General features: G+C 59.3%; 99 protein-coding genes and 1 pseudogene (1 of these 100 running past the window's edge). 60 read left to right on the top strand and 40 right to left on the bottom strand.

Annotated features, from left to right (window positions below; genetic code table 11):
• Window positions 1-853, top strand: partial view of a sensor domain-containing phosphodiesterase gene (locus AC1RQB_RS06955; protein WP_063341780.1) — the 3' end only. The gene continues 1,841 nt to the left of window position 1, outside the view; the window shows 853 of its 2,694 coding nt (coding positions 1,842-2,694); the start codon falls outside the window, past its left edge; its stop codon occupies window positions 851-853.
• 208 nt (window positions 854-1,061) lie between these two features.
• Window positions 1,062-1,709 (top strand): peptide-methionine (S)-S-oxide reductase MsrA, encoded by a 648-nt coding sequence (gene msrA, locus AC1RQB_RS06950; protein WP_007903246.1) that lies wholly within the window; start codon window positions 1,062-1,064, stop codon window positions 1,707-1,709.
• A gap of 83 nt (window positions 1,710-1,792) precedes the next feature.
• Here msrA and AC1RQB_RS06945 read toward each other — a convergent pair whose 3' ends face one another.
• The 9 genes from AC1RQB_RS06945 to putP all read right to left on the bottom strand — a co-directional run bounded on the left by AC1RQB_RS06945 (window position 1,793) and on the right by putP (window position 14,456).
• Window positions 1,793-2,629, bottom strand: a complete 837-nt coding sequence (locus AC1RQB_RS06945) for a 23S rRNA (adenine(2030)-N(6))-methyltransferase RlmJ (RefSeq protein ID WP_050681744.1) — start codon at window positions 2,627-2,629, stop codon at window positions 1,793-1,795.
• Window positions 2,630-2,859: 230 nt separating this feature from the next.
• Complete coding sequence (locus AC1RQB_RS06940) at window positions 2,860-3,183, bottom strand: hypothetical protein (protein ID WP_063341781.1); 324 nt, start codon at window positions 3,181-3,183, stop codon at window positions 2,860-2,862.
• 365 nt (window positions 3,184-3,548) lie between these two features.
• Window positions 3,549-3,947, bottom strand: coding sequence for a hypothetical protein (locus AC1RQB_RS06935; RefSeq protein ID WP_310650425.1), 399 nt, complete (start codon window positions 3,945-3,947; stop codon window positions 3,549-3,551).
• Between the two features lie 409 nt (window positions 3,948-4,356).
• The gene (locus tag AC1RQB_RS06930) at window positions 4,357-4,518 is read right to left on the bottom strand and encodes a hypothetical protein (RefSeq protein ID WP_157893823.1); all 162 of its coding nucleotides are present in this window, start codon (window positions 4,516-4,518) and stop codon (window positions 4,357-4,359) included.
• A gap of 111 nt (window positions 4,519-4,629) precedes the next feature.
• Window positions 4,630-5,046, bottom strand: coding sequence for a hypothetical protein (locus tag AC1RQB_RS06925; RefSeq protein WP_063341784.1), 417 nt, complete (start codon window positions 5,044-5,046; stop codon window positions 4,630-4,632).
• A complete protein-coding gene (locus tag AC1RQB_RS06920) occupies window positions 5,043-9,851 on the bottom strand; it encodes an RHS repeat-associated core domain-containing protein (protein ID WP_063341785.1) in 4,809 nt (1,602 codons plus the stop codon). The genes AC1RQB_RS06925 and AC1RQB_RS06920 overlap by 4 nt, the downstream gene beginning before the upstream one ends.
• Window positions 9,851-10,588 carry a DUF4123 domain-containing protein gene (locus tag AC1RQB_RS06915; protein WP_063341786.1) on the bottom strand — a complete coding sequence of 246 codons (738 nt, stop codon included), beginning with the start codon at window positions 10,586-10,588 and terminating at the stop codon, window positions 9,851-9,853. The genes AC1RQB_RS06920 and AC1RQB_RS06915 overlap by 1 nt, the downstream gene beginning before the upstream one ends.
• Window positions 10,578-12,596: a type VI secretion system Vgr family protein gene (locus tag AC1RQB_RS06910; protein ID WP_063341787.1), complete on the bottom strand. Its 2,019-nt coding sequence runs from the start codon at window positions 12,594-12,596 to the stop codon at window positions 10,578-10,580. Before AC1RQB_RS06910 ends, AC1RQB_RS06915 begins: the two co-directional genes overlap by 11 nt.
• A gap of 375 nt (window positions 12,597-12,971) precedes the next feature.
• Window positions 12,972-14,456, bottom strand: a complete 1,485-nt coding sequence (putP, locus tag AC1RQB_RS06905) for a sodium/proline symporter PutP (RefSeq protein WP_007903218.1) — start codon at window positions 14,454-14,456, stop codon at window positions 12,972-12,974.
• 461 nt (window positions 14,457-14,917) lie between these two features.
• On the opposite strand from putP, the gene putA reads away from it, so the two are divergent.
• Both putA and AC1RQB_RS06895 read left to right on the top strand, forming a co-directional pair.
• Window positions 14,918-18,871 (top strand): trifunctional transcriptional regulator/proline dehydrogenase/L-glutamate gamma-semialdehyde dehydrogenase, encoded by a 3,954-nt coding sequence (gene putA, locus AC1RQB_RS06900; RefSeq protein WP_063341788.1) that lies wholly within the window; start codon window positions 14,918-14,920, stop codon window positions 18,869-18,871.
• Between the two features lie 247 nt (window positions 18,872-19,118).
• Entirely contained in the window at window positions 19,119-20,921 is a 1,803-nt protein-coding gene (locus AC1RQB_RS06895) for an acyl-CoA dehydrogenase (protein ID WP_063341789.1), read from the top strand.
• Between the two features lie 125 nt (window positions 20,922-21,046).
• Here AC1RQB_RS06895 and AC1RQB_RS06890 read toward each other — a convergent pair whose 3' ends face one another.
• The 3 genes from AC1RQB_RS06890 to AC1RQB_RS06880 form a co-directional block, all read right to left on the bottom strand.
• Window positions 21,047-22,996: a methyl-accepting chemotaxis protein gene (locus tag AC1RQB_RS06890; RefSeq protein ID WP_063341790.1), complete on the bottom strand. Its 1,950-nt coding sequence runs from the start codon at window positions 22,994-22,996 to the stop codon at window positions 21,047-21,049.
• 100 nt (window positions 22,997-23,096) lie between these two features.
• Window positions 23,097-23,399 (bottom strand): cell division protein ZapA, encoded by a 303-nt coding sequence (locus AC1RQB_RS06885; RefSeq protein WP_007903196.1) that lies wholly within the window; start codon window positions 23,397-23,399, stop codon window positions 23,097-23,099.
• Window positions 23,396-23,626, bottom strand: coding sequence for a hypothetical protein (locus tag AC1RQB_RS06880; RefSeq protein WP_008071054.1), 231 nt, complete (start codon window positions 23,624-23,626; stop codon window positions 23,396-23,398). Before AC1RQB_RS06880 ends, AC1RQB_RS06885 begins: the two co-directional genes overlap by 4 nt.
• A 209-nt stretch (window positions 23,627-23,835) precedes the next feature.
• Between AC1RQB_RS06880 and AC1RQB_RS06875 the strand changes: the two are divergent.
• From AC1RQB_RS06875 to selO, 5 genes and pseudogenes are all read left to right on the top strand, one after another.
• A pseudogene (locus AC1RQB_RS06875) lies at window positions 23,836-24,672 on the top strand (MCP four helix bundle domain-containing protein); the annotation flags it as partial.
• Complete coding sequence (locus tag AC1RQB_RS06870) at window positions 24,655-25,527, top strand: methyl-accepting chemotaxis protein (RefSeq protein WP_371317140.1); 873 nt, start codon at window positions 24,655-24,657, stop codon at window positions 25,525-25,527. The pseudogene AC1RQB_RS06875 and the gene AC1RQB_RS06870, both read left to right, overlap by 18 nt.
• A 169-nt stretch (window positions 25,528-25,696) precedes the next feature.
• Complete coding sequence (locus tag AC1RQB_RS06865; RefSeq protein ID WP_008071049.1) at window positions 25,697-27,439, top strand: potassium/proton antiporter; 1,743 nt, start codon at window positions 25,697-25,699, stop codon at window positions 27,437-27,439.
• 34 nt (window positions 27,440-27,473) lie between these two features.
• Window positions 27,474-30,824 (top strand): mechanosensitive channel MscK, encoded by a 3,351-nt coding sequence (gene mscK, locus AC1RQB_RS06860; RefSeq protein ID WP_063341792.1) that lies wholly within the window; start codon window positions 27,474-27,476, stop codon window positions 30,822-30,824.
• 48 nt (window positions 30,825-30,872) lie between these two features.
• Window positions 30,873-32,336 (top strand): protein adenylyltransferase SelO, encoded by a 1,464-nt coding sequence (selO, locus tag AC1RQB_RS06855; RefSeq protein ID WP_008071045.1) that lies wholly within the window; start codon window positions 30,873-30,875, stop codon window positions 32,334-32,336.
• A gap of 20 nt (window positions 32,337-32,356) precedes the next feature.
• On the opposite strand, the gene AC1RQB_RS06850 is transcribed toward selO, so the two are convergent.
• Window positions 32,357-32,578: a hypothetical protein gene (locus AC1RQB_RS06850; protein ID WP_008009123.1), complete on the bottom strand. Its 222-nt coding sequence runs from the start codon at window positions 32,576-32,578 to the stop codon at window positions 32,357-32,359.
• Between the two features lie 217 nt (window positions 32,579-32,795).
• On the opposite strand from AC1RQB_RS06850, the gene trxC reads away from it, so the two are divergent.
• Entirely contained in the window at window positions 32,796-33,230 is a 435-nt protein-coding gene (gene trxC, locus AC1RQB_RS06845; RefSeq protein ID WP_063341793.1) for a thioredoxin TrxC, read from the top strand.
• A 133-nt stretch (window positions 33,231-33,363) separates the two neighbouring features.
• Here the strand turns inward: trxC and AC1RQB_RS06840 are convergent, their stop codons facing one another.
• Complete coding sequence (locus tag AC1RQB_RS06840; RefSeq protein WP_063341794.1) at window positions 33,364-34,134, bottom strand: ParA family protein; 771 nt, start codon at window positions 34,132-34,134, stop codon at window positions 33,364-33,366.
• Window positions 34,135-34,491: 357 nt separating this feature from the next.
• Between AC1RQB_RS06840 and AC1RQB_RS06835 the strand changes: the two genes are divergently transcribed.
• The 21 genes from AC1RQB_RS06835 to AC1RQB_RS06735 all read left to right on the top strand — a co-directional run bounded on the left by AC1RQB_RS06835 (window position 34,492) and on the right by AC1RQB_RS06735 (window position 53,238).
• Window positions 34,492-35,217, top strand: coding sequence for a beta-ketoacyl synthase chain length factor (locus AC1RQB_RS06835; protein WP_207267432.1), 726 nt, complete (start codon window positions 34,492-34,494; stop codon window positions 35,215-35,217).
• On the top strand, window positions 35,193-36,002 hold the full coding sequence (locus AC1RQB_RS06830; RefSeq protein ID WP_063341795.1) for a lysophospholipid acyltransferase family protein: 810 nt from the start codon (window positions 35,193-35,195) through the stop codon (window positions 36,000-36,002). Before AC1RQB_RS06835 ends, AC1RQB_RS06830 begins: the two co-directional genes overlap by 25 nt.
• Complete coding sequence (locus tag AC1RQB_RS06825) at window positions 35,983-36,243, top strand: phosphopantetheine-binding protein (RefSeq protein ID WP_008071040.1); 261 nt, start codon at window positions 35,983-35,985, stop codon at window positions 36,241-36,243. The genes AC1RQB_RS06830 and AC1RQB_RS06825 overlap by 20 nt, the downstream gene beginning before the upstream one ends.
• A 9-nt stretch (window positions 36,244-36,252) precedes the next feature.
• On the top strand, window positions 36,253-36,507 hold the full coding sequence (locus tag AC1RQB_RS06820) for an acyl carrier protein (protein WP_007903178.1): 255 nt from the start codon (window positions 36,253-36,255) through the stop codon (window positions 36,505-36,507).
• A complete protein-coding gene (locus tag AC1RQB_RS06815) occupies window positions 36,504-37,049 on the top strand; it encodes a COG4648 family protein (RefSeq protein WP_063341796.1) in 546 nt (181 codons plus the stop codon). The genes AC1RQB_RS06820 and AC1RQB_RS06815 overlap by 4 nt, the downstream gene beginning before the upstream one ends.
• On the top strand, window positions 37,046-38,725 hold the full coding sequence (locus tag AC1RQB_RS06810) for an acyl-CoA synthetase family protein (RefSeq protein ID WP_207267431.1): 1,680 nt from the start codon (window positions 37,046-37,048) through the stop codon (window positions 38,723-38,725). The genes AC1RQB_RS06815 and AC1RQB_RS06810 overlap by 4 nt, the downstream gene beginning before the upstream one ends.
• A gap of 164 nt (window positions 38,726-38,889) precedes the next feature.
• A complete protein-coding gene (locus AC1RQB_RS06805; RefSeq protein WP_063341797.1) occupies window positions 38,890-39,624 on the top strand; it encodes a glycosyltransferase family 2 protein in 735 nt (244 codons plus the stop codon).
• A complete protein-coding gene (locus AC1RQB_RS06800; RefSeq protein WP_063341798.1) occupies window positions 39,621-40,568 on the top strand; it encodes a lysophospholipid acyltransferase family protein in 948 nt (315 codons plus the stop codon). Before AC1RQB_RS06805 ends, AC1RQB_RS06800 begins: the two co-directional genes overlap by 4 nt.
• Window positions 40,549-42,093: an HAL/PAL/TAL family ammonia-lyase gene (locus tag AC1RQB_RS06795; RefSeq protein WP_008067605.1), complete on the top strand. Its 1,545-nt coding sequence runs from the start codon at window positions 40,549-40,551 to the stop codon at window positions 42,091-42,093. The genes AC1RQB_RS06800 and AC1RQB_RS06795 overlap by 20 nt, the downstream gene beginning before the upstream one ends.
• A complete protein-coding gene (locus AC1RQB_RS06790; RefSeq protein WP_063341799.1) occupies window positions 42,086-42,511 on the top strand; it encodes an acyl-CoA thioesterase in 426 nt (141 codons plus the stop codon). The genes AC1RQB_RS06795 and AC1RQB_RS06790 overlap by 8 nt, the downstream gene beginning before the upstream one ends.
• 164 nt (window positions 42,512-42,675) lie before the next feature.
• On the top strand, window positions 42,676-43,242 hold the full coding sequence (locus tag AC1RQB_RS06785) for an outer membrane lipoprotein carrier protein LolA (RefSeq protein WP_050549248.1): 567 nt from the start codon (window positions 42,676-42,678) through the stop codon (window positions 43,240-43,242).
• The gene (locus AC1RQB_RS06780; protein ID WP_063341800.1) at window positions 43,226-45,565 is read left to right on the top strand and encodes an MMPL family transporter; all 2,340 of its coding nucleotides are present in this window, start codon (window positions 43,226-43,228) and stop codon (window positions 45,563-45,565) included. Before AC1RQB_RS06785 ends, AC1RQB_RS06780 begins: the two co-directional genes overlap by 17 nt.
• Entirely contained in the window at window positions 45,562-46,722 is a 1,161-nt protein-coding gene (locus tag AC1RQB_RS06775; RefSeq protein ID WP_063341801.1) for a cation:proton antiporter, read from the top strand. Before AC1RQB_RS06780 ends, AC1RQB_RS06775 begins: the two co-directional genes overlap by 4 nt.
• The gene (locus tag AC1RQB_RS06770) at window positions 46,709-47,956 is read left to right on the top strand and encodes an NAD(P)/FAD-dependent oxidoreductase (RefSeq protein WP_063341802.1); all 1,248 of its coding nucleotides are present in this window, start codon (window positions 46,709-46,711) and stop codon (window positions 47,954-47,956) included. Before AC1RQB_RS06775 ends, AC1RQB_RS06770 begins: the two co-directional genes overlap by 14 nt.
• Window positions 47,953-48,678, top strand: coding sequence for a class I SAM-dependent methyltransferase (locus tag AC1RQB_RS06765; RefSeq protein ID WP_063341803.1), 726 nt, complete (start codon window positions 47,953-47,955; stop codon window positions 48,676-48,678). Before AC1RQB_RS06770 ends, AC1RQB_RS06765 begins: the two co-directional genes overlap by 4 nt.
• Complete coding sequence (locus AC1RQB_RS06760) at window positions 48,678-49,160, top strand: DUF3261 domain-containing protein (RefSeq protein WP_063341804.1); 483 nt, start codon at window positions 48,678-48,680, stop codon at window positions 49,158-49,160. The genes AC1RQB_RS06765 and AC1RQB_RS06760 overlap by 1 nt, the downstream gene beginning before the upstream one ends.
• The gene (locus tag AC1RQB_RS06755; RefSeq protein ID WP_063341805.1) at window positions 49,157-50,353 is read left to right on the top strand and encodes a beta-ketoacyl-[acyl-carrier-protein] synthase family protein; all 1,197 of its coding nucleotides are present in this window, start codon (window positions 49,157-49,159) and stop codon (window positions 50,351-50,353) included. Before AC1RQB_RS06760 ends, AC1RQB_RS06755 begins: the two co-directional genes overlap by 4 nt.
• Window positions 50,350-50,808 (top strand): hotdog family protein, encoded by a 459-nt coding sequence (locus AC1RQB_RS06750; RefSeq protein ID WP_007899158.1) that lies wholly within the window; start codon window positions 50,350-50,352, stop codon window positions 50,806-50,808. Before AC1RQB_RS06755 ends, AC1RQB_RS06750 begins: the two co-directional genes overlap by 4 nt.
• Complete coding sequence (gene fabG / locus AC1RQB_RS06745) at window positions 50,808-51,536, top strand: 3-oxoacyl-ACP reductase FabG (RefSeq protein WP_063341806.1); 729 nt, start codon at window positions 50,808-50,810, stop codon at window positions 51,534-51,536. The genes AC1RQB_RS06750 and fabG overlap by 1 nt, the downstream gene beginning before the upstream one ends.
• A complete protein-coding gene (locus AC1RQB_RS06740; RefSeq protein ID WP_063341807.1) occupies window positions 51,536-52,762 on the top strand; it encodes a beta-ketoacyl-ACP synthase in 1,227 nt (408 codons plus the stop codon). The genes fabG and AC1RQB_RS06740 overlap by 1 nt, the downstream gene beginning before the upstream one ends.
• A gap of 29 nt (window positions 52,763-52,791) precedes the next feature.
• Entirely contained in the window at window positions 52,792-53,238 is a 447-nt protein-coding gene (locus AC1RQB_RS06735; RefSeq protein WP_008067623.1) for a hypothetical protein, read from the top strand.
• A 36-nt stretch (window positions 53,239-53,274) separates the two neighbouring features.
• On the opposite strand, the gene AC1RQB_RS06730 is transcribed toward AC1RQB_RS06735, so the two are convergent.
• Window positions 53,275-54,189, bottom strand: a complete 915-nt coding sequence (locus AC1RQB_RS06730) for a LysR family transcriptional regulator (protein WP_063341808.1) — start codon at window positions 54,187-54,189, stop codon at window positions 53,275-53,277.
• A gap of 131 nt (window positions 54,190-54,320) precedes the next feature.
• Here AC1RQB_RS06730 and AC1RQB_RS06725 point away from each other — a divergent pair, with 131 nt between their 5' ends.
• From AC1RQB_RS06725 to queC, 5 genes are all read left to right on the top strand, one after another.
• Window positions 54,321-55,088: a hypothetical protein gene (locus AC1RQB_RS06725; protein WP_063341809.1), complete on the top strand. Its 768-nt coding sequence runs from the start codon at window positions 54,321-54,323 to the stop codon at window positions 55,086-55,088.
• Complete coding sequence (locus AC1RQB_RS06720) at window positions 55,088-55,984, top strand: DMT family transporter (RefSeq protein ID WP_063341810.1); 897 nt, start codon at window positions 55,088-55,090, stop codon at window positions 55,982-55,984. Before AC1RQB_RS06725 ends, AC1RQB_RS06720 begins: the two co-directional genes overlap by 1 nt.
• A gap of 19 nt (window positions 55,985-56,003) precedes the next feature.
• Entirely contained in the window at window positions 56,004-56,348 is a 345-nt protein-coding gene (locus tag AC1RQB_RS06715; protein ID WP_008067633.1) for a (2Fe-2S) ferredoxin domain-containing protein, read from the top strand.
• Window positions 56,345-56,623 carry a DUF6953 family protein gene (locus AC1RQB_RS06710; RefSeq protein WP_008067635.1) on the top strand — a complete coding sequence of 93 codons (279 nt, stop codon included), beginning with the start codon at window positions 56,345-56,347 and terminating at the stop codon, window positions 56,621-56,623. The genes AC1RQB_RS06715 and AC1RQB_RS06710 overlap by 4 nt, the downstream gene beginning before the upstream one ends.
• Window positions 56,624-57,156: 533 nt before the next feature.
• Window positions 57,157-57,846, top strand: a complete 690-nt coding sequence (queC, locus tag AC1RQB_RS06705) for a 7-cyano-7-deazaguanine synthase QueC (protein WP_063341811.1) — start codon at window positions 57,157-57,159, stop codon at window positions 57,844-57,846.
• Between the two features lie 38 nt (window positions 57,847-57,884).
• Here queC and AC1RQB_RS06700 read toward each other — a convergent pair whose 3' ends face one another.
• Together AC1RQB_RS06700 and AC1RQB_RS06695 are read right to left on the bottom strand one after the other, a co-directional pair.
• Window positions 57,885-58,769: a queuosine precursor transporter gene (locus AC1RQB_RS06700; protein ID WP_063341812.1), complete on the bottom strand. Its 885-nt coding sequence runs from the start codon at window positions 58,767-58,769 to the stop codon at window positions 57,885-57,887.
• The gene (locus AC1RQB_RS06695; RefSeq protein WP_063341813.1) at window positions 58,762-59,358 is read right to left on the bottom strand and encodes a helix-turn-helix transcriptional regulator; all 597 of its coding nucleotides are present in this window, start codon (window positions 59,356-59,358) and stop codon (window positions 58,762-58,764) included. Before AC1RQB_RS06695 ends, AC1RQB_RS06700 begins: the two co-directional genes overlap by 8 nt.
• Window positions 59,359-59,825: 467 nt before the next feature.
• Here AC1RQB_RS06695 and AC1RQB_RS06690 point away from each other — a divergent pair, with 467 nt between their 5' ends.
• Window positions 59,826-60,209: a DUF6124 family protein gene (locus tag AC1RQB_RS06690; protein WP_063341814.1), complete on the top strand. Its 384-nt coding sequence runs from the start codon at window positions 59,826-59,828 to the stop codon at window positions 60,207-60,209.
• A 37-nt stretch (window positions 60,210-60,246) separates the two neighbouring features.
• A complete protein-coding gene (locus AC1RQB_RS06685) occupies window positions 60,247-60,501 on the top strand; it encodes a hypothetical protein (RefSeq protein ID WP_063341815.1) in 255 nt (84 codons plus the stop codon).
• Between the two features lie 45 nt (window positions 60,502-60,546).
• Here AC1RQB_RS06685 and AC1RQB_RS06680 read toward each other — a convergent pair whose 3' ends face one another.
• Complete coding sequence (locus tag AC1RQB_RS06680; protein ID WP_008067637.1) at window positions 60,547-61,449, bottom strand: LysR family transcriptional regulator; 903 nt, start codon at window positions 61,447-61,449, stop codon at window positions 60,547-60,549.
• Between the two features lie 152 nt (window positions 61,450-61,601).
• Here AC1RQB_RS06680 and AC1RQB_RS06675 point away from each other — a divergent pair, with 152 nt between their 5' ends.
• Window positions 61,602-62,843: an MFS transporter gene (locus AC1RQB_RS06675; RefSeq protein ID WP_404943055.1), complete on the top strand. Its 1,242-nt coding sequence runs from the start codon at window positions 61,602-61,604 to the stop codon at window positions 62,841-62,843.
• Between the two features lie 181 nt (window positions 62,844-63,024).
• Here AC1RQB_RS06675 and hemE read toward each other — a convergent pair whose 3' ends face one another.
• From hemE to AC1RQB_RS06620, 11 genes are all read right to left on the bottom strand, one after another.
• Window positions 63,025-64,092, bottom strand: coding sequence for a uroporphyrinogen decarboxylase (gene hemE / locus AC1RQB_RS06670; protein WP_008067641.1), 1,068 nt, complete (start codon window positions 64,090-64,092; stop codon window positions 63,025-63,027).
• A 246-nt stretch (window positions 64,093-64,338) separates the two neighbouring features.
• Entirely contained in the window at window positions 64,339-65,757 is a 1,419-nt protein-coding gene (locus AC1RQB_RS06665; protein ID WP_063341817.1) for an FAD-dependent oxidoreductase, read from the bottom strand.
• A gap of 124 nt (window positions 65,758-65,881) precedes the next feature.
• Window positions 65,882-70,327 (bottom strand): glutamate synthase large subunit, encoded by a 4,446-nt coding sequence (gene gltB / locus AC1RQB_RS06660; RefSeq protein ID WP_063341818.1) that lies wholly within the window; start codon window positions 70,325-70,327, stop codon window positions 65,882-65,884.
• A 351-nt stretch (window positions 70,328-70,678) separates the two neighbouring features.
• On the bottom strand, window positions 70,679-72,271 hold the full coding sequence (locus AC1RQB_RS06655; RefSeq protein ID WP_008067646.1) for an AAA family ATPase: 1,593 nt from the start codon (window positions 72,269-72,271) through the stop codon (window positions 70,679-70,681).
• A gap of 10 nt (window positions 72,272-72,281) precedes the next feature.
• Window positions 72,282-73,382, bottom strand: a complete 1,101-nt coding sequence (aroB, locus tag AC1RQB_RS06650) for a 3-dehydroquinate synthase (protein WP_063341819.1) — start codon at window positions 73,380-73,382, stop codon at window positions 72,282-72,284.
• Window positions 73,383-73,532: 150 nt separating this feature from the next.
• Complete coding sequence (gene aroK / locus AC1RQB_RS06645) at window positions 73,533-74,051, bottom strand: shikimate kinase AroK (RefSeq protein WP_032830073.1); 519 nt, start codon at window positions 74,049-74,051, stop codon at window positions 73,533-73,535.
• 4 nt (window positions 74,052-74,055) lie between these two features.
• Window positions 74,056-76,131 (bottom strand): type IV pilus secretin PilQ, encoded by a 2,076-nt coding sequence (locus tag AC1RQB_RS06640; protein WP_063341820.1) that lies wholly within the window; start codon window positions 76,129-76,131, stop codon window positions 74,056-74,058.
• A 13-nt stretch (window positions 76,132-76,144) separates the two neighbouring features.
• The gene (locus AC1RQB_RS06635) at window positions 76,145-76,672 is read right to left on the bottom strand and encodes a pilus assembly protein PilP (protein ID WP_008067649.1); all 528 of its coding nucleotides are present in this window, start codon (window positions 76,670-76,672) and stop codon (window positions 76,145-76,147) included.
• On the bottom strand, window positions 76,669-77,292 hold the full coding sequence (pilO, locus tag AC1RQB_RS06630) for a type 4a pilus biogenesis protein PilO (RefSeq protein ID WP_063341821.1): 624 nt from the start codon (window positions 77,290-77,292) through the stop codon (window positions 76,669-76,671). Before pilO ends, AC1RQB_RS06635 begins: the two co-directional genes overlap by 4 nt.
• Window positions 77,289-77,855, bottom strand: coding sequence for a PilN domain-containing protein (locus AC1RQB_RS06625; protein ID WP_008067651.1), 567 nt, complete (start codon window positions 77,853-77,855; stop codon window positions 77,289-77,291). The genes pilO and AC1RQB_RS06625 overlap by 4 nt, the downstream gene beginning before the upstream one ends.
• Window positions 77,855-78,919, bottom strand: coding sequence for a pilus assembly protein PilM (locus tag AC1RQB_RS06620; protein WP_063341822.1), 1,065 nt, complete (start codon window positions 78,917-78,919; stop codon window positions 77,855-77,857). The genes AC1RQB_RS06625 and AC1RQB_RS06620 overlap by 1 nt, the downstream gene beginning before the upstream one ends.
• A gap of 218 nt (window positions 78,920-79,137) precedes the next feature.
• Between AC1RQB_RS06620 and AC1RQB_RS06615 the strand changes: the two genes are divergently transcribed.
• Window positions 79,138-81,582 carry a penicillin-binding protein 1A gene (locus tag AC1RQB_RS06615; protein WP_404943054.1) on the top strand — a complete coding sequence of 815 codons (2,445 nt, stop codon included), beginning with the start codon at window positions 79,138-79,140 and terminating at the stop codon, window positions 81,580-81,582.
• A 251-nt stretch (window positions 81,583-81,833) separates the two neighbouring features.
• On the opposite strand, the gene AC1RQB_RS06610 is transcribed toward AC1RQB_RS06615, so the two are convergent.
• The 3 genes from AC1RQB_RS06610 to rpmE all read right to left on the bottom strand — a co-directional run bounded on the left by AC1RQB_RS06610 (window position 81,834) and on the right by rpmE (window position 84,330).
• On the bottom strand, window positions 81,834-83,102 hold the full coding sequence (locus AC1RQB_RS06610; protein ID WP_007899225.1) for a malic enzyme-like NAD(P)-binding protein: 1,269 nt from the start codon (window positions 83,100-83,102) through the stop codon (window positions 81,834-81,836).
• A 183-nt stretch (window positions 83,103-83,285) separates the two neighbouring features.
• Window positions 83,286-84,074, bottom strand: coding sequence for a thermonuclease family protein (locus tag AC1RQB_RS06605; RefSeq protein ID WP_063343905.1), 789 nt, complete (start codon window positions 84,072-84,074; stop codon window positions 83,286-83,288).
• 25 nt (window positions 84,075-84,099) lie between these two features.
• Entirely contained in the window at window positions 84,100-84,330 is a 231-nt protein-coding gene (rpmE, locus tag AC1RQB_RS06600) for a 50S ribosomal protein L31 (RefSeq protein ID WP_007899231.1), read from the bottom strand.
• Window positions 84,331-84,632: 302 nt separating this feature from the next.
• Between rpmE and AC1RQB_RS06595 the strand changes: the two genes are divergently transcribed.
• The 10 genes from AC1RQB_RS06595 to AC1RQB_RS06550 all read left to right on the top strand — a co-directional run bounded on the left by AC1RQB_RS06595 (window position 84,633) and on the right by AC1RQB_RS06550 (window position 97,590).
• Entirely contained in the window at window positions 84,633-86,852 is a 2,220-nt protein-coding gene (locus AC1RQB_RS06595; RefSeq protein ID WP_008067655.1) for a primosomal protein N', read from the top strand.
• A gap of 238 nt (window positions 86,853-87,090) precedes the next feature.
• Window positions 87,091-88,827, top strand: coding sequence for an arginine--tRNA ligase (gene argS, locus AC1RQB_RS06590; RefSeq protein ID WP_063341824.1), 1,737 nt, complete (start codon window positions 87,091-87,093; stop codon window positions 88,825-88,827).
• Between the two features lies 1 nt (window position 88,828).
• Window positions 88,829-89,536 (top strand): SPOR domain-containing protein, encoded by a 708-nt coding sequence (locus tag AC1RQB_RS06585; RefSeq protein ID WP_008009226.1) that lies wholly within the window; start codon window positions 88,829-88,831, stop codon window positions 89,534-89,536.
• A 250-nt stretch (window positions 89,537-89,786) separates the two neighbouring features.
• On the top strand, window positions 89,787-90,317 hold the full coding sequence (gene hslV, locus AC1RQB_RS06580; RefSeq protein WP_007899242.1) for an ATP-dependent protease subunit HslV: 531 nt from the start codon (window positions 89,787-89,789) through the stop codon (window positions 90,315-90,317).
• A 55-nt stretch (window positions 90,318-90,372) separates the two neighbouring features.
• Window positions 90,373-91,713, top strand: coding sequence for an ATP-dependent protease ATPase subunit HslU (hslU, locus tag AC1RQB_RS06575; RefSeq protein WP_007899245.1), 1,341 nt, complete (start codon window positions 90,373-90,375; stop codon window positions 91,711-91,713).
• A 96-nt stretch (window positions 91,714-91,809) separates the two neighbouring features.
• Window positions 91,810-92,187: a gamma-butyrobetaine hydroxylase family protein gene (locus AC1RQB_RS06570; protein WP_008009230.1), complete on the top strand. Its 378-nt coding sequence runs from the start codon at window positions 91,810-91,812 to the stop codon at window positions 92,185-92,187.
• 242 nt (window positions 92,188-92,429) lie between these two features.
• Window positions 92,430-94,109 carry a class II poly(R)-hydroxyalkanoic acid synthase gene (gene phaC / locus AC1RQB_RS06565; protein WP_008067657.1) on the top strand — a complete coding sequence of 560 codons (1,680 nt, stop codon included), beginning with the start codon at window positions 92,430-92,432 and terminating at the stop codon, window positions 94,107-94,109.
• A 134-nt stretch (window positions 94,110-94,243) separates the two neighbouring features.
• Window positions 94,244-95,098 carry a poly(3-hydroxyalkanoate) depolymerase gene (gene phaZ, locus AC1RQB_RS06560; protein WP_008067658.1) on the top strand — a complete coding sequence of 285 codons (855 nt, stop codon included), beginning with the start codon at window positions 94,244-94,246 and terminating at the stop codon, window positions 95,096-95,098.
• Between the two features lie 129 nt (window positions 95,099-95,227).
• Window positions 95,228-96,910 (top strand): class II poly(R)-hydroxyalkanoic acid synthase, encoded by a 1,683-nt coding sequence (gene phaC / locus AC1RQB_RS06555; protein WP_063341825.1) that lies wholly within the window; start codon window positions 95,228-95,230, stop codon window positions 96,908-96,910.
• Between the two features lie 59 nt (window positions 96,911-96,969).
• Window positions 96,970-97,590, top strand: a complete 621-nt coding sequence (locus AC1RQB_RS06550; RefSeq protein ID WP_008067663.1) for a TetR/AcrR family transcriptional regulator — start codon at window positions 96,970-96,972, stop codon at window positions 97,588-97,590.
• A 270-nt stretch (window positions 97,591-97,860) separates the two neighbouring features.
• On the opposite strand, the gene AC1RQB_RS06545 is transcribed toward AC1RQB_RS06550, so the two are convergent.
• The 3 genes from AC1RQB_RS06545 to AC1RQB_RS06535 all read right to left on the bottom strand — a co-directional run bounded on the left by AC1RQB_RS06545 (window position 97,861) and on the right by AC1RQB_RS06535 (window position 99,606).
• On the bottom strand, window positions 97,861-98,649 hold the full coding sequence (locus AC1RQB_RS06545) for a phasin family protein (protein WP_063341826.1): 789 nt from the start codon (window positions 98,647-98,649) through the stop codon (window positions 97,861-97,863).
• 10 nt (window positions 98,650-98,659) lie between these two features.
• Window positions 98,660-99,082, bottom strand: coding sequence for a phasin family protein (locus tag AC1RQB_RS06540; protein WP_007899266.1), 423 nt, complete (start codon window positions 99,080-99,082; stop codon window positions 98,660-98,662).
• A 248-nt stretch (window positions 99,083-99,330) separates the two neighbouring features.
• The gene (locus AC1RQB_RS06535; protein ID WP_063341827.1) at window positions 99,331-99,606 is read right to left on the bottom strand and encodes a polyhydroxyalkanoic acid system family protein; all 276 of its coding nucleotides are present in this window, start codon (window positions 99,604-99,606) and stop codon (window positions 99,331-99,333) included.
• Between the two features lie 155 nt (window positions 99,607-99,761).
• Here AC1RQB_RS06535 and ubiE point away from each other — a divergent pair, with 155 nt between their 5' ends.
• The 10 genes from ubiE to AC1RQB_RS06485 all read left to right on the top strand — a co-directional run bounded on the left by ubiE (window position 99,762) and on the right by AC1RQB_RS06485 (window position 107,943).
• The gene (ubiE, locus tag AC1RQB_RS06530; protein WP_008005057.1) at window positions 99,762-100,532 is read left to right on the top strand and encodes a bifunctional demethylmenaquinone methyltransferase/2-methoxy-6-polyprenyl-1,4-benzoquinol methylase UbiE; all 771 of its coding nucleotides are present in this window, start codon (window positions 99,762-99,764) and stop codon (window positions 100,530-100,532) included.
• Window positions 100,532-101,155: a ubiquinone biosynthesis accessory factor UbiJ gene (locus AC1RQB_RS06525; protein WP_063341828.1), complete on the top strand. Its 624-nt coding sequence runs from the start codon at window positions 100,532-100,534 to the stop codon at window positions 101,153-101,155. The genes ubiE and AC1RQB_RS06525 overlap by 1 nt, the downstream gene beginning before the upstream one ends.
• Complete coding sequence (ubiB, locus tag AC1RQB_RS06520) at window positions 101,152-102,756, top strand: ubiquinone biosynthesis regulatory protein kinase UbiB (RefSeq protein WP_063341829.1); 1,605 nt, start codon at window positions 101,152-101,154, stop codon at window positions 102,754-102,756. Before AC1RQB_RS06525 ends, ubiB begins: the two co-directional genes overlap by 4 nt.
• Before the next feature lie 90 nt (window positions 102,757-102,846).
• A complete protein-coding gene (hisI, locus tag AC1RQB_RS06515; protein ID WP_007899278.1) occupies window positions 102,847-103,248 on the top strand; it encodes a phosphoribosyl-AMP cyclohydrolase in 402 nt (133 codons plus the stop codon).
• Entirely contained in the window at window positions 103,241-103,573 is a 333-nt protein-coding gene (locus AC1RQB_RS06510; protein WP_007899279.1) for a phosphoribosyl-ATP diphosphatase, read from the top strand. Before hisI ends, AC1RQB_RS06510 begins: the two co-directional genes overlap by 8 nt.
• A 24-nt stretch (window positions 103,574-103,597) precedes the next feature.
• The gene (locus AC1RQB_RS06505; RefSeq protein WP_007899280.1) at window positions 103,598-103,876 is read left to right on the top strand and encodes a twin-arginine translocase TatA/TatE family subunit; all 279 of its coding nucleotides are present in this window, start codon (window positions 103,598-103,600) and stop codon (window positions 103,874-103,876) included.
• Window positions 103,877-103,886: 10 nt separating this feature from the next.
• Window positions 103,887-104,312 (top strand): Sec-independent protein translocase protein TatB, encoded by a 426-nt coding sequence (gene tatB / locus AC1RQB_RS06500; protein ID WP_063341830.1) that lies wholly within the window; start codon window positions 103,887-103,889, stop codon window positions 104,310-104,312.
• Window positions 104,309-105,103, top strand: a complete 795-nt coding sequence (gene tatC, locus AC1RQB_RS06495; RefSeq protein ID WP_007899282.1) for a twin-arginine translocase subunit TatC — start codon at window positions 104,309-104,311, stop codon at window positions 105,101-105,103. Before tatB ends, tatC begins: the two co-directional genes overlap by 4 nt.
• The gene (locus AC1RQB_RS06490) at window positions 105,100-105,807 is read left to right on the top strand and encodes a 16S rRNA (uracil(1498)-N(3))-methyltransferase (protein ID WP_063341831.1); all 708 of its coding nucleotides are present in this window, start codon (window positions 105,100-105,102) and stop codon (window positions 105,805-105,807) included. Before tatC ends, AC1RQB_RS06490 begins: the two co-directional genes overlap by 4 nt.
• Window positions 105,808-106,026: 219 nt before the next feature.
• Window positions 106,027-107,943: a methyl-accepting chemotaxis protein gene (locus tag AC1RQB_RS06485; RefSeq protein WP_493094323.1), complete on the top strand. Its 1,917-nt coding sequence runs from the start codon at window positions 106,027-106,029 to the stop codon at window positions 107,941-107,943.
• 144 nt (window positions 107,944-108,087) lie between these two features.
• Here the strand turns inward: AC1RQB_RS06485 and mdoH are convergent, their stop codons facing one another.
• From mdoH to AC1RQB_RS06460, 5 genes are all read right to left on the bottom strand, one after another.
• The gene (gene mdoH, locus AC1RQB_RS06480; RefSeq protein ID WP_063341833.1) at window positions 108,088-110,658 is read right to left on the bottom strand and encodes a glucans biosynthesis glucosyltransferase MdoH; all 2,571 of its coding nucleotides are present in this window, start codon (window positions 110,656-110,658) and stop codon (window positions 108,088-108,090) included.
• Window positions 110,651-112,456, bottom strand: a complete 1,806-nt coding sequence (locus AC1RQB_RS06475; RefSeq protein WP_008068827.1) for a glucan biosynthesis protein G — start codon at window positions 112,454-112,456, stop codon at window positions 110,651-110,653. Before AC1RQB_RS06475 ends, mdoH begins: the two co-directional genes overlap by 8 nt.
• 321 nt (window positions 112,457-112,777) lie before the next feature.
• Window positions 112,778-113,215: a D-aminoacyl-tRNA deacylase gene (gene dtd / locus AC1RQB_RS06470; protein ID WP_008068825.1), complete on the bottom strand. Its 438-nt coding sequence runs from the start codon at window positions 113,213-113,215 to the stop codon at window positions 112,778-112,780.
• Window positions 113,212-114,183, bottom strand: a complete 972-nt coding sequence (gene pip, locus AC1RQB_RS06465) for a prolyl aminopeptidase (protein WP_008068824.1) — start codon at window positions 114,181-114,183, stop codon at window positions 113,212-113,214. Before pip ends, dtd begins: the two co-directional genes overlap by 4 nt.
• 105 nt (window positions 114,184-114,288) lie before the next feature.
• The gene (locus tag AC1RQB_RS06460; protein WP_063341834.1) at window positions 114,289-115,218 is read right to left on the bottom strand and encodes an alpha/beta hydrolase; all 930 of its coding nucleotides are present in this window, start codon (window positions 115,216-115,218) and stop codon (window positions 114,289-114,291) included.
• Window positions 115,219-115,343 lie beyond the last annotated feature (125 nt).

Genomic DNA, 115,343 nt, shown 5'->3' with positions numbered 1-115,343 from the left:
CAAGGCCAAGGCCAACGGCAAACACCAGGTGCAGGTATTCACCGAAGCGCTGAATGCAGAAGCCAGCTACAAACTGTTCGTCGAAAACAACCTGCGCCGCGCCCTGACCCAGAACGAGCTGGACGTGTTCTACCAACCCAAGCTGTGCCTGCGCAGCGGTCGCCTGCTGGGGATGGAAGCGCTGCTGCGCTGGAACCATCCGGAAAAAGGCATGATCCGCCCGGACCAGTTCATCAGCGTTGCCGAAGAAACCGGGCTGATCATCCCGATCGGCAAATGGATCGCCCGCCAGGCCTGCCGCATGAGCAAAGAACTGACCGCCGCCGGCTTGGGTAATCTGCAAGTGGCGATCAACCTGTCGCCCAAACAGTTCTCCGACCCGGACCTGGTAGCGTCCATCGCCAACATCCTCAAGGAAGAAGAGCTGCCGGCGAACCTGCTGGAGCTGGAGCTGACCGAAGGCCTGCTGCTGGAAGCCACCGAAGACACCCACTTGCAGCTCGACCAGCTCAAGCGTCTGGGCCTGACCCTGGCCATGGACGACTTCGGCACCGGTTACTCGTCGCTCAGTTATTTGAAAAAATTCCCGATCGACATCATCAAGATTGATCGAAGCTTCATCCACGAAATCCCGGACAACCAGGACGACATGGAAATCACCTCCGCGGTGATCGCCATGGCCCACAACCTGAAACTCAAGGTCGTGGCTGAAGGCATCGAGACGGCCGAGCAGCTTGCGTTCTTGCGCCGCCACCGCTGCGACGTCGGCCAGGGCTACCTGTTCGACCGACCGATACCGGGTTCCGAGCTGATCGAAAAGCTCAAACGCTACCCGCGTGGTCCGATCGCCTGAATAAGGCTGAATGCTCTTTCTGCCTGGACACAAAACCCTGTGGGAGCGGGCTTGCTCGCGAAAGCGGTGTGACAGTCGACATCATTGTTGCCTGACACGCCGCCTTCGTGAGCAAGCCCGCTCCCACAGGGGTAGTGATTAACTTGGCATCATTGGGCACACTGGTGGTCTGTCTATTTACATCTCAACCTGACTGAGAGGACTGATCATGGTTCTGCGCTCGGAAATCCTGGTGAACAAAAACGTGCTCCCGACTAAAGAACAAGCTCTGCCTGGCCGCGAAACCCCAATGACCGTGCCGGAAAAACACTTCGTCCACGACGCCCCGCTGCTGGGCCCGTTCGCGATGGACGTGGATTTCGCAATCTTCGGCCTGGGCTGCTTCTGGGGCGCGGAGCGCAAGTTCTGGCAGCGCGAAGGCGTGGTCAGCACGGCGGTGGGTTACGCCGGCGGCTTTACCCCGAACCCGACGTATGAAGAAGTCTGCTCGGGCCTGACCGGCCACAGCGAAGTGGTACTGGTGGTCTACGAGCCGGCAAAAGTCAGCTATGAAGAATTGCTGAAGATGTTCTGGGAACTGCACAACCCGACCCAGGGCATGCGCCAGGGCAATGACATCGGCACCCAGTACCGCTCGGTGATCTACGCCACCAACCCGGCTCAGTTGGCCGCCGCCAAGCACAGCGAGCAAGTGTTCCAGGCCGAGCTGACCAAGGCTGGCAAAGGCACCATCACCACCGAAATCGAAGAAGCCCCGACGTTCTACTTCGCCGAGGCGTATCACCAACAGTACCTGGCCAAGAACCCTGAAGGGTATTGCGGGATTGGCGGTACAGGCGTGACCTGCCCTATATAAGCAGTGACAAGCTGCAAGCCTCAAGCTGCAAGCCCTGTGCTCGCAGCTTTAACTTGCAGCTTGTAGCTTGAAACTTGCAGCTGCTACTCAGCAATCAACCAATCCATCTGCCATCCACCCTGGGTCTGCCCAAGCTTCTTGGACAACCACGGCAGCAACTCACGCAATTCCTCTTCCAGCCCCCACGGCGGATTAGCAATCGCCAACCCCGAACCATTCAAGCTATTGGGCGTATCCAGCGGATGCACCAGCAACTCAACCCGCAACAACTTCGGCGCGCCCGTACCCGCCAAATCCTGATAGAACCGACGCAACATGCGCTGATCCTTCACCGGGTACCAAATCGCCGCCACCGTCTGGCGCATCCGGCCAATCGCTTCTTTCAACGACGCCGCACAACGCTGCATCTCATCAAGCTGCTCGAACGGCGGATCAATCAACATCACCGCCCGCTTCTCCTGCACCGGCAACATCGCCCGCGGCACATGCCAGCCTTCGCCCAAATGCACCTTCACCCGACGATCACCGGCCATGTTGTCCTTGAGCAGCAAGCCGTCTTCGGGGTGCTTCTCGTTGAGCATCAGCCGATCCTGCGGCCGCGTCAGACGCCGCGCCAACTCCGGCGACCCCGGGTAATAGCGCAACTGGCCATCCGGGTTCATGTCGTGCAGCACCTTCATGTAATCGGCAGTCAGCGCCGGCAAATCCGGCTGATCCCACAACCGCGCGATCCCTTCCAGGTACTCACCGGTACGGCTCGCCTGATCGCCCTGCAGGTCATACAGACCAATACCGGCGTGGGTGTCGAGATAGGCAAACGGCTGCTCCTTGCGCGACATCAGGGCGATGAGGCGGGTCAAAGTCAGGTGTTTGAACACATCGGCGTGATTGCCGGCATGGAAGGCGTGACGATAATTCATGATTGCTCCTGCGAAGGCCGGGAAGTTTACCTTGTACGGCGCAGAACGTCAGGGGTTGGTGGCTGAGCGGCTACTCTGCACGCTGATCGTTCCCACGCTCCCGCGTGGGAATGCCTCAAGGGACGCTCCGCGTTCCAGCCACGCAATCGAATTCGCGCCTGACACCGATGTGACGCAGAGCGTCACGGCTGCATTCCCACGCAGAGCGTGGGAACGATCTTGCAGCAGCCTTACTCCGAAGGCCGAGCCCGCAACCGCCGCCCAATCACATCCAGCACATCACAGCCATCGCGCAATGGAATGGCGCAGAGCAAGGCAAAGTCGCTGAGAATGAAGGATTCGCACTCGACTGAACCGCGCATCGACATGTTCTCAAGCACCTGCGTAACGGCGCGAATTCGATAGTTGGCAGCGTCGTATAAAACATCGAGCGGCGCGTGGGTATCGACGAACAGGGTGGGCATATCGTTGCAGTTGCCGGTCAATGCCATGAAGCGGTTTTCGGGATGAGGGATTATTTTTTCGTAGGGTGGATCGGGGGTTAGCGTCGTCATTTTTTGAACATCCTTAGAGTACGTTTGAAGCTGCCAACGACCTTTCCTACGGGTTTGGGTGGCAGCCGTGCGCGGGAGTAGGAAACTGAGGTACTCCAACTCAGCCACGCCGAAGCGTGTCCCGCACACAGCCGCCGCGAACGATGTTACGGACACTATTAAAGTGCCGCAATCAACCGACAGCGCTGATGCACATTGGAGTAAGGGTTCCTACACCCTGCCACCGCTTCCGCGATGACAGCGAAAGACTATCCCTGTAACCCAGCGTTCACCAGTTCATGGAAACCGCTACATCTTGAAGGAAACTTCCGACGACCTTGCCCAGAAATTTCGCTGCCAGCGACTTATCAGGACATTTGCTTCCTTCACCAAGTCGTTCGATCTTCCAGGCTCGCCTTGAGCAGCTCCTCTTTCCAAACCTCTCGCGCCAGCGTGTAGACATGTTGAAGAAATTCCCGAGGGCTCTCCAATTCGTACCACTCTCCACGAGGCCAACTGGCTGCTTCGCCCTCATCAATATCGAACAAACTTTGGAAATCATAATTTCTATCACCAAGTTTATTCGCCAGGGACTCTACCAACACAAGCTTATGCCTATAAGAAATACACCCTAAATCCAAAGCATACCTTTTAATAAGTTCCGCTCTATCAAATTTATCATTAGGATTGTAAATCACAAGCTCTGCACCAAGCGTTTCTTCTCGATCATACACATCAAATCGACCAATGAACCACATTAGCCCTGCGTCAAACTCTTCATCCACAAATGGACTTCGCAACATCCCCTACCCCTAAAAATAGCCGACATACTGCCATGCCGCACAAAAAAAGCGACACACCCAAATACCACTACTATTCAAATAATTTAAGATCCAGCCTAGAACAACACTCATAGTAGAACCTAGAACCACTTTCACTTTGGTCATGTCTAAAGTCGAGAATCTGATTATATAGAGACTGAATCGCAGGATCTTTAATAATTCGCATGCTATCTAGAACCAAACAAAGTTCATAAATCTCGTCTTCGCGCTTCATGACTTCTTGCCTGTAGTCCTCTCTCGACATAATTCCGCGGAATCGGGAGAAATGGAACGGCAACTTAGTGCCACGCCTAAACATCCACAAGAAATAGCTCGATAGCAATCCAGCAAAATACAATCTACTCGGGCATTTTTAATCGGCGGCCAACTCCAACAATCCTTTTGCACCCAAAACACTCATTACTTCACTTTGGAAAATTGCAGCATCGCCATCATCGCCACTTTCATACAAATCGATGACAATGTCGTCATATGCCCATTGGAGAATTAATTCCCTCGTTATATTTTCAGACATAAAATCTTTCGCAAAAACACCTCATCACCAACACAGCAATATCACCGTATAACAGGCGTAAAAAAAACACCAAACGGATCAATCTTCGAGACTGGCTCCGTAAAGCTCCTCTCACCAACTAGATTGGTCCTCTAGACTTGCTTTTTGCAATTGATCTTTCCATTCCTCACTTAAAACACTGTAAATATCTTCAAAAAACGCACGGGGATTTTCCATTACATCCCAGTAATCCGGAAAGCGATTGGTACTTTCGCAGTCATGCTCTAGTAAAGCCTGAAAATCATATAACTCATCTTGCAGTGCAGCCTCAAGGACAGCCACCAGCAAAAATTTATGTCTATAAGTCAAGAAATCGTAACTTTCCAGAATATATTTTTTCGCAAGAATCCTTCTATCAGCAGAAAGATTAATATTGTATTTCTCGAGCTCTAGACCAAGAGTGTGCTCCCTATCATAGATATCAAAATCGCCGATAATCTCCCTCACCGTAGGCGCGTATGGCTGATTTAAAAACGGATCTTTAATCATTTAATTATCACTGGGTGAGATGTAAAAGGTTTAGGATCTCCACCTTTACTAAATTTTGTTTCTGAACCGTGCATATCTTCAATCAAGTGGGGATTTTCGGGATCTTTTTTATTTGGCTTATATCCTCGCCCGACATTTTTATTCTCCCTCCGAACCACATTATAGCCATTGACATCTTTTCCAGTGAACTGCGGAAGCCCTCGAACAACCCTTGTCATATCATCATTCAACGTATGCATATGCAAATTCCAGCTTTTATATTGTGAGCTTAAATTTCCTTTATTTTTTTTATGGGGAAGCTTAGTTATAGGATCAGTACCGTCTACCGAACGTTGTCGAATTACTGCATCAGGAACCTCGACACTATGCTTACCAATGGAATGCATTCCAGGGTACTTCCCCTCAAAACGCTCAACCCAACGCTTAGCGACCTCCTCCTTAAGAACTTCAATCCTCTCCCGCCGCTGCTCACCTGTCAGCCTCGGCAGAGCCGGCTCACCTTCATCAACCTTAGCGCCAGTCGTATCATCCGGCGCCCCACACCCAGGCTTATTCGGCGGCGGACAATTCCCGCTCAACCCCAACGGATCAACCCACCCCGTCGGATTCGGCGTGTATTGGTACTGGTTCAGCCCACCCGCCAACTTGACCGGGTCCGGCGTCAGGTACCGTCCAACCTCCGGATCATAGTACCGATGCCGGTTGTAATGCAGACCGCTCTCGACGTCGAAGTACTGCCCCTGGAAGCGCAGCGGCTGATCGAGTTGCTCGCCCCCACCGAACGCCAGGTGCGTGACTTTGCCGTAGGCGTTGTACTTCGCCGACCACACGATCTCGCCACCATAATCCGTCAGTTCCTGCGGCGTGCCGAGGTGATCGAGCTGGTAGTAGAACGGGCAGGCCTTTTTCGGGCCTTTGCCGTCGAGCAGGGCCAGTGGGCGGAAGCTGCCGGGTTCGTAGACGTAGCTGCGGTAATGCTCTTTTCTGCTTTCGGCGACGAGGTTGTCGCCCTGCCAGAAGAACTCGGTGGTCTTGCCCTCGACGGTTTTGGCGATGCGGCGGCCGAAGGCGTCGTAGCGGTAGCTTGAGCAACGACCGTCCGGGGTGGTGACACCGATTAGGCGGTGCTGGCAGTCGTAGCGATACTCGGTGACGAGTTTTTGCGCAGTACCACGGCGTTCGCGAATCAGGTTGCCGAAGGCGTCGTAGTCGTAATGCCGGTCGCCCTGCATCAGCAGGCGATTGCCCTTGATGGTTGCCGCGCCGGGGCGGTCCTGCATCAGCAGGTTGCCCGCCGGGTCGTGGGCGAAGCTTTCCGGTGGATCGTCGCGGGTGTGGCGGACGCGGGTCAGGCGGTTGAGAGCGTCATAAAGGTAGCTGCGCTGGCCGTGGCGGGTGTCGGCGATGTGGTCGAGGTTTCCGTTGGCGCTGTAGGCATAATCGCGGCGATACAGCGGTTGTTGCTGTTGGCTGACGGAATGAGCCTTCAGACGTCCTTGTTCATCGTAGGCATATTCGCTGAGCAGCAGACCTTGTTGGCGCTGTTGCTCACGACCGAATTGGAATTGGTGAGCGGTGAGCCGCGCGCCGTTGAGGTCGATGGCCGTCAGCGCACCGCCCTTGGCGTGGTGGTAGTCGAGTTTGCTGTTGTCCGGCAGGCGCAGGCGTTTGAGTTGGCCGCAGGCGTCGTAGCTGTAGCGCAAGGTGCCCCAGCCCTGGTGCTCAGAGATCAACCGGTCCTGGTTGTCGTACTCGAACTCCAGTGGATGGTCGTGGCCATCATCGACGGAAACCAATCGGCCAAGGCTGTCGTAGCGATACTCGACTTTGACGCCGTCGGGCAGGGTTTTGGCCAACAGGCGCCCGGCCGAATCCCGCTCGTAACCGGTAACCAGTTTCGAGCCGTCATCACCGAACTCGGTTTTCTCCAGCAGTTGTCCGTTCAGGTCATAGGCATACGCCGTGCGTTGGCCGTCAAAGCCGGTTTCCTGTCGGATCAATCCATTGGCGGTGTAGTCCAGCTGATATTTTTCGCCGGATTCGTTTTCAATTTCTGTCAGCAGAAGCTGCGGGTTATCGTAGCGGTACTTGAGCTGCGTGCCGTCGGGATTGATCCGGCGGCTGACCAGGTGCAGGTCGTCGGCGTATTCGTAGCGGGTGATGCGGCCGAGTTCATCCTGTTCGGCAGTGACTTGGCCGTAGGCGTTGTAACTGAACGCGCGGGTGGCGCCTGTAGGAAGTGTCGTCTGGATCAGTCGGCCAACGGCGTCCCACTGGTAACGGGTGACGGCACCGTATTCGTCCTGGCTGGTAATCCGCCGGCCCATGACGTCGTAGGAAAACTGTCGCCGACCACCCTGCGGCAAGGTTTCTTCGACCAATTGCCCCAAACCATTCCAGACAAACACATGCCGACTGGTGTCCGGATAGCGGATCGACAGCAATCGCCCCTGGGCGTCGTAGTGGTAATGGGTGACTTGGCCGTCCGGGTCGACGGCCTCGGTGACATCGCCTTGGGCATTGCGCCGATAGATCCATACCGCCTCGCCGCGATACCGCGCATGCAGGAAACCGTTGCGGTACTCGTAGGCCGTCGGTTCGTCGTCCGGTGGAATCAGCGCAACCAGCCGTCCGACTTCGTCGTAACGGTATTCGGTGACGGCGCCGAGCGGATCCTGCTCGGCAATCAGCCGACCGTTGTCGTCGTAGGCCTTGAGGTGTTCGCCGCCGTCCAGTTCGACCTTGCGCACCAGCCGCGCCCGGTCGTCGTGGACGTAAACCTCTTCGCTGCCGTCGATGTTCTGGACGGTGACGCTACCCTCGTCATCCCAGACATAGCGCGCATCCATCTGCGCAAACGACGCCCAGTGCCGGATGCAGCGTGCCGCCTTGCCAGACCGTTCCCACTCCCAGAAGAAACTCGCCCCACCGGCCAGTTGCCGCTGCAGGATCACGTGTTGATCGTCGTAGTCGTAACGCTCGCTCTCGCCGGCGGCGTTGCTCGCTTCGATCAGCTGATCGCATTCGTCGTAGCGGTAACTGACCAGCGTTTGCTCGGTATGCCAGGCCTCATCGAGGGTGTGCGCCGGAACAAACACCTGATAGTCGACAGCGACCAGATGCGCGCGGTCATAACGCAACAGCAAGGCGCGGCCGGCGCCATTGTCGAGGCGCTGGATGCGCTGCTGGCGGTCGCGGGTGATGCGCAGGCGGTTGTCGTACGCGTCGCTGATCGTGGTCAGAAAACCGTTACGGAAGTGGTAGAAACGCGGTTCTTCGCCAGCCTGGGCGAGGATCAGTTCCTCGGGTTCATCGCCGAGAAAAATCGCGGCGCGCGACAAACTGTTGTGGATCGCCGGGCGCTCAATGGATGGCAGCGGGAAGGAGGTGCGGCGGTTTTCGTGGTCGGTCCAGATGACCGTGTCGCCGTCGATTTCCAGGCGATGGGATAACGAATGGCTCCAGCCAAAACCCAGGCCGCCGTCGATCTCGGCGGCGCTGGTGCGGTAGAGGCGGGTGAAGTCGAACGGCAGGATGCCGTCCAGCGAACCGTCGGTGAGGGTTAGCAGTTCCTCGCCGGTGACCATCGACACCGGGCATTTGTTGGTGGCGGTTTTATCGACGGAGTCGACGCTATCACCGTTGGGGTTTTTGGCTTGTTTTGAGACATCGTCGTGGTGTTCGTTTTGCTTGAGCGTGGTGTTGCGTTTGGCATCCCAGCGCAGTTGCATGCGACCCTTTTTCAGACCCGCTGCAACACCGCGTGCGGCGACTGCTTTGTACTGGTCGACGTACTTCATGAAGGTGGTGAGGATGCTGAATGTCGCATCGACGAAACGCTTCGCAAGACCAGCCAGCAACGCCCCGTACTTGAGCCCGCGAGCGGTGAGATAGGCCTTGGCGACGGGTATACCGACCCCCGTCCAGGCCAGCGCCAAAGCAATCAGAATATCGATCAGTACCGAGACAATGACCTGGCTGGCCACCTCTGCCGAGTTACCAGCCATTTCGCTAGGCGGTAACGCCGAAAGCCAAAGACTCGCAGCACGAAACAGCAGACAAAGCGCCGCTTCATCGCTAGCCAGCAACATGGCTTTTTCCATCGTTGCTGGTGATTGCTTCGCCAGATCGATGAGTTGCTGCGCACTACTGCCGAGTTGTTCAAGGTGAGCGCCTGGATTCTTAAGGATGTCAAAGACAAGGCTCAGTCCATCCCAAACGCCCATGACTGCTGCCCAACTTCCCGCCAGCATTCCGTTACCAGCGGCCACAAAAGTCGACTGCGACCACTGCGGTTTGAACCCCTCCCACTCCTTGCGTAGCCAGCCCTCCAGCTCTGTGGTCAGGCCGTTGTATGAGGAGAAAAGATCATTGATTTGAGTTGGGGTAACTTCGCTCTGGACATGAACACGGTAGAACTTTCCCGGTAAGCCTTCGAACTGACCTTTACCGCTTTCATCAAGCGAGACCGATGTACTTTCACCGCCATCCTCTGCAATCACATCGACCCGAATATTCCCCAGCGGAATGTCATAAACCGATTCAAACTTGCTCTCTATTTCCAGAATTCCGCTGTCCGGACACTGCGCAACGCTGGAGAAGAAATCGTCATCGCGACTACTGACCGACTTGCTGGTATTTCCCAGCTTGATCTTCCGCTCCATACCCATCAGCGACGGCATATCCGTAACTCGGCTAACCCTGTCCGCATTCCCGCTCAAAAAACTGCCAAGTTGCTGGCGATATAAACTCAAGGTGTCTTTGAAACCGTCGAGCTCCTGCTCAATACGAACGATCTGATCCATCAGTCCAGCTCCGTCATCAGGTAATCCACCAACGCTGATTTCGGCGCTTGAGGCAGGTCTGGCGTCTCAAGAAGGCTCGCAACTTTGTGCCGCAACACACTTTCGGAAAAAGCTTCGTAAAGGTCTGGGCGGTCCTCGCTCAACCACTTCATCAAGTTGTTGATGCGGGTTGTGGCGGACTCGGCGGTGAGGTGTTTGAGCAGTGATTCAGAAACTTCCCACCACGGGAAAACCCTGGCGGTTTTCAACGCACTGCCGCCGATATCGAGCGGTTGCCCATTGATCAAACAACGGTCGATGACAGGCATTAACTGCGTGGCATTAACGTCGGCAGACTGAAGAATCGGCAGCAAATAGCGCCCATCCCAGAAGCGAAAAAACACCGCGTTGCCGTTGGGCAAAAGAACTTGAGTGAGGCTACGCAAATGCTCGACCAACGCTTTTTGAGAGGCAGAAGAAACTGCCAGCCAACCCCAATCGTGGGACTCGGTCGTAGCGACCCACTCCAGAAACTCACCGCCAGCAGGGACGATTCCCACAAAGGGCATCACCGCATCCCACTCGGCATACGCGGTATCAGCCCAGATCGGGCTCGGCGCTTGAGCGGTGATCGAGCGTTGCCAGGCTTTGAACGGTTCAGCCGCACTGGCACTGCTGAAAATCGCGAACAGCTGCTCCCGCGGCTTCAGCGGCTGGCGCTCCAGCCAGGCGTGAGGCGGCAAGGGATCAGGCTGCACAAACACCGTCCTTGCAGCGCTCGCATTCTTCACAGAACGGCGCATCACTTTTCAGGCTGAGAATCTGTGCGGCACTGAGCAGCGCCGCCGGGGCGGCGGCGAGTTTCAACGGAACATCCGGCAAGCTCGGCGCAGCTGCCATGGCCGCCATCGGTGCACCACCGACCACAATTGGCACGCTGCTGAAAATCCCGCCCGGCCCGATGTTGATCCACTGCCCGCCCGCCTGAATGGTCGCGCTGGCACCGCCGTCGATGACCACTTGCTGGCCCGCGCTGACGTGGAATTGCTGGCTGGCGTTGAGGGCCTGACTGGTCACGCGAATGTGCCGGTCGCCGATCACCACCAGGTGGTCGTCCTGCCGCACTTCGGTCTGGCGCTGACCGTGGGTGATGCGTTTTTCGTCAGCCTTCAGCTCATGGCGGGCGGTGCCGGTGACGACGATGCTGCGCTGGTTGTCGACCTGCACCTGCTGATCATTCAGTACGTGCTGAGTCCAGTTTCGCTGGGCGCGCAGGTAGATTTCCTCGCCGCCCTTGCGATCCTCGATGCGCAATTCGTTGTAACCACCGCCACCGGGACTACTTTGGCTACGGAAAATGCTGCGGGTCTTGTCCGCCGGCAGATCGAGCGGCACCGGGGTCGCGGCGTTGGGCAGGCACCCCATGACCAGCGGCTTGTCGGCATCGGCGTCGACGAATCCCACCAGCACTTCCATGCCGACGCGCGGAATCATCACGCTGCCGTAGCGGTCGTGTGCCCAGCCAGTGGCGACACGCAGCCAGCAACTGGAATGCTCATTGAGCCGACCGTCACGGTCCCAGGCGAGCTGAACCTTGACTCGACCGTACTCGTCGCAATGGATTTCGCTGTCAGTCGGGCCGGTGACCACGGCAGGTTGATAGCCGAGCATGCGTGGCTTTTCTGGCCCCAGCGCTGGGCGAAAAGCAACGTCCCACGGCGTCGCCAGAAAGGAATTGCGATAGCCTTGGAAATCATCCGGGCTGTCGCCGGTGGCCGACTCTTCCAGCACTTGCGGCTGCCGGCCACGGTGTTCGATTTCGGTGATCAACCACAGGTCATTCCACGTCTGACGCGGGTGTTCGGCGAGGTGTAGGAAATGCCCACTGACCAAAGCAGATTCGTCGCCGCGACCTTCGGCCTGACGGTAATCCGCGCCGTGGCGCTCCAAGGCCCGTTGCGCCAGATGCTTGCCGTGTTCGCGATCGGTGAATTGACCAGGGAAGTGGTAGTCCTCCAGCACCGGTCGCTGCTCGCTGTCGAGGCGGCTTTCGAGTTGCAAACGCGGTTTGCGGAAGTCGTAGTCCCGGCGAGTGACCGCTGTGGTCCGGGTTTCCAGGCGCACGTTGAACCGCTTGATTGCCGGCGCTTCTGCCGCCATCCCACTGCCTGGCAGGTACAGCGTCGGTTCGGGCAGCCGTGGGAAAACCGTTTGGTCATCACCGAACACCAACAGGTGCCCATCTGGGCTGTGCTGGAAGTGGTAGTGAATGCCGATCTCGGCACACAGACGCTGAATGAATGCCAGGTCGCTTTCGGCGTACTGCACGCAGTACTCGCGCTCGGGGTAGTCGCTGCCGAGCCGGAACTCGAAGGCATCGCGCTGGATGCCATGGTCTTTGAGGATTTGCGTGACGATCGCCGGCACGCTTTTATGCTGGAAAATCCGCTGATTGATACGCTGACCGAGATACGTCAGGCGCGGCACGAGACTGATTTGATAGCCCGTCAGACGTTGGCCGGAATCGCTCTGGCCTACGCGATAAATCTGACCGTGAATACCGGAACCGTGCGCATCGAAACTCAGAAATGCCTGACGGTGCAGCAGACTTTCGAGTTCCAGGTCCGGGCGCTCGCTGACCAGTTCCAGGTCAAAGCGATAGGGTTGGCTGATGGCTTCCTTGCCCGTGAACTCAAGTACCTTGAGCTCATTCTGGACGCCGTCGAGGGTCAACGTGAAACGCGGTTGATTGGCAGGCGCGAACATCCGATGTGTCTCTGCAGAATGAAGGCGGGCGATTCTGCATGAGCGACAAGGGGTGTTGACGGAGGGACAAGGAAATCAGATTAGCCCTACTTTTTTAGGGATTTTTCCTTCAAAAATCGGGATAAAGCACTACAGACATTCCTGTCAGAAGCATCACTGAACAACTGTGGGAGCGGGCTTGCCCGCGATAGCGGTGGGTCAGGCAATATATGTGTGACTGACAGGACCCTATCGCGGGCAAGCCCGCTCCCACAGTGGAACTTCGATGCTTCACGCCCTGCGCCAGACGTAAAAGCGCAAAAAAAAACGGCCCGCTTCCAAAGGAAGCGGACCGTTTTCATGTAGCCGAAAGGTCAGAGCCTCAGCTCATCCCCATCACTTGTTCAGGCGGAAATCTGCCTCGGCAGCCGCAAAACGCTGAAGCATGCCGTGAGTCGGCGTGCCCAGCTTGCTGACGATGTAGATCGCCAGGCTGGCGAAGATGAAACCAGGGATGATTTCATACAGGCCCAGCAGCTCGAAGTGTTTCCAGACGATCACGGTGATCGCGCCGACCAGGATGCCGGCCAGTGCGCCGTTGCGGGTCATGTCTTTCCAGATCACGGAGATCAGGACGACTGGACCGAACGCAGCACCGAAACCGGCCCAAGCGTAGCTGACCAGACCCAGTACACGGTTTTCCGGGTTAGCCGCCATCGCAATGGCGATCAGGGCAACCAGCAGCACCATGGCGCGACCGACCCAGACCAGTTCAACCTGGGAAGCGCTTTTACGCAGGAAGGTTTTGTAGAAGTCTTCGGTCAGGGCGCTCGAGCACACCAGCAGCTGACAGCTCAGCGTACTCATTACCGCCGCCAGAATGGCCGACAGCAGTACACCGGCAACCCACGGGTTGAACAGGATTTTCGCCAGTTCGATGAACACGCGCTCGTGGTTTTCGCTCACGGGCATGGCCACGGCAGGGTGGGCCGAGAAGTAAGCGATACCAAAGAAACCTACCGCGACGGTGCCGCCCAGGCACAGGATCATCCAGGTCATGGAGATGCGACGAGCGTTAGCGATCGACTTGACCGAATCCGCCGCCATGAAACGCGCCAGGATGTGCGGTTGGCCGAAGTAGCCCAGACCCCAGCCCATCAGCGAGATGATGCCGATGAAAGTGGTGTTTTTCAGCATGTCGAAGTTGCTTGGATCTTGTGCTTCGATCGCCAGGAACGTGGTGTCGATGCCGCCAGTCGCCAGCAGCACGATGATCGGCGTCAGCAGCAGGGCGAAGATCATCAGCGTGGCTTGTACGGTGTCAGTCCAGCTCACTGCCAGAAAACCACCGACGAAGGTGTAGGCAATCGTCGCCGCGGCACCGGCCCACAGCGCTGTCTCGTAGGACATGCCGAAGGTGCTTTCGAACAGACGGGCGCCGGCCACGATGCCGGAAGCGCAGTAGATGGTGAAGAACACCAGGATCACGACCGCAGAGATGATCCGCAGCAGGCCGCTTTTATCTTCAAAACGGCTGGAGAAGTAATCCGGCAGGGTCAGCGCATCGCCGTTGTGCTCGGTCTGCACGCGCAGACGGCCGGCAACGAACAGCCAGTTCAGGTAAGCACCGACGATCAGGCCGATGGCGATCCAGCTTTCGGAAAGACCGGACATGTAGATAGCGCCCGGCAGGCCCATCAACAACCAGCCGCTCATGTCGGAAGCACCGGCAGAGAGTGCGGTCACGACGCTGCCCAGGCTACGACCGCCCAGAATGTAGTCAGAAAGGTTGTTGGTGGAGCGATAGGCCATGAAGCCGATCAGCACCATTGCTGCGATGTAGATCACGAACGTGATCAGGGTTGGATTGCTTACGCTCATTGAGTTACGCCCTGGCATTGTTTTTATGTAGCAGCGGCTGGTGAACCGCTCGCAAACGACGACGTTTGACGGACGATTCGGGGTCCCGCGCATTTATGACTGATGTTTCCCCAGGAAAGCCATCAGCCGGCACACCGATCTTTTTGACCGGTTGCACCTTGGCCGCGAATGCTATTCAACAAAGCAAATAAGGTGCAACCAGTTTCGTGCGAATAAGTTGCACCTAGTCGGATTTTCTTGAAAAGGGTCGGTTTTTGCTCCTTTTCAGGGCGTTTTCCGGGTTGCACTAGAAGTAAAAGCACCAAGCCGGCGCGGGAGGGATACACCAGAATCAGTTTCCTGACGAGCTGCTTATTATTCCGACAAAAAAAGGGTTGCACCCGGTTGCACCTCAACCAACGCACAGCTAATCTTGCCGCCAGCTGATGCCACGCGGTCGTGGCAAACATGAGGATAAAAATATGGCTACCACCACCCTTGGGGTCAAACTTGACGACCCGACCCGCGAACGCCTCAAGGCCGCCGCGACCTCGATTGATCGCACGCCGCACTGGCTGATCAAGCAGGCAATTTTCAATTACCTGGAAAAACTCGAGGGTGGTGCAACCCTGTCCGAGCTGAACGGTTTGAACGGCAAGGAAGTTGACGACGCGGGCGAGATCCATGTCGATCACGCGCATCAGTGCTTCCTGGAGTTCGCTGAAAGCATCCTCCCGCAATCGGTGCTGCGCGCCTCTATCACTGCCGCCTACCGTCGCCCGGAACCTGAAGTGGTGCCGATGCTGATCGAGCAGGCGCGCCTGCCGGCCCCGATGGCGGAAGCCACCAACAAGCTCGCCGCCTCGATTGCCGAAAAACTGCGCAATCAGAAAAGCGCCGGCGGCCGTGCCGGGATTGTTCAGGGCCTGTTGCAGGAATTTTCCTTGTCGTCCCAGGAAGGCGTAGCACTGATGTGCCTGGCCGAAGCGCTGTTGCGTATTCCGGACAAAGGCACCCGTGACGCGCTGATCCGCGACAAAATCAGCACCGGCAACTGGCAGCCGCACTTGGGCAACAGTCCGTCGCTGTTCGTCAATGCCGCCACCTGGGGCTTGCTGCTGACCGGCAAACTGGTCGCTACCCACAACGAAGCGGGCCTGACCTCGTCCCTGAGCCGCATCATCGGCAAGAGCGGCGAGCCGATGATCCGCAAGGGTGTCGACATGGCCATGCGCCTGATGGGCGAGCAGTTTGTCACCGGTGAAACCATTGCCGAAGCCCTGGCCAACGCCAGCAAGTTCGAAGCCAAGGGCTTCCGCTATTCCTACGACATGCTGGGTGAAGCTGCACTCACCGAGCATGATGCCCAGAAGTACCTGGCCTCGTACGAGCAAGCCATTCACTCGATCGGCAAAGCCTCCCACGGTCGTGGGATTTATGAAGGCCCGGGTATTTCGATCAAGCTGTCCGCCTTGCACCCGCGTTACAGCCGCGCCCAGTACGAGCGCGTGATGGACGAGCTGTACCCGCGCCTGCTGTCGCTGACCCTGTTGGCCAAGCAATACGACATCGGCCTGAACATCGACGCCGAAGAAGCCGACCGCCTCGAGCTGTCGCTGGATCTGCTGGAGCGCCTGTGCTTCGAGCCGCAACTGACCGGCTGGAACGGCATCGGTTTCGTGATCCAGGCTTATCAAAAGCGTTGCCCGTACGTGATCGACTACGTGATTGACCTGGCTCGTCGCAGCCGTCATCGCCTGATGATCCGCCTGGTAAAAGGCGCGTACTGGGACAGCGAAATCAAACGCGCCCAGGTCGAAGGCCTGGAAGGCTATCCGGTCTATACCCGCAAGGTGTACACCGACGTTTCCTACATTGCCTGCGCACGCAAACTGCTGTCGGTGCCGGAAGTCATTTATCCGCAGTTCGCCACGCACAACGCCCATACCCTGTCGGCCATTTACCACATCGCCGGTCAGAACTATTACCCGGGTCAGTACGAGTTCCAGTGCCTGCACGGCATGGGCGAACCGCTGTACGAACAGGTTGTAGGCAAAGTTTCCGAAGGCAAGCTGAACCGTCCGTGCCGCGTGTACGCTCCGGTTGGCACGCACGAAACACTGCTGGCGTACCTGGTGCGTCGTCTGCTGGAAAACGGCGCGAACACTTCGTTCGTCAACCGCATCGCCGACCAGTCCATTTCGATTCAGGAACTGGTGGCCGATCCAGTGGCCAGCATCGAGCAGATGGCGACGCTGGAAGGCGGCTTCGGCCTGCCACACCCGCGTATCCCGCTGCCGCGTGACCTGTATGGTGCCGAGCGCGCCAACTCCAGCGGCATCGACATGGCCAACGAACATCGTCTGGCTTCGCTGTCCTGTGCTTTGCTGGCTACCGCTCATAACAACTGGAAAGCGGCGCCGATGCTCGGCTGCGCGTCCAGCAGCGAAACCCCTGCGCCAGTCCTGAACCCGTCCGATCTGCGTGACGTGGTTGGTCACGTGCAAGAAGCCACCGTCGAAGACGTCGACAACGCGATCCAGTGCGCCCTGAACGCCGCACCGATCTGGCAGGCCACCCCGCCGGCCGAACGCGCCGCGATTCTGGAACGTGCCGCCGATTTGATGGAAGGCGAGATCCAGCCGTTGATGGGCCTGTTGGCGCGTGAAGCCGGCAAGACCTTCGCCAACGCCATCGCCGAAGTGCGTGAAGCCGTGGACTTCCTGCGTTATTACGCGGTGCAGGCGCGCAACGATTTCACCAACGACGCCCACCGTCCATTGGGTCCGGTGGTGTGCATCAGTCCGTGGAACTTCCCGCTGGCAATCTTCAGTGGCCAGGTCGCTGCTGCCCTGGCCGCCGGTAACCCGGTACTGGCCAAGCCTGCGGAACAAACCCCGCTGGTGGCCGCTCAAGCCGTGCGTTTGCTGATCGAAGCCGGGATTCCGGAAGGCGTGCTGCAATTGCTGCCGGGCCGTGGCGAAACCGTCGGCGCCCGTCTGGTCGGCGATGATCGGGTCAAAGGCGTGATGTTCACCGGCTCCACCGAAGTCGCGCGTCTGCTGCAACGCAACGTCGCCGGTCGTCTGGATGCTCAGGGCCGTCCGATTCCGCTGATCGCTGAAACCGGTGGCCAGAACGCAATGATCGTCGATTCCTCGGCGCTGACCGAACAGGTGGTGATCGACGTGGTGTCCTCGGCCTTCGACAGCGCCGGCCAGCGTTGCTCGGCTCTACGGGTGCTGTGCCTGCAGGAAGATTCCGCTGACCGTGTCATCGAAATGCTCAAGGGCGCCATGGCTGAATGCCGTCTCGGTAACCCTGAGCGTCTGTCCGTGGACATCGGCCCGGTGATCGACGCCGAAGCCAAGGCGGGCATCGAGAAGCACATCCAGGCCATGCGCGACAAAGGTCGCAACGTGTACCAGGTGGCCATCGCCAACAGCGAAGAAGTCAAACGCGGCACCTTCGTGATGCCGACCCTGATCGAGCTGGAAAGCTTCGACGAACTGCAACGGGAGATCTTCGGTCCGGTGTTGCACGTGGTTCGCTACAAGCGCAAAGACATCGATCAACTGATCGGTCAGATCAACGCTTCCGGCTACGGCCTGACCTTGGGTGTGCACACTCGTATCGACGAGACCATCGCCAAGGTGATCGACAACGTCAACGCCGGTAACGTCTACGTGAACCGCAACATCGTCGGTGCTGTGGTTGGCGTGCAACCGTTCGGCGGTGAAGGTCTGTCGGGTACTGGCCCGAAAGCCGGTGGTCCGTTGTACCTGTACCGTTTGTTGTCGACGCGTCCTACCGATGCAATCGAACAATCCTTCGCTCGCGGCGATGCTATCGCTGCACCGGACGTCCGTCTGCGTGATGCCATGAGCAAACCGCTGACTGCGCTGAAAGCCTGGGCCGACAGCAACAAGTTCACTGACTTGAGCACCCTGTGCGTACAGTTCGCGGCGCAATCGCAAAGCGGGATCACCCGTGTTCTGGCGGGCCCGACCGGTGAGCGCAACAGCTATGCCATCCTGCCGCGTGAACACGTGCTGTGCCTGGCGGACGTCGAAGGCGATCTGCTGACTCAATTGGCTGCGGTATTGGCCGTGGGCGGCTCGGCGGTATGGCCGGACGCTGAACCGGGCAAGGCCCTGTTCGCACGCCTGCCGAAAGAAATTCAGGCGCGGATCAAGCGGGTGGCTGACTGGACCAAGGACGAAGTGGTGATTGATGCGGTTCTGCATCACGGCCATTCCGATCAGTTGCGTGCGGTCTGCCAGCAAGTGGCCAAGCGTGCCGGTGCGATTGTTGGGGTTCATGGCTTGTCGCAGGGCGAAACCAATATTGCGTTGGAGCGTCTGGTGATCGAGCGGGCGTTGAGTGTTAACACCGCGGCGGCGGGTGGTAATGCCAGTTTGATGACTATCGGCTAAACCCTCCTCGTGATCGTTCCCACGCTCTGCGTGGGAATGCCTCCTGTGACGCTCTGCGTCACGCCGTTTGGGGACGCGGAGCGTCCCGGGCTGCATTCCCACGCGGAGCGTGGGAACGATCATGACCGTCCTCCCCAGCTTTATCCTTCCCTCTCGTTCTGCCTCTCCATCACGCTCATCAATCATCCTGTTCACCCCGCCCTTCCCACATCTAGACTCGGCCCATTCCAAAAAAAGGTAGGCCGCCATGTCCGAGACGTTGCTCAGTTCCCGCAATCTGGCTTTCGAGCTGTATGAAGTCCTTGATGCCGAGGGCCTGACCCAGCGTGAGCGGTTCGCCGAGCACAACCGCGAAACCTTCGATGCGGCTATCGGCACCGCCCGCAGCATCGCCGAGAAGTTCTTCGCCCCGCACAACCGCAAGGGCGACGAGAACGAACCGCGCTATGAGGACGGTCAGGCAATTCTGATTCCGGAAGTGAAACCGGCGGTGGATGCGTTCCTCGAAGCCGGTTTCCTCAACGCCGCGCGCAGTTTCGAAGCCGGCGGCATGCAACTTCCTACACTGTTGTCCCAAGCGTGCTTTGCGCACTTTCAGTCGGCCAACGCGGCGTCGACCTCTTACCCGTTCCTGACCATGGGCGCGGCGAACCTGATTGAAAGCTTCGGCACCGATGAGCAGAAGCAGCGCTTCCTGCAACCGATGATCGACGGCCGCTTCTTCGGCACCATGGCCCTCACCGAGCCACATGCCGGCTCATCGCTGTCGGATATTCGTACCCGCGCCGAGCCTGCGGCCGACGGCACGTATCGACTCAAGGGCAACAAGATCTTCATCTCCGGCGGCGATCACCCGCTTTCGGAAAACATCGTGCACATGGTGCTGGCCAAACTGCCGGACGCGCCGGCCGGGGTGAAGGGCATTTCGTTGTTTATCGTGCCCAAGTTTTTGGTCAACGATGACGGCAGCCTGGGCAAACGCAACGACGTGTTGCTGGCCGGGTTGTTCCACAAGATGGGTTGGCGCGGCACCACGTCAACCGCGCTGAACTTCGGCGACAACGGCGAATGTGTCGGCTATCTGGTGGGCAAGCCGCACCACGGTTTGAGCTACATGTTCCAGATGATGAACGAGGCACGAATTGGCGTCGGCATGGGCGCGGTGATGCTGGGTTACGCCGGTTACCTGTATTCACTGGAATACGCCCGCGAGCGGCCGCAAGGTCGAGTGCCGGATAGCAAGGATCCGACCACCGCACCGGTGGCAATCATTCAGCATGCCGACGTCAAACGCATGCTGTTGACCCAGAAGGCCTATGTCGAAGGTTCGTTCGACCTTGGGCTGTACGCGGCGCGGTTGTTCGATGACACCACGACCCTCGAGACTGAGGCCGAGCGCAAGCAGGCCCATGAGCTGCTGGATTTACTGACGCCGATCGTCAAATCCTGGCCGTCGGAGTTCTGCCTGAAGGCCAACGAACTGGCGATCCAGATTCTCGGCGGCCACGGTTACACCCGTGAGTATCCGGTGGAGCAGTATTACCGCGACAACCGTCTGAACCCGATTCATGAAGGGACTCATGGCATTCAGTCGCTGGACTTGCTGGGCCGCAAGCTGGCGCAGAACGGGGGTGCGGGGCTCAAGCAATTGATCCGGCTGATTGCCGATACCGCCGAGCGCGCTCAAGCGTATGAATCGCTGACGCCGCTGCGTGAGCCGTTGGAGAAACTGGTAGCGCGCCTGCAAAGCGTGACCATCGGCCTGTTGACCGATCTGGCTCAAGGCAAGGTCAACAGCAGCCTGGCGAACTCGGCGCTGTACCTGAAAGTGTTCGGGCACACGGTGATCGGCTGGCGCTGGCTGGAACAGGCGATTCGTGCCGAGGAAGGGTTGGCCAAGGGCAATACGGCGGATGTGAGCTTCTATAAAGGAAAGCTGCAAGCAGCGCGGTATTTCCTGACGTGGGAAGTGCCGGGTTGCCACCATGAACTGGCGATTCTTGAGGCGCGGGATGATGTGTGCCTGGGCATGCAGGATGAGTGGTTCTGACACCCGCTCACTGATCGTTCCCACGCTCTGCGTGGGAACGCCTCAGGGGACGCTCCGCGTTCCAATGGGACGCGGAGCGTCCCGGGCTGCATTCCCACGCAGAGCGTGGGAACGATCGGTCTTGATCAGCTCAACTTGAACCCACCCATCTGCCGCGCCAGATCATCCGCCAACCGCTGCAACATTTGACAATCCTCACGGCAAGCCCTGACCTCCCCCGCCGTAGCCCGGGCCAAATCAGAAATCCCCTGCACATTCCGGTTGATCTCCTCAGTCACCGCCGACTGCTCTTCCGTCGCCGTGGCCACCTGATGGTTCATGTCGCTGATGCGCTCGACCTGCCCGGTAATCGCCGTCAACGACGCCCCGGTGCGCTGGCTCGACTCAACGCCGGTGCCGGTCGCCGCTTGCCCGGCGTGCATGGAAGACACCGCATTCTCCGCGCCTTGCTTGAGGCTGCCGATCATCTGCTGAATCTCGTCGGTGGACGACTGAGTCCGCCGCGCCAATGTCCGCACTTCATCGGCCACCACAGCAAACCCGCGCCCCATGTCCCCGGCCCGCGCCGCTTCGATGGCCGCATTCAAAGCCAAAAGGTTGGTTTGCTCGGAAATCCCGCGAATCACCGCCAACACCTGATCGATGGACGCCACTTGATGGGCCAACTCACCCACCGCACCGGCAGCAATACCGATCTCGTCGGACATGCTTTCGATATGCCGAATCGACCCGCCCACTACGACCCGCGCCTGCAGCGCTTCATCCCGCGCGGTTTGCGAAGCAACGGCCGCGTTGCCGGCGTTCTGCGCGATTTCCTGCACAGTCAGGCCCATTTCGTGGACGGCGGTGGCGACCATGTCGGTCATTTCCTGCTGACGGCCCGAGCGTTCGGCCGTGTTGTCCACCACCCGCGCCACTTGGCCGACCGCCGTGCGCAAACGTTCACTGGTGGCCAAGACTTCGCCGATCATGTCGCGCTGACTCTCCAGGAACCGATTGAAGCCGCGAGCGAGGTCACCCAGCTCATCGGCTCGGCTGGAATCTAACCTGTGGGTCAAATCTCCACCACCGCTACCGATGGCTACCAGCGCCGCTGTTACCTGACGAATCGGCCGTACCAATCCACGGGCCAACAACACCACCAGCATCAGGCAAACCAGTGCCACCGCCAGGCCGATACCACTGCTCATCCACATCGCGCGGCGGGCTTCGGCGTAGATCTGCGACTGTGGCACTTCGGCCACCAGGGTCCAGCCCAGATCACGCAGCGGCAGGCTCAATGCCAGAAAATCTTCGCCATCGCGGACAAAACTGCTGGTGGCGAACGCGGTGGAGGTAGAGAGCTGCCCCATGACCGCTTGCGCCGCCGTGGCACCGATCTGCTCGACCAGCGTACGCTTGCCGCTGAACTGCCCCTCGGGGTGAATCTGGATCAAACCGTCGGACCGCACGAGATAGACCTTGCCGCGTTCACCGAAGTTGAAATTCTGGATCAGCTCCGACAGTTCTTTCATGCTCAGGCCCAGCCCGGCGACGCCCACGACTTTGCCGGCCTGCTCGACCTTGAGGTCGATGAACAGCGCCAACTCACCGGTGGCGGTGTCATTGTCGATATTGAGGGTGCGCGGCTGGTTGCTGTCGAGGAACGAATAGAACCAGGCGTCGTTGGGATTGGAACGGCTGAGCGTCCGGTCCAGGCCTTTTTCAGTGAAGTAATGGCTTGAAGCGGCCCCGATAATCAGCGCGGTAAAGGCTTTGTGCTCGGCGCGCAGGCCTTCCAGATACTTCACGAAGGTGTCGGTCTGGGCACTGCTTTCGCCCCCGGCCAACCAGTCGCGCACCATGCTGTTACTGGCGATGTCCTTGGCGGCGGTGAGGGGTTGAACGAGGATTCGTTCGATGTCGTTGCGCATCGCCTCGATGCTCGACGGCAGCGCTTGTTCGACCAGATAGCGCTGGGCGAGGCGGTCGACCACGAGGGTATAAACGCCAACCACGATCAGAATACTGACCAGCAGGGCGGTGCCCATGCTCAGGATCAACTGCCACTGAATACTGCGTCGCCAGAACTGCATGGAGCACCCCCAAAGAATAAGAGGCTGAAACACTGCAACAGCCATGCCGATTGTATACAACTCAAACGACAATTTATTCTTTGGTTGTGCGCAAAGCTGATCAGGCCTGATTGATGGTCTTGGCGATCACTTCAACCGTGGCGCTGACTTGCTCTTGGTAACGGTCGAGTTCTTGCTGGTGACGCTTTTGCATTTCGATCTGCTGCGAGCACAGATTCATCGCCGCCAACACCAGCAAGCGGTCACCGATCAGCGTCGGGTATTTCTTTTTGGTCTCGGCCAGGGCGGCTTTCAACATTAATGCGGCGTCCAGCAGGGTCTGCTCTTCCCCGGCCGGCGCCTTGATCGAATAGTCCTCCCCCAGAATCGAGACGACTTTTACCCCTGCGGCGCCATAACTCATGCGCTGACAGGGCCGGCGCTGACGCGCTCAACCAAGGCCTGAATGCGTGCGGCGGTGGTGCCTTGTTTCTCTTCCTGTTCCATCAGGCTCAGTTGCAGGCTTTCGTTTTCATCCTTGACCTGGGCCAGTTCTGCACTCAGGGATTGATTGGTGCCGAGCAGGGTCTGGTTCTGCTGCACCAGGTCGCTGACCAGTTGTTCCAATTGGCTTAGGGATGCTTCCAACATTTTGATTTTCCAGGCATTTTCAAAGGGCGCGTACGATAAAGAAAAGTCACCACTGACGCCAGGGTTATTCGGGCGCAAGGCCTTGATTTTGCTGGCGGGCGACCTTCCTCGCGATCTTTAAAGACTGTGTTTGGCGGCTCTGGTTCCTGCACTTCGTCGCCGCAACCCTTCTGCGACAAAAGCGCGCAGCACCTCAAGACTTTAGTCGTATGACCGATAAGTCATGCATACAGCAGTCTCAGCCCCGCACGGATGCGCTTTTTTCGGTGAACACCATGTCTTTACGAAATATGAATATCGCACCGCGGGCATTCCTCGGTTTTACCCTGATTGGCGCCATGCTGCTGATCCTGGGTGTATTCGCCCTGAACCAGATGAGCAAGATTCGCGACGCAGCCGAGGAGATCACCTCGAACAGCGTGCCGAGCATTAAAAGCCTCGATGAATTCACTCAGCTGACCCTGCGTCTGCGCGTGCTGTCTTATCGCCTGTTGGTGAATCGTGAGCCAGACGTCCAGCAGAAAACCATCGATCTGCTGGAAACCCGTAACCAGCAGATCCGAGCGGCTCAGGCGGCCTACGAAAAGTTGATCGCCAGCCCGCAGGAGCGTGCAGCCTATGATCAATATGTGCAGTTGCTGGGGCAGTACCGCCAGATCGAAGACCGGATGAAGAGCCTGTCGCGCAACAATCAGGTCGACGAACTGCGCACGCTGCTCAACACCGATTTGATGAACAACTCTGAAGCCATCAACACCGTGCTCAACCGCTTGCTGGAGATCAATACCCAGCAGACCGTGGACACCAACCAGCAAGCCGCCGATCAGTACTCGTCGGCCTTCAACCTGGTGGTGACCCTGCTGGTCATCGCCACCGGCCTGACTCTGCTATTCGCCTGGCTGCTGACCAACAGCATCACCAAGCCAATCGCCAATGCCCTGAGCGCCGCCGAAGAAATCGCCGAAGGCAACCTGACGCGCCCGATCACGGTCGACGGTGAAGACGAAGCCGGTCGCCTGCTGGCCGCCATGGCGAAGATGCAGGAAAAACTGCGTGACACCCTGCAACGGATTTCCGGTTCGGCCACGCAACTGGCGTCCGCCGCGGAAGAGCTCAACAGCGTCACCGACGAAAGCGCCCGTGGCCTGACCCAGCAGAACAACGAAATCGAACAGGCCGCCACCGCCGTCAATGAAATGACCAGCGCCGTGGAAGAAGTCGCCCGCAACGCCGTGAGCACCTCCGAAGCCTCGAAAAACGCCACCACGTCGGCTGGCGACGGTCGTGACCTGGTACAGGAAACCGTGAGTGCCATCGAGCGCATGAGCGCCGACGTACAGAGCACCGCCACCCTGATCGGCGATCTGGCTAATGAGTCGCGAGACATCGGCAAAGTGCTGGACGTGATTCGCGGCCTGGCCGACCAGACCAACCTGCTGGCATTGAACGCAGCCATCGAAGCAGCCCGTGCCGGTGAAGCCGGTCGTGGTTTCGCTGTGGTCGCCGACGAAGTGCGTGCCCTGGCCCATCGCACCCAGCAGTCGACCAGCGAAATCGAACGCATGATCGGCAGCATCCAGAGCGGCACCGAACACGCCGTGGATTCGATGCGCAACAGCACCGAACGCGCCGAATCGACCTTGAATATTGCCCGTGGTGCAGGCATGTCGCTGGACACTATTAATAGCGCCATCGTCGAAATCAACGAACGCAACCTGGTGATCGCCAGCGCGGCCGAAGAGCAGGCACAGGTGGCCCGTGAAGTGGACCGCAATCTGGTGAACATTCGTGACCTGTCGGTGCAATCGGCCACGGGCGCCAACCAGACGAGCGCGGCCAGCAACGAGCTGTCGCGCCTGGCGCTGGACCTGAACAACATGGTTGGGCGGTTTAGCCTGTAACCGAGTAAGGCCGAAAAGATCGCAGCGCTCGTAGGAGAGCTGCCGCAGGCTGCGATCTTTTGATCTGCAAAAGCTTTTTGACAGCATCACATTTCAACAGGTTAGAATCGCTGGCACGCAGACTGCATGGTCAGTTTGTGCCCGCCTTTAGCTTTCTGGAGTACTGCCTTTGAATGCGACGACCATCAACAGCCTGTTCTTGATCGGCGCGTTGCTGGTAGGTGCGAGCATTCTGGTGAGCTCACTTTCATCGCGCCTCGGTATCCCGATTCTGGTGATCATCCTCGCGGTGGGCATGTCGGCCGGTGTCGACGGTGCCGGCATTATTTTCGATAACTACCCAACGGCTTATCTGGTCGGCAACCTCGCCCTGGCAGTGATCCTGCTCGACGGCGGCTTGCGCACCCGGGTGGCGAGTTTCCGCGTGGCGTTATGGCCGGCGCTGTCGCTGGCCACGGTCGGAGTGTTGATCACCACCGGGCTGACCGGAATGGCGGCGGCGTGGTTGTTCGACCTCAATATGATTCAGGGCCTGCTGATCGGCGCCATCGTCGGCTCCACCGACGCCGCGGCCGTGTTCTCGCTGCTGGGCGGCAAGGGCCTGAACGAACGGGTGAGCGCGAGCCTGGAAATCGAATCCGGCAGCAACGATCCGATGGCGGTGTTTCTCACCGTGACCTTGATCGATATGCTTGCCAGCGGCGAGACGGGCCTGCACTGGGATCTGCTGGGGCATTTGGTGCGTGAGTTCGGCATCGGCGGTGTGATTGGCCTCGGTGGTGGCTGGCTGATGCTGCAACTGGTCAACCGTATCAACCTGGCGACCGGCCTTTATCCGATTCTGGTGATTGCTGGCGGATTGGTCGTGTTTGCCCTGACCAACGCCCTGCACGGCAGCGGCTTTTTGGCGGTGTACCTGTGTGGCCTGGTGATCGGCAACCGCCCGGTCCGCAGTCGGCACGGCATTTTGCATATGCTCGACGGCATGGCCTGGCTGGCGCAGATCGGCATGTTCCTGGTGCTGGGGCTGTTGGTTACGCCCCATGACCTGCTGCCGATTGCTTTGCCGGCGCTGGGCCTGGCGCTGTGGATGATTCTGTTTGCCCGCCCGCTGTCAGTGCTGGTCGGCCTGTTGCCCTTCAAGGCGTTCCATGGTCGCGAGAAGGCATTCATTTCCTGGGTTGGCCTGCGCGGTGCCGTACCGATCATTCTGGCGGTGTTCCCGCTGATGGCGGGGCTACCCAATGCTCAGCTCTACTTCAATCTGGCGTTCTTTATCGTCCTGGTATCGCTGCTGGTGCAAGGCACGAGCCTGCCCTGGGTTGCCAAACTTTTGAAAGTGACCGTCCCGCCGGAGCCCTTGCCGATTTCCCGATCGGCGCTGGAAGTGCATGTCACCAGCGAGTGGGAGCTGTTCGTGTATCGCCTTGGTGCCGAGAAATGGTGCATTGGATCCCCTCTTCGCGAGCTGAAAATGCCCGAAGGTACCCGTATCGCGGCCCTCTTTCGTGGCCAACAACTGCTCCATCCGTCGGGTAGCACAGTGCTCGAAGTCGATGATTTGCTCTGCGTAATCGGCCATGAACACAACCTTCCGGCCCTCGGAAAACTCTTCAGTCAGGCCCCGCAACGGGGGCTGGATTTGCGCTTCTTCGGCGACTTCGTACTCGAAGGAGACGCCCAGCTGGCCGCGGTTGCTGCCCTGTACGGGTTGAAAGTCGAAGGCATCGATCCAAACATGTCCCTGGGCCACTTCATTGCCCAGAAAGTGGGCGGTGCCCCCGTAGTGGGCGACCAGGTGGAATGGAATAACACCCTCTGGACCGTCGCTGTCATGGAAGGGAACAAGATTGGTAAGGTAGGCGTCAGATTCCCCGAAGGAAGTCGCCCCGGCCCCGGCCTGTTCCTCTAAACTCCACACTTCGTCTCGTTTTCGATCGGTCTTTATGTCAACTCTGCGCACCTTTTTCATCATGGCCCTGCTGGGCTTGAGTCTTTCCATCAGCACGCTGCAAGCCGCCGAACCGCCGTCCAGCGAAGCCGTGCAGGCGAGCCTGAACAAGATCGCCGACCGCAAACTGCCGGAAGCCGATCAAAAGGCCCTGCAAGCGGTCTTGCAGGGCACGCTCACCCAACTCAACAACCAGCGCAATTACGATCAGAAGCTGATTGATCTCAAGCAGCAGCTGACCAATGCGCCAAAGCAGAACATCGAGAACCAGCGCGAACTGACCCGCCTCAAGGCCACCAAAGTGGTGCCGGTGGCGCAACGCTATACCAAAGAGACCATTCAGCAGCTTGAGCAATTGCTGACCGAGCGCTCCACCCAGCAAAGCGATCTGCAGAAAGCCCTGGCCGAAGCGAACAGCCTGATCATCACCGCCCAGACTCGCCCCGAGCGCGCCCAGGCCGAAATATCTGCCAGCCAGACACGCATCCAGCAGATCAACAACATCCTCAAGCTCGGCAAGGACAGCGGCAAGACCTTGACCGCCGAGCAGCGCGACCAGCTCAACGCCGAGCTCGCGGCGCTGAATGCACTGATCCCGTTGCGTCGCCAGGAACTGGCCGGCAACAGCCTGTTGCAGGATTTGGGCAACAGCCAGCATGACCTGCTCACGGAAAAATCCAATCGCCTGGATCAAGAGATCCAGGAGCTGCAAACCCTGATCAACCAGAAGCGCCTGGCCCAGTCTCAAGAGACCGTCACTCAGCAGTCCATCGAAGCGCAGAAGGCCGGCGGCAGCAGCCTGCTGGCCACCGAAAGCGCGGCCAACCTGAAGCTCTCCGACTACCTGCTCAAAAGCACCGACCGCCTCAATGAAGTCACCCAACAGAACCTGCAGACCAAGCAGCAACTGGACAGCGTGACCCAGAGCGACTCGGCGCTGGAGGAACAGATCAACGTGCTCAAGGGCAGCCTGCTGCTCTCCAAGATTCTGTACAAACAGAAACAGGCCCTGCCGCGTCTCAAGCTCGACCGCGATCTGGCGGACCAGATTGCCGACATTCGCCTGTATCAGTTCGAAGTCAGCCAGCAACGGGAACTGCTCAGCAACCCGACAACCTATGTCGACAACCTGCTGGCGACACAACAGCCCGAGCAAATCACCCCGCAACTGCGCAAGAGCCTGCTGGAACTGGCCACCACCCGCGCAGACCTGTTGGAGCGCTTGAATCGCGAACTGAGCGCAGTACTCAACGAATCCATCACGTTGCAACTCAATCAGAAACAACTGCTCAGCACCGCGCAAAGCCTAAGGGCGACGCTGGATGAACAAATGTTCTGGATTCCCAGCAACAAGCCGCTGGATCTTGAGTGGATATACGCCGTGCCGGAACGCCTGGAACGTCAGGTCACTACCCTGCCGTGGGCCTCGAGCGTGAGTGAGCTGACCGATGGCCTGACCCAGCGGCCGCTGCTGTTCCTGCCGCTGGCCTTTCTGATCGGGGCGCTGTTGTGGCGCCGAAAAAATCTGTATGCGCGCCTGAACAAGGTTCACCTGGACATCGGCCATTTCAAGCGCGACAGCCAGTGGCACACACCGCAAGCGATTCTGATCAACATCCTGCTGGCGATGCCGGTATCCCTGGGTTTGGCCTTGTGCGGCCTGGCGTTGCAGATCGACGCTCGCGGGCAGAACGCCAATATGGGCGCGGCGCTGCTGCAAATGGCCCAGGCCTGGCTGGTGTTCTACACCGCCTACCGCATCCTCGCGCCGGGCGGCGTGGCCGAACTGCATTTCCGCTGGGAAAAACCTCAGGTCGAATTCCTTCAAGGCTGGATTCGCCGACTCGGCCTGGTAGTGATGGCCCTGGTGGCGGTGGTGGCGGTCGCCGAGTTGCAACCAGCGATACTGGCCGATGACGTGCTCGGCATGCCGGTGGTGCTGACTTGCTACGCCTTGATGGCCTGGCTACTCAGTCGCCTGCTGGTTAGCAGCCCGACTCACCAGAACGCTTCACTGTTCCGCAAGGCCGTGGGTGTTCTGTTCACAGCCCTGCCAATCGCGTTGTTCGTCGCCGTGTGCTTTGGCTACTACTACACCGCGCTGAAACTCAGCGACCGGTTGATCAACACGCTGTACTTGCTGATGTTCTGGCTGGTGATCGAAGCGACCTTCGTCCGTGGTCTCAGCGTTGCGGCACGGCGCCTGGCCTATCAACGCGCCCTGGCCAAACGTCAGGCTGCAAAAGAGGCTGGCGATGGCGAAGCGGTGATCGAAGAGCCGACCCTGGACATCGAGAAGGTCAACGAGCAGTCCCTGCGACTGATTCGCCTGGCCCTGCTCGGCGGTTTCATCGCGGCGCTGTATTGGGTCTGGTCGGACCTGATCTCGGTGTTCTCGTACCTGGACAACATCACCCTTTACGAATACACCAGCGGCACCGGTGCCAACATGAGCATGGTGCCGATCAGCATCGGCGATATGCTTGGCGCGTTGATCATCATCGGCATCACCTTTGCGCTGGCGCGCAACCTGCCGGGCTTGCTGGAAGTGTTTGTGCTGTCGAAGCTGAACCTGGCCCAAGGCAGTTCCTACGCCACGACCACGCTGCTGTCCTATGTGATTGCCGGTGTCGGTTTCGTCACGACCCTGTCCACGCTCGGCGTGAGTTGGGACAAGCTGCAATGGCTGGTGGCCGCGCTGTCGGTCGGCCTCGGTTTCGGGATGCAGGAGATCTTCGCCAACTTCATCTCCGGCATCATGATCCTGTTCGAACGCCCGGTGCGGATCGGTGACACCATCACCATCGGCAACCTGTCGGGCACAGTGAGCAAGATCCGCATCCGCGCCACGACCATCACCGACTTCGACCGCAAGGACATCATCGTCCCGAACAAGACGTTCATCACCGGGCAACTGATCAACTGGTCCCTGACCGACACCATCACTCGAGTGACCCTCAAGCTCGGCGTCGACTACGGCTCGGACCTGGACCTGGTGAAAGAGCTGCTGCTCAAGGCTGCCCGGGATAACCCGCGCGTGCTGAAGGATCCGGAACCCCACGTGTACTTCCTGAACTTCGGCGAAAGCACCCTCGATCACGAGTTGCGTATGCATGTGCGCGACCTCGGCGACCGCAACCCGGTGCTCGATGAGGTCAACCGCTTCATCAATCGCGAGTTCAAGAAGCAGCACATCAACATCTCGTTCCGGCAGATGGAGGTCTACCTCAAGAACCTTCACGGCCAGGAATACAAGATGGTGCCGATCGAGCCGGAAGCCAAGACCATCGTGCCGGTGGTCGACAGCAAACCGCGGCGCGAACCGCCACCTGTCGAACTCGACTAACCGCGCTATCCCTAGCAGAATGCTCGGACATTCTGCTGGAGATGGCCGTTGAAAGCCCTCGACGAACTGACCTTCGACAATCGCTTCGCCCGCCTGGGCGATGCGTTCTCAACCCATGTGCTGCCCGAGCCCATCGCCGCTCCGCGACTGGTAGTCGCCAGCCCCGCCGCCATGGCGCTGCTGGACCTGGACCCGGCCGAGGCCGAAACGCCGGTGTTCGCCGAGCTGTTCGGCGGCCACAAGCTCTGGGCCGAGGCCGAGCCGCGAGCGATGGTCTATTCCGGGCATCAGTTCGGCTCTTACAACCCACAGTTGGGCGACGGTCGTGGCCTGTTACTGGGCGAGGTCTATAACAACGCCGGCGAGCATTGGGACCTGCACCTCAAGGGCGCCGGTCAGACGCCTTACTCGCGCATGGGCGATGGCCGGGCGGTGCTGCGCTCATCGATCCGCGAGTTTCTCGCCTCCGAAGCCCTGCATGCCCTGAACATTCCCACCACTCGCGCGCTGTGCGTAATCGGCTCCGACACGCCGGTCTGGCGTGAGAAACAGGAGCGCGCGGCCATGGTCCTGCGCTTGGCCCCCAGCCATGTGCGCTTCGGGCATTTCGAATTCTTCTACTACACCAAGCGCCCCGAGCAACAGAAAGAACTCGGCGAGCACGTGCTGGCCATGCATTTCCCGCATTGCCTGGAACAGCCGGAACCGTACCTGGCGATGTTCCGCGAAATCGTCGAACGCAATGCCGAGCTGATTGCCAAATGGCAGGCCTATGGGTTCTGCCACGGCGTGATGAACACCGACAACATGTCGATCCTGGGCATCACCTTCGACTTCGGCCCGTTCGCCTTCCTCGACGACTTCGACGCCCACTTCATCTGCAACCACTCCGATGACCAAGGCCGCTACTCCTTCAGCAACCAAGTGCCGATCGGCCAGTGGAACCTCAGCGCCCTCGCCCAGGCCCTGACGCCGTTCATCAGCGTCGAAGCTCTGCGCGAAACCCTCGGCCTGTACCTGCCACTGTTCCAGGCCCACTACCTGGACCTGATGCGCCGCCGCCTCGGTCTCACCACTGCCGAAGACGACGACCAGAAATTGCTGGAGCATCTGCTGCAACTGATGCAGAACAGCGGCGTCGATTACAGCCTGTTCTTCCGCCGCCTCGGCGACGAATCACCGGAGCAGACCCTCGCCCGTTTACGCGATGACTTCGTCGACCTCAAGGGCTTTGATGCATGGGGCGAGCTTTACATCGCCCGGGTTGCCCGTGAAGGCGTGGTTGACCAGGAACAGCGCCGCACGCGCATGCATGCGGTCAATCCGCTGTACATCCTGCGTAATTATCTGGCGCAAAAAGCCATCGATGCGGCGGAAAGTGGCGACTATGCAGAAGTTCGTCGTTTGCACGCGGTATTGAGCAATCCGTTCGAGGAGCAGCCTGGAATGGAGCGCTACGCCGAACGGCCGCCGGAGTGGGGCAAGCATCTGGAGATCAGTTGTTCGTCGTGAGACTTAACAACACTGAGTATTCAGACTGGTACTGGCCGGCGCTCATGGTCATAGGCTTCGATATGGTCGCCTATGATCTCCACCAGGTTTTCCAACGGATGTAATTCTTCTCCGCCCATCATTGCTAGCAATTCATACCGCGACTCAGCCAGCAGGTTGTATTCAGCTTCCGATTCAGGTCGTTTTAATAGCCAGGCTACAAATGGCCAGTGTTCGACGGCTCGCTTAACGATATCGCTCATTATTGCTCCCTATTAGTGATGCTTCGGTCTTGCTGCGTGAAAATAGGGCTCAAGACTAAGAGTTGAACAGCTCTCAGCCAATCAGTCAGGGACACCAGCACTCGTAGGGTGTATCTCAAACCAAGGAAGGTTATTGCCTACAAATTTCTGCCTTGATAAACATCATTTCCGACTCCAGATCAGTGCCATAGATTGCCTACTCATCCGGAACCCAATCATGCCTGACCCACTCCTCATCCCCTGCCCCCACTGCAACGGCCTGAACCGCATCCCCGCCGAGCGTCTCAACGACCATCCAAAATGCGGTCGCTGCAAGGCCGAAGTCCTGCTCAACAAACCATTCGAATTGAAGCAAGGCGATTACGCCAGTCAGATCAAGGGCGACCTGCCGTTGCTGGTGGATGTGTGGGCGGATTGGTGCGGGCCGTGCAAGTCGTTCGCGCCGGTGTTCGAACAGGCGGCGGGGCAATTGGTGGGCAAGTGTCGGTTGGCCAAGCTGGACAGCGAGGCAAATCAGCAACTGTCGGCGCAGTTGGGGATTCGCTCGATCCCGAGCCTGATTCTGTTCAAGAACGGCCGGGAAGTGGCTCGCCAGAGCGGGGCGTTCCCGTTACCGCAGTTGATGAGCTGGTTGCGCAGTCAGGGGATTTGAAAACTGCACGAGGCCAAATGTGGGAGCGGGCTTGCTCGCGAAAGCGGTCTATCAATCAGCGATGATGTTGACTGTTATGACCCCTTCGCGAGCAAGCCCGCTCCCACATGGTTTCCGCGCCAACAACAGCGATTCAGGCATTTTCCAGCAGGTTGTGCAGGTCGACGAACTGCAGAGTCAGTTTGTGTCGTGGGTCGAGATGGATCAGCGGCGTGTTGGCCTGATGGGATTCGCGCATCCGCACTGAACTGGCCAGGTACACCGGCAACACCGGTAGCCCTTCGGCGATCAGTTCGTCGAGGATCTGTTGAGGCAAACTGGCGCGGGCCTGGAACTGGTTGACGACAATGCCTTCAACCTCCAGCCCTTCGTTGTGGTCTTCCTTCAATTCTTCGATTTCCGCCAGCAAGCCATACAGCGCCTGACGCGAAAAACTGTCGCAATCGAAGGGAATCAGCACACGATCAGCGGCGATCAAGGCCGAGACGGCATAAAAATTCAGTGCTGGCGGCGTATCGAGGTAGATTCGGTCGTAATCGCCGTCCAGTTCCTCGAGCAATTTTCGCAGCTTGTTGATCTTGTGCTTGGCCTCAAGCTTGGGCTGCAAGTCAGCCAGCTCGGCGGTCGCGGTAACGACGTGAAGGTTATCGAATGGAGTTTCGTAGATATCGACCCGGCTTTTCTTCGAGAACGGCCCGGAGGACAGAGTCTGCTTGAAGAAGTCAGCGATCCCCATCGGAATATCGTCACCGGTGAGTCCCGTCAGGTATTGAGTGGAGTTGGCCTGGGCATCGAGATCCACCAACAGCGTGCGATAGCCTTCGCTGGCGCTGACCGCCGCCAGATTGCAGGCAATACTCGACTTGCCCACGCCACCTTTCTGATTGAACACCACGCGCCGCATGTCAAAACCTCCGTGTATCAAAGAATGACCGAGTGTAGTAGTCCACGGCGCTGCTTAGCTACCTTGCTGGCATCGGGACTACACAGTCATTGGTAATTTCCGTCGAAAAAAACCGCCAACTCGCCCAACGACAGCCGATAGAGCTGACAGACATGTCCGACGCAACGTGGATAATGGCCAAACGACAGCTTTTTTGCGAACCAGACGGTACATTTCGTTGCACAAAATGTAACCAGCATTTGCTACACGCCCGCCGCACCGGGATAATGCGCGCCACTCGGCGTTAAGCGCCACGTAAGGTCTGCCGCGATTTTTGCGGTTCACCGCGTCAAAAGGAAGCCCGCAGGGGCGGGATGAATGTCTGTGATCAACTTCAACATCGCCCAATGGCGCGCGTGGGCCCCCGGGCTTGAAAGCGTGGATGACTGGCAGGCCTGGAGCCGGCAACCGATCGTGCTCGAGCGCAGCGATGCCGCCCCCGATGTGTCGTTTCTGCCGGCCATGCAGCGTCGGCGACTCAGCCGTCTGGCGCGGATGGCGTTCAGCGTCGGCTGGCCTTTGGCCGATGGTCGCCAGGACCTACCGTTGGTCTTTATTTCCCGCCATGGCGAAACCCCGCGCACCTTCGACATTCTCAGCGATCTGGCGACTGATCAACCGTTGTCGCCCACTCAGTTCAGCTTGTCGGTGCACAACGCGGTGATCGGCCTGTGGTCGATCATGCGTGGCGAAACCAGCGAAATGACCGCCCTCGCCGCGGCTGGCGATGGCCTTGAACACGGCATGCTAGAAGCGGCGGCGCTGCTTGAGGAAGGCGCGCCCGCGGTACTGCTGGTAGTGACAGAAGAGCAACCGCCCGAAGCCTACTCGGCCTGGATCGACGATGTGCCATTCCCCTACGCGGTGGGCCTGTTGATTACGCCTGGCAATCAGTGGCAGCTGTCGCTGAACAGCACCTCGCAAGCGTTGTCCAAAACCCACTGGCCCCATGCCCTGAATCTGTTGCGTACCCTGCTCGGCCAGCAAACGACCTGCCAACATGCCTGGAAAAATCGTGTATGGACCTGGCAACGCAACCTGTGACCGATAAAAACCGCGACGCCTATTACTGGCGCCTGCTGGCCACTGCCGCAAGCTTCACCCTGTTCGGGTTGGGCGGGCTATGCCTGCGATTGGTGGTATTCCCGCTGCTGAGTTGCCTGCCGGGAGACGCTCAGGCCCATCGTCAGCGTGCCCGACAGACAGTGAGCCGCTGTTTCTGGTTTTTCATTCGGTTCATGGCTCGCACTGGCGTGCTGACTTATGACATCCAGGGCGCGGAAAAACTCGGACGGCCAGGGCAAATGATCGTTGCCAATCACCCCTCGTTGATCGATGTGGTGTTTTTGATCGGCCTGGTGGGCCACTCCAACTGTGTGGTCAAGAAAAGCCTCTGGGAAAACCCGTTCACCCGCGCCCCGCTACGCCGCACCGATTACATCAGCAACGATGGCAGCATGGATATGCTCGACGCCGCTGCCGACGCGTTGAAAAGCGGTCAGACCCTGATCATCTTTCCCGAGGGTACCCGCACCCAACCCGGTAAACCGCCGGCCTTTCATCGGGGGGGCGCGGCAATCGCCCTGCGCGGTGCGAGAATCCTCACCCCGGTGATCATCAAGGTCAGCCCGACCACATTGACCAAGGCCGAACCCTGGTATCGGATTCCCAAACGCCGCGTGCACTTCAGTTTTCGCGTCGGGGCCGATATAGACCCACAGGCCTTCGCTACGCAAGGGCCTGCGCCTCAGGCCTCGCGCAAGCTCAATGATTATTTGCACCATTACTTTATTAAGGAGCTCGCCGAAGATGAGCGATCTGCACCGTGAGATAAAAGAACTGATCATCGAAGCCCTGGGCCTCGAAGACATCAGCGTCGATGATATCGGCGATGAACAAACGCTGTTCGGCGAAGGTTTGGGCCTGGACTCGGTAGACGCCCTGGAACTCGGCTTGGCCATCCAGAAAAAGTACGGCATCAAAATCGATGCCGACGCCAAGGACACCCGTAATCACTTCACCAACGTGGCGAGCCTTGCGGCGTTCGTCACTGCAAAACAGGCAGCTTGAGACCGGACCATGCAAACTCGTGACGATATTTTCAATACCCTGCGCGATGCTCTGGTCGAACTCTTCGAGCTGGAGCCCGAGCGCATCAGTCTGGGGTCCAACCTGTATCAGGATCTGGAAATCGACAGCATCGATGCGGTCGACCTGATCGATCACATCAAACGCCAGACCGGCAAGAAAATCGCTGCCGAAGAATTCAAGTCGGTGCGTACCGTCAGCGACGTGGTCGAGGCGGTCTACCGTCTGGTTCAACCGGCCGCATGAGCCGATTGATCGGCCTGGTCCTGCTGCTGGCAGGCCTGTTGTACCCCTTTGCGGTGTATTTCGGCATGGAGCATTTTGCCCCGTGGCAGTTCGGTCTGCTGCTGGGCAGCCTGTGGCTGGCGCGGGCGCTGACTGGCGAGCGGCGGCCTGGCAGCCTGTGGATGGCCGTGGTCGCCATCGCGTTCTGCCTGCTGCTGGCGTTGTTCGACAGCCCGGTGCTGCTGCGCTGGTACCCGGTGCTGATCAGCGCGTTCATGTTGGTGCTGTTCGGCCTGAGCCTGAAATATGGCCCGCCGATGATTGAACGCCTGGCCCGTCTGCGAGAACCGGAATTACCGGCCAGGGCCATTCGCTACACCCGCCAGGTGACGATTGCCTGGAGCGTGTTTTTTCTCTGCAACGGCTTGTGCGCCGCTGCCCTGACCCTTTGGGCGCCACTGAGTTGGTGGATGTTGTACACCGGCCTGATCTCCTATGGATTGATCGGCCTGATGTTTGCCATTGAATGGCTGATACGACAACGGGTAAGAGGCCGCCCATGAATTGGATAACACTTGAGCAACTGTTGCTCAAGGCTCAGCCGGACCGTGCCGTGACGGTCGAACCGGCGTTGAATCATGCGCAATTGTGCGAACAGGCCCTGAGCCTGGCTGCCGGCCTGCAAGTGCAAGGCGTACAGCGCATCGCCGTGCACCTTGAGGACGCTGCCGACCTGGCCATTGCCCTGCTCGGCGCCTGGCGTGCCGGGGTCAGCGTACTGTTGCCCGCCGACCTGCAAGCGCAGACTCGCCAGCGCTGGTCGACCGAGGTCGATCTGTGGCTGACCGATCAGGCTACCGACGCGCACCTGAGCGATTATCAGCATCCACCGCTGCCGGCCAGCCCGCTGGATCTGGATCGCTGTCAACTGAGCCTGTGCACCTCCGGTTCCAGTGGTGCCCCCAAGCGCATCGACAAAACCCTGCGCCAACTGGCCAATGAAGTCCAAGCGCTGGAGCACCTGTGGGGCGCAGATCTGGGCGAGGCCTGCATCATCGGCAGCGTTGCCACGCAGCACATCTACGGGTTGCTGTTTCGGGTGCTGTGGCCGTTGTGCGCCGGGCGCTCGTTCGTCCGCAAGCAATTGGCCTTCCCTGAAGACTTGCAGCGCGCCAGCCGCGAACACCCGGCCTTCGCCTGGGTCGCCAGCCCGGCGCTGCTCAAGCGCATGGGCGACAACCTCGACTGGCCAGCGCTGGGCGCGGTGCGCCGAGTGTTTTCCTCCGGTGGCGCGCTGCCCGCCGAAGCGGCGCAAAGCCTGCATGAGCGCCTGCAACAATGGCCGACAGAAATCTTCGGCAGTTCGGAAACCGGCGGCATCGCCTGGCGTCAGGGCCAGCATCTCTGGCAGCCCTTCGCCGATGTTGCGCTGAGCCAGGACAGCGATGGCGCCCTGCTTATCGCCTCACCGTACTTGCCGGCCGGCCATATTGAACACACCGCCGATGCCGCGCGCATCGCCGCCGACGGCCGTTTCGAGCTGTTGGGTCGGCTGGACCGAATCGTCAAACTGGAAGAAAAACGTATTTCGCTACCGATGCTTGAACAAGCACTGATGGCTCACGACTGGGTCGCCGAAGCGCGCCTCGGCGTGGTTCAGGAAAACCGCGCTTCATTAGGGGCGCTGCTGGTACTCAGCGAGCGAGGCCTGCGTGCCTTGCGCAATCAGGGTCGACGCAGCCTTACTCAAGCCTTGCGTCAGCATCTGAGTCAACATTGTGAAACGCTGGCCCTGCCACGCCGCTGGCGCTTGTTGCGGCAGCTACCGCTGAACGCGCAAGGCAAACTGCCCCAGGCCGAGGTGGAAGCCTTGCTGCTGGCAACCCGTCCAAAAGCGCCGCAAGTGCTGGAGCAGCTCGAAGTCGATGGCGAGTGGAGCCTGCAACTGGCGGTCCCGCCAGACCTGGCGTATTTCAGCGGCCACTTTCCCCGAGCGCCGGTATTGCCCGGTGTGGTGCAGGTGGATTGGGCATTGAGCCTGGGCCAGCAATTGATGAATCTGCCGGCAAAATTTTCCGGTATGGAAGTACTGAAATTCCAGCAACTGGTACGCCCCGGTGATGAAATCCAGCTGCACCTGCGCTTCGACTCGGCGCGCAGCAAATTGTATTTCGCCTATCGCAATGAAACCGCCACCTGCTCCAGTGGGCGGATTTTACTGGAGGCTGCCTGTGGATAAGTTGAGTTCCTCTGTAGCAGCTGCCGAAGGCTGCGTTCGAGTGCGAAGCGCTCGCATCCGGGCTACCACGTTTATTCTGAAAGACCTCGAATACCGGTTTACGACCGCTTCGCACTCGAACGCAGCCTTCGGCAGCTGCTACACGAGCGAGGGAATGAGCCAACATGCATAACCCCTGCGCAATCATCCCGGTCTACAACCACGAAACCGCAATCACCGCCGTGGTCGATGCGCTGCTCGCCAGCGGCCTGCCCTGCATTCTGGTGGACGATGCCAGCAGTCCTGCCTGCGCCAAGGTGCTTGACCAACTGGCCCGGCGAGACCGGGTTTACCTGATCAGGCTCACCGTCAACCAGGGCAAGGGCGGCGCGGTGATGACCGGCTTGCGCGAAGCTTCGCGCCTGGGCTTCAGCCACGCCTTGCAGGTGGACGCCGACGGCCAGCACGACCTGCAAGACGTTAAAGTCTTCATCGAACATTCACGCGCCCACCCCGACGCGGTAATTTGCGGTTATCCGCAATACGACGCCAGCGTGCCGAAGGGCCGTTTATACGCCCGCTACCTGACCCATGTGATGGTCTGGATCAACACCCTGTCATTGCAGATTCGCGACTCCATGTGCGGCTTCCGTGTCTACCCATTGCCACCGACCCTGGCACTGATCGACTCGGCCAGGATCGGCAAGCGTATGGACTTCGACTCCGACATCCTGGTGCGCCTGGCCTGGCGCAATCAGCCGATGCAGTGGCTGAAAACCAGGGTTCATTACCCTTCGGATGGCGTCTCGCATTTTCGCCTGTTCCACGACAATGTACTGATTTCGAGCATGCACACCCGGCTGTTCTTCGGCATGTTGCTGCGCGCACCGGTAATCCTCTGGCGACGGTGGCGAGCATGAGCGACAACGCAGACAAACAGCACTGGGCCGACCGCCAGGAGCGCGGCAGCTTCTGGTTGATGAAGTTCACTGCGCTTTGCGCAAAAGTCTTGGGTCGCCGACTGCTGAGCCCGCTGCTGTACGGCATCGTGCTGTACTTTTTCCTGTTCGGACGCAGCGCCCGCCAAAGCGCCTGGCAATACCAGCAGCGGCTTGCCGACTGGAGCGGTCGTAGCGAATTGCGCCCGAGCCATTGGCGGGTGTTCGGCCAGTTCATGGCCTTCGCCGATTCCATGCTCGACAAACTCGATGTGTGGAACGGCAAGCTGAGCATCGATCAAATCGAAATCATCGACCCGGCGCTACTGCGCAATAAACTGCGCGGCACACGCGGGCAAATGCTGGTAGGCGCGCACTTGGGCAATCTCGAAGTCTGCCGGGCGCTGGCCGAGATCGGTGAGAAAGTCACCATGAACGTGCTGGTGCACACCAAGCACGCCGAACAATTCAACCGTCTGCTGGGTGAAGCCGGAGCGACCAATCTGCGGCTGATCCAGGTCAGCGAGCTGGACCCGGTGATCATGCTGCAATTGCATGAACGCCTGGAGCGCGGCGAATGGCTGGCGATTGCCGGCGACCGCGTGCCGCTGCATGGCGGACGCAGCGTGAGCGTGGATTTCCTCGGTCATCAAGCCGCGTTTCCTCAGGGCCCATGGTTGCTGGCCGGTCTGCTGAAATGCCCGATCAACCTGATGCTGTGCCTGAAGAAACCCACTGGCGACTATCGACTGACCCTCGAACCGTTCGCCGACGCTATCGTGTGGAAACGCAGCGACCGCGAACAGGTCATTCATCAGTGGGCCTCCCGCTATGCCGAACGCCTGGGTCACTATTGCCTCGAAGCACCCCAACAATGGTTCAACTTTTACCCTTTCTGGAAGACCGATGACGACGCCAACGCTTGAGCCGGTAACCTTCGGCGAACTCCCTTTGCGCATCGAAGACGTGCTGGCCCTGGCCAACCGTCAGGTGCCGACGCAGTTGCAGGGCGACCCCGAGTTTCGCCAGCGCATCGCCAAGGGCCCGCAATTCCTTGATTCCCTGTTGGACAAGGAAGGCGTGATCTATGGCGTGACCACCGGTTATGGCGATTCCTGTGTGGTGGCGGTGCCGCTGCACCACGTCGAAGCCCTGCCCCGTCATCTGTATACCTTCCACGGTTGCGGCCTGGGCAAACTGCTCGACGCCCAAGCCACCCGCGCGGTGCTGGCGGCGCGTTTGCAATCGCTTTGCCAAGGCGTTTCCGGAGTACGCGTGGAACTGCTGGAGCGCCTGCAAGCCTTCCTCGAATACGACATTCTGCCGCTGATTCCGGAAGAAGGTTCGGTGGGCGCCAGCGGTGATCTGACGCCCCTGTCCTACGTTGCCGCGACCTTGTCCGGCGAGCGCGAAGTGATGTTCCGCGGTGAGCGTCGACAAGCCGCCGATGTGCACAGCGAACTCGGCTGGGAGCCGCTGGTATTGCGCCCCAAAGAAGCGCTGGCGCTGATGAACGGCACCGCCGTGATGACCGGCCTCGCCTGCCTGGCTTACGCCCGCGCTGATTACCTGCTGCAACTGGCCACGCGCATCACCGCACTTAACGTAGTCGCGTTGCAGGGCAACCCGGAGCACTTCGACGAGCGTCTGTTCGCCGCCAAACCCCATCCAGGGCAGATGCAAGTCGCTGCGTGGTTGCGCAAGGATCTGGCGATCGATGCGCCGACCGCGCCGCTGCATCGCCTGCAAGACCGCTATTCCCTGCGTTGTGCGCCGCACGTGCTCGGTGTGCTGGCCGACAGCCTGAACTGGCTGCGCTCGTTCATCGAGATCGAACTCAACAGCGCCAACGACAACCCGATCATCGACGCCGAAGCCGAACGCGTGCTGCACGGCGGGCATTTCTACGGCGGCCATATTGCGTTCGCCATGGACAGTCTGAAAACCCTGGTGGCGAACGTCGCCGACTTGCTCGACCGCCAGCTCGCGCTGCTGGTGGACGAGCGTTACAACCATGGCTTGCCGAGCAACCTGTCTGGCGCCACCGCCGATCGCGCGATGCTCAATCACGGCTTCAAGGCGGTGCAGATCGGCACCAGCGCCTGGACCGCCGAAGCCCTGAAAAACACCATGCCGGCCAGCGTCTTCTCGCGCTCCACCGAGTGCCACAACCAGGACAAAGTCAGCATGGGCACCATCTCTGCCCGCGACGCCATCCGCGTGCTGGAACTGACCGAACAGGTCGCCGCCGCCACGCTGCTGGCCGCCAACCAAGGCGTCTGGCTGCGCGGCCAGGCTGAAGACGCGCGGCCACTGCCACCGGCACTGGCCGCGATGCACGAAGAATTGGCCAAGGACTTCCCGCCGGTCATCGAAGACCGTGCGTTGGAAGGCGAATTGCGCCTGTGCCTGCAACGTATCGCCGAACAACACTGGAGGCTGCATGCGTAGCAAGGGAGTGCTGCACACCGACACGGAAATCCTCGTACCGTTCTTTGACGTCGACACCATGAACGTGGTCTGGCACGGCCATTACGTCAAATACCTGGAGGTCGCCCGCTGTGCGCTGCTGGACACGATCGGCCACAACTACGACGCCATGGTGGCGTCGGGTTACGCGTGGCCAGTGATCGACCTGCAGCTGCGCTATGTACGCGGCGCGGTGTTCGGCCAGAAGCTGAATGTGCGCGCCAGCCTGGTGGAGTGGGAAAACAGCCTGAAGATCAATTACCTGATCAGCGATCTGGCCACCGGCGAACGCCTGACCCGCGCCTGTTCCGTGCAGGTCGCCGTCGACATGAGCAGCCGCGAAATGCAGCTGGCGTCACCGAAGGTGTTCACCGATGCGGTTGAAAGGATGCTGCCATGAACTTGCGATCCCTTTGTAGCAGCTGGCGAAGCCTGCGTTCGACTGCGCAGCAGTCGCCCTGCGATTTCCCTGAAGCACCGCATGCGCAGGTTTTACGACGCCTTCGCCGCCGGACGCAGCCTCGCGGGCTCGGCAGCTGCTACGGCATTGTGTTGGGCATATTGATGGTGAGTTTTTCTTCGCTGGCGCAGGCCTTCGATCTGCAACAGCTCAGCGATCAACTGGCCAAACCCGATGTGATCCACGGCAGCTTCATCCAGGAAAAACACCTGCGCGCCCTACCCCAGCCGCTGACCAGCAAGGGCACCTTCGTACTGGCAAAGAACCATGGTCTGCTCTGGCTGCTGAAAACCCCGCTGCAACAGGACTACCGCATCAGCGACAAAGGCATTGCCCGGCGTGATGCCAGCGGCTGGCAAATGCTGCCGAACAAGAGCGCTGGCGCCGAGCAGAACCGTTTGTTCCTCGCGGTGCTACAAGGCGACAGCAGCGGCCTGCAACGGGATTTCGAGCTTTCGCTGAGCGGCGATGCACAGCGCTGGAAGCTGACCCTGACCCCGCGCTCGATGCTGCTCAAGCAGGTGTTCAATCAGATCAACATTGACGGCGGCGAACTGGTGCACAGCATCGAGCTGCTCGAAACCCAGGGTGACCGAACCCTGTTGCGCATGCAGGACAGCACCAGCGCACAACCATTGAGCGATGCGGAGCAACATGACTTTGCCGAGTGAACGGATGCTCCCGCGGCTGTTTCTGATCCTGCTGCTGGCGGTGCTCGCGCTCGCCGGCTGGCAATGGCGTGACGGTGCACCGCTGTCGGCCAACCTGATGGAACTGGTGCCAGGCACCGCGCCGGACGCGCTGGAACTGCGCGCCGAACAACGCATGCAAGAACCGCTGAACCGGGAAATGCTGGTACTGGTTGGCCATAAGGACCGCCAGCAAGCCATCGCCATGGCGCAAAAACTTGGCGAGCAATGGCAGGCCAGCGGCGTCTTCGAAAAGGTCCAGTGGACCCTGCAGGCCGACTTGCCGGCGCTGCGCACGCAATTGCTGCAAGGCCGCCTGGCGATGCTGTCCGCGGCTGATCGGCAGCAACTCATCGAGCACCCTGACGCCTTTATCCAGCAACGGGTACAAGCCCTGTTCGACCCGTTCACCGGCTTCAGCCTGGTACCGAGTCAGGACGACTGGCTCGGCCTGACCGGGCGCATCCAGAACAGCCAGCCACAACACGGCTCGGTGCAACTGGACATCGGCAGCGGTACGCTGGTTGCCGATGCCGACGGTCAGAGTTGGGTGATGCTGCGGGCGCGAACTGCCGGCAACGCGTTCGACATGAACCTGCCGCTGCAAGTGGCTGACCTGCTCCAACACAGTCGCGAAGAAGCCGCCCAGGCCAATGTGCAACTGCTCGCCGCCAGCGGCTTGCTGTATGCCGCCAGCGGTCAACGGCAAGCCGCGCGCGAAATGACCTGGGTCGGCGGCGGCGCCACGGTCGGGATTCTGTTGCTGCTGTTGCTGGCCTTCCGGCGTTGGCGGGTGTTGTTGGCGTTCGTCCCGGTGCTGGTGGGCATGTTGTTCGGTGCTGTGGCCTGCGTGGCGCTGTTCGGCCACATGCATGTGATGACGCTGGTACTGGGCTCAAGCCTGATCGGCGTGGCGGTGGATTACCCGCTGCATTACCTGTCCAAAAGCTGGAGCCTGAAACCCTGGCACAGCTGGCCGGCGTTACGCCTGACCCTGCCGGGGCTGACCCTGAGCCTGATCACCAGTTGCATCGGCTACCTGGCCCTGGCCTGGACACCGTTCCCGGCCCTGACCCAAATTGCCGTGTTCTCCGCCGCCGGCCTGCTTGGCGCCTACCTGTCGGCAGTGTGCCTGTTGCCGGCGCTGCTCAAGGGTGTGGTTCTGCGCCCGGCGCAGTGGCCGATGCGCATCGCCGAGAAGTTGCTGGAGCTGCGAGAATCGCTGCTGAAATACTTGCGCACGCCAGTGCTGCTGGCATTGCTGATCGCCTTCTGTGTCGGCGGTCTGTTGCAGTTGCAGAGCAAAAACGACATTCGCCAATGGGTCGGCACACCGCAGCAACTGACTGACGAAGCCCAGACCATCGCACGCATCACCGGCTATCAACCTACCAGCCAGTTTTTCCTGGTGCGCGCGGCCAATCAGCAGGCGTTGCTCGAACGCCTGACGGCACTGAGCGAGCGCCTGGATCAACTGGTCAATCTGGAAAAACTCCAGGGTTATCTATCGCTCAATCAACTGGTCAGCCAGCCGAGCGAACAGCGCAAAGTGCGTGAAGCACTGAGCAAGCTGCCGCAGTTCTGGCAACCGTTGCTCGCCCTCGGCGTGCCGGCCACCGCGTTGCAAGCCGAGTTGGCAACATTGCAGGCGCTGCCCACCGAAGACATCGACACGGCGCTGGCCGGCCCATTGGCCGAGCCCTACCGCACCCTGTGGCTGGGGCCGACTGAGGACGGCGTGGCCGCAATGGTCAGCCTGCAAGGCTTGAACAATCCCACGCTGTTGCGGGTTCAAGCGCTGGACTTGCCGGGTGTGGAACTGGTGGATCGCCTCGGCGAACTGAACCAGGTTTTTGCAGCCACTCAAATCAGCGCCGCTGAATTGAAACTCGCCTCCTGCGTGTTGATCGTGCTGGTGCTGATCCTGCCATTCGGTTTTGGTGGCGCGTTGCGAATCGTCTCTTTGCCGCTGCTGGCGGCCCTGTGCAGCCTGGCAAGCCTCGGTTGGCTCGGTCAGCCGCTGACATTGTTCAGCCTGTTCGGCCTGTTGCTGGTGACGGCCATCAGCGTCGATTACGCGATCCTCATGCGCGAACAGATCGGCGGCGCCGCGGCGAGTCTGCTGGGCACCTTGCTGGCAGCGGTGACCACTTGGCTGTCGTTTGGCCTGTTGGCGGTGTCCAGCACGCCAGCGGTGAGCAACTTCGGTCTGTCGGTGAGCCTGGGCCTGGCGTTCAGTTTCATTCTGGCACCGTGGGCCGGACGCCAAGTCCATGCCGCCCCGGTCGTGGAGCCGGCAGCATGATGGTCGCGGTGTTCTGGATGATGGCCCTGGTGTTGTTCGCCGTGGCCACCCGTGTCGGTCGTCATTTCGGTCTGATTCCGATCGTCAGCCAGTTGCTGCTGGCGACCTTCGGCCTGCCGTTGTTGATGTACTTCTGGATCGAACCGGGCTGGCACCTCAGCGGCGTCGACCTGATCTCGCCGGGCTGGCTGAAGAACCTCTACAGCCTGAGCTTTGCCTTGCTGCTGGGGCACATTCTCAGCGACGTGATCGACCTGCGGCTGGAACGCCAGAGCCTGAAAATCGCCGTGCCGAGTTTCTGTATTCCGTTCGCCTGCGGGCTGGCGACAGCGTTCTGGCTGTTGCCGCCACAGCCGTGGATCAGCTCGCTGGCGGTCGGTCTGCTGTTCGCCATCACCGCAATTCCGGTGTTGTATCTGTACCTGCGACACATCAACTACCCGCCCGCCGCCACCCGGCGTCTGGTGCAAACCGCGATCCTGATCGACCTGACCTGCTGGACCCTGTTCGCGTTCGCCCAGGGCAGCCTGCACCTGAGTAGCCTCTTGCTGCCGCTGGCCGGCGCCTGTCTGCCGTTGTTGCTGCGCCTGCTCGGGTTGCGCCAACCGTTGCTGCACAGCGGCTGCTTCTTCGCGCTGCTGGTGGTCGCCGAACACTTCAAACTCAATGCACTGATTTTCGGCATCGGCTATCTGCTGTGCATGGCCGCGCTCAAGGTGCCATTGGTGCTGCCATTGTCGGCGGCGTGGATGAGCCGTTTGCAGACCTGGATCGCCATCCCGCTGATCCTCACGTTCGGCATCGTGCAGATCAACGTGCACAGCGCCATGACCAGCCTCGGCTGGGTGCAACTGGCCGCGCTCTTGCTGCTGCCAATCGCCAGCAAACTGTTGGGCAACTGGCTGGGCCTCGGCTGGGCCGGCGCCTCGTTTGAAGGTGCCAGCCGCTGGCGGGAAAGCCTTTTACTGAATATTCGCGGTTTGAGCGAGATCGTCTTTCTCAACCTGCTGCTGCAACAACAGCTCATCAGCCCGGCGCTGTATTTCGCGCTGATGTTGATGGGCCTGATCGCAACCCTGCTGCCGGCACTCGCCGGCATGCACCGAATCCCTTTGAACATCGCCGCCCCGGCAAGGAGCACCCGTGCCAACAGTTGAAATGGAACGTCGTCAGGTACTGGTCATCGGCGCCGGCCCCTCGGGCGCCATCGCCGCCGCGCTGCTCAAGCGTAAAGGTCATGATGTGCTGATGATCGAGCGCCAGCATTTCCCACGGTTTTCCATCGGTGAAAGCCTGCTGTCCCACTGCCTGGATTTCGTCGAAGAAGCCGGCATGCTCGAGGCGGTCAATGCGGCTGGTTTCCAGCGCAAAAACGGCGCAGCGTTCGCTTGGGGCGATCAGTACAGCACCTTCGATTTCGGCGACACGTTCACCAACGGCAAGCCGACGACGTTCCAGGTCCAGCGCGCCGACTTCGACAAGCTGCTGGCCGATCAGGCTGAGCTGCAAGGTGTCGATGTCCGTTACGGCGAAGCCATCGTCAGCGCCGATTTCAGCCTGGAGAAACCGCAGCTCGATGTGCTGCGCGAAGACGGTAGCCAGTACCGCGTCGAGGCCGACTTCGTGCTCGATGCCAGCGGCTACGGTCGCGTGCTGCCGCGCTTGCTGGACCTTGAAGCACCGTCGAATTTCCCGGTGCGCCAGGCCGTGTTCACCCACGTCGAAGACTGTATCGACAACCCGGCTTTCGACCGGGAGAAAATCCTCATCACCACCCATCCGACCCAGCGCGATATCTGGTTCTGGACCATCCCGTTCAGCAACGGCCGTTGCTCGGTGGGCGTTGTGGCGGCCGCCGAACACTTCGCAGGCCGCACCGAGAATCTGGACGACTGCCTGCGCGGCTTCATCGCCGAAACCCCAAGCCTGGCCGCTGTACTGAACAACGCCGTGTGGGATACGCCCGCGCGGACCATCGGTGGCTACTCGGCCAACGTCAAAACCCTGCATGGCCCAGGTTTCGCCCTGCTGGGCAATGCGGCGGAATTTCTCGACCCGGTGTTCTCTTCCGGCGTGACCATCGCCATGCGTTCGGCGAGCATGGCCGCCGGGGTGCTGCATCGCCAACTGCAAGGTGAAAGCGTTAACTGGCAGACCGAATTCGCCGAACCGCTCAAGCGCGGCGTCGACACCTTCCGTTGCTACGTCGAAGGCTGGTACGCCGGGACCTTTCAGGATGTGATTTTCTATCAGGGCGGCGCAGCGGAAATTCGCCGCATGATCAGCTCGATCCTCGCGGGTTATGCCTGGGATGAGCGCAACCCGTTCGTCAGCGAACCCAAACGTCGACTGCGGATGATTTCGGACCTGTGCGCACAGGATCCGACATGAGTTACTTGAGCGACAACTACGTCGAAGAAACCCGTTTCGGTTTCTGGTTTCTGCGCAGTCACACCTGGCAGCACCATGTATTGCGAGTGGCGATCAATGATTTACGCGATCTGTTCAGCGCGCCATTGCCCGCCAACCCGGTATTGCTGGATGCCGGTTGCGGCCAGGGCAAGTCGTTCCAGTACCTGCGCCAGACCTTCGCGCCTCAACGCCTGATCGGGCTGGATGCCGATCCTCACAGCCTGAACCTGAGCGGTGAAGAAGCGACTCGTCAGGGCATGGATGTAGAACTGATCGGCAGTGACTGCGCGAGCATCAACGTGCCGGACGCCAGCGTCGATCTGCTGTTCTGTCATCAGACCTTCCATCACCTTGTCGAGCAGGACCGGGCCCTGGCCGAGTTCTATCGGGTGCTCAAGCCGGGCGGCTATTTGCTGTTCGCCGAGTCCACCGAGGCTTACATTGATACGTGGGTGATTCGCTGGCTGTTCCGCCACCCGATGCACGTGCAGAAGAGCGCCGCCGGCTACCTGGACATGATTCGTCGGCAGGGTTTTGAATTCGACCCGCAGAACGTGTCTTACCCTTACTTATGGTGGAGTCGCGCCAAGGATTTCGGCCTGCTCGAACGCTTCGGCTTGCGCCAGCCAAAACCCTTTGGCCAACGGGAAGAAACCTTGGTCAATGTAGTCGCGCGCAAGCCTCTTGAAGGGTATGCCTGATGATCCGTTTCCTGCTTCTGGGTTGTGTCCTGTTGCTGAGCGCTTGCGCCAGCCAGGCACCGCTGCCCGAGCGAACCCCGAACCTGGCGTTGCCGCTGCAACTGCACATCGAACGGCAGATGGCCGAACAGCGTCAGGACTGGCTGCTGGTGATCCAGCGTGAAGGCCCAGGCATTCGCTGGTCGATGATGGACCCTTTGGGGATTCCCGTGGCACGGCAGAAACTGATCGATGGCCAGTGGCAGGCCGACGGTCTGCTGCCGCCCAATCCGGAAGCCCGGGAGCTGTTCGCTGCCTTGTTGTTTGCGTTGACCCCTGCGGGCGAGTTGCATCGCAACTATCCCGCCGCCCGGCAGGATGACGGGCAACGGTCTTTGTCACCACGCTGGAACATCCGCTATTCACAACTACTGAGCTTTGAATTGAACGTATCCCAAGGCCCGCACTATCGCGTCACTCCGTTAGGCGAGCACACGCCATGACAGCTTATCTGAACGCCCTCGGGGTGATCTGCGCCCTGGGCCGCGACAAGCAGGAAGTTGCCCGTAACCTGTTTGCCGGCGATTGCTCGGGCATGCGCAGCGAGGCCGGCTGGGTCGTGGAACGCTCGCTGCCGGTCGCGGCGGTGCGCGGCGAGCTGGCGCCGATTCCGCCTGAGCTGGCGCATCAAAGCAGTCGCAACAATCAATTGCTGCTGGAGGCTGCGCTGCAAATTCGCGAAGACATCGAGCAGGCGATCCAGACCTACGGCCGCGACCGTATCGGCGTCATCCTGGGCACCAGCACCTCGGGCATTCACGAGGCCAGCAGTGGCCTGGCCCATTACATCCGCGAGCATCAGTTCCCCGCCGACTATGACTATCAGCAGCAGGAACTCGGCGCACCGGCGACGTTTCTCGCCGACTGGCTGCAATTGAGCGGCCCGGCCTATGTGATTTCCACCGCCTGCACTTCCAGCGCCCGCGCGCTGATGAGCGCCCAACGACTGCTCGACCTGGGCATGTGCGACGCCGTGTTGTGCGGCGGTGTCGACAGTTTGTGCAAGCTGACCCTCAACGGTTTCTCGGCCCTGGAAGCGGTGTCCGAGCAGCGCTGCAATCCGTTTTCAGCCAACCGCAACGGCATCAATATCGGCGAAGCGGCGGTGCTGTTTCTGATGAGCAAAAACGCCGGCAACCGCCAACCGATTGCCCTGCTGGGCAGTGGCGCCAGCTCCGATGCACACCATATTTCCGCGCCGGAGCCGACCGGCCGTGGCGCCCTGCAAGCGATGCGCAAAGCCTTGAGCCGCGCAAGCCTGCAACCGCAGCAGATCGGTTATCTGAACCTGCACGGCACCGCCACGCAACACAACGACGCCATGGAAAGCCTGGCCGTGACGACACTATTCCCGCAAGGCGTGCCCTGCTCATCGACCAAACCGATGACCGGCCATACCCTCGGCGCTGCCGGTGCCCTGGAAGCAGCGTTCTGCTGGTTGAGCCTGAGCGTGGACAACCGCGAGCACGCCCTGCCGCCCCACGTCTGGGACGGCCAACCCGACCCCGAATTGCCGGCCCTGCACTGGGTGACCCCGACTGACCACCTGACGTCCATTGCACCTCGCTACCTGATGAGCAATTCCTTTGCCTTCGGTGGCAATAACGTCAGCCTGATTATCGGAGACGCTCCATGATTACCTGGCCGCTCGCCGAACTGCTGCCGCATGCTGGCGACATGATCCTGATCGAGCAGATCCTGTCGTTCGATGACGAACAGATTCACACCCGACTCACCGTCAAACCCGGCGGCCTGTTCAATCGCCCCGACGGCAGCCTGCCGGCCTGGGTCGGCATCGAGCTGATGGCCCAGAGCGTCGCCGCATACGCCGGCTGCCATGCGCGCCAGAAAGGCAATGCGGTGGAGTTGGGTTTCCTGCTCGGCACCCGTAAATTCGAATGCAACGTGGAACACTTCCCCGCCGGTACCGAGTTGACCATCCATGGAATACGCTCGCTGGAAGACGACAACGGCATGGGTGTGTTCGAATGCCACCTCACTGCCCCCGGCATCCACGCCACAGCCCGGCTGAACGTGTTTCGCCCGCCCCAGGCCGCGCAATATCTTCATGAACCCCAAGGAGTCGAGTGATGACTGAATCCGTACTGGTCACCGGCTCCAGCCGTGGTATTGGCCGCGCTATCGCGTTGCGTCTGGCCCGGGCCGGGCATGACATCGTGCTGCACTGCCGCAGTGGTCTGGCGGACGCCGTCACTGTTCAGGGCGAGATTCAGGCCCTGGGCCGCAACGCTCGCATCCTGCAATTTGACGTGTCCGACCGTGCCAGTTGCAAAGCTATTCTTGAAGCCGATGTCGAAACTCACGGCGCCTATTATGGCGTGGTGCTCAACGCCGGCCTGACCCGCGACGGGGCTTTTCCGGCCCTGAGCGAGGAGGATTGGGATCTGGTGATGCGCACCAATCTCGACGGCTTCTACAACGTGCTGCACCCGGTGATGATGCCGATGATCCGTCGTCGCGCCGCCGGGCGGATTGTCTGCATCACTTCGGTTTCCGGGTTGATCGGCAATCGCGGGCAAGTCAATTACAGCGCGTCCAAGGCCGGTTTGATCGGTGCAGCCAAGGCGTTGGCGATCGAACTGGGCAAGCGCAAAATCACCGTCAACTGTGTCGCACCCGGCCTGATCGACACGGCGATGCTCGATGAAAACGTGCCGGTGGAAGAACTGATGAAAATGATCCCCGCACAACGCATGGGCACCCCGGAAGAGGTGGCTGGTGCAGTGAATTTCCTGATGTCGGCGGAAGCGTCGTACATCACCCGGCAGGTTCTGGCCGTCAATGGAGGCCTGTGCTGATGAAGCGCGTCGTCGTCACCGGCATGGCCGGCATCACCTCACTGGGCAGCGACTGGGACACCATCGCCACCAACTTCGCGGCCAACCGCAGCGGCATCCGCCGCATGGACGAGTGGGATCGTTTTACCGAACTCAGCACACGCCTGGCCGGGCCGATCGATGACTTCAAAGTGCCGAGCCACTGGACCCGCAAACAACTGCGCAGCATGGGCCGCGTCTCGCGGCTCGCTGTTGGTGCTGCTGAGCAAGCGTTGGCGGACGCCGGGCTGCTGGGTGACGAGTCGATCAAGGATGGGCGCATGGGCGTTTCCTGCGGCTCGTCCACCGGCAGCACCGACGAGATCAAGGCGTTCGGCAATATGCTGCTCAACTCGGTGGCGGAAGGCTTGAACGCCAACTCCTACGTGCGGATGATGCCGCACACCACAGCAGCCAATATCAGCATCTTCTTCGGCCTCACTGGCCGACTGATCCCGACCTCCAGCGCCTGCACCAGCGGTAGCCAAGGCATCGGTTATGCCTATGAATCGATCAAGTTCGGTCGCCTGCCGCTGATGCTCGCCGGCGGCGCCGAAGAGCTGTGCCCGACCGAAGCCATGGTGTTTGATGCGCTCTACGCCACCAGCCTGAAAAACGACGCCCCGCAAACCAGCCCTCGCCCCTACGATACCGGCCGCGATGGCCTGGTGATCGGTGAAGGCGGCGGCATGCTGGTGCTCGAAGAGCTCGAACACGCCCTGGCGCGCGGCGCCCGCATCCACGCCGAGATCGTCGGTTTCGGCAGCAACGCCGACGGTCAGCACGCCACTCGTCCGGAGCAGCTCACCATGCGCCGGGCCATGGAACTCGCCCTGGAAGACGCCGGGCTGCAGCCTTCGGACATCGGCTATGTGAACGGTCATGGCACCGCTACAGAACAGGGCGACATTGCCGAAACACTGGCCACCAGCGCGTTGTTCGGCGAACACATGCCGATCAGTTCACAGAAGAGTTTCCTCGGCCACACCCTGGGAGCCTGCGGCGCGCTGGAGTCCTGGTTCAGCATCGAAATGATGAACCGCGACCAGTACGTACACACCTTCAACCTCGACGAGGTCGATCCGCAGTGCGGCACGCTCGATTACCTGCGCGGTGAATTCCGGCAGATGAACAACCAGTACGTGATGAACAACAATTTCGCTTTTGGTGGGGTCAACACCTCGTTGATTTTCCGCCGCTGGTCGTAATCGAATAACTCAGGGTCAAGGAGACCTTCATGCACTTCAAGAAACTCGCTGCCGCTGCCACCCTGCTGATCTGCGCATTGCCGAGCATCAGCCAGGCCCGTGACACTGCGGTGTATCTGCCTTTTGACAAAGCCGTCGCCGAAGCAACCCGCGCCGGCAAAATCGATGGCAGCGTGAAGTTCTACCTGGCAGGCAATACACCGACTGGCAACGTCACCGTGCTCAGCACCGGCGCCGTAACCAACAAGAAAACCAACGCCTTCAACAAGTCTGACGAAGTGGCCTGCGAATGGGTCGCGCAATCGGCAATCATCAGCCTGCACCAGGCGGCGAAGAACGCCGGTGCCAACGCCGTGACCAACATCGTCAGCTTCTACAAGAAAAATGAGCGCAAGGATGCCAAGACCTATGAGTGCCACGCTGGGGCGCTCATGGCGGGCGTTGCGCTGAAAGGGGATTTGGCGAAGGTTCAGTAACTCAAGACACGTACCTGTGTGCTGGTGAAGCCTGGTTCAGTCTGGTTCTGCCTGAGGTGCACGGGTCTCCCCTTCCAACGCCGTTGCGCCCTCGAACTCTGTCTGCAGTAGCGCCAAGAACGCCTCCCGAGCGGGATGTCGACCTGAGTTTTCATGCCAGTAAAACAGGTTGTCGATACTCGTCAGTTCCGGAAATTCGTATCCTTGCCACCCTGCACTGTGACGGTATTGCTCATAGATCCCGCGAGGTACCAGCGAAACGCCAGCACCCGCACTGACACAGCCAACTATGGCGCCATAGCTTGCGATGCTGACGATCGGCAGCACCTGTCCATGGCGCAATAGCCACTGCTCTAGCGCGAAGCGGTACGGACAGCCCGGTGGCCACATGAATATTTCCTTACCTTGCAGATCTGCCGCCTTGCGTAAAGGCCCATGGGACGCGGACGCGATGAGGATTAAATCTTCACGGTAGATCACTGCACGCTTGAGGCCGGGGTGTTCAATGTTCACTGCCACGATCACCCCATCAAGTCGGTGATGCTGAGTATCGTCCAGCAGTTGAGCCCAAGTGCCGGTGCTCAACTCCAGCGATACCTGCGGGTACAGCTCATGGTACTTGGCCAATAACCGGGGCAGCCGTCCCGTAGCACTAGATTCAATGGCGCCAATGCGCAGAGGACCGCCAGGCGTATTGGTGGGCGCTACCGCGCGCCGAGCCTCATCGGCCAAACCCAGGATTTTCGTCGCGTAATCAAGAAATACCTCTCCAGCAGGCGTGATTCGCAACCCTCGGCCGTCGCGGAAAAACAGCGGCGTGCCGAGCTCCCGCTCAAGGGACTTGAGCCGTGCGGTGATATTGGAAGGTACGCAGTGCAGCAACTCGGCGGCGCGCGCGATGCTGCCAAGATCGTAAACCGTCTTGAACATGCGCAGTTGGGACAATTCCATGGCTCACCCAGAGTGAATGGATGGATCAGTTTAAGTCACTTGTAGTGATGCCGTGTGTTTTTGATACTTCAATTAGCACGCGTTGCACTGACGCCGTAGCCCTTCATATCCCTCGATGAGCAGGAGTTTCTATGGAGTTAGTTGAACGAAAAATCCAGTCCCTCGCCGAAAGCGCGCTCACCCATGAAGCTTTGAATAACGCGTTTTACCAACGATGGATGGGAGGCTCACTCTCCCTCGGCGACGTTGAGGTGTTTGCTCGAAACTACCTGACCCGTATCAGGCAGACCTCACACATGGACGCCCTGTCATTTCTGGGTACTTTCGTCCTGCATGCTCAGGTTGATGTTGTCAAAAATCTGTACACCAAGATGCGCGACGACAACCCGGAAAAAACCTTCGCCCTGCTGGAAAGTTATCTGATCGACCTTCTCAGCCGTCTCGCTGATCGGCCTTACAGCATGGTCGAACTCATGGCCCTGCCTGTGCTGGACAGCACCTGCACGTTTAGTCGCGAACAATTGAGTCTTTATACCGACGGTGGCCACAACAACAATCCGCGCCATGTGCTCGGCACGTTGTTGGCTCAAGAGTGGCTGGCCTATTCGATGCTCACCCGCTTGTATGAAGGGGCACGCAACTACAAACATCTGTACGTCAATAACGACGACTTTCATGAGCACTGCGAGTATTTCTACATCCACATCGGGGATGCGGAAAAAGAACACAAGATCCAGGCCGTGAAAGCCGCGACCCAGGAATGCACCACCGACCAGCACATAGAGGAAGTCAGCGCGTCGTTCAACCGTTTCCTGGTCATCACCGAGCAGTACTGGAACGGTATAGCCCATGCCATGCCCAGCGTGCAAAATCGTGTTGCGTCCAGGATGACGTCTTGATGAATACAAGGCCTGGCGTAAAAATCGCTTTAGCGGCGTTTTTTGTCATCCTTTGCTGGGCCTATTCCCCCATTGGAATCCACATCGGGCTGAAGGCTTACGAGCCCGGTCATCTCGCGCTGGTGCGATTTCTCATCGCCTCAACGTTCATGGCCGGGGTCGCATTGGTGATGCGTATTTCCCTGCCTCGCCTTAAGGACCTGCCACTGCTGGCTGTGCTGGGATTCTTTGCCGTCAGCCTGCATCACATAGCCCTCAACTACGGCCAACAAGGCGTTAGCGCCGGAGCCGCCAGCGTACTGGCACAATCCACGCCGCTGTTCAGCACGTTATTGGCGCATTTCGTGTTCAAGGATCGGGTCAACGGCTGGCAATGGATCTGTGTGCTGTGCGGCCTACTCGGTGCCGCTGTGGTAGTCACCGGTGACCGTGGCTTTGGTGAACTGGACGCGCACGGGCTGCTGATCCTGCTGGCGGCGTTGTCCTGGAGTCTGTATTTCGCCTTGCAAAAACACCACTCCCATCGTTATGACGGGCTGACGATGGTGTGTTACACCATTTGGTCGGGCACGGTACTGCTCCTTGTGTATGTCCCGGGCCTGTGGAGCGAAGCGCAAAACGCCTCAACTTCAGTCAACTTGGCGGTGCTCATTCTGGGCATCTTCCCCAGCGCCCTTGCGTACCTCGCCTGGGCATATGTACTGGCGCACAGCAACGTGAGCCGCGCATCCATTTCGCTTTACCTGATACCGCCCACAGCCATGTTGATGGCCTCGTTGGTTCTGAGTGAACGCCCTTCAACCATGGTCATCGTCGGAACGGTCACGGTGCTGACGAGCGTACTCGCCCTCAATCTGGAACCATCGAAAGTTGCGGTTCCCGCCGACAAAGTTTGAATAGAGGTCGTGACCATCTATGAATGACACAGAAAATCCGACTCTGGCCTATGAACACCATGTGCTGATCTGCACCAACTTGCGCCCCGATGGTCGTCGTAGTTGCTCGGGCTCCGGCGCACATGAACTACTCAGCGCAGCAAAACGCAAGCTCGCCAAAATGGGTGAGCCAGGAACATCGCGCGCCAACGCATCGGGCTGCCTGGGCCGCTGCGACCACGGCCCGATCATGGTGATTTACCCAGCTAATCTGTGGTTCTCGTGCAAGACGCCGCAAGAGGTTGAACGCATTCTCAATCAACACCTCTTCCGTCCCGATAAGCAATTGTGTCCCAAGGGGCTTAAGCGGGAATCCACATCATGACTTGGACAGATGAAGAGATGCGCATCGCCCAATGGATGTTGGCCGAATACCGTAAACAAGACTATCTATCGCAAGCCTTTGCCGCGCGGGAGATCCGTCTGATGTTCGGCGAAGTTCACGTGTACCAAAATCGCCACGGCAACTGGGCCGTGAACAAGCCGATCCTCGAAGCCTTCAAAGCACTGACTGCTGAGTACGTGGTATGGAGCCGAAGTTTTCAACTATGGAGGCAAAGAACCGCACAAGATCCAGCAGGCATACGCGTGAGCCGCTGACAAGAAATCCCGATGGATACCATGCTGCGGGATTCATGACCCTGCCACCACCGCCCCCTGCAGGAGTTGCCGAAGGCTGCGATCTTTTGATCTTGATTGCCAGCCATTCCGACGCAACCATGGCCGGGGTTGCGTCGAAAGGGAATCTGGCGAAGGTTCAGTAAGACCTTGAGTTCAATGCCAACCTATTGAGGAGGACGAGCCGAAGCGCTCGTCCTGTGGCGAGCGAGCTTGCTCGCGCCGGGCTGCGCAGCAGCAGCCCCAAATCCTGACGTCACTGAAGATTTTGTGAGCGCTACGCACTCAAGCGGGAGCAAGCTCCCTCGCCACAATGACGAAGGGCGCCTTTCGAGGCGCCCTTTTTTCAAATATAAATCCACGAAAACGGCCTCTCCACACCTCCACTCCAGCAAAGAAATGAAACAAAGGAAAGCGGAGCACCTCATTTCGGAAACGTCCCACAGCGAGACCATAAGTTTCGCGATAGGGTCGATACCCCAGCGACATGTCAGGGTATTCCAAGGATGAAAAACATGAATAGAAAAGCGGTGATCGTTTTTAGTGGTGGCCAAGATTCAACAACCTGCTTGATCCACGCATTGCAAACTTATGATGAAATACACTGCATTACGTTCGATTATGGACAGCGCCATCGCGCGGAAATTGAAGTGGCGCAACAGCTTTCGGCAAAGCTTGGCGTGACAGTTCACAAGGTTTTCGACATTTCATTATTAAATGAGTTAGCGATCAGCAGCCTTACCCGCGACAACATCCCAGTACCAATTTCTGTCAGCTCAGGGGAGAGCCTGCCAAACACTTTCGTACCTGGCCGGAATATTCTGTTTTTAACGCTTGCTTCTATTTATGCCTATCAAGTGGGTGCCGAGGCTGTAATCACAGGCGTTTGTGAAACCGACTTTTCAGGCTATCCGGATTGCAGGGATGAATTCATCAAGGCTATGAATAAAGCCGTTGAATTGGGGATGGACTATAAATTACGAATTGAAACCCCACTTATGTGGTTAAACAAGGCAGAAACCTGGGCGCTGGCCGATCACTACAAACAGCTAGACTTAATTCGCCAGCATACTCTGTCGTGTTACAACGGTATAAAGGGAAGTGGTTGCACCCAATGTGATGCGTGCAACCTTCGTGCAAAGGGATTAGATGAATTCATGAAAAACAAAATAGAAACGATGACCAGTCTAAAAGCAAAAATCTAAAGAAGAAGTACGCTACAAGGGGAGCTATTAGCTCCCCTTCATTTTCCGTATGCCGTCGAAACCGCAGCTACATATTTTTTAAATAAGTGCCTTGCCCCATAGGCAGGCAAAATATTAAAAACAGCAAAGCACATCTTTATAGCTATCTGAACGTAGATTATATTGAGTAGATCACTGCTATGCATGGTTCCATAAAACGCAATAAAGCAAAAAATAAAGCTATCTATTATCACTGCAAAAAATGAACTTAAAAACACACGAAAAAATAGAAACCTTGAATTCGTGAGCTCTTTTATCTTGCACAACAAATAAGAATTGACATATTCAGAAATAAGAAAAGAAATGGATGACGCCACCAACACAGATGAGAAGTAACTAATAACTTCGCCATAGGGTATATCTAATTTCCAACCAGGCAGTCCAGGGAGATGACTAGTTCCAGCTAGCAACACAACAATAAAAGCATTACTTGCAAAAGCAAACAATATAGCCTTCCTTGCAAGTCTAAACCCATAAAACTCGTTCAACAAATCCACGATTAGAAACGTCAATGGATAAAGAAATACCCCTGGAGTGACAACAACATCAAATCGCTCAAAATAAACAAGCTTTGCCGCAGCTACATTCGCAAAAATGTAAAGAGTAAAAAGCAACAGATTTAGCGCCACATATATAATCCACGACCTTTCATGGCGATCAGTTATTTCGTACGCGGTCAATGCACTCCCTCGAGAATAATATTTCCTGTATATGTCTTTTATCTCCGCCTTATTTAAATTATCCAATATTTCACTTTTTAACACCTCACCCAGCTTTACCTTTACAACCTTTCCAGTGGAGATAACCATAATTACAGCAAGGCTTTTGTCATTTTCAAACCCCAACAATTTGTACTTGCTATTTTCAACCCCACTATTACCCATTGAATCTTTCCTCTATTACTTCTCCCACAATGCAAACGACATCAGAATCAAGACAACGCTCATTAGATAAAAATAGTTTTTTTGTGGCTTTGTCGTATATCAATTTTTCTCTATCACTATTCGACAGCCCTTTTTTTACTATCAACAAGTCACCTGGCTCATTGGCGCCGCTAATTTCGCCTTCCAAAAGCACACCTATTAAATTGCAAGCCGCTCCAAAATAGTATGTTAGAGGGCAAATTGTAGCCAGCTCGCCAATTCTTTTATCCAGACTCTGAATAAGCAAACTCTCTTTTATTATAGGAACTGCAGCAGGATTCATATTTCCGCGCAAGGAAACACTACTTTCTATGATTTCCCTTTCTTCAAAATCCACATTTTCTATCTCCTTATAAGAGACACCAAAAAAATCAGAAATCTTGCGAATTGTAGACTGCTGAACATTTACCACTTTCCCTTCAAGAATGTTATATATCGTAGTCCGGGTCAAACCACTGGAATTACACAAAGACAGCTGCGTCTCTCCGCGGCTTTTTATTAGATACCTAATATTATTTTTCAATTTTTCCGCTTTTTCTTTTTTATGCATTAGTATTTACCCTTATTTACACCTGCAAAAAAACTGCACACCGCTGAACAATACGATGGTACTTCTTTGTGAGGGAGCATCCTACACAGCTAGGTTTTGAACAAAACACAATATCGAAAACATTCAAAAATAACCGTTAAATAATGTTTCCTCGTCGGAATTTTCGACTGACAATTAGGTATATTCCTACAGCATTTTCTTACATTGCTCAGAGCCCCAGGTAGATTCACACACCACCTAGCCTGAGCAACCAACACTGCCTGCTCTTAGTACTGCATTACAAAAAAAATGCTACAGCCTCACCACAAATTAATCATTTAATTAGGCAAATGTTAATTTATTTGATTAAGTAAATAAATATTTCAACTATTAACTTTACCAACTCACTAATCTGGGTACAGTGAAAACCAAATCCCATCTAACAACATGGGATTGACGCTTCTTTTAAAATTTCAGGGGATTCCATAATGAAAAAAGACGATCCTAATTCTCCGCAATCACCAGACCTTCCAACCGACAACACCGTCGATTTACCCAAGCTCTCCCAAATCACCGAACGCCGCGTCAGCGCCCGTCTGCGCAATCCGGGCCAACCCGACCCTGTCAGTCACCTCTTCACCATCGTCCCGAAGGCCGACACGGAATCTTTGCTCTGTCACGCCTGCGAAACCCTTGCCTCGCTGAATGTCATGACCACCGATCTCGCCGGCGAACTGGAAAGCTCACGCCGCAATGTGGCACTGGCCATTCAGCAGTTGGCCGTACTGGCCGAGCTATTGGTAAATCGAGCACTAGACAACCTGGACCTGCCCGGTGGGTTGCCTGAGGCTCCGTCAAACAGCCCACGCTGAGTAGTCCCGTTCTGTTATCAAATGGAGGTTTTTTGTCATGGATCGATACATGCCTATCACCGGCATCGACTGCACCATCGCATCGTTGGTGATCGACACCGAAGCACCACTGGACGTGTTGCACGAAACCGCGGCCTACCGCATTCGTACCGCGACCCAACTGCTGGAAAATTTCGCGTTTGGCGAGGGCGTTCACAGTGAGTTGGCGCGGGTGTTGGTGACCTCATTGCGCGATGGTTGCGATTTGATGGATGTCATCGGGCGACGATTGCAGGTGCAGGTCTCGGTCTAGTGCCTGGTAAAGAAAAACGGGTGACCTCACTGGGGTCGCCCGTTATTACGGCTTCAGAGGTTCAACCTTACGCGTAAGCAACTCCACAAACGCCTTGGCCATCGGTGACTTCTGATCCTTGCGCTGCACCAGCCACACAGCCGACACAGCTTCCGGATCCAGCAACGGGCGGTAGACCACGCCATCAATACGCATCCGCTGATACGACGCCGGCAACACCGACACTCCCAAACCTGCCGCCACCAGCCCGATGATGGTCATCGCCTCGCCAGCCTCTTGCGCGAAGTGCGGGCTGAAACCGGCATCCCGTGCCAGGCTGAGCAGCTGTGCGTACAAACCACTGCCATAGCTGCGCGGGAAAAATACGAATGGTTCGAGGGCTAGCGCCGAGAGGAATAAACCTTCTTCGCTGCCATTCACCAGCGGATGCTTGGAGCTGAGCACCGCCACCAGTGGCTCACGCATCAATTCCACTACGCTGAGCGAGTCCGGCAGCCCAAGCGGCCGCATGATGCCGACTTCGATTGATTCGTCCACCAATGCATCGGCCACTTGGGTGCTGCTCATTTCCCGCAGGTTCAGGTGCACCGCCGGGAAGCGCTGGCGAAACGAAAAGATCGCTTGGGGAATGGTCGAGTTGAACGGTGCCGACGAGGTGAAGCCGATCTTGAGTTCACCCAACTCGCCGAGTTGTGCCCGCCGTGCAACATCGGCCGCTTTGTCGACCTGAGCCAGCACCAACCGCGCCTCTTCCAGAAACAACCGCCCCGCCTCACTGAGTTCGACCCGACGATTGGTGCGCTCGAAAAGCCGCGCGCCGACCTCCTGCTCCAGCGCCTGAATCTGCTGGCTCAGCGGCGGTTGCGAGATGCCCAGCAGCTGAGCAGCGCGGCCGAAATGCAGTTCTTCAGCGACGGCAATGAAGTAGCGCAGGTGGCGCAATTCCATGAAAACTCCATTAGGTCGTTAAACCTATCAAACAGGTCGAACAATATATTGGATTGAATCATTAGCCAGCTATATGATTTTTTCATTGCCTGACCGGCTGCGCCCCTCCGAGGTCCGAAGTGAAAACTGCTGTCGCCCCACTCGCCCATGAAATTCCGCCCACTGCGCTGGATGATGTCGTCGCCGAGCGAAGCGAGATCTACATCGAAAAAGGCACGCCGATGTTCATGCGCACGGTGCTGGCGCTGTTCTCGGGCGGTTTTGCGACCTTCGCCCTGCTGTATTGCGTGCAGCCGATGATGCCGCTGCTATCCCACGAGTTTTCCATCAACGCAGCCCAGAGCAGCCTGATCCTGTCGGTCGCCACCGGCATGCTCGCCATCGGCTTGCTGATCACCGGCCCCATCTCTGATCGCATCGGGCGTAAACCGGTGATGGTCGCCGCGCTGTTCGCCGCCGCTCTCTGCACCATGGCCAGCGCGATGATCCCGAGCTGGCAAGGCGTGCTGGTGATGCGGGCGCTGGTGGGGTTGTCGTTGAGCGGTCTGGCGGCGGTGGCGATGACTTACCTGAGCGAAGAGATCCACCCGCAGCACCTTGGCCTGGCCATGGGCTTGTACATCGGTGGCAACGCTATTGGCGGCATGTGTGGGCGGTTGATCGTCGGGGTATTGATCGACTTCGTCAGCTGGCACACGGCGATGCTGGTCATCGGTGGCCTGGCGCTGATTGCCGCAGCGGTGTTCTGGAAAATCCTCCCGGAATCGCGCAACTTCCGCGCTCGCTCACTGCATCCGCGCAGCTTGCTGGACGGCTTCACCATGCACTTTCGCGACGCCGGCCTGCCGCTGTTGTTTGTTGAAGCTTTTGTGCTGATGGGCGCGTTCGTCACGCTGTTCAACTACATCGGTTATCGCCTGCTGGCCGAGCCGTACCACATGGACCAGGCCTTCGTCGGGTTGCTCTCGGTGGTGTACCTGTCGGGCATCTACAGCTCGGCGAAAATCGGTGCCCTGGCCGACCAGCTCGGCCGGCGCAAAGTGCTCTGGGCAACCATCGTGCTGATGATCGCTGGCCTCGCCATGACCATGCTCACGCCGTTGCCGGTGGTGATCATCGGCATGCTGATCTTCACCTTTGGCTTCTTCGGGGCGCATTCGGTGGCCAGTAGCTGGATTGGTCGTCGTGCGATCAAGGCTAGAGGACAGGCGTCGTCGCTGTACCTGTTCAGCTATTACGCCGGGTCGAGTATCGCGGGTACAGCGGGCGGCGTGGCCTGGCACTTGGGTGGCTGGAACGGGATTGGGTTGTTTATTGGCGGGTTGTTGGTGATTGCGCTGTGGGTGGCATTGAAGCTGGCGAAGTTGCCGCCGTTGGAAAATGTGAAAGCCTGACGCACAACCCTGTGGGAGCGGGCTTGCCCGCGATAGCGATGGTCGGTCCAGCACAGGTGCTGTATGAAATGACGCCATCGCGGGCAAGCCCGCTCCCACAATGAATTGCATCCACTTCTCATTTTCTGAACCACAAACAAAAACGCCCGGCATAAGCCGGGCGTTTTTTATTGGGCCACGATCACTCGTGATACTGCGCCGACAGTTCATGCACCGCGCGCAGGAAGGCGCCAGCATGTTCTGGGTCAACTTCCGGGGTGATGCCATGACCGAGGTTGAACACGTGGCCGCTGCCCTTGCCGTAGCTGGCGAGGATGCGGCCGACTTCGGCGCGGATGGCTTCAGGTTTCGCGTAGAGCACGGTCGGGTCCATGTTGCCTTGCAGGGCGACTTTGTTGCCGACGCGCTGGCGGGCTTCGCCGATGTCGCAGGTCCAGTCCAGACCCAGCGCATCCGCGCCAGCGTCAGCGATGCTTTCCAGCCACAGGCCGCCGTTCTTGGTGAACAGGATGACCGGCACTTTGCGGCCTTCGTGCTCGCGGATCAGGCCGCTGACGATTTTGCGCATGTAGGCCAGGGAGAATTCCTGGTAGGCCGCTGCGGAGAGGTTGCCGCCCCAAGTGTCGAAGATCTGCACCGCTTGCGCGCCGGCCATGATCTGGCCGTTGAGGTACGAAGTGACCGACTGTGCGAGCTTGTCCAGCAGCAGGTGCATGGCTTGCGGGTTGTCGTAGAGCATGGCTTTGGTCTTGCGGAAGTCTTTCGACGAGCCGCCTTCGACCATGTAGGTGGCCAGGGTCCACGGGCTGCCCGAGAAGCCGATCAGCGGCACGCGGCCGTTCAGTTCGCGACGGATGGTGCTGACCGCATCCATGACGTAGCCGAGGTCTTTGTGCGGATCAGGAATCGGCAGGGCTTCGATGTCGGCCAGAGTGCTGATGACTTTCTTGAAGCGCGGACCTTCACCGGTCTCGAAGTACAGGCCTTGGCCCATGGCATCGGGGATGGTCAGGATGTCGGAGAACAGGATCGCCGCGTCCAGTTGCGGATAGCGGTCGAGCGGCTGCATCGTGACTTCGCAAGCGAACGCCGGGTTCATGCACAGGCTCATGAAATCACCTGCCTTGGCACGGCTGGCGCGGTATTCAGGCAGGTAGCGACCGGCCTGACGCATCATCCACACAGGGGTGACGTCTACGGGTTGCTTGAGCAGGGCGCGAAGGAAACGGTCGTTCTTCAGGGCAGTCATGTCGGCATCCGGAAAAAAAGTGCGGGCATTTTCTCAGAGCCGGGCGCAAAAGGCACGGCAAGAGCCGCTCCTTTTGTCTATCGGGTCAATTTGTCGCGGTGGAGTGCGGTTTTGGCAACACCAAAAAACACTGTGGGAGCTGGCTTGCCTGCGATGCGGACACCTCGGTCGTTCAGTTAGACCGAGGCGATGCTATCGCTGGCAAGCCAGCTCCCACAGGAGTTGCATTCCAATGTTGGAATACGGTTAAACGCCCAGGTAATCCAGGATCCCTTCAGCCGCATTGCGGCCTTCGAAGATCGCCGTTACCACCAGGTCGGAACCGCGCACCATGTCGCCACCGGCGAAGATTTTCGGGTTGCTGGTCTGGTGTTTGTACTGGCCTTGTTCCGGTGCCACGACGCGGCCTTGGCTGTCGGTCTGAATGCTGAACTGCTCGAACCACGACGCCGGGCTTGGACGGAAGCCGAAGGCGATGACCACGGCGTCAGCCGGAATGATCTCTTCGGAACCCGGAATCGGCTCGGGGCTGCGACGGCCACGGGCGTCCGGCTCGCCGAGACGGGTCTCGACCACTTTCACGCCTTCGACACGGTCTTCACCGACGATCGCAATCGGCTGGCGGTTGTAGAGGAATTTCACGCCTTCTTCCTTGGCGTTCTTCACCTCTTTACGCGAGCCCGGCATGTTCGCTTCGTCACGACGATACGCACAGGTCACCGCTTTGGCGCCCTGGCGGATCGAAGTACGGTTGCAGTCCATCGCCGTGTCGCCGCCACCCAGTACCACGACCTTCTTGCCTTTCATGTCGACGAAATCTTCCGGCGACTTTTCAAAGCCCAGGTTGCGGTTGACGTTGGCGATCAGGAAGTCCAGCGCGTCATGCACACCCGGCAGATCCTCACCGGCAAAGCCGCCCTTCATGTAGGTGTAGGTGCCCATGCCCATGAACACGGCATCGTATTCTTCGAGCAGTTGCTCGATGGTCACGTCCTTGCCCACTTCGGTATTCAGGCGGAACTCGATGCCCATGCCGGTGAAGACTTCGCGGCGATTGCTCAGCACGGTCTTTTCCAGTTTGAACTCGGGGATGCCGAAGGTCAGCAGACCGCCGATTTCCGGGTTCTTGTCGAACACCACCGGGGTCACGCCGCCACGTACCAGCACGTCGGCACAGCCCAGGCCCGCAGGGCCCGCGCCGATCACCGCAACACGCTTGCCGGTCGGTTTGACCTTGGACATGTCCGGGCGCCAGCCCATGGCGAACGCGGTATCGGTGATGTACTTCTCGACCGAGCCAATGGTCACCGCACCAAAACCGTCGTTGAGGGTGCAGGCACCCTCACACAGACGATCCTGAGGACACACCCGGCCACAGACTTCCGGCAGGGTGTTGGTCTGGTGCGACAGCTCGGCGGCCTGCAGGATGTTGCCCTCGGCCACCAGTTTCAGCCAGTTGGGAATGAAGTTGTGCACCGGGCACTTCCATTCGCAATACGGGTTACCGCAACCCAGGCAGCGGTGGGCCTGGTCGGCCGACTGCTGGGGTTTGAACGGTTCGTAGATTTCCACGAACTCTTTCTTGCGTTGACGCAACAGTTTCTTCTTCGGATCTTTGCGCCCGACATCGATGAACTGGAAGTCGTTATTCAGACGTTCAGCCATTGTTAAAACCTCTCAACAGCAGCTCGAAGCTGAAAGCTTCAAGCTGCAAGACAATCACGGTGGCAGGCACATCGCGCACTGCTGTTAACTGGCGGCTTAAAGCTTGCCGCTTGCAGCTGCGTCGTTACTGCGGACTGGCACGAGTACTGGAGAGCAACGTTTTCAGGCTCGCCGCCTTAGGTTTGACGAGCCAGAAACGACGCAGATAGTCATCGAGGTTTTCAGCGAGGTTACGACCCCACTCGCTGTCGGTTTCCTCGACGTATTCGTTCAGCACGCGTTGCAAGTGGCTGCGATAGGCTTCCATCGCCTCACCGCTGATCCGCTGGATTTCCACCAGTTCGTGGTTGACCCGGTCAACGAAGGTGTTGTCCTGGTCGAGCACGTAGGCGAAACCGCCGGTCATGCCTGAGCCGAAGTTGTAGCCAGTCTTGCCCAATACGCAGACAAAACCACCGGTCATGTACTCGCAGCAGTGATCGCCAGTGCCTTCCACAACAGTGTGAGCACCGGAGTTACGCACCGCGAAACGCTCGCCCGCGGTACCGGCGGCGAACAGCTTGCCCCCGGTGGCGCCATACAGGCAGGTGTTGCCGATAATGGCGCTGTCCTGAGTCTTGTAGATACTGCCCTTCGGCGGAACGATGACCAGCTTGCCGCCGGTCATGCCCTTGCCGACGTAGTCGTTGGCGTCGCCTTCCAGGTACATGTTCAGGCCGCCGGCGTTCCACACACCGAAGCTCTGACCCGCCGTGCCTTTGAAGCGGAAGGTGATCGGCGCGTTGGCCATGCCCTGGTTGCCGTGCTTGCGAGCAATTTCACCGGAGATCCGCGCGCCGATGGAGCGGTCGCAGTTGCAGATATCCAGGGCGAAATCAGCGCCGCTCATGTCGTTGATGGCCGAGGTGGCGAGGTCGACCATTTTCTCGGCCAGCAGGCCTTTGTCGAACGGCGGGTTGCGGTCGACCTGGCAGAACTGAGGTTTGTCTGCCGGGATGTGATCGCTGCCCAGCAACGGGGTCAGGTCCAGGTGGTTTTGCTTGGCGGTCTGGCCTTCGAGGATTTCCAGCAGATCGGTACGGCCGATCAGCTCTTCGAGGGAGCGCACGCCCAGCTTGGCCAGCCACTCACGGGTTTCTTCGGCGACGTAGGTGAAGAAATTCACCACCATGTCGACGGTACCGATGTAGTGATCCTTGCGCAGCTTCTCGTTCTGAGTCGCGACGCCGGTGGCGCAGTTGTTCAGGTGGCAGATGCGCAGGTATTTGCAGCCCAGGGCGATCATTGGCGCGGTGCCGAAGCCGAAGCTTTCAGCGCCGAGAATCGCCGCCTTGATCACGTCGAGGCCGGTTTTCAGGCCACCGTCGGTCTGCACCCGGACTTTGCCGCGCAGGTCGTTGCCACGCAGGGTCTGGTGGGTTTCGGCCAGGCCGAGTTCCCACGGAGCGCCCGCGTATTTGATCGAGGTCAGCGGCGATGCACCGGTGCCACCGTCGTAGCCGGAGATGGTGATCAAGTCCGCGTAGGCCTTGGCGACACCGGCAGCGATGGTGCCGACGCCGGCTTCTGCAACCAGCTTCACCGAGACCAGCGCCTTCGGGTTGACTTGTTTCAGGTCGAAAATCAGCTGCGACAAGTCTTCGATCGAGTAGATGTCGTGGTGCGGTGGAGGCGAAATCAGGGTCACGCCTGGCACTGCATAACGCAGCTTGGCGATCAGGCCGTTGACCTTGCCGCCTGGCAGTTGACCGCCCTCGCCTGGCTTGGCGCCCTGGGCGACCTTGATCTGCAGCACTTCAGCGTTGACCAGGTATTCCGGGGTTACACCGAAACGACCGGTGGCGACCTGCTTGATTTTCGAGCTCTTGATGGTGCCGTAGCGCGCCGGGTCTTCGCCGCCTTCGCCGGAGTTGGAACGCGCACCAAGGCGGTTCATGGCTTCGGCCAGGGCTTCGTGAGCTTCCGGCGACAGCGCGCCGAGGGAGATGCCCGCAGAGTCAAAGCGCTTGAGCACCGATTCCAGCGGTTCGATCTCGCTGATATCCAGCGGCGTATCCAGGGTCTTGACCTTGAACAGATCGCGGATCATCGACACCGGACGGTTGTCCACCAGCGCAGTGTATTCCTTGAACTTGCTGTAGTCGCCCTGCTGCACAGCCGCTTGCAGGGTGCTGACCACGTCCGGGTTGTAGGCGTGATATTCGCCACCGTGGACGAACTTCAGCAGGCCACCTTGCTGGATCGGCTTGCGCGGGCTCCAGGCTTCAGCCGCGAGGGCTTTCTGCTCGGCTTCGATGTCGACGAAACGCGCACCCTTGATGCGGCTTGGCACGCCACGGAAGCTCAGGTCGCAGACTTCCTCGGACAGGCCGATCGCCTCGAACAGTTGCGCACCGCGGTACGAGGCGATGGTGGAGATGCCCATCTTCGACAGGATCTTCAGCAGGCCTTTGGTGATGCCTTTACGGTAGTTTTTGAACACCTCATAGAGGTCGCCCAGCACTTCACCGGTGCGGATCAGGTCGCCCAGCACTTCGTAAGCCAGGAACGGATAGACCGCCGAAGCGCCGAAACCGATCAGCACCGCGAAGTGATGCGGGTCGCGAGCAGTCGCTGTCTCTACCAGGATGTTGGAGTCGCAACGCAGGCCTTTTTCGGTCAGGCGGTGGTGTACCGCACCGGTCGCCAGCGAAGCGTGGATCGGCAACTTGCCCGGGGCGATGTGACGGTCACTCAGCACGATCTGGGTGCGACCGGCGCGAACGGCTTCTTCAGCCTGATCGGCAACATTGCGCACTGCGGCTTCGAGGCCGACGCTCTCGTCGTAGTTGAGGTCGATGATCTGGCGTTCGAAGCCCGGACGATCGAGGTTCATCAGCGAGCGCCACTTGGCCGGGGAAATGACCGGCGAGCTGAGGATCACGCGCGAGGCGTGTTCCGGCGACTCCTGGAAAATATTGCGCTCGGCACCGAGGCAGATTTCCAGCGACATGACGATGGCTTCACGCAGCGGGTCGATCGGCGGGTTGGTCACCTGCGCGAACTGCTGACGGAAATAGTCGTACGGCGTGCGCACGCGCTGGGACAGCACGGCCATCGGCGTATCGTCGCCCATCGAGCCGACGGCTTCGTAGCCTTGTTCGCCGAGCGGACGCAGCACCTGGTCGCGCTCTTCGAACGTGACCTGATACATCTTCATGTATTGCTTGAGCTGATCGACGTCGTAGAACGCCGAACCATGGTCGTTGTCTTCCATGGTCGCCTGGATGCGCAGGGCATTCTTGCGCAGCCATTGCTTGTACGGATGACGGGACTTCAAACGGTTGTCGATGGCGTCGGTGTCGAGGATCTGACCGGTTTCGGTGTCCACGGCAAAGATCTGGCCAGGGCCAACGCGGCCCTTGGCGATCACGTCTTCAGGCTGGTAGTTCCAGACACCGATTTCCGAGGCCAGGGTAATGAAGCCGTTCTTGGTGGTGACCCAACGCGCAGGACGCAGACCGTTACGGTCGAGCAGGCACACCGCGTAACGACCATCGGTCATTACCACGCCGGCCGGGCCGTCCCACGGTTCCATGTGCATCGAGTTGTATTCGTAGAACGCGCGCAGATCCGGGTCCATGGTTTCGACGTTCTGCCACGCAGGCGGAATGATCATCCGTACGCCACGGAACAGGTCGATACCACCGGTGACCATCAACTCGAGCATGTTGTCCATGCTGGAGGAGTCGGAACCTACGCGGTTCACCAGCGGGCCGAGCTCTTCCAGATCCATCAGATCGTTGGTGAACTTGGTGCGACGGGCCTGAGCCCAGTTGCGGTTGCCAGTGATGGTGTTGATCTCGCCGTTGTGGGCGAGGAAGCGGAATGGCTGAGCCAGCGGCCATTTCGGCAAGGTGTTGGTGGAGAAGCGCTGGTGGAACACGCAGATTGCGGTTTGCAGGCGCTGGTCGCTCAGGTCTGGATAGAAGGCGGTCAGGTCCGCCGGCATCATCAGGCCTTTATAAATGATGGTCTTGTGGGAAAAGCTGCAGATGTAGTGATCGACGTCGGCGGCGTTGGCCACGGACGAACGACGACGGGCGCTGAACAGCTTGATCGCCATGTCCTGATCGCTCAGGCCTTCACCACCGATGAACACTTGTTCGATCTGCGGCAGGCGCTCGAGAGCCAGGCGGCCGAGGACGCTGGTGTCGATCGGCACTTTGCGCCAGCCGACCAGTTGCAGGCCTTCGGCCAGGATCTCGCGGTTCATGTTCTCGCGAGCGGCTTCAGCTTTCGCCGGGTCCTGGTTGAAGAAGACCATGCCCACCGCATATTGCTTGGGCAGTTCGACGCCGAAGGTTTCCTGGGCGATGGCACGCAGGAATACATCCGGCTTTTGAATCAGCAGACCGCAACCGTCACCGGTCTTGCCGTCGGCGTTGATCCCACCGCGGTGGGTCATGCAGGTCAGGGCCTCAATGGCCGTTTGCAAAAGGGTATGACTGGGCTCGCCCTGCATATGGGCTATCAGGCCGAAACCGCAGTTATCCTTGAATTCATCTGGTTGGTACAGACCTGCTTTCATAGACACTTTCTCACCAGGCTGCCTCTTATCGAGGCAAATTTCTTTTCAATTCAGCCAGTTACCATCCACGCCGAACGTGCGCCAGCTTTGCGGGGGCAAAAGGGAGGTCATTGTACACACCGACACAGAGGCTCACAAATTTGACGACGAAATGTCGCAAATCTATGTCGCATTTGTGAAAGGTTTAAAGCGATATGCTGTGCTAGTCAAAACTTTTTTTAATTTTGACCGCAACGACTCAAAGACCACTGTGACGCAGACACCACAAGGCACGCGGCCTGGAGAGGCGGCATGCACTTGCAGAAATTTTGAGGTGCTTGGAGAGGCGGCCTGGGTAAGGCCGCCGAATCTTCAGCGAGTTGTTGCCAGTTCCTGTTGGACGCTGGCGACAGTGCGAGGCCAAGGTTTACCAGCCTGAACCTTCGCTGGCAAGGCCTTGATGGCGGTAACGGCTGCATCGCGGTTGGCGAAGCTACCGTAGGTGATGACGTAAAGCGGCTTACCGTTGAGTACTTTCTTGAAATAACGGTACTCGCCGCCCTGCTCTTTGACGAAGCTTTGCGCGGCCGATTCGGAACTGGTGCCAAGGATTTGCACCACGTAGTTACCCGGTGCCTGGCCTGCGTACCAGCTGCCACCGGCGGCTTTGGCCACGGCGACTGGTTTCTCGGCAGGTTTGACGGCGGCGACCGGCTTGGCGGGCGCTGGAGCCGGTTTGGCAACAGGTGCAGGCGCTGGCGCTGGCTTGGCGGTCGCGACCTGAGTCGGCGCTGGAACCGGTTTGGCGGCAGGTGTTGGTGCCGGGCCCGGCTGGATGCCCGCAGGCGGCGCAGTCGTGGTCACGGTTGGTGGTGTAGCGCTGGAACCTTCGAGCGGCACGCCGTCGTCGCCTTCGGTGATACCACCGGCCGCTTCGGCCAGCGGACCACGCATCACCGGCTGCGAGTTGCCGACCAACGGCAATGGCATCGGTTGTGAATTACCGGCGAACTCTACGGCGGGAGCGCCACTGCTGTCAGTTTGTGGCGCGCCCTGGCCCAATGGCAGTTGCGCCTGTTCGTTGGCAGGCGCGCCGGTGGTCGGTGCTTTGCTGCGACCCGGCATCAACCAGGCGGCGGCTACCGCGACCACGACTACGGCGGAAATCGCCAATACGTGTTTCTTCGGCATGTTGAACCCCATACTTGGACGCTTCACCGCTGAGCGGCTGGCAATCATGGCTTCGATCATTGCATCGCGGGCGACCTGGTTGATGTTGCCAGGCCAACCGTCGGAGCTTTCGTGAATATCAGAGATCTGATCCGCGGTGAAAAGTTCGATACCCCGGCCAGCACCTTCAAGACGCTGATCCAGATATTCGCGGGTTTCTTCTTCGGTGTAAGGCTGCAATTCGATGACGTGGAAACGCTCTTCCTCAAGGCTCAGCGCGTCAAGTTGAGCAATCAGCGAGGACTCGCCGAACAGGAACACGTGGGGGCGACCTTCCGGCGCGCCCGCGGCTAAAGCCAGCAAGGCTTCCAGCGCGGATTCGTCGAGTTGCTCGGCATCATCCACCAGCAAATAGACTTCCTGCCCCGTGAGGGCAAGCTGTACCACTTGAGCCAGGATGGCGCCGATTTCGGCCTGTTCGACATTCAGCGCCTGAGCCACCTGACGCAGCACACCAGCCGCATCGCCGGCGCCACGGGCGGAAACCACCACGCTCTGCACTGACTGTTTGTTGGTGCTGGCCACCAGAGCCTGACGCAACAGAGTTTTGCCGCTGCCTTGAGGGCCAGTGACCACCAGCAACAACTGGCTGTAACGGGCCAGATGATGCAGTTGCCCCAGCACCGGTTTGCGCTGGGCCGGGAAAAATTTGAAGCCAGGCACCCGTGGAGCGAAAGGGTCATGACTTAACTGGTAATGGCCGAGGAAAGCCTCGTCGGCATGCAAACTAGTCATCGGGATCTTATTAACCTTTAAGCTGAGCCAGGGCGCGGTAATCCACTCCCAGCGTGGCCTGTAAAACCTCTTTCGGATAATCGTCGGTCACCACTGCTTCGCCCATGTGGCGCAGCAGCACCAGGCGCAAACGACCGTCGATCACTTTCTTGTCAATTGCCATGTGCTCGAGAAAATCGGCTTCGGTCATCTCTTGCGGCGGGATGACCGGCAGGCCGGCCCGCTGGAACAGGCGAATACCGCGATCACGCTCCTGTTCGCTGATCCAGCCCAGGCGCGCGGACATCTCCAAAGCCATTACGGTGCCAGCAGCGACTGCTTCACCATGAAGCCAGACACCATAGCCCATGTGGGTTTCGATCGCGTGGCCAAAGGTGTGGCCCAGGTTCAACGTGGCACGTACGCCCGTCTCTTTCTCGTCGGCACCCACCACCGCAGCCTTGGCCGCGCAGGAGCGTTCAATGGCGTAAGTCAGGGCGGTCTGGTCCAACGCTCGCAGGCGATCGACGTTTTCTTCGAGCCAGGTCAGGAATGGCTCGTCGCAGATCAGCCCGTATTTGATGACTTCCGCCAGCCCGGCGGACAGTTCGCGGGGCGGCAGGGTGTTGAGGGTGGCGGTATCGATCAGCACCACGTTGGGCTGATAGAAGGCGCCGACCATGTTCTTGCCCAGCGGGTGATTGATCCCGGTCTTGCCGCCCACCGAAGAGTCGACTTGCGACAACAACGTGGTTGGTATCTGGATGAAATCGACGCCTCGCTGGTAGCAGGCGGCCGCAAAACCGGCCATGTCACCGATTACACCGCCACCGAGGGCGATCACCGTGGTACGGCGATCGTGCCGTGCAGTCAGCAGGCCGTCGAAAATCAGTTGCAGGGTTTCCCAGGTCTTGAAGGCTTCGCCGTCGGGCAGCACCACGGAAATCACCGAGAACTGCGCGAGGCTGCGGGTCAGACGCTCCAGGTAGAGCGGCGCGACGGTCTCGTTGGAGATGATCGCTACCTGCCGCCCGCGGATATGCGGGGCCAGCAGCTCAGGCTGATCCAACAAACCTTCGCCAATATGAATCGGGTAGCTGCGCTCGCCTAGATCGACCTTGAGTGTCTGCATGTGTCCCCACAGTGAAGATGGAATCAGGCGTCCTGCCTTGAGTTTACGAATTCCATGGCGTCTGCTGGTGTGACGCCATTCGGTAGCCAGCTGCCACAACCTTGAGCGGCTGCGACAGGACGCCGAGGATAGCGCATTTCGCGCCGCGCATTAACGGGGCGGTAGCTGCTGCAAGCGTTCGAGGATATCGAGCACCACCATCCGCGGCGGCCGCTCATCGGTTTCAACCACCAGGTCGGCGATTTCCCGATACAGCGGATCACGGATCGCCAGCAAGTCGCGCAGGGTTTTCGCCGGGTCGGCGGTGCGCAGCAGTGGCCGATTGCGGTCGCGAGCTGTTCGGCCGACCTGCTGCTCGACCGACGCATGCAGATAGACCACCCGACCACCGGCGTGCAGCGCCCGGCGATTGGCTTCGCGCATCACTGCGCCGCCACCGGTCGCCAATACCACACCGTCGCACGCGCACAGCTCGGCGATCATCGCCTGCTCGCGGTCGCGAAAGCCCGGTTCGCCTTCCTTATCGAAAATCCACGGGATATTGGCGCCCGTGCGCAATTCAATTTCCTTATCGGAATCTTTGAATGGCAGGCGCAGCTCTTTAGCCAGCAACCGGCCGATGGTGCTTTTTCCAGCCCCCATCGGTCCAACAAGAATCAAATTTCGCACAGAATCAATGACTCACAGCAATCGCCTGATTGTTCATGATACGCGGAGTGAGAAATACCAGCAGCTCGGATTTTTTCTCCGAAACCACGTCACGCCGGAAAAGGCGGCCAAGATACGGCACATCACCGAGAAATGGCACCTTATCTACAACCTTGCTCTGAGTATTTGAGAAAACCCCACCAATGACGATGGTCTCGCCGTCGTTAACCAACACCTTGGCGTTGACCTCGTTTTTCTTGATCGGCGGTACATCCTGCACTTTGTTCAGGTAATCCGGTTCATCCTTGGTGACCTTGACCTCCATGATGATGCGGTTGTCCGGCGTGATCTGCGGGGTCACTTCCAGGGACAGCGAAGCTTCCTTGAACGACACCGAGGTGGCGCCGCTGGAGCTGGCTTCCTGATAGGGAATCTCGGTGCCTTTGAGGATTTTCGCGGTTTCCTTGTCGGACGTGACTACCTTGGGCTGCGAGACGATTTCCCCGTTGCCGGTTTTCTCCATGGCCGAAAGCTCAAGGTCCAGCAGCACATTGTCGGTAATGAAGGCGATGCCGATCCCCGAGGTATTGGCAGAGGTTCCCAAGTCGACGAACGGCGAGTTGGTACTGGTGCTGCCCGGCGTCCCTATGGTGGTCGAAGAGCCGTTGACCCCGGAGGTGTTCCAGTTACCCTTCTGCACCGAACCGCCCCAGCGCACGCCAAGGCTTTTGTCGTAATCGACGTTGGCCTCGACGATACGCGCCTCGATCATCACCTGACGCACCGGAATATCCAGTTGCGCAACGATGCGACGCAGCTCGTCGAGTCGATCCTGGGTCTGGTAAGCAATGATGTTGTTGGTTCGCTCATCGACAGTGATTGACCCTCTCTCGTCGATTTTCGCCTCGGCGCTGGTCACTGACTGGAACAGCTTGGCAATATCGGCGGCCTTGGCGTAGTTGACCTGTAACAGCTCGCGACGTAGAGGCGCCAGTTCGGAGATCTGCTTCTGCGACTCCAGCTCCTGGCGTTCTCTGGCAGCGATTTCATCAGCCGGCGCCACCAGCAGCACATTGCCGATCTTGCGTTTATCCAGGCCTTTGGTTTTCAGCACCAGGTCCAGTGCCTGATCCCATGGCACGTTCTGCAGGCGCAACGTGATGCCGCCCTGCACCGTGTCGCTGGCCACCAGATTGAGGTTGGTGAAATCGGCGATCAGTTGCAGCACCGATCGCACATCGATGTCCTGAAAATTCAGCGAGAGTTTTTCGCCGGTGTAGGCAAAGCGTTCGGTGTTGCGCTTCTGCAGGTCATCGACAGTCATCGGCCGGATGCTGACGGTCAGTTTGTTGTCGGTCTGATAGGTCGAATAATCGAAGGCGCCACTGGGCTCGATACTGATGATGGCCCGATCACCCGTGGCGCTGGCGTTGACGAACTGCACCGGCGTGGCGAAATCCTTGACGTCGAGGCGTACACGCAACCGTTCAGGCAGTTGGGTCTTGGTGAAACCGACGATGATTTTGCCATCGCGTTCCTGGATGTCCGGGGCGATGGACGGATCCGACAGATCGATGACCACATTGCCCTCACCCTGGGTGCCGCGCTGAAAATCCACGCCCCGGATGGCTTTGCCCACGGGTGCATTGACCCTGGCGGGCGCTGGCGTCGCAATGGCTGCACGCGGTGCGCTGGCGGCAGGTTTGGGCGCCTTGCTACCGGCGCCTTGCCCGACAACCACGAACAAATTGTTGCCTTCGACGCGAGCGTTGTATGGCGTCAATTGAGTCAGGCTGATGATCAGACGCGTACGGTCCTTGGCCTCAACGACCGTGGCGCTGCGGGCGTTGCCGCCGCCCAGTTCCCGATTCTTGTTCGCCAGCTGACTGGTGACCCCAGGCAAGTCCAGCGCAATCCGCGCAGGCTGCTCTGTCGTGTAACCGTGGGGCTGCGGTGGTGGCCCATCGAACGACAACTTCAACTCGACACGGTCACCGGGCAGCGCGGCGACATCCAGCGCTTTGAGGTTGGCCGCCAGTACCATCGGCGACAGAAACGCTATCCATAGCGAAATACCGAAGGTTGATAAAATCCTGTTCATTATTCGAGTTCCACTATGAGTGCTCTTTCAAAGGGATGGTCCGCGGCCGTTCCAGCCAGGCGCCTTCGCCGTCAGGAACGATTTCGACCACGTCGACTTGCGAACCGCTGATGGCTACGATCCGCCCATCGTTACGCCCCAGGTAATCGCCGACTTTCAGCCGATGCACGCCGCCTGCCCCACGCAGCAGCGCAAAGGAGCCGGTTGCATTGGAGAGGGTGCCGACCATTTCAAACTGTTCGATGTTGAAACCTTCGAGGTACTGCTTGACCCGGTTGGGGTCGGGTTTGACGTTACGCGAGCCGTGCTTCTGACCGGCCAGATCGACTCTGACCTGCCGGGAGAACGGGCTGCGCAGGTTGGCAGCGTTATAGGTGAATGTCGGGTAAGACCGGAATGTCGGCGTTGGTTCAATTTTGCCGGGGGCACGCAGGCGCACTTCGTTCAGGTAGGCGTCCAGATCGCTGAAATCAGCGTCGCCGCCACAACCGGCCAGGATGACCAGACACATGACCATCGACAGGCAACGAATCGGGCTCATTTCTGCAACCCCTTGTCGTTGTAGCGATAGGTCTTGGCAAGGATGCTCATGCGCAACTTCGGACCGCCATCGGGATTAGCCGGCGCCAGGTCGAAGTCATGCAGGGTGACGATCCGTGGCAGCCCGGCCACGCCGCTGACAAAAGTGGCCAGGTCGTGATAAGCGCCGGTGACGGTGATCTGGATAGGGAGCTCGATGTAGAACTGCTGGGTGACCTCCGGGAGCAGCTTGATTTCTTCGAAGTCCAGGCCGCTGCCCAGGCCGGTGCGGGTGATGTCCTCCAGCAGGCCGGGCACTTCGGTGTCGCTGGGCAATTGCCGCAAAAGCATGCCGAAGGAGTTTTCCATTTCCTTCATCTGCTGGGTATACAGCTCCAGATTCGCCGCCATATGGGCTTTGGTCGCGAATTGCTCCCTGAGCGTCGATTCTTCCTCGCGCCTGAGTTCCAGGTGGTTTTGCAGGTCACTGATCAAGAAGCTGTAGCCCAGGGTTAGCACCAGGACCATCAGCAGCACACTCGCCAGGACCTTGATCGCCGGTGGCCAGGAACCCATGTTGTTGGTGTCCAGATCGTTGATGTCGATCTGGCGCAACCCTTCGAACCATTCGGATGGTTTCATTTAGCGCCCCCCACAATCGCGGGCTGGGTCTGACGGACGGTCAACTGAAAAACATTGGCCTGATCCAGCTGACCGGCGGTGGTCGCCTTGACTTCCGTGAGGTTGGGCGCATCGAACCAATCGGAGGCATCAAGATTGCGCATCAGATCCGAAACCCGGTTGTTGGATTCCGCCGCGCCGGTGATGGACACGGTTTTGCCGACCATTTTCACTTCGGTGAAATAAACTCCGTCCGGCAAGGTACGCGCCAATTGATCGAAAATCCTCCCGCTGATCGGCCGGTTGCCTTGCAGGTCCTGAATAATGCGCATGCGTTCGACGAGTTGCTGTCGGCGGGCCTTCAGATCGCTGATCTGTTTGATCCGCTCGTCGACCACGGCAATCTGCTTGCCGATGTAATCGTTACGGGCGACTTGCCGATTAATGGCGCTGTTAATGACCTGGTCCGCAATCAGCAGCGCTCCCACCGAGCCCACCAACACACCGACCAACGCCAGTAAAAAGCGTTTTCGACGCCCTTCGCGCAACTCTTCACGCCAGGGTAAAAGATTGATCCGCGCCATCAGTCGAAACTCCTGAGGGCCAGCCCGCAAGCGATCATCAGTGCCGGAGCGTCGCTCGCCAGGGCACCGGCGTTGACCTTGCTGCTCAGGGTCATGTCGGAGAAAGGGTTGGCGACCTGGGTCGGCGTACCCAGTCGCTGCTCGATCAATCGCTCCAGCCCGGGGACCGAGGCGGTGCCGCCGGCCAGAAGGATGTGATCGACCGAGTTGTACTGGCCAGAGGCAAAGAAAAACTGCAATGAACGCGACACCTGTTGCACCAACGCATCACGAAACGGCTGCAAGACCTCGCTGACGTAATCGTCCGGCAAACCGCCCTGCTTCTTCGCCAACCCCGCCTGTTCGACCGTCAAGCCATAACGACGCTGGATCTCTTCCGTCAGTTGACGCCCGCCGAACAATTGTTCGCGGGTGTAGATGATCCGCCCGTTGTGCAACACGCTCAGGGTGGTCATGGTGGCGCCGATATCGACCACCGCCACGGTCAGACGCTCCTGAGAGGCGGCCAGCTGGGTTGCCAGCAGGCCGAACGATCGCTCCAGGGCATAAGCTTCGACGTCGACCACGCGCGCGGTCAGCCCGGCCAGAGCCAGGGCCGCTTCACGGACCTCGACGTTTTCCTTGCGACACGCCGCCAGCAGCACATTGACCCGCTCGGGGTTGCGCGTCGACACGCCTTGCACTTCGAAATCGATCGCCACTTCATCCAGTGGATAAGGGATGTACTGATCGGCCTCGATCTTCAGTTGGTTTTCCATCTCGTCGTCGGAAAGACCGGCGTCCATCTCGATGGTCTTGGTGATGACCGCTGAACCGGCCACAGCGACGGCCACGTTCCTGACGCTGGTTTTGGCCTTGGATAGCACCCGCGCAAGCGCCTGCCCCACCCCTTCGAGCTCGGCGATATTTTTCTCGACCACGGCGCTGGAAGGCAGCGGCTCGACCGCATAGGCCTCGACCCGGTACCGGTCGCCTTGACGACTTAGCTCCAGTAGCTTCACCGACGTGGAGCTGATGTCGATCCCCAGAAGCGTATTGGCTTTTTTATTGAAGAGTCCTAGCACTACCAATTCCCTATGACTATCCGTGAGTTACGGACTCTGTAATATCCATTGCGTTCAATACCCTCCGTCTTGACAGAAGCGCAAATGACGCCCCCGACGGAAAAATGCTTATAATGCTGAGCGTTTTTTCCGCTTTCACTGCAAGCGCGGGTCATTCTCTGTATAGCCTGAACCCTGATGCCTAATTCATTTTTTACCCTGGATATCCAAAAGCCTTGATTCGTCTGCTGAAATTTCTCGGTTGGTCCATCGTCGCCGTTTTCTGCGGACTGCTCCTGGGTCTGAGCGGCGCTTTTCTTTACCTTAGCCCCGGATTGCCATCTGTGGAGGCGCTGAGAAGTATTCAGTTGCAGATTCCTTTGCGGGTGTACAGCAGCGACAACAAGTTGATCGCAGAATTTGGCGAAATGCGCCGTACGCCAATCCGTTTCGCCGACATTCCCCCCAATTTCATTAATGCGTTACTAAGTGCTGAAGACGACAATTTCGCCAACCACTACGGCGTCGATCCCAGCAGCCTGATGCGTGCCGCCACCCAGCTGGTAAAGAGCGGACATATTCAGTCCGGCGGCAGCACCATCACCATGCAGGTAGCGAAGAACTTCTTCCTGACCAGCGAACGCAGCTTCTCGCGCAAAACCACCGAAATCCTCCTGGCCCTGCAGATCGAACGACAGTTGACCAAGGACGAGATCCTCGAGCTGTACGTCAACAAGATCTATCTGGGCAACCGCGCCTACGGCATCGAAGCAGCGGCGCAGGTTTATTACGGCAAGTCGATTCGTGACGTGAGCCTGGCGCAGATGGCGATGATCGCCGGTCTGCCAAAAGCTCCGTCGCGCTTCAACCCGCTGGCCAACCCGACCCGCAGCAAAGAGCGTCGCGACTGGATCCTGGGGCGCATGTATAAGCTCGGCAAAATCACCGAAGCCGACTACACCACTGCGATCAATGAGCCGCTGAACGCCAGCTACCATGTGCCTACCCCGGAAGTGAACGCGCCATACGTCGCCGAAATGGCCCGTGCCGAAATGGTCGGCCGTTATGGCAGCGATGCGTACACCGAAGGTTTTCGTGTCACCACCACGGTGCCGAGCAATTTGCAGGAGATGGCCAACACCGCGGTTCATGAAGGCTTGATGACCTACGACCAACGGCACGGTTATCGCGGCCCCGAGTCACGCCTGCCGGGTAAAACCCGAGAGGCCTGGACTCAGGAGTTGACCAAACAGCGAATCATCAGCGGCCTGGAACCGGCGATCGTGACCCAGGTCGACAAGAACGGCGTGCAGGTGTTGACCCGCACGGGTACCGGCGAAGAGCACGTCGCCTGGGAAACCATGAAGTGGGCTCGTCCGTTCCTGAACACCAACAGCATGGGCGCCAATCCGAAGCAGCCGTCGGATGTCGCACAGGTCGGTGATCTGATTCGCGTGCAGCGTCAGCCAGATGGTTCGCTCAAATTCAGCCAGATTCCGCAGGCTCAAGGCGCGCTGGTTTCCCTCGACCCGCAGAACGGCGCCATTCGTTCGCTGGTCGGCGGTTTCGCCTTCGAGCAGAGCAACTACAACCGCGCCATGCAGGCCAAACGTCAGCCGGGTTCGAGCTTCAAGCCGTTCGTCTACAGCGCCGCCCTGGACAACGGCTATACCGCCGCCAGCCTGGTGAACGACGCACCTATCGTGTTCGTCGACGAGTACCTGGACAAAGTCTGGCGTCCGAAGAACGATACCAACACCTTCCTCGGCCCGATCCGCATGCGTGAAGCGCTCTACAAGTCGCGCAACCTGGTATCGATCCGCCTGCTGCAAGCGCTGGGTGTCGACCGCACCATCGACTACATCAGCAAGTTCGGCTTCAACAAGCAGGACCTGCCGCGCAACCTGTCCCTGGCCCTGGGTACCGCGACCCTGACGCCAATGGAAATCGCCACCGGCTGGGCCACCTTCGCCAATGGCGGCTACAAGATCACCCCGTACACCATCGACAAGATCGAAAGCCGCAACGGCGACACGCTATTTGTCGCCAACCCGCCGAGCGTTCCGAAAGGCACCGTAGCCAGCGATGGCATCGCCATGCCGGCCTCTGACACCTTCACGGTCAACGCTACTCCAGGCGAAGCACCGAGCGCCCAGCCAATGCCACAAACGCCGGCCGTGGCCGAGCGCATCATCGATGGGCGCACCACTTACATCCTCAACAGCATGCTTGAGGACGTGATCAAACTCGGCACCGGCCGCCGTGCACTGGCCTTGGGTCGCAGCGACATCGCGGGCAAGACCGGTACCACCAACGAATCCAAGGACGCCTGGTTCTCCGGCTACAACGCCGATTACGTGACCACCGTCTGGACCGGCTTCGACCAACCGGAAAGCCTGGGCAAACGCGAGTTCGGCGGTACCGTTGCCTTGCCGATCTGGATGAACTACATGGCGGCGGCCCTCAAAGACAAACCGCCCCACACCCAAGCGGAACCCGAAGGCATTCTCAGCCTGCGCGTCGACCCGATCAGCGGCCGCGCGGCCACCCCAAGTACGCCAGGTGCCTACTTCGAACTGTTCAAGGCCGAAGACACACCACCGTCGGTTAACGAGCTGAGCAACGGCAATGTACCGGGCAGCCCGCTGCCAGCCGATGAGGCAGCGCCGATCGATTTGTTCTGATCGTGTAGCAATACCTAAAAGCCCCGCCTTCGAAAGAAGAGCGGGGCTTTTTTGTTGCCTGCCGATCGTTCCCACGCTCTGCGTGGGAATGCAGCCCGGGACGCTCCGCGTCCCTTTCTAGAGCTGGAACGCGGAGCGTCCCTTGAGGCATTCCCACGCAGAGCGTGGGAACGATCAACCACAAATACCGCAGGCAATAAAAAGCCCCGACTCGCGAGAGCCGGGGCTTTTGGTTGATGCGCTACAACGGCTTAGCCGTTGAACACGTCATCCACGCTTTTCAGCGGGTAGTTCTTCGGATACGGCAGGGTCGCCACACCGGTCTCGATCGCAGCCTTGGCTACGGCATCAGAGATCAGGGTGATCAGACGGGCATCCATTGGTTTCGGAATGATGTACTCACGACCGAATTCCAGCTTGATGCCGCCGTAGGCGTCGCACACTTCCTGAGGTACTGGCAGCTTGGCCAGTTCACGCAAGGCGTTGGCGGCAGCCACTTTCATCTCTTCGTTGATGCGCTTGGCGCGAACGTCCAGGGCACCACGGAAGATGAACGGGAAGCCCAGTACGTTGTTGACCTGGTTCGGGTAGTCCGAACGGCCGGTGGCCATGATCACGTCGTTACGGGTGGCGTGCGCCAGTTCCGGGGAGATTTCCGGATCCGGGTTAGAGCACGCGAACACGATCGGGTTGGCCGCCATGGATTTCAGGCCTTCAGCACTCAGCAGGTTCGGACCGGACAGGCCAACGAACACGTCAGCGCCTTCCAGCGCGTCAGCCAGGGTGCGCTTCTCGGTCGCGTGAGCGAACACAGCCTTGTACTGGTTCAGGTCGTCACGGCCGGAGTGGATCACGCCGGTACGGTCAACCATGTAGATGTTTTCGATGTTGGCGCCCATGCTCACCAGCAATTTCATGCAGGAGATGGCGGCAGCACCGGCGCCCAGGCAGACGATCTTGGCGTCAGCCAGGGTTTTGCCAGCGATTTCCAGGGCGTTGATCATGCCGGCCGCAGTAACGATTGCGGTGCCGTGCTGGTCATCGTGGAATACCGGAATGTCGCACTGCTCGATCAGAGCGCGTTCGATCTCAAAGCACTCAGGTGCCTTGATGTCTTCCAGGTTGATGCCACCGAAGGTAATGGAGATACGCTTGACGGTGTCGATGAAGGCTTGCGGGCTTTCAGAGTCGACTTCGATGTCGAACACGTCGATGCCGGCGAAGCGCTTGAACAGCACGCCTTTACCTTCCATAACTGGCTTGGAAGCCAATGGGCCAAGGTTACCCAGGCCGAGAATCGCGGTGCCATCGGAAATGACTGCAACCAGGTTGCCCTTGCCGGTGTATTTGTAGGCCAGTTCAGGATCGCGGGCGATTTCGCGTACTGGTTCGGCTACGCCGGGGCTATAGGCCAGCGACAGATCGCGAGCGGTAGCGGTGGCCTTGGTGAGCTCGACACTCAGCTTCCCTGGACGGGGATGGGCGTGATATTCGAGAGCGGCAGTTTTCAGATCAGACATAGGGGCATTCCGCTTTTTACTGTTGGACAGACGGACCGCCGAGGATACTCGCCTCGCAAAGTCCTCACAAGACTGACCAGTCACCCCTGTCAAGCGCCCGGCCCTACGACTTTGGGCCAAGAGCCACGGAACACAAGGGATAGACTGTTCACAATCAACATGAAAAATGTCTACAATTTTTTCTTACGGTGCTGCCTGCAACATCGCTCGATCGGTCAGCGGCAGAAGCCAGCGCGCCTGCCCCGGTTTCAACCCTCCGCGGCGCGAACGATCCACTACCCAGCCACGAGCCTCGATTTGCTTGCCTTTGAGCTTTTCAAGCGATGCGACATCGAATTGCTCCAGCACATTGGGTGCAACCCGCAATACAACCGAATCCTGCAACTCGATCCAAACCCCGCCTCGATTGCGCTGAACCTTGCTCACACGACCACTGAGCATGGCGAAACCGGATGCGCTGATCTGCTCCGCTTTCAATACAGGTGATTGTCGCCACAGCCCGAGACCGGCCCGACGAGCACTGCGTTCAGCCGCTTGCTGGCAGGCGACCAAATCGACATTCGGTGCCACCGCCACCTGAAAACCGAGCCCCTCGGCGAGCATCTGCGCTTCGAGGTTGGCCCCATCGACACTGTAGACATGAGCCAGGGTGCGGCCGTAATGGTCCTTGCTTTCCTTACCCGGCAACAAACCGACCCGCCCGTCGCTGGCGGCCACCAGAGCCTCAAGGCGTTTGCGCGCGGCCACCGCGAACGGCTCGTCGGAACGACCCTGCTTGCCCAGCTCCGGCGTATTCAAACCAATCATGCGCACACTGCGGCCATCGCTCAGACGCAAAGTGTCGCCATCCACCACGCGCTGCACCGTGACCGACGTGAGCCCGCTCGGCGCCGGGCAGAAGGCCTGGGCACCGGAAAGCCAAATCGCGGACACAAAAAAGGCGCCCGCGAGGGACGCCTTTTTCATCAGCAAGGAAAAGCCCACGGGGCTTTCGACCTTACTCTGCAGCAGCAGGAGCTTTCTTGCCGAAAGCGCCGAAACGGTCTGCGAAGCGCTGTACACGACCGCCAGTATCCAGAGTCTTCTGCTTACCGGTGTAGAACGGGTGGCACTCGTTGCATACGTCGATCGCCAGAGGCTTGGCCAGGTTCGAACGAGTTTCGAACTTGTTGCCACAGCTGCAGGTAACTGCGGTGATTTCGTATGTTGGATGGATATCGGCTTTCATGATGTATTCCTCAGGCTAGCGTGCCGCCACTCAACACCATTGTTGAATACCGCACGTAATTAGGCCGCGGATTCTACCAGACAATGCCATTCACGCAAGCTGTCGCTTAAACCAGTCGTCTGCTAGGCTCGCGCCTCAAATGCTGATCATCAGCACGCAAACCTGTGGGAGCTGGCTTGCCCGCGAAAGCGTCCTGACAGCCAATGAAGATGCCCACTGTATGGGCCTCTTCGCGGGCAAGCCCGCTCCCACAGGGATTGCGCTCAGCCTTTCTTACTGCCCGCCCAGAGAGATCCCCCCGCGTGCCCAACGCCATTCTGCGCCTCGCCCTGCCTTCGCCTCTGCGCCGCCTGTTCGATTATCGTGCCCCGGCCGGTATCTTGCGCGCCCAGTTGCACCCTGGCATGCGCTTGCGGGTGCCGTTCGGCCGGCGGGAGATGATCGGGATTCTGGTGGAGGTCACCGACACCAGCGAAGTGCCGGTAGAAAAGCTCAAACCGGCCCTGGCGCTGCTCGACGCCACGCCGCCGCTGCCGCCCGCGCTGTTCAAGCTGTGCCTGTGGACCTCTCAGTATTACCAGCACAGCCTCGGCGACACGTTGAGTTGGGCGCTGCCAGTGTTGTTGCGTCAGGGTGAACTGGCCGAGGCTCGTCAGGAACGCTTTTGGTCCGCCGCACCCGGCGCCAGCCTTGATGATCCGCGCATCGCCCGCGCACCACGCCAGCGTGAAGCCTTGGCAACCCTGTCCCAGCATCCCCATGGCGTCGCTCATCAGTTGCTGAGCAAACTGATGCTGAGCAAGGACAGCCTCGATCTGTTGCTGGCCAAAGATCTGGTGCAAGTCGAAATCCGCAAGCACGCCCCCGGCGCCCGCCACGAACACTGGCTAGCGCAACCGGAATTGCCGCTCAACCCGGAGCAGCGCGCCGCTTATGAAGCGATTCGCGCCGGATTCGACAGTTATCACGCGTTCCTGCTGGCTGGCGTCACCGGCAGCGGCAAGACCGAAGTCTATTTGCAGCTGATCCGCGAAACCCTCGAGGCCGGTAAGCAAGCCATGGTGCTGATCCCGGAGATCAACCTCGGCCCGCAAACCCTGGCGCGCTTCGAGCAGCGCTTCAATGCGCGTATCGCGCTGATCCACTCCGCAGTCAATGACCGCGAACGCCTGGAAGCCTGGCTGGCGGCACGGGATGGTGAGGCCGACATTATTATCGGTACCCGTTCGGCACTGTTCACGCCGATGAAAAACCCCGGCCTGATCATCATCGATGAAGAGCACGACGGCTCTTATAAACAGCAGGAAGGCCTGCGCTACCACGCCCGCGACCTGGCACTGGTCCGCGCCCGGCAGGAAAACATCCCGATTGTCCTCGGATCCGCCACACCTTCGCTGGAAAGCCTGCAAAACGCCTACACCGGTCGTTACGGTCTCTTACGCCTGAATGAGCGGGCCGGTGGCGCCAAGCAACCACGGTTCCTGCGCCTGGACGTGAAAAGTCGTCCGCTGGACAGCGGCATTTCCGGGCCGATGCAGCAAGCCATCGGTCAGACCCTGGCCGCCGGCCAGCAAGTGCTGGTTTTCCTCAACCGCCGAGGGTTCGCCCCGACGCTGCTCTGCCACGACTGCGGCTGGATGTCTGAATGCCAGCGCTGCGACGCGCGAATGACCGTGCACCAGCGCTCCGGCGAACTGCGTTGCCACCATTGTGGCTACGTCGAACGAGTGCCCCGCCATTGCCCGAAGTGCGGCAAGGTCGATCTGCGGCCTGTGGGCGCCGGTACCGAGCGCGCCGAAGAACGCCTGGGGATTTTGTTTCCGCACGTCCCGGTGCTGCGGGTCGACCGCGACAGCACTTCACGCAAAGACGCGATGAATCAACTGTTCGCCACCATTCAAAAAGGCCAGCCGTGCATTCTGGTCGGCACACAAATGCTTGCCAAAGGGCACCACTTTCCACGGGTGACCCTGGTGTCGATTCTGGATGCCGACGGCGGACTGTTCTCCGGCGATTTCCGCGCCAGCGAACGCATGGCGCAGTTGATCGTCCAGGTCGCCGGGCGCGCGGGGCGGGCCGAAGAGCCTGGCAAAGTGATAATCCAGACGCACCTGGCGGACCATCCGCTGCTGGTGCAACTGACCGAACAAGGCTATTTCGCCTTTGCCGAACAGGCGTTGAGCGAACGCCGCTCCGCCGGTCTGCCGCCGTTTGCGCATCTCGCACTGCTGCGGGCCGAAGCGCATAAACCGGGGCAGGCCGAAGGCTTCCTCGATGAAGCGTGCAGCGAGGCCGAGCGTTTGCTCGCCGAGCAGAATCTGACCGGGATTGAGTTGCTGGGGCCGGTGCCGGCACCGATGGAGCGCCGGGCCGGGCGTTATCGCGCGCAGTTGTTGCTGCAAGCCACGGCCCGGGCGCCGCTGCATCGATTGCTGAGCAGTTGGTTGCTGGTTTTGGAGCAGATGCCGAGTGGGCGGGCGGTGCGCTGGTCGCTGGATGTGGATCCGGTCGATTTGTATTGAATTCAAGATCGCTATCGCGGGCAAGCCCGGCTCCCACAGGGATCTGCGTTGTTCACTTGCTCTACGTCATACCACTTACCCTGTGGGAGCGGGCTTGCCCGCGATAGCGGTCGATTTGTCACCACATATCCATAACCTGCCCGCTATAGTTGGCAAGCCCGTCTTCGCAACGGATAATGCCCAGTTTTTCCACCAGCGCATCGAAGCGCCGCCGCGCTAGCGGTCGAAAGAGAAGACCATGAAAGACACCATTCGCCAGCTGATCCAACAAGCCATCACCCAACTCGTCAACGAAGGTGTGTTGCCTGAAGGCCTGTCGCCGGCGATCCAGGTGGAAAACTCCCGAGACAAGAAAAACGGCGACTTCGCCAGCAACATCGCCATGATGCTGGCCAAGCCTGCGGGCATGAAGCCCCGTGACCTGGCCGAGAAAATCATCGCCGCGCTGCCGGCTGACGAGAACGTCTCCAAAGCCGAAATCGCCGGCCCTGGCTTCCTGAACTTCTTCCAGAACACTCAAGCCCTGGCGACCCGCCTGGACGAGGCGCTGGCCGACGACCACATCGGCGTGCGCAAAGCCGGTCCGGTGCAGCGCACCGTGGTTGACCTGTCGGCCCCGAACCTGGCCAAAGAGATGCACGTCGGCCACTTGCGTTCGACCATCATCGGCGACGGCGTGGCCCGGGTTCTGGAGTTCCTCGGCGACGAAGTGATCCGCCAGAACCACGTTGGCGACTGGGGCACCCAGTTCGGCATGCTGATGGCTTACCTGCAGGAAAACCCGATCACCAGTGATGAGCTGTCGGACCTGGAAAACTTCTACCGCGCCGCCAAGCAACGCTTCGACGAATCCGCAGAGTTCGCCGATCGCGCCCGCGGCCTGGTGGTCAAGCTGCAAGCCGGCGACCCGGACTGCCTGGCGCTGTGGACCAAGTTCAAAGACATCTCGCTGTCGCACTGCCAGAAAATCTACGAATTGCTGAACGTCAAACTGACCATGGCCGACGTAATGGGCGAAAGCGCCTACAACGACGACCTGATCAACGTGGTCAACGACCTCAAGGCCGCTGGCCTGCTGGTCGAGAGCAACGGCGCTCAATGCGTATTCCTCGACGAATTCAAGAACGCCGACGGCGACCCGCTGCCGGTGATCATCGTCAAGGCTGACGGCGGCTACCTCTACGCCACCACCGACCTGGCAGCCGTGCGTTATCGCAGCGGCGTGCTGAAGGCCGATCGTGCGCTGTATTTCGTCGACCAGCGCCAGGCTCTGCACTTCCAGCAAGTGTTCCAGGTCGCGCGCCTGGCCGGTTTCGTGACGCACCCGATGGAAATGGAACACATGGGCTTCGGCACCATGAACGGCGCCGACGGCCGTCCGTTCAAGACCCGTGATGGCGGCACCGTGAAGCTGATCGACCTGCTGACCGAAGCCCAGGAACGCGCCTACACACTGGTGAAAGAGAAGAACCCGGAGCTTGCCGAAGACGAGTTGCGCAACATCGCCAAGGTCGTGGGCATTGGCGCAGTGAAATACGCCGACCTGTCCAAGCACCGCACCAGCGACTACAGCTTCAACTTCGACCTGATGCTGAACTTCGAAGGCAACACCGCGCCATACCTGCTGTACGCCTACACCCGGGTGGCCGGCGTGTTCCGCAAACTCGGCAAGGACTTCAGCGAAGTCGAAGGGCAGATCGCCCTCGAAGCGCCGCACGAACATGAACTGGCCGCGAAACTGGCGCAGTTCGGCGAAATACTGAACAACGTGTCCGACAAAGGCACGCCGCACATCCTCTGCACCTACCTGTACGATGTCGCCGGCCTGTTCTCCAGCTTCTACGAGAACTGCCCGATCCTCGGCGCCGACACCCCGGCGCAAATGCAGAGCCGCCTGCGCCTCGCCGCGCTGACCGGTCGCACTCTCAAGCAAGGCCTGGAACTCTTGGGTCTGGAAACTCTGGAGCGCATGTAAGTTGGCTGCCAAGAAAAAACCTGCCCCCAAGCGTGGCGCCAGCCGTTACCAAGCTCCTGCAAAGCAACCGATCCCGGGCTGGCTGTGGATGGCCATCGGCCTGACGGTCGGTGCGTTCATTGTGTTCCTGATGAAGCTGGAGCCGGGCAAGGGCAGCGATACCGTCAAGCGCGAGAAGATCGAGCAGCAGAAAGCCACCAAGATCGCCGAGGCCAACAAGACTCCGCCGAGCCCGACGCAACCGGTGAAGCCGAAGTACGATTTCTACACCTTGCTGCCGGAATCGGAAGTCATCGTGCCGCCGGACGCGGTGCCGGAGAAAACCCTGCCGACACCACAAGTGCCGGCCATTCCGACCACGCCGGTGACACCGGAGCAAGCAGCGAAGATCGACACGGCCCGGGCTCAAGCGGCATTGGCCGGCATCACCCCGCCGCCAGCGCCGCCCGTGGCGAAAGCTGCACCGGTGACCAAGTTCTTCCTGCAGGCCGGTTCGTTCCGCAAGGAAGCCGATGCCGACAAGGTGCGTGCGCAGATCATCCTGCTGGGTCAGGCCGTGGCGGTTGAATCCGGCACGGTGAAGGACGAGACCTGGTATCGGGTGCTGGTTGGCCCGTTCAGCAACCGCGAACAGCTGACAACCGCTCAGAAGCAACTGGCGGGCAGCGGCTTCAGCAACCTGTTGTTACAACAACGCCAAAGCCGCTGACCCTTCATGATCGTTCCCACGCTCCGCGTGGGAATGCAGCCCGGGACGCTCCGCGTCCCTTTCTAGAGCTGGAACGCGGAGCGTCCCTTGAGGCATTCCCACGCAGAGCGTGGGAACGATCAAGCCTTCGGCAGCTCCTACGCGCCTCGCACCGCTCGTCCCCCGCCGCGTCCTACAGTTGAAAAACGCTCCACCACCCCCATATGAGTTGGCATAAGGCATTTTCGCCCCGCTGCGTGGAGACTCTCCCTTGACCACCATCGTTTCAGTTCGCCGCCACGGCAAAGTCGTCATGGGCGGCGACGGCCAGGTTTCGCTCGGTAATACCGTGATGAAAGGCAACGCGAAGAAAGTTCGCCGCCTCTACCACGGCCAGGTTATCGCCGGTTTTGCCGGGGCCACCGCTGACGCCTTCACCCTCTTCGAGCGTTTCGAAGGCCAGTTGGAGAAACATCAGGGCCACCTGGTTCGCGCTGCCGTCGAACTCGCCAAAGAATGGCGCACCGACCGCTCCCTAAGCCGCCTCGAAGCCATGCTCGCGGTCGCCAACAAAGATGCCTCCCTGATCATCACCGGCAACGGTGACGTGGTTGAGCCCGAAGAAGGCCTGATCGCCATGGGTTCCGGCGGCGGTTACGCCCAGGCTGCCGCGAGTGCCCTGTTGAAGAAAACCGATTTGTCGGCTCGGGAAATCGTCGAAACAGCGCTCGGCATCGCCGGCGACATCTGCGTGTTCACCAACCACACCTTCACCATCGAGGAGCAGGATCTCGCTGAGTAAGCCTGTGCAGGCCATTGCGCCACGGCTCACTTTTGCTTGAGGACCGCCAATTACTATGCCCATGACCCCCCGTGAAATCGTCCACGAACTCAATCGCCATATCATCGGCCAGGACGATGCCAAACGCGCCGTCGCCATCGCCTTGCGTAACCGCTGGCGCCGGATGCAGCTGCCTGAAGAGCTGCGCGTCGAAGTCACCCCCAAGAACATCCTGATGATCGGCCCGACCGGTGTCGGTAAAACCGAGATCGCCCGTCGCCTGGCCAAACTGGCCAACGCGCCGTTCATCAAGGTCGAAGCGACCAAGTTCACCGAAGTGGGCTACGTCGGCCGCGACGTCGAATCGATCATTCGTGATCTGGCCGACGCCGCGATCAAACTGCTGCGCGAACAGGAAATGACCAAGGTTCGCCACCGCGCCGAAGACGCTGCCGAAGAACGCATCCTCGACGCCTTGCTGCCACCGGCACGCATGGGCTTCAGCAACGAGGACGCTGCACCGTCGGCCGATTCCAACACCCGTCAGCTGTTCCGCAAGCGCCTGCGTGAAGGTCAGCTGGATGACAAGGAGATCGAAATCGAAGTGGCCGAAGTGTCCGGCGTCGATATCTCCGCGCCACCGGGCATGGAAGAAATGACCAACCAGCTGCAGAGCCTGTTCGCCAACATGGGCAAGGGCAAGCGCAAAAACCGCAAGCTCAAGGTCAAGGAAGCGCTGAAACTGGTTCGCGACGAAGAAGCCGGTCGCCTCGTCAACGAAGAAGAATTGAAGGCCAAGGCCCTGGAAGCCGTCGAGCAGCACGGCATCGTGTTCATCGACGAAATCGACAAGGTTGCCAAGCGAGGCAACTCCGGGGGCGTCGACGTGTCCCGTGAAGGCGTACAGCGCGACTTGCTGCCGCTGATTGAAGGCTGCACCGTCAACACCAAACTGGGCATGGTCAAGACTGACCACATCCTGTTCATCGCTTCCGGTGCGTTCCACCTGAGCAAGCCGAGCGATCTGGTGCCGGAGCTGCAAGGTCGCCTGCCGATTCGGGTCGAACTCAAGGCCCTGAGCCCGGAAGATTTCGAGCGCATCCTCAGCGAGCCGCATGCATCGCTCACCGAGCAATATTGTGCACTGCTGAAAACCGAAGGTCTGCTCATCGAATTCCTCCCGGACGGCATCAAGCGTCTCGCCGAGATCGCCTGGCAGGTCAACGAGAAAACCGAAAACATCGGTGCCCGTCGCCTGCATACCCTGCTCGAGCGCCTGCTTGAAGAGGTGTCGTTCAGCGCCGGTGATCTGGCCAGCACCCACGAGGACAAGCCGATCCTGATCGATGCCGATTACGTCAACAGCCACTTGGGCGAATTGGCGCAGAACGAAGACCTGTCCCGCTACATTCTGTAAAGCGGCGAGCTTCAAACGACAAGCTGCAAGCTGCAAGCTGGACATCACCGTCTTGCAGCTTGTAGCTTGTAGCTTCAAGCCCGGAAGCCCTTCGCCATGACCCAACTCCCCACCGACATCAAACTCCACAAAGCCTCAAAAACCCTGTCGCTCAAATACGCGTCCGGCGAGGAATATCACCTGCCCGCCGAGTTCCTTCGCGTGCATTCTCCTTCCGCCGAAGTCCAGGGCCACGGCAAACCTATCCTGCAATTTGGCAAGATCGGCGTCGGCCTGAGCAAGGTCGAACCGGCCGGTCAGTACGCACTGAAATTGACCTTCGACGACGGCCATGACAGCGGCCTGTTCACTTGGGAATATCTGTACCAGCTGGCAGTGCGCCAAGAAGATCTTTGGAACGATTATCTTGCCGAACTCAAAGCGGCTGGAAAGACCCGCGATCCGAATGAATCGGTCGTCAAGCTGATGCTCTAATACAGGCCTCTGGCTGTTTAGAGGGCATTTTCTAATTCCATCTGTTTGAATGCTCCGCTGCGGCGTCAACGATTGGCCCGCTTGCGAAAAAAATTAAACTCGGGTAACCAATGGAGCTGGCAAGTTCCGTGCATTTGTAGCTATTCGCAATTAACGGTCACCCGAGCAGTAGTACCTGGCGTTTGCTGTGTGACTACACAGCTGGGCTCAGGTACTCGTCTCAGGACAATGGAGCGTCGTAGATGAGTAACAAGCTTAACGATGACTTGAAGTTTCAGGCTTCGGAAAATACCTTGGGGCTGAATCCTGTTGTTGGACTACGTAGAAAGGATCTCTTGGGCTCTGCCCGAATGGTGCTGACCCAGGCCATCAGACAACCCATCCACAGTGCCAGGCATGTCGCTCATTTCGGCATCGAACTGAAGAACGTGCTGTTTGGAAAATCCGAGCTTCAACCGCAAAGTGATGACCGTCGCTTCCTTGATCCGGCCTGGAGTCAGAACCCGCTCTATAAACGTTATTTGCAAACCTATCTGGCGTGGCGCAAGGAGCTTCACGCGTGGATCGATGACAGCAATCTTTCGCCCAAGGACGTCGCTCGCGGGCATTTCGTGATTAACCTCATGACCGAAGCCATGGCCCCGACCAACACGGCGGCCAACCCGGCGGCGGTCAAACGCTTCTTCGAAACCGGCGGCAAAAGCCTGCTCGACGGTCTCTCCCACCTGGCCAAGGATCTGGTGCACAACGGTGGCATGCCGAGCCAGGTCAACATGGGTGCATTCGAAGTCGGCAAGAGCCTGGGCGTGACCGAAGGCGCAGTGGTGTTTCGCAACGATGTGCTGGAGTTGATCCAGTACCGACCGATCACCGAGCAGGTGCATGAACGCCCACTGCTGGTGGTGCCGCCACAGATCAACAAGTTCTATGTTTTCGACCTGAGCCCGGACAAGAGTCTGGCGCGCTTCTGCCTGCGCAACAATGTGCAGACGTTCATCGTCAGCTGGCGCAACCCGACCAAGGAGCAGCGCGAGTGGGGTCTGTCGACCTACATCGAAGCGCTCAAGGAAGCGGTCGACGTGGTCACCGCAATTACCGGCAGCAAAGACGTGAACATGCTTGGCGCCTGCTCTGGCGGCATCACTTGCACCGCCCTGCTGGGCCACTACGCGGCGATCGGCGAGAAGAAGGTCAACGCCCTGACGCTGATGGTCAGCGTGCTGGACACCACCCTCGATAGCGACGTGGCTCTGTTCGTCGACGAGCAGACCCTTGAAGCCGCCAAGCGCCATTCTTACCAGGCCGGTGTGCTGGAAGGCCGTGACATGGCGAAAGTCTTCGCGTGGATGCGCCCCAACGACCTGATCTGGAACTACTGGGTCAACAACTACCTGCTGGGCAACGAGCCTCCGGTTTTCGACATTCTGTTCTGGAACAACGACACCACTCGCTTGCCGGCCGCGTTCCACGGCGACCTGATCGAGATGTTCAAAAACAACCCACTGATCCGCTCCAACGCACTGGAAGTGTGCGGCACACCGATCGACCTGAAGCAGGTCACTGCCGACATCTTTTCCCTGGCCGGCACCAACGACCACATCACTCCGTGGAAGTCCTGCTACAAATCCGCGCAGCTGTTCGGCGGCAAGGTCGAGTTCGTGCTGTCCAGCAGCGGGCATATCCAGAGCATCCTGAACCCTCCGGGCAATCCGAAAGCGCGCTACATGACCAGCACCGACATGCCGGTCAATGCCGAAGAATGGATGGAAAACTCCACCAAGCACACCGATTCCTGGTGGTTGCATTGGCAGGCGTGGCAGGCCGAGCGTTCGGGCAAGCTGAAAAAGTCCCCCGCCAACCTTGGCAACAAGGCCTATCCAGCGGGTGAAGCGGCACCAGGCACTTATGTACACGAGCGTTGAGTTTCAGGTAACACGCAGTCCGCGGCACTGGGAGGTGCCGCGATCTCTATCAATCACTCTCGAGGCCAGCCTCGAACATTCTGCGACGGCCCGGGACGGCCCGGTCAGCGTTTAAAACCTACAGGGCTTCGTGCATGCCGCAACCGTTCGTATTCCGTACCGTCAACCTGGATGGCCAGACCCTCCGCACAGCGGTACGCCCCGGCAAGCCTCACTTGACGCCCTTGCTGATTTTCAACGGCATCGGCGCCAACCTGGAGCTGATATTCCCGTTCGTCCAGGCTCTGGATCCGGACCTGGAAGTCATTGCCTTCGACGTGCCCGGTGTCGGCGGCTCATCGACTCCCAATCGACCCTATCGATTCTCGGGCCTGGCAAAACTCACGGCGCGAATGCTCGACTATCTCGATTACGGACAAGTCAACGTGATTGGCGTTTCGTGGGGCGGCGCTCTGGCGCAGCAGTTCGCCCATGACTATCCCGAGCGCTGCAAGAAGCTGGTGCTGGCGGCCACGGCGGCAGGCACCGTGATGGTTCCGGGCAAGCCTAAAGTGCTGATGATGATGGCCAGCCCGCGACGCTACATCCAGCCCTCCCATGTGATCCGCATTGCACCGATGATCTACGGCGGCTCGTTCCGTCGCGATCCGACCCTGGCAGCCAGTCACGCCGCCAGGGTTCGTTCGGCAGGCAAACTCGGTTATTACTGGCAGCTGTTCGCCGGCCTCGGCTGGACCAGCATTCACTGGCTGCACAAAATCCATCAACCGACCCTGGTACTGGCCGGTGACGACGACCCACTGATCCCGCTGATCAACATGCGCATGCTGGCTTGGCGAATTCCCAACGCCCAACTGCACATCATCGACGACGGCCATCTGTTCTTGATTACCCGCGCCGAAGCGGTGGCACCGATCATCATGAAGTTTCTTGAGGAAGAACGTCAGCGCGCAGTAATGCATCCACATCCGGCGCCATCGGGCGGTTAACCGACCCCGACTTTTGTTTATGAAAAGGAGTCGGCAGGAGGCCGTGCCGCGCAACAACCCGCAACAACGTCTATGGTGTTTTGTTCGGGTGTGTTTGTTTTTGGCCTGATGACGAAGGAGTGTTAACTCATGCGCGACAAACCAGCGAAGGGCTCTTTGCCCACTCCCGCTGCATTCATCAATGCTCAGAGTGCTGTTACCGGTCTGCGCGGCCGGGACCTGCTTTCGACCTTGCGCAGCCTGGCCACCCACGGCCTGCGCAACCCGGTGTATACGGCCCGGCATGCCTTAAAGCTGGGCGGCCAGTTGGGCCGCGTATTGTTGGGTGAAACCCTGCATCCGACCAACCCGCAAGACAGTCGCTTTGCCGACCCGACGTGGAGCCTCAATCCCTTTTATCGCCGCAGTCTGCAGGCCTATCTGAGCTGGCAGAAAGAAGTCCAAAGCTGGATCGACGAAAGCAACATGAGCCCGGACGATCGTGCCCGCGCCCACTTTGCCTTTGCCTTGATCAATGACGCCGTGGCGCCGTCCAACACCCTGCTCAATCCGCTGGCGATCAAGGAATTTTTCAACTCCGGCGGCAATAGTCTGGTGCGGGGTATCGGCCATCTGGTCGACGATGTCCTGCACAACAACGGCCTGCCAAGACAAGTCACCAAACAAGCATTCGAGGTGGGCAAAACGGTCGCCACCACTACCGGCTCGGTGGTGTTTCGCAATGAGCTGCTGGAGCTGATCCAGTACAAGCCGATGAGCGAAAAGCAGTATTCAAAACCGTTATTGATCGTGCCGCCGCAGATCAACAAGTACTACATTTTCGATTTGAGTCCCAACAACAGCTTCGTCCAGTTCGCCCTTAAAAACGGTTTGCAGACCTTCGTTATCAGCTGGCGCAATCCCGATGTGCGTCATCGCGAATGGGGGCTGTCGTCTTACGTCGAAGCCACTGAAGAAGCGATGAATGTGTGCCGGGCAATCACCGGCGCGCGCGAGGTCAACCTGATGGGGGCTTGCGCCGGTGGGCTGACCATCGCCGCGCTGCAAGGGCATTTGCAGGCCAAGCGACAGCTACGACGAGTATCCAGCGCTACCTACCTGGTCAGCATGCTCGACAGTCAGATAGACAGCCCGGCCACCCTCTTCGCCGATGAACAGACGCTGGAAGCGGCCAAGCGCCGCTCGTATCAGAAGGGCGTTCTGGAAGGCAGTGACATGGCCAGGGTGTTTGCCTGGATGCGTCCCAACGACTTGATCTGGAATTACTTCGTCAATAACTACCTGATGGGCAAGGAGCCGCCGGCGTTCGACATCCTCTACTGGAACAATGACAACACGCGTCTGCCAGCGGCATTTCATGGTGATCTGCTGGACTTCTTCAAGCACAACCCGCTGAGTCATCCTGGCGGGCTGGAAGTGTGCGGCACGCCGATCGACCTGCAGAAAGTCACCGTCGACAGCTTCAGCGTGGCAGGCATGAATGATCACATCACCCCATGGGATGCGGTGTATCGCTCGACATTACTGCTGGGGGGCGAGCGGCGCTTCGTGCTGTCCAACAGCGGTCATGTACAGAGCATTCTCAACCCGCCGAACAATCCGAAAGCCAACTACGTCGAGAATCCGAAACTGAGCAGCGACCCGCGGGCCTGGTATTACGACGCCAAGCGCGTCGACGGTAGTTGGTGGACGCAATGGCTGGACTGGATTCAGGAACGCTCCGGCGCACAACACGAAACCCGGATGGCCCTCGGCAACCAGAACTATCCACCGATGGAGGCGGCACCCGGTACTTACGTGCGCGTGCGCTGACGTTTAACGAACCACGGCCGCCAATGGCCGTGGCATGACTCGACCATTAAGAAGACTGGATGAAAACCCGCGACCGGATTCTCGAATGTGCCCTGCAGTTGTTCAATCAGAAGGGCGAACCGAATGTGTCCACCATGGAAGTGGCCAACGAAATGGGCATCAGCCCGGGCAACCTCTACTACCATTTCCACGGCAAGGAACCGCTGATCCTCGGGCTGTTCGAGCGCTTCCAGGCCGAGTTGACGCCCTTGCTCGACCCACCGTCCGATGTGGAATTGGGGCCCGAGGATTACTGGCTGTTCCTGCACCTGATCATCGAACGCCTGGCCCATTACCGGTTTCTGTTCCAGGACCTGTCGAACCTTGCCGGCCGCCTGCCGAAACTGGCCAAGGGAATACGCAATCTGCTCAATGCGTTGAAGCGCACACTGGCTTCATTGCTGGCGCAATTGAAAGCTCAAGGTCAGTTGGTCAGTGACACCCAGGCGCTGGGGCAGTTGGTGGAACAAATCACCATGACGTTGCTGTTCTCACTGGACTATCAGCGAATTCTCGACCGTGAAGGTGAAGTGCGACTGGTGGTGTATCAGATCATGATGCTGGTGGCGCCGCACTTGCTGCCGCCTGTCAAGGTTGCGACCGAGCGGTTGGCGTTGCAGTACCTCGAAGAGCACGACTAACCCTGTGGGAGCGGGCTTGCTCGCGAAAGCTATTCATCATTCAACATTGATGTCGATTGACCCACCGCTTCGCGAGCAAGCCCGCTCCCACATTGGATTTGTGGTGCTTTCTAGAATCCATGCACAAACAAAAACGCCCGACCTTCGCAGGCCGGGCGTGATCGTTCCCATGCTCCGCGTGGGAATGCAGCCAGTGACGCTCTGCGTCACTGCCGCAATGGACGCGGAGCGTCCGGTGAGGCATTCCCACGCGGAGCGTGGGAACGATCATCAGGACTGACTGGTTGGCGTCGATGGAGCCGGCGCAGCAGTCGGGGTTACAGCAGGTGTCGGAGCAGTGGAGGAGTTCGCCGTGCTGACCGGAGTTACCGGCTTGGCGGCAGCCACTACTGGTTTCGGTGCAGCCGCTTTCGGGGCGGCCGGTTTTTTCACTGCAGGCTTCTTGGCTGCTGGCTTTTTCGCCGCGGCGGGTTTGGCTGCTGCGGTTTTAACTGCAGGTTTAGCGGCTGGTTTGGCGGCCGCTTTAGCTGCAGGTTTCGCCGCGGCAGTTTTGGTTGCCGGTTTAGCGGCAGCCTTGGCCAATGGTTTGGCTACGCTTTTGGCTGCTGGTTTGGCCGCCGCGGTTTTCGCCGCAACAGGCGCAACCTTGGCACCGGTGAGTTTTTCGATTTGCTTGGTCAGAGTATCGACCTTGCTGTGCAGTGCCTTGACCTCATTGCGGCTCGGTACACCCAGGCGCGAAATGGCGCTGTTCAGGCGCTTGTCGAAAGCCCCTTCCAGCTCATCCCATTTGCCCAGTGCACGATCTTTCACGCCGCTGATGCGCGACTTGGCCGACGAAGCGGAGTCCTTGGCGGCATCAACTTTCTTGCCGACAGCGCTCTTGGTGAGCTTCTCGGCTTTCTCGCCGTCCTTAACCAATGTATCGAAGAGCTTGCTGCCGTCAGTGTCGATCTTCGAGTACACGCCTAAACCAGCCAGCCAGATCTTGCGGGAGTAGTCTTCGACCTTCCCGATCCACGAGCTGCCTTCTTTTTCAGTATTCTTTTTACCAGCCATCCCGTTCTCCTTAAGATTTACGCGCGACACGTTCGAGCAATGCCGTCAGCTCATCGAGCTTAGCAGAGAGTGTCTCAACGTCATGTTTAGACGGAATGCCGATACGATTCAAGGCACTTGCGATACGTGTATCGAAAGCCCTTTCGACTTTGTCGAGTTGAAGTTCGACTTTGCCTTTGAAAGTGCTCACTTCACTCTTGGCTTCATCGATCTCGGCATTGGCCGCTTCAAGTTTTTCAGTGACTACTTTTTTGCCTTTCTTTTCAACAGCTTGACCAGCCTTGATCAGCTCTTGAACGTACTCGCTACCCTCTTGGCCGACCTTGGTGTAAGCACCCAGGCCAGCGAGCCAGATCTTGCGGGCATACGATTTGACGTCGCCCAGGGCGTTAGTCTCAACGTCGACTTTTTTCTTCAAAATAACTTTGGCCATGGTGCACCTCACGCGCAGAAGGGTCGAGGAACTGCCCGCAGAGAGTCGGGCTCAGGCACAAAGTAGTGAGAATAATTAGAAACGGCACCCTAACAAGTGACATAAACAAGTAGGTACGCCGCCGAACCTGTGGGAGCGGGCTTGCCCGCGAAGAGGCCTGTACATCCGCAATATCTCCTGCGGCAGAAATACCGTCTTCGCGGGCAAGCCCGCTCCCACAGGGTTCCTCAATCCACAGAAAGAATGGATCAGGTCAGTGCTTTATCCAGGGCCCTTTCGATTTCCGATTTGATCGTGCCGCTCATGGCAGACATCAACAGGCCCAGTTCGACATCGACCTTGATCGAATCCTCACCCACATACACCGCCCCTTTTACACCTGAGCGCCTGAGATTCAGGATGTCGCCGGACCACTGCGGCTCCAGGCCATATTGCTCGGACAGTTTCTGCGCCAACTTGTCGGCCTTCTCGCGGGCCGCTTCCTTACCCAGGCCGTGGGCACGCTCAACACTAATACGGGCCATCGAATGACTCCTGCTTTATCGTGACTTGCTCAAGACATCTTGACCCTGCATGCGTCAAAACGTCCCGGTAGTTGCCTATCTTACCTTCAGCCTTGCCAAGACAAAGCAGGCCACCGGGATTAGAATGTCCCGCATTCTCTTTTGGTGACAGCGATATGACTGATCAGCGCAAAGGCAGCGATGCCGAACCCACCACTCACTTCGGCTTCAAAAACGTTCCGGAAAGCCAGAAAGCGGAAAAAGTCGCTGAGGTTTTCCACTCGGTAGCCGCCAAGTACGACCTGATGAACGACCTCCTGTCGGGCGGCATGCACCGTCTGTGGAAGCGTTTCGCGATCGAACTGTCGGGCGTGCGCACCGGTAACCGCGTGCTGGATATTGCCGGCGGCACTGGCGACCTGACCCGCAAGTTCTCGCACCTCGTTGGCCCGACCGGCCAGGTAGTGTTGGCCGACATCAACGAATCCATGCTCAAGGTCGGTCGTGACCGCCTGCTGGATCTGGGTGTGTCCGGCAACGTCGAATTCGTCCAGGCCGATGCTGAAAAGCTGCCGTTCCCGGACAACCATTTCGATTGCGTGACCATTGCTTTCGGCCTGCGCAACGTGACGCACAAAGAAGATGCCCTGCGCTCGATGTTGCGCGTGCTGAAACCGGGCGGCCGTTTGCTGGTGCTGGAATTCTCCAAACCGACCAACGCGCTGATGTCCAAAGCCTACGACGCCTACTCGTTCGCCTTCATGCCGTTGATGGGCAAGTTGATCACCAATGATTCGGAAAGCTATCGCTACCTGGCCGAATCGATCCGCATGCACCCGAATCAGGAAACCCTGAAGTCGATGATGGTCGAGGCCGGTTTCGACCGCGTGACCTATCACAACATGACCGCAGGCATCGTCGCCCTGCACCGTGGCATCAAGCCCTGATGTTGCTGGCCGGCCTGCTCGCCAGCGTTGAACTCGGCCTGAACCGGGTGCTGCGTCTCGACAGCACGGCCCTGCCGCGGCTGGCGCATTTGAGTGGCAAGGTGATTGCCGTCGACTGCCGCAGCCCGGCGCTGCAAGTGTTCATCCTGCCCAGCGATGAAGGCCTGATGCTCGCCTCCCAGTGGGAAACCGGCGCCGACTGCACCTTGCGCGCACCGGCCTCAAGCCTGCTGAAACTGGCAACGAGCAAGGACAAGACTTCGATTCTGCATGCACCAGAAGTCGAACTCGATGGCGACAGCGGCGTGCTGCTGGAACTGGCGGCGATCCTTCAGGACCTTGAGCTGGACTGGGAGTACGAACTCTCGCGCTGGCTGGGACCTGTGGCCACGCAACTGCTCGGCGGTCACCTGCGCAGTCGCGCACGCTGGTATCAACAAGGGTTCGCCAGCCTGAACCAGAACCTGGGCGAATACCTGGCCGAAGAATCGCGCGCCCTCGTCGGTCAGCGCGAAGCTGACGCCCGTTTTAATGAACTGGACCAGATCAAGCTCGATCTGGAACGTCTCGAGGCGCGTTTCGAGCGCCTTTTCCGATCCCTCGACCCAAGCGATAACGCATGAAGCTGCTTGCCGTCCGCCGTTTGTTGCGCATCCAGCGCGTTGTGATTCGCTACCGCCTCGATGACCTGCTGTTCGCCCTGCCATTGCCCTGGTTTCTGCTGGCGCTGCGCTATGCCTTGCCGTGGCGCTGGTTTCCGCGCAAGACGCTGGACCTGAGCCGTGGCGCGCGACTGCGCCTGGCGTTGCAGGACCTGGGGCCGATTTTCATCAAGTTCGGTCAAATCCTGTCCACACGCCGCGACCTGCTGCCCGAAGACATCGCCGATGAACTGATGATGCTGCAGGACCGTGTGCCGCCGTTCGACTCGCAAGTGTCGATCAGGCTGATCGAAGAGCAGCTTGGCAAAAAAATCAGTGAAGTCTTCAGCCGTTTCGACGTCGAACCACTGGCCTCGGCCTCGGTGGCGCAAGTGCATGCCGCGCAGCTGAAAACCGGTGAAGAAGTCGTCGTCAAAGTGATCCGCCCGGGCCTGAAACCGATCATTGCGCAGGACCTGGCGTGGCTGTTCATCCTCGCCCGCGCCGCAGAAAAACTCTCGGCCGACGCTCGCCTGCTGCACCCGGTGGACGTGGTCAGCGACTACGAAAAAACCATCTACGACGAACTCGACCTGCTGCGCGAGGCGGCTAACGCCAGCCAGTTGAAGCGCAACTTCGACGGCTCGCCACTGCTGTATGTGCCGCAAGTCTATTGGGACTGGTGCCGGCCGAAGGTGCTGGTGATGGAGCGCATCTACGGGATTCAGGTCACCGACCTCGCGACCCTGGCCGACCAGCGCACCGACATGAAAATGCTCGCCGAGCGTGGCGTGGAGATCTTCTTCACCCAAGTGTTCCGCGACAGCTTCTTCCACGCCGACATGCACCCCGGCAACATCTTCGTCAGCACCGTGCAACCGTGGAGCCCGCAGTACATTGCGATCGACTGCGGCATCGTCGGCAGCCTGACCCCGGAAGACCAGGACTATCTGGCGCGCAACCTGTTCGCGTTCTTCAAGCGTGATTACCGGCGTGTCGCGCAGTTGCACATCGATTCGGGCTGGGTGCCGGCGGAAACCAAACTCAACGAATTCGAAGCAGCGATCCGTACCGTGTGCGAGCCGATCTTCGAAAAACCGTTAAAAGATATTTCCTTCGGCCAAGTGCTGATGCGCCTGTTCCAGACCGCCCGACGCTTCAACATGGAAGTGCAGCCGCAGTTGGTATTGCTGCAAAAAACCCTGTTGAACATCGAAGGCCTGGGCCGTCAGCTGTACCCGGACCTCGATCTGTGGAACACCGCCCAGCCGTTCCTCGAACGCTGGATGCGCGAGCGGGTCAGCCCCAAAGCCTTGATCGGCAACGTGCAGAGCCAGTTCGAGCAGATCCCGCACCTGGCCAACATGGCCCGCGACCTGCTCGAGCGCATGTCTCAGCCCCACGCCAACGACCCGCCGCCCCCTTGGCACAAACGCAAGGATGACTGGTTCCTGCGGTTGCTCGGCACCGCTCACCTGGCGGGTGGCACGATACTCGCCGCCGGTGGCCCGCTGAACGAATTGGGGCATTGGCCCGCCGGAATCATGGTGGCGGTCGGCTTGTATCTGGTCGTTCGCCGATAGCCAGTCGCGCCGCACGCTGGCACACTGTTTCAACGCTGAATTTGAACATTGGCCTCAACTATTGAAGTAGAGCCCGCGTCGGAGTCGAAGATGAAAAACTGGCTGGACGAGATCAAGTGGGACGCCGACGGCCTCGTGCCGGCGATTGCCCAGGATCACAAGACCGGACGCGTCCTGATGATGGCCTGGATGAACCGCGAAGCACTGGAATTGACCGCCGCCGAGAACCGTGCCATTTACTGGTCACGTTCCCGTGGCAAGCTGTGGCGCAAGGGCGAAGAGTCCGGTCACGTGCAAACCCTGCATGAGATGCGCCTGGACTGTGACGCTGACGTGATCATCCTGATGGTTGAGCAGATCGGCGACATCGCCTGCCATACCGGCCGTCAGAGCTGCTTCTACCGCGTCTTCGAGAACGGAGACTGGAAAACCGTCGACCCGGTGCTTAAAGACCCGCACGCTATCTACTCGGCAGGACATACCCATGAGTGACACCCTGACCCGTCTGGCCCAGGTGCTGGAAGAGCGCAAAGGCGCCGCCGCCGACAGCTCGTATGTTGCCAGCCTGTACCACAAGGGCTTGAACAAGATTCTGGAAAAAGTCGGCGAAGAGTCGGTCGAAACCATCATTGCCGCCAAGGATGCCGCCATTAGCGGTGACTGCAGCGATGTGATCTACGAGACCGCCGATTTGTGGTTCCACAGCATGGTCATGCTCGCCCAGCTGGGGCAGCATCCACAGGCTGTGCTCGATGAACTGGACCGTCGCTTCGGTCTGTCCGGACACGCCGAGAAAGCCTCTCGCCCGTCCGCCTGAACAACTATTGGAGAGGAACGCAACATGGGCATTTTTGACTGGAAACACTGGGTCGTCATCCTGGTTGTCGTGGTGCTGGTGTTCGGCACCAAGAAGCTGAAAAACCTCGGCACTGACGTGGGCGAGTCGATCAAGGGCTTTCGTAAAGCCATGAACGACGACGAAAAACCGGCCGACCCGACAGCGACCCCGGCCCAACCGGTTCCACCTGTTCAGCCACAGACCACACAGTCCGTGAACCCGCCGCACACCATTGATGTGCAGGCGCAAAAAGTCGAAGAGCCGATCCGCAAAGACGTGTGAGCACAGACTAATGTTTGGTATCAGCTTCTCTGAACTGCTGCTCGTCGGCCTCGTCGCCCTGCTGGTGCTGGGCCCCGAGCGTCTGCCGGGTGCTGCGCGCACCGCCGGCCTGTGGGTCGGGCGGCTGAAGCGCAGCTTCAACGCGATCAAACAGGAAGTTGAACGTGAAATCGGTGCCGACGAGATTCGTCGGCAACTGCACAACGAGCACATTCTGTCCCTGGAGCAGGAGGCGCGGAAGATCTTCACGCCAACTCAACAGGAGCCGACGCCGGTGGAACCTGTAGCGACGCAGACGATTCATGCGCCTGCGACTGAGGCTACGCCGGTAGTTGCAGCCGCTGCACCTGCACCTTCAGTAGAACCTGTTGCTCCTGCCGCCGCGCCGACAACGCCGGCGCCTCACGACACCACTTTGCCGCCGCGAGCCTCATGAGCGATCTTCCCGAAAACGACCAGCACATGCCGCTGGTTTCGCACCTCACCGAGTTGCGCACTCGCCTGCTGCGTTGTGTCGTGGCGGTGTTCATCATTTTTGCCGGGCTGTTCGCCTTCACCCAGCAGATCTACACCTTCGTCTCCACGCCGCTGCGCCAGTACCTGCCGGCCGGCGCGACGATGATCGCCACCGACGTGTCGTCGCCGTTCCTGACGCCGCTGAAGCTGACCATGATGGTCTCGCTGTTCCTGGCGATCCCGGTGATCCTGCATCAGATCTGGGGCTTTATCGCGCCGGGCCTGTACAAGCATGAGAAGCGCATCGCGGTGCCGTTGCTGGTGTCCAGCATTCTGCTGTTCTACACCGGCATGGCCTTCGCCTATTTCCTGGTGTTCCCGCTGATCTTCAAGTTCTTCGCCGCCGCCACCCCGGCCGGCGTGGAAATGATGACCGACATCACCAGCTACCTTGATTTCGTCATGACGCTGTTCTTCGCCTTCGGCGTGGCGTTCGAGATTCCGGTAGCTGTGGTGCTGCTGGTGTGGATCGGCGTGGTCAACGTCGCCTACCTGAAGAAAATCCGCCCGTACGTGATCATCGGCTGCTTCGTGGTCGGCATGATCCTGACGCCACCGGACATCTTCTCGCAGACGCTGTTGGCCGTACCGATGTGGTTGCTGTTCGAAATCGGCATCCTGTTCGGCAGCCTGATCAGCAAGCGTGGCGAGCATCCGGACGACCAGCCGGCTGACGATCACAACGACCAGCCGCCAGCGACCCAAGCGTGAACCTGCTGCTCCTCGAAGAGGCCGACTTCATTGCGGCCGATCGGGCGATCCTGCGCGATCGTCGGTTGACCCACATGCAGGAAGTCCATCGCTCGGTGGTTGGCGACAGCCTGCGGGTCGGGCGTATCGGAGGCTTGATGGGCTCGGCCGAGTTATTGCGCCTGGACGCCGATGAAGCCGAGTTGCGCGTCACCCTCGACCAGCCGCCACCGGCCAAGCTGCCGCTAACTTTGGTGCTGGCTCTGCCGCGACCGAAAATGCTCCGCCGAGTGTTTCAGACCGTGTCCGCCATGGGCGTGCCGCGCATCGTGCTGGTGAACAGCTATCGCGTCGAGAAGAGCTTCTGGCAAACCCCGTTCCTGGAACCCGAGGCGATTCGCGAGCAATTGATCCTGGGTCTTGAACAAGCCCGGGACAGCGTGCTGCCGGAAATCGTCATCGAGAAACGCTTCAAGCCCTTTGTCGAAGACCGTCTGCCGGCCATTACCGAAGGCACCCTCGGCCTGGTCGGTCATCCCGGTAACTACCCACCCTGTCCTCGCGGACTGGACGAGCCAGTGACACTGGCTATCGGCCCCGAAGGCGGCTGGATTCCCTACGAAATCGACCTGCTGGCCAAGGCCGGCCTGCAACCGGTACAACTCGGCGAGCGCATCCTGCGAGTCGAAACCGCCGTCACCGCGCTGCTTTCGCGGCTGTTTTAACGTCAAACACCCTATTTGTGGCGAGGGAGCTTGCTCCCGCTCGGCTGCGAAGCAATCGTAAAACCGGTGAATGCGGTCTTGCTGGTAAAAAGCGCTGGCCGCTTCGCGCCCAAGCGGGAGCAAGCTCCCTCGCCACAGGTGTTTACTCCCCTACAGATCCCTGCCAGCCGGCCGATACAGTTCCCATAAAACCAATTAATGGTCCGAGGGAGTAGCAGCATGTACCGATGGCTAGCCGAGAAACTGGGAAATATAAGCGTCAATCGCAAACTGGGTGTCGGCTTCGGTCTGGTGCTGCTTCTGACCTTGTTGATCACCTTTACCGGCTGGACCGGCCTGAGCGGTGTGATCAGCCGTGGCGATACGCTAGGGTTTATTTCCAGCCTCAATGAGCTGACCAAAGACCTGCGTCTCGCCCGTCTGGATTACGACATGCGCCGTGGCGAACAAGGCCCGGGCGCCGTTAACGAGCTGATCGGTCAACTCGATACCGGCCTGAAAACCGCCCGTACGCTGGTCGAACAGCCTGCCGACGTGGCAATGGTCGATCAACAGCTTGCCGCCGTCAGCGAGTACAAACGCGCCTTCGCTGATATGACTCAGGCTACCGCCACCCGCGAAGATGCTCGCAGCAAATTGGGCGCCACTGCCGATAACGCTGTGACCCGGGTCGCTGAAGTCGAAAAATCCCTGCTGCAAGGCGACAGTGTCGCCCAGTTCAACAGCGTGATCGACCTGAGCAAACTGATCCAGCAAGCGCGTTTCCAGGTACGCGGCTACACCTATAGCGGCAAGCCCGAAGCCGAGCAGCCAGCGCTGGACGCCATCGGCAATGCTCTGAAAAACCTTGAAAGCCTGCCGTCTCAACTGCCGGAACAACACATCGCCAACCTGCAACAGGCGACCGACTCGCTCAAAGCCTATCGCGCGGCTGTCAGCCAGTTCCGCGACTCCCAGGTCGCCAGTGCTGCTGCCCTCAAACGCATGAGCGCGCAAGGCGACATTCTGTTCGACACCAGCAAAAAGCTCACCGCCTCGCAAACCGTCGTACGTGACACCGATGCGGCACATGCCAAAAACATGCTGCTGCTGGCCACCGTCCTGGCGTCAGCCTTTGGTTTATTCGCGGCTTGGGCCATCACTCGCCAGATCGTCATTCCCCTGGGCCAGACCCTCAAAGTGGCCGAGCGTGTCGCCGCGGGCGACCTGACTCACAACCTGACCTCCGAACGTCAGGACGAACTGGGTCAGCTGCAGCGCGCCATGCAGAGCATGACCCTGGGCCTGCGGGAACTGATCGGAGGCATCAGCAACGGCGTGACCCAGATCGCCAGCGCCGCTGAAGAGCTGTCCGCCGTTACCGAACAAACCAGCGCCGGGGTCAACAGCCAGAAGGTCGAGACCGATCAGGTGGCCACCGCCATGCACGAAATGACCGCCACGGTGCAAGAAGTCGCGCGCAATGCCGAGGAAGCGTCCGAAGCTGCCGTCGCCGCCGACCAACAAGCCCGCGAGGGTGACAGAGTGGTCGGCGAAGCCATCGCCCAGATCGAGCGCCTGGCCGTCGAAGTCGGCAACTCCACCGCCGCCATGGGCGATCTGAAACGCGAAAGCGACAAGATCGGCAGCGTGCTCGATGTGATCAAGTCCGTGGCTCAGCAAACCAACCTGCTGGCGCTCAACGCCGCCATCGAAGCCGCCCGCGCCGGTGAAGCCGGGCGCGGTTTTGCGGTGGTCGCCGACGAAGTCCGCAGCCTGGCCCAGCGCACACAGAAGTCCACCGAAGAAATCGAAGAGCTGATCGTCGGCCTGCAAACCGGCACTCAGCAGGTCGCGACCATCATGGAAAACAGCCGCAGCCTGACTGACAGCAGTGTCGAACTGACCCGCCGCGCCGGTGGCTCGCTGGAAAGCATCACCCGCACCGTATCGGCGATCCAGTCAATGAACCAGCAGATCGCCGCCGCTGCCGAGCAACAGAGCGCGGTGGCTGAAGAGATCAACCGCAGCGTGCTGAACGTGCGTGATGTGTCCGAGCAGACCTCGGCAGCCAGTGAAGAGACCGCGGCCTCCAGCGTCGAGCTGGCGCGGCTGGGGACGCATTTGCAGATGCTGGTGGGGCGGTTCAAGGTTTGAGCTGATGCGGGTATCCCGGCTCGCTTGAAACCGGGGTGATGCAATCGCGGGCAAGCCCGCTCCCACAGGATCCGCGCCGAACACAAAGTTGTGCTCAGTCAGATCATCAGCCCAAAAAAAGCCCCGCTTTCGCGGGGCTTTTCGTTATGCCGGCTGAGGCTGCACGCTCACAGGCTTGAGCGGCAACAGCGGCGCATGGGGATCGGCATCCACCGATGTGCGCCAGGCTTGCAGCCACTCGGCGTGGCCTTCGTTCCAGACTTGCTCATGCAAGCGACCCAGTGCCACCGGATCACTCAGCAGGGCCACGCGCTCGTTGTTGGTCAGCCCGGCTGGCCCGACCTTCATCGCATGGCGAACCCGCTCGATGCGCAACCATTCGATCGGCTCGGCCTGACGGTGACGAGACGTCGCCAACGCACACGCCAAAGCGTTCTGCTGAGGATCGACCACTGACCGGACGAAGCCGTCGTTCAGTGCATGCCAACGGTTTTCGTGGGTGTACTGATCGGTCGCCAGCAATTCCTGTGGCGGGGCATATTCCTCAGGAATCAGGAACAGGCTTTCGTCACGGGACTTCAGGCCCAGGCCGACGCGACTGGAGATCACCGATACCGGGATCGACAACATCAGCGAACCGACGATCGGCACCAGCCACCACAAGAAGCTCGGATTCAGCCAGATCACCAACAGGGCCCAGAAGAAGCCCAGCAAGGTTTGCGGGCCGTGGCGCTTGACCGCTTCGCTCCACGGCGTGGAGTCGTCGTCACGTTGCGGCGAGTTCCAGGTCGCGGCCCAGCCGAGGAACGCGGCGAGTACGAAACGGGTGTGGAAGATCATCCGCACCGGCGCCAGCAGCATGGAAAACAACATCTCCAGCAGCATCGACAGCGTCACCTTGAACTTGCCACCAAACTCTTTCGCGCCCTTGGCCCAGATCAGGATGATGCTCAGCAACTTCGGCAGGAACAGCAGCACGATGGTCGTCGAGAACAGCGCAATTGCCTTGTCCGGCTGCCATTGTGGCCACAGTGGATAGAGCTGACGCGGTTCCAGGAAGTACTGCGGCTCCATCAACGTATTGACCGCCAGCAAGGCCGTCGACAACACCAGGAACAAGAACCACAACGGCGCAGACAGGTACGACATCACGCCGGTCAGGAACACCGCACGGTGCACCGGGTGCATGCCTTTTACCAGGAACAGCCGGAAGTTCATCAGGTTACCGTGGCACCAGCGACGGTCACGCTTGAGTTCGTCCAGCAGGTTCGGCGGTAGTTCTTCGTAGCTGCCCGGCAAGTCGTAGGCAATCCACACGCCCCAGCCGGCACGGCGCATCAGCGCAGCTTCGACGAAGTCGTGGGACAGAATCGCACCGGCAAACGCGCCTTTACCGGGCAACGGCGCCAGGGCGCAGTGCTCGATGAACGGCTTCATGCGGATGATCGCGTTGTGACCCCAATAGTGGGATTCGCCCAACTGCCAGAAGTGCAGACCGGCGGTGAACAACGGACCATACACACGCGTGGCGAACTGCTGCATACGCGCATAAAGGGTGTCCATGCCCGACGCACGCGGCGCGGTCTGGATGATCCCGGCGTCCGGCGTGGCTTCCATCAGGCGCACCAGACTGCTCAGGCATTCGCCGCTCATCACGCTGTCGGCGTCGAGTACGACCATGTACTTGTAGTCACCACCCCAACGACGGCAGAAGTCGTCGAGGTTGCCGCTTTTACGCTTTACGCGGCGACGGCGGCGGCGATAGAAGATCTTGCCAAAGCCCTTGGCTTCACGGCAGACGTCCAGCCAGGCCTGCTGCTCGGCAACGCAGATATCGGCGTCGTTACTGTCGCTGAGTACGAAAAAGTCGAAGCGATCCAGGTTGCCCGAGGCCGCCACCGATTCGAAGGTCGCCCGCAAACCGGCGAACACCCGCGGCACGTCTTCGTTGCAGATCGGCATCACCAGTGCGGTGCGTGCGTCCTTGGCGATCGGCTCATTGCCGGCACTGGCGCCGGAAATGCGGTACTTGTCGCGGCCGGTGATCAACTCGAGGAAGCCCATCAGCGCAGTCCAGAAACCGGCCGAGACCCAGCAGAACAGAATCCCGAACATAATCAGAATGCTGGTTTGCAAGGCATATGGCAGCACTTGCGTGGCGGTTTGGGTCAGAGGTTGATGCAGGACTTCTTCAAGATCGACGAACGACCAGCCCTGGTACGGCATGATGCCTTTCATGTACCAGCCGGCGACGATCGTCTGACCGAGCATCAGCACCAGAAGAATGTAGCGTCGGATCGAACCGACGGTGCGCCAGCGAGCTGCCGGCAGCACGTTCTCATCTTTCGGCGGCGCCGGCGGATTGGTGCGACCGGTCAGCCGACGCCAGCCACGCACCAGAATGTTGGTGCGCCACGGCTCGGGCACGACTTTGGTCCGACGGATCGGTGGGGTTGCCTTCAGGCAAACCCGACCACTGGCGTCGAGCACCAGCATTTCCGCATCCGCCAGTTCTTCCGCGGAGTTCAGGGTCAGGCGCCGGCCAACCGAGGCTTGAGCAGCCTCGGTTGGCGCGTCGAACGTCGAGGACGACAGACGTTCGTGCAGTTCACTGAAAGACTTGCAGCCCGCGAGTTCCGCGCGCTGCTCGTCGCTCATCGGCAAATGCGCCAGGTACTCGGCAAGCGATTGTGGCTGTACTTGTGAATTACTCATCGGCGGGCAACTGATAGCTCCAGGTCTCGGTCAGGACTTGTTCAGTCGGTGCCGATTCCGTTGTGGCTGGGGCCGCTTCGGCAGCAACAGGCTGCTTGGCGTCTTTGTTGTCCTTGTCCTTGGTGTCCTTGACTTGCTGGGCTTGTGCTTCAGCCTGCTTGGCTTCCTTGTCCTTCTTCTCTTGCTGGCGGGCGGCGATCTTGTCGGCCTTGGCAACGGAAGAACTGGACGCTGGTGCCGCGGTCTTGAGTGCCTCGGCAGGCGTGATGGTCTTGACCAGCGCAGCGCGCATTTCGGTGGCCTTGCTCGGATCCTTGATCTTCATCCGCAGGGTCAGGCGCCAGCCCTTGGTTTCAGGGTTGTAACGGACGCTGTTCTCGACCAGTTCTGCGTTGTCGCCAACGCTCACCTGGCTGCGCACTTCAGCATCTTCCGGCAGGACTTGCAGGGACGGGCCTTGGAAATCCACCAGATAGGCTACGCTGCCGTCCGGTTGACGAATCAGGTTCGACTGCTTGACGTCACCTGTGGAACGCAAGGTCTGTTGAACCCAGGCGCTGTCCGGCGAATGCAGGGAGGCTTCGTCGAGAGTCCAGTGCATGCGGTAGGCAACGTCCAGGGACTGGCCAGGCTCAGGCAGTTTTTCCGGACTCCAGAAAGCGACAATATTGTCGTTGGTTTCGTCGGCCGTAGGAATCTCTACCAGATCGACGGAGCCTTTGCCCCAATCGCCTTTCGGTTCGATCCAGGCACTTGGGCGCTTGTCGTAGCGGTCATCGAGGTCTTCGTAGTGACTGAAGTCACGGCCACGTTGCAGCAAGCCGAAACCGCGCGGGTTCTCGATCGAGAAGTTGCTCACCGCCAGGTGTTTCGGATTGTTCAGTGGGCGCCAGATCCATTCGCCATTGCCGGCATGGATCGACAGGCCGCTGGAATCGTGCAGCTCGCGACGGTAGTTCAGCACTTTCGACGGCTGGTTGGCGCCGAACAGGAACATGCTGGTCAACGGCGCAACGCCGAGCTTGGTGACTTTGTCACGCAGGAACATCTTGGCCTTGACGTCGACGACCGTGTCGCTGCCTGGACGTACGGTCAGGCGATAGGCACCGGTGGCACGCGGCGAATCCAGCAGGGCAAAGATCACCAGGTGCTTGTCGCCCGGTTTGGGCTGTTGAATCCAGAACTCGGTGAAGCGCGGGAACTCTTCGCCGGATGGCAACGCGGTATCAATGGCCATGCCGCGAGCGGAGAGCCCGTAGGTTTGCCCCTTGCCGATGACGCGGAAGTAGCTCGCGCCAAGCATGGTCATGATTTCGTCTTGCTTGTCGGCCTTGTTGATCGGGTACAGCACACGGAAACCGGCATAGCCCAGCTGTTCGGTGGCTTTAGGATCGAACTTCACGTCGCCGAAATCGAAACGACTTGGGTCGTATTTGATCTCTTCGACGGTGTTGGCCGTGATTTCGTTGATTTTCACCGGCGTATCGAAGTGCATGCCCTGGTGATAGAACGACAGCTTGAAAGGGGTTTTCTGGTTCGCCCATTCGGCTTTTTCCGTGAGGAACCGGATTTTTTGATAGTCCGCGAATTTCATCTCGCGAAATTCATTCGGCAGGTTACTGCGCGGGGCTTCGTATTTTTGCCCGGCCAGCTCTTTTGCCTTGACCGATACGTCATCCAGATTGAATGCCCAAAGTTGACCGGCGCTGAACAGGCAGAGCAGTGCAGAGCCTGCTACCAGAGCGCTTCGAAACCGTTTGGCAGACAATTTTGGTGCATTACAGGGACTAACAATCACGAGCAACCCTCGCCGAAAACAGATCAAAAAACCAACGGCCAGTTAAAGTGCCAGCACGGTGTGCGGTGGAAAAAAACCGACCCTGCGAACGACTCTTGCCAAGTTGGCGAGCATTGTTCCGACTCCTATGGGGCAAAATGATTCCCCAACAGGTCTCGGACAAGTCTCTACCTAAGTCAAAACGGACCAACGAACGCTGATCCCCGTAGCGCGCGATTATCTAGCAGGCCGCGTTACAACGCATCAGGTGGAACCAAGTATTTATCGGGAAAATCCTCTGTTTTCAGTCGAAATGCCCTTAAAAAGATGTTTTAAGCGCTTTCACGTCTGTAACAGGAAGGTTACCGGGCCATCATTGACCAGATGCACCTGCATATCCGCGCCGAATCTACCTGATGCCACAGTGCCATGCATCTGTTTCGCTTTACCTGTTAGATAGTCGAACAGCTCCTCACCCAAACCTGGAGGAGCCGCAGTCGAAAAACTTGGGCGCAACCCGTTTTTGGTGTCGGCGGCCAAGGTGAACTGCGAGACCAGCAGCAACCCGCCGCCTACGTCCGCCAGGGACAGATTCATCTTGCCCTCGGCGTCACTGAACACTCGATAGTTAAGCAGTTTATGCAGAAGTTTGTCGGCGCTGGCCCGCGTATCGTCGGGCTCGACCGCCACCAGCACCAGCAACCCCTGATCTATCGCGCCAACCACCTCTCCCGCAACCTCGACTCGCGCGCCACGCACGCGTTGTAGCAGGCCCTTCATGCTTCGTCAGGCGACAAGTCGAGCATACGACGGGCCATCAGATCGGCTGCGCGTACCAAGGCATCAGTAATACCTGTTTCGGACGCCGCATGGCCGGCGTCGCGAATCACCTGCAATTCGCTGTTCGGCCAGGCCTGATGCAGTTCCCAGGCGTTGTCCAACGGACAGATCACGTCGTAGCGACCATGGACGATGACGCCGGGCAGGTGGGCGATCTTGGCCATGTCGCGAATCAACTGGTTCGGCTCGAGGAAAGCATTGTTGGTGAAGTAGTGGCACTCGATACGGGCGATGGACAACGCACGCTGAGGCTCGGAGAAGCGGTCGACCACCAGCGGATTCGGCCGCAGGGTCGCGGTGCGCCCTTCCCACATGGACCAGGCCTTGGCCGCGTGCATCTGGGCTATCTGATCGTTGCCGACCAGGCGTTTGTGGAACGCCGACAGTAAGTCATGGCGTTCGTCCTGCGGGATCGGCGCGATGTAGTCCTGCCAGTAATCGGGAAACAAACGACTGGCGCCACACTGGTAGAACCACTCGATTTCCTGGGGACGGCAGAGAAAAATCCCGCGCAGAATCAAACCGTGCACGCGTTCCGGGTGGGTTTGTGCGTAGGCCAGGGCCAGGGTCGAACCCCAGGAGCCGCCGAACAGCACCCATTTGTCGATGCCCAAGTGCTTGCGAATCCGCTCCAGGTCGGCGACCAGATCCCAGGTGGTATTGTTTTCCAGGCTGGCGTGGGGCGTGGAGCGACCGCAACCACGCTGGTCGAAGGTGACAATGCGATACAGGTTCGGATCAAAATACCGGCGGCTCTGGGCATCACACCCGGCGCCGGGGCCGCCGTGGATGAACACCACCGGCAAACCTTCCGGCGAACCGCTTTCGTCGACATACAGCGTGTGGGTTTTATCGACGGCCAGATCGTGCCGGGCGTGGGGTTTGATCTGCGGGTACAAAGTCTGCATTGCGCGCTCCGTAAGGGGTCGAGGTCATCCCTGGGGGGACTTCTATTATTCTGCCGTCCGGCATCATAAACCCGAATTACGTCAATGAGCATGCCCCTTGCAGCGTCAGAGTTTGTCAGCCGTCGTCTCAGCCAAATAGCCGAGCAGGGTTTCATAGAGCCGGTCGACCTCAGCGACCTGCCCCCGCGCCCGCAAACAGCCGTGAACCAGTCCTTCCCCGTAATAAAGCGTTGCGCCCACGCCAGCTGCGTTGAGTCGCTCGGCGTAAAGCACGCCGTCATCGCGCAGCGGATCGAACTGCGCCACGGCGATCAACGCCGGCGGCAGACCACTGAAATCGTCGGCGAGCAAGGGCATCGCATAGGCACCCGGTTGTCGACTACCGCCCAAATACAACGCGTGATAACAATCCAGGTCGCTGCTGCTGAGCAATGGCGCATCGGTGCACTCGCTGCGCGACGGCAATCGGTGATCGCCGCCCAGCCCCGGATAGATCAGAACTTGCGCGCACGGCATAGGCTCGTCGGCATCGCGTAAAGCGAGGCACAACGCGGCGGCAAGGTTGCCGCCAGCGCTGTCGCCCACCACCAGGGTGCGTGCAGGGTCGAGCCGAAACGGTCCTGTACGCAGCGCGCGCCAGACACCCAGGCAGTCATCGAACGCCGCTGGAAACGGATGCTCCGGCGCCAACCGATAATCGACGGCGATCACCAGCACGCCGAGCATCGACGCCAGTTCGGCACAGATGAAGGCGTGGGAGTCCAGATCCCCCACCACCCAACCACCGCCGTGCAAGTACACAATGCACGGCCAACCGTTGGTCGGTGGTTTGACCAGCGGTTGCCAGGCGCGCACTGCCACTCCCGCCAATTCGAAATCGATCACCTCAAGCCCCGCGGGACGCGGCGGGGTAAACGCCCGGCACATCTCGCTGTAGGCCTGACGCAAACCGGGGAGGCTGCTGTCGGTGCTGTTGAAGCTGAGGGTTTTCTCGACGAAAGCCGCCATGTGTTCAGAGAGTGGATAAGGAGCCATGAGCCTGCAGCCAGCCAAATAGAGGAAGTCAAAAAATTTGAACGACGCAAATCCTGTGGGAGCGGGGGGGGGGGGGGGGGGGGGGGGGGGGGGGGGGGGGGGGGGGGGGGGGGGGGGGGGGGGGG

The sequence above is a fragment of the Pseudomonas sp. GW822-FHT02E03 genome (assembly GCF_058802325.1).
This window is presented reverse-complemented; position numbering and strand designations above follow the sequence as displayed.

Coding starts and splice junctions, on each gene's coding strand:
- AC1RQB_RS06635 (WP_008067649.1), bottom strand. CDS start 76,672: ATGAGCCCGATTCGTTGCCTGTCGATGGTCATGTGTCTGGTCATCCTG.
- AC1RQB_RS06805 (WP_063341797.1), top strand. CDS start 38,890: ATGCATAACCCCTGCGCAATCATCCCGGTCTACAACCACGAAACCGCA.
- AC1RQB_RS06535 (WP_063341827.1), bottom strand. CDS start 99,606: ATGGCCCGTATTAGTGTTGAGCGTGCCCACGGCCTGGGTAAGGAAGCG.
- AC1RQB_RS06795 (WP_008067605.1), top strand. CDS start 40,549: ATGACGACGCCAACGCTTGAGCCGGTAACCTTCGGCGAACTCCCTTTG.
- AC1RQB_RS06815 (WP_063341796.1), top strand. CDS start 36,504: ATGAGCCGATTGATCGGCCTGGTCCTGCTGCTGGCAGGCCTGTTGTAC.
- queC (WP_063341811.1), top strand. CDS start 57,157: ATGAATAGAAAAGCGGTGATCGTTTTTAGTGGTGGCCAAGATTCAACA.
- AC1RQB_RS06890 (WP_063341790.1), bottom strand. CDS start 22,996: ATGCAGTTCTGGCGACGCAGTATTCAGTGGCAGTTGATCCTGAGCATG.
- AC1RQB_RS06550 (WP_008067663.1), top strand. CDS start 96,970: ATGAAAACCCGCGACCGGATTCTCGAATGTGCCCTGCAGTTGTTCAAT.
- AC1RQB_RS06640 (WP_063341820.1), bottom strand. CDS start 76,131: ATGAACAGGATTTTATCAACCTTCGGTATTTCGCTATGGATAGCGTTT.
- tatB (WP_063341830.1), top strand. CDS start 103,887: ATGTTTGGTATCAGCTTCTCTGAACTGCTGCTCGTCGGCCTCGTCGCC.
- AC1RQB_RS06540 (WP_007899266.1), bottom strand. CDS start 99,082: ATGGCCAAAGTTATTTTGAAGAAAAAAGTCGACGTTGAGACTAACGCC.
- AC1RQB_RS06690 (WP_063341814.1), top strand. CDS start 59,826: ATGAAAAAAGACGATCCTAATTCTCCGCAATCACCAGACCTTCCAACC.
- AC1RQB_RS06760 (WP_063341804.1), top strand. CDS start 48,678: ATGATCCGTTTCCTGCTTCTGGGTTGTGTCCTGTTGCTGAGCGCTTGC.
- AC1RQB_RS06820 (WP_007903178.1), top strand. CDS start 36,253: ATGCAAACTCGTGACGATATTTTCAATACCCTGCGCGATGCTCTGGTC.
- AC1RQB_RS06725 (WP_063341809.1), top strand. CDS start 54,321: ATGGAGTTAGTTGAACGAAAAATCCAGTCCCTCGCCGAAAGCGCGCTC.
- AC1RQB_RS06720 (WP_063341810.1), top strand. CDS start 55,088: ATGAATACAAGGCCTGGCGTAAAAATCGCTTTAGCGGCGTTTTTTGTC.
- AC1RQB_RS06790 (WP_063341799.1), top strand. CDS start 42,086: ATGCGTAGCAAGGGAGTGCTGCACACCGACACGGAAATCCTCGTACCG.
- AC1RQB_RS06485 (WP_493094323.1), top strand. CDS start 106,027: ATGTACCGATGGCTAGCCGAGAAACTGGGAAATATAAGCGTCAATCGC.
- mdoH (WP_063341833.1), bottom strand. CDS start 110,658: ATGAGTAATTCACAAGTACAGCCACAATCGCTTGCCGAGTACCTGGCG.
- aroB (WP_063341819.1), bottom strand. CDS start 73,382: ATGCAGACACTCAAGGTCGATCTAGGCGAGCGCAGCTACCCGATTCAT.
- AC1RQB_RS06885 (WP_007903196.1), bottom strand. CDS start 23,399: ATGAGTTATGGCGCCGCAGGGGTAAAAGTCGTCTCGATTCTGGGGGAG.
- phaC (WP_008067657.1), top strand. CDS start 92,430: ATGAGTAACAAGCTTAACGATGACTTGAAGTTTCAGGCTTCGGAAAAT.
- AC1RQB_RS06780 (WP_063341800.1), top strand. CDS start 43,226: ATGACTTTGCCGAGTGAACGGATGCTCCCGCGGCTGTTTCTGATCCTG.
- AC1RQB_RS06610 (WP_007899225.1), bottom strand. CDS start 83,102: ATGTCTGATCTGAAAACTGCCGCTCTCGAATATCACGCCCATCCCCGT.
- dtd (WP_008068825.1), bottom strand. CDS start 113,215: ATGAAGGGCCTGCTACAACGCGTGCGTGGCGCGCGAGTCGAGGTTGCG.
- AC1RQB_RS06930 (WP_157893823.1), bottom strand. CDS start 4,518: ATGTCTGAAAATATAACGAGGGAATTAATTCTCCAATGGGCATATGAC.
- pip (WP_008068824.1), bottom strand. CDS start 114,183: ATGCAGACTTTGTACCCGCAGATCAAACCCCACGCCCGGCACGATCTG.
- putA (WP_063341788.1), top strand. CDS start 14,918: ATGGCTACCACCACCCTTGGGGTCAAACTTGACGACCCGACCCGCGAA.
- hslU (WP_007899245.1), top strand. CDS start 90,373: ATGCCCATGACCCCCCGTGAAATCGTCCACGAACTCAATCGCCATATC.
- AC1RQB_RS06740 (WP_063341807.1), top strand. CDS start 51,536: ATGAAGCGCGTCGTCGTCACCGGCATGGCCGGCATCACCTCACTGGGC.
- AC1RQB_RS06850 (WP_008009123.1), bottom strand. CDS start 32,578: ATGAGCGATATCGTTAAGCGAGCCGTCGAACACTGGCCATTTGTAGCC.
- AC1RQB_RS06775 (WP_063341801.1), top strand. CDS start 45,562: ATGATGGTCGCGGTGTTCTGGATGATGGCCCTGGTGTTGTTCGCCGTG.
- phaC (WP_063341825.1), top strand. CDS start 95,228: ATGCGCGACAAACCAGCGAAGGGCTCTTTGCCCACTCCCGCTGCATTC.
- AC1RQB_RS06685 (WP_063341815.1), top strand. CDS start 60,247: ATGGATCGATACATGCCTATCACCGGCATCGACTGCACCATCGCATCG.
- AC1RQB_RS06910 (WP_063341787.1), bottom strand. CDS start 12,596: ATGTTCGCGCCTGCCAATCAACCGCGTTTCACGTTGACCCTCGACGGC.
- AC1RQB_RS06945 (WP_050681744.1), bottom strand. CDS start 2,629: ATGAATTATCGTCACGCCTTCCATGCCGGCAATCACGCCGATGTGTTC.
- argS (WP_063341824.1), top strand. CDS start 87,091: ATGAAAGACACCATTCGCCAGCTGATCCAACAAGCCATCACCCAACTC.
- AC1RQB_RS06655 (WP_008067646.1), bottom strand. CDS start 72,271: ATGACTAGTTTGCATGCCGACGAGGCTTTCCTCGGCCATTACCAGTTA.
- AC1RQB_RS06715 (WP_008067633.1), top strand. CDS start 56,004: ATGAATGACACAGAAAATCCGACTCTGGCCTATGAACACCATGTGCTG.
- msrA (WP_007903246.1), top strand. CDS start 1,062: ATGGTTCTGCGCTCGGAAATCCTGGTGAACAAAAACGTGCTCCCGACT.
- AC1RQB_RS06505 (WP_007899280.1), top strand. CDS start 103,598: ATGGGCATTTTTGACTGGAAACACTGGGTCGTCATCCTGGTTGTCGTG.
- AC1RQB_RS06920 (WP_063341785.1), bottom strand. CDS start 9,851: ATGGATCAGATCGTTCGTATTGAGCAGGAGCTCGACGGTTTCAAAGAC.
- phaZ (WP_008067658.1), top strand. CDS start 94,244: ATGCCGCAACCGTTCGTATTCCGTACCGTCAACCTGGATGGCCAGACC.
- ubiB (WP_063341829.1), top strand. CDS start 101,152: ATGAAGCTGCTTGCCGTCCGCCGTTTGTTGCGCATCCAGCGCGTTGTG.
- AC1RQB_RS06545 (WP_063341826.1), bottom strand. CDS start 98,649: ATGGCTGGTAAAAAGAATACTGAAAAAGAAGGCAGCTCGTGGATCGGG.
- ubiE (WP_008005057.1), top strand. CDS start 99,762: ATGACTGATCAGCGCAAAGGCAGCGATGCCGAACCCACCACTCACTTC.
- hemE (WP_008067641.1), bottom strand. CDS start 64,092: ATGACTGCCCTGAAGAACGACCGTTTCCTTCGCGCCCTGCTCAAGCAA.
- AC1RQB_RS06840 (WP_063341794.1), bottom strand. CDS start 34,134: ATGCGGCGCGTGGTGTTCAATCAGAAAGGTGGCGTGGGCAAGTCGAGT.
- AC1RQB_RS06680 (WP_008067637.1), bottom strand. CDS start 61,449: ATGGAATTGCGCCACCTGCGCTACTTCATTGCCGTCGCTGAAGAACTG.
- AC1RQB_RS06525 (WP_063341828.1), top strand. CDS start 100,532: ATGTTGCTGGCCGGCCTGCTCGCCAGCGTTGAACTCGGCCTGAACCGG.
- AC1RQB_RS06800 (WP_063341798.1), top strand. CDS start 39,621: ATGAGCGACAACGCAGACAAACAGCACTGGGCCGACCGCCAGGAGCGC.
- AC1RQB_RS06750 (WP_007899158.1), top strand. CDS start 50,350: ATGATTACCTGGCCGCTCGCCGAACTGCTGCCGCATGCTGGCGACATG.
- hisI (WP_007899278.1), top strand. CDS start 102,847: ATGAAAAACTGGCTGGACGAGATCAAGTGGGACGCCGACGGCCTCGTG.
- fabG (WP_063341806.1), top strand. CDS start 50,808: ATGACTGAATCCGTACTGGTCACCGGCTCCAGCCGTGGTATTGGCCGC.
- AC1RQB_RS06700 (WP_063341812.1), bottom strand. CDS start 58,769: ATGGGTAATAGTGGGGTTGAAAATAGCAAGTACAAATTGTTGGGGTTT.
- AC1RQB_RS06835 (WP_207267432.1), top strand. CDS start 34,492: ATGTCTGTGATCAACTTCAACATCGCCCAATGGCGCGCGTGGGCCCCC.
- AC1RQB_RS06735 (WP_008067623.1), top strand. CDS start 52,792: ATGCACTTCAAGAAACTCGCTGCCGCTGCCACCCTGCTGATCTGCGCA.
- gltB (WP_063341818.1), bottom strand. CDS start 70,327: ATGAAAGCAGGTCTGTACCAACCAGATGAATTCAAGGATAACTGCGGT.
- AC1RQB_RS06570 (WP_008009230.1), top strand. CDS start 91,810: ATGACCCAACTCCCCACCGACATCAAACTCCACAAAGCCTCAAAAACC.
- AC1RQB_RS06765 (WP_063341803.1), top strand. CDS start 47,953: ATGAGTTACTTGAGCGACAACTACGTCGAAGAAACCCGTTTCGGTTTC.
- AC1RQB_RS06895 (WP_063341789.1), top strand. CDS start 19,119: ATGTCCGAGACGTTGCTCAGTTCCCGCAATCTGGCTTTCGAGCTGTAT.
- AC1RQB_RS06830 (WP_063341795.1), top strand. CDS start 35,193: ATGGACCTGGCAACGCAACCTGTGACCGATAAAAACCGCGACGCCTAT.
- rpmE (WP_007899231.1), bottom strand. CDS start 84,330: ATGAAAGCCGATATCCATCCAACATACGAAATCACCGCAGTTACCTGC.
- tatC (WP_007899282.1), top strand. CDS start 104,309: ATGAGCGATCTTCCCGAAAACGACCAGCACATGCCGCTGGTTTCGCAC.
- AC1RQB_RS06460 (WP_063341834.1), bottom strand. CDS start 115,218: ATGGCTCCTTATCCACTCTCTGAACACATGGCGGCTTTCGTCGAGAAA.
- AC1RQB_RS06665 (WP_063341817.1), bottom strand. CDS start 65,757: ATGGCTGAACGTCTGAATAACGACTTCCAGTTCATCGATGTCGGGCGC.
- trxC (WP_063341793.1), top strand. CDS start 32,796: ATGCCTGACCCACTCCTCATCCCCTGCCCCCACTGCAACGGCCTGAAC.
- AC1RQB_RS06730 (WP_063341808.1), bottom strand. CDS start 54,189: ATGGAATTGTCCCAACTGCGCATGTTCAAGACGGTTTACGATCTTGGC.
- AC1RQB_RS06710 (WP_008067635.1), top strand. CDS start 56,345: ATGACTTGGACAGATGAAGAGATGCGCATCGCCCAATGGATGTTGGCC.
- AC1RQB_RS06880 (WP_008071054.1), bottom strand. CDS start 23,626: ATGTTGGAAGCATCCCTAAGCCAATTGGAACAACTGGTCAGCGACCTG.
- AC1RQB_RS06625 (WP_008067651.1), bottom strand. CDS start 77,855: ATGGCGCGGATCAATCTTTTACCCTGGCGTGAAGAGTTGCGCGAAGGG.
- mscK (WP_063341792.1), top strand. CDS start 27,474: ATGTCAACTCTGCGCACCTTTTTCATCATGGCCCTGCTGGGCTTGAGT.
- AC1RQB_RS06510 (WP_007899279.1), top strand. CDS start 103,241: ATGAGTGACACCCTGACCCGTCTGGCCCAGGTGCTGGAAGAGCGCAAA.
- putP (WP_007903218.1), bottom strand. CDS start 14,456: ATGAGCGTAAGCAATCCAACCCTGATCACGTTCGTGATCTACATCGCA.
- AC1RQB_RS06925 (WP_063341784.1), bottom strand. CDS start 5,046: ATGATTAAAGATCCGTTTTTAAATCAGCCATACGCGCCTACGGTGAGG.
- AC1RQB_RS06870 (WP_371317140.1), top strand. CDS start 24,655: ATGGCGAAGATGCAGGAAAAACTGCGTGACACCCTGCAACGGATTTCC.
- AC1RQB_RS06755 (WP_063341805.1), top strand. CDS start 49,157: ATGACAGCTTATCTGAACGCCCTCGGGGTGATCTGCGCCCTGGGCCGC.
- AC1RQB_RS06810 (WP_207267431.1), top strand. CDS start 37,046: ATGAATTGGATAACACTTGAGCAACTGTTGCTCAAGGCTCAGCCGGAC.
- AC1RQB_RS06695 (WP_063341813.1), bottom strand. CDS start 59,358: ATGCATAAAAAAGAAAAAGCGGAAAAATTGAAAAATAATATTAGGTAT.
- pilO (WP_063341821.1), bottom strand. CDS start 77,292: ATGAAACCATCCGAATGGTTCGAAGGGTTGCGCCAGATCGACATCAAC.
- AC1RQB_RS06940 (WP_063341781.1), bottom strand. CDS start 3,183: ATGACGACGCTAACCCCCGATCCACCCTACGAAAAAATAATCCCTCAT.
- AC1RQB_RS06825 (WP_008071040.1), top strand. CDS start 35,983: ATGAGCGATCTGCACCGTGAGATAAAAGAACTGATCATCGAAGCCCTG.
- AC1RQB_RS06785 (WP_050549248.1), top strand. CDS start 42,676: ATGGTGAGTTTTTCTTCGCTGGCGCAGGCCTTCGATCTGCAACAGCTC.